This window comes from Billgrantia endophytica (assembly GCF_002879615.1).
Classification (GTDB): Bacteria; Pseudomonadota; Gammaproteobacteria; order Pseudomonadales; family Halomonadaceae; genus Halomonas; species Halomonas endophytica.
Map to the genome: position 1 here is coordinate 173,015 of NZ_PNRF01000013.1, position 88,676 is coordinate 261,690.

The following is an 88,676-nucleotide window of genomic DNA, read 5'->3' on the forward strand; positions in this document are numbered from 1 at the left end:
CGCTGACAAGCAGGACGTCGACGCCAACAAGGCCCGGCGACTGATGCTGGCCCACCCGACTCTGCTCAAGCGCCCGATACTCGATACCGGCGACGAGATACTGCTGGGCTATCGTGACGGCGACTATGACGGTCTGAGCGGTTGAGCCCGAATCAGCCGACTTCACTCTTCTTCATTTCATGACGCGAGGACACCACATGCTGAGCTTTGCACTCGGAATCGGCACCCAGAACACCCAGGGCGACTGGCTGGAGATCTACTATCCCGCCCCCCTGCTCAACCCCGAGGCCGGGCTGGTGGAGGCTGTCAGCAAGGTGCTGGAGGCCCCTGCCGGCAACGCCGCGGTCAGCTTCCTGCCCGAGCACTGCGAAGCGCTGGGCAGCGCGCTCACGTCGGCCGGTCACATCGAGCAGGCGGAGCTGGTCGAGGCATTTGCCAGCAGCCAGCGTCCGCTGGTGGCCATGTTCCTGGAAAGCGACCTGCCCCCCCAGAGCGCCCCGGAAGTCTACCTCAAGCTGCATCTGCTATCCCATCGCCTGGCCAAGCCCCATCAGCTCGACCTGACCGGCATGTTCGGCCTGCTGCGCAACATCGCCTGGAGCAGCGAAGGCCCGATCGACATCGAGGAGCTGCCCGCTCGCCGGCTCAAGGCACGCCTGGCGGGCCGTGTCCTCTCGGTGGACTGTGTCGACAAGTTCCCCAAGATGACCGACTACGTGGTGCCGACCGGTGTTCGTATCGGCGATACCGCCCGGGTCCGCCTGGGCGCCTACCTGGGTGAAGGCACCACCGTGATGCATGAAGGCTTCGTCAATTTCAATGCCGGCACCGAAGGCCCGGGCATGATCGAAGGCCGCATCTCCGCCGGTGTCATGGTCGGCAAGGGCTCCGACCTGGGCGGCGGCTGCTCCACCATGGGCACCCTCTCCGGCGGCGGCAACATCGTCATCAAGGTGGGCGAGGGCTGCCTGATCGGTGCCAACGCCGGTATCGGCATTCCGCTGGGCGATCGCTGTACCGTGGAAGCCGGGCTCTACATCACCGCCGGTGCCAAGGTCACCCTGCTCGACGATCAGAACCAGGAGGTCAAGACCGTGGCAGCCCGCGAGCTGGCTGGCCAGGATGACCTGCTGCTGCGTCGCAATTCGCAGAACGGCCGCATCGAGTGCCTGACCAACAAGAGTGCCGTGGCTCTCAACGAGGCATTGCATGCCCACAACTGAGCCACTTTCCGCCACGCTCGAGCTTGCTCTCGAACTGATTCGCCGGCCGTCGGTGACGCCCGACGACCTTGGCTGCCAGGAGCTGATGATCGAGCGACTCGAACGGCTCGGTTTTCACATCGCTCGTCTGCCGTTCGGTGACGTGGAGAACTTCTGGGCGACCCATGGGCATCATGGCCCGGTACTGGCCTTCGCCGGCCATACCGACGTGGTCCCGAGCGGGCCACACGTGCACTGGGAACATCCACCGTTCGAGCCCTGCATCGACGAAGCAGGCATGCTCTGCGGCCGAGGGGCCGCCGACATGAAGGGCAGCCTGGCGGCAATGATCACGGCGGTGGAGCGGTTCGTGACCGCCCATCCCGACCACCCCGGCAGGATCGCCTTCCTCATCACCTCCGACGAGGAAGGCCCAGCCGTGGATGGTACGCGCGCCGTGGTCGAGCACCTGCGCGAAGCCCATGAGCGGCTCGACTACTGCGTGGTGGGAGAGCCCTCCTCCACCGACGCCCTGGGCGACGTGATCAAGAACGGCCGACGCGGCTCGCTGGGTGGCGTACTGCATGTCAAGGGGAAGCAGGGTCACGTGGCCTATCCACACCTGGCCCGCAATCCCATCCACCAGGCCATGCCGGCGCTGGATGCCCTGGTACGGGAGCACTGGGACGCGGGCAATGAATTCTTTCCCGCCACCAGCTTCCAGATCTCCAATATACGGGCCGGAACGGGCGCCACCAACGTGATCCCGAGTGACGTGGAGGTGGTCTTCAACTTTCGTTTCTCCACCGAAGTGACCCATGAGCAGCTCAGGGAGCGTACCGCTGCCCTGCTGGACGGCTTCGGCATCGAGTACCATATCGACTGGACACTCAACGGCGAACCCTTCCTGACCCCCGAAGGGGAGTTGGTCGATGCCGCCCTGTACGGGGTCGAGTCCGTGATGGGCCGCAAGCCGAAACTGTCCACCAGCGGCGGCACCTCCGACGGGCGCTTCATCGCCACGCTGTGTAGCCAGGTGGTGGAACTGGGGCCGCTCAACGCCACCATCCATCAAGTCAACGAGCGAGTGCGAGCCGCCGACCTCGACGACCTGAGCCGGATCTATGAAGCGATACTCGCCAAACTGTTCGTCAACGGCACTGCCCAGCCCTGAGGCCTCCCATGACTCACTATCCGGATATCGAGATCTACCTGGCCCAGGCACCGCTGGACGCCCTCGATGCCTGGCTCGGCGAAAGGCTCGACGCCGCCCCGCTGAGCCCGGCGGGTCGTCGCAAGTGGCAGACCCGCGGTCATCATGATGGCCAGACGGTACCGATACTACTGGTGGAAAATGCCGCCGACGGCTACGCCAGCCTGTGGTTCGACAGCGCCCACACCCCCTGGGCGCGGGATGCCGACTGCGCTCGGGAAGTGGCGGAACGCCTCGGCGTCGAAGTCCGCTGCTCACTGGGGAGCTGGCAGCCAGGCGACGACCCCGACCGCTTCTGGCGAGTGCTGCCCGACGGAAGTGAAGCGGTCATCGAATGGCCCGATTCCGGACAGTAGCCCTTCCCAGAGACGACAATACCCCGTACGCCGTCGCGTACAGGGTATTCTTGCCGTGGGTATACTGAGCCAGCGGGCGAAGGCCGGACGCTTCGTTTCACGTAATGATGGTAACGTCGTCGGCCTGCAACCCCCTCTCGTTCTCGATCACGTGATAGCGTACTTTCTGACCCTCGGCCAGCGTACGATGCCCGCGACCACGAATGGCACGAAAGTGCACGAAGACGTCTTCACCGCTGTCACGCTTGATGAAGCCGTACCCCTTGTTGACGTTGAACCACTTCACCTCGCCGATTTCGCGGTCATCGTCCTCGACCTCGGCCAGTGTTACCAGCCGCGGGCTCAGCGCATGCACGGCAAGAGTCGCCATCAACAGCAGCAGGAAAACCGCCGCTGCCACGACGAGATAAATCACCGTGAAACCGCCGGTTTCGAGGGTGGCAAAGAGCTGGCGCGGCAGGGTACCGCCAGTAAGATAGATGAACAGGGCAATCAGCAATGGCGCCGGAGCGGCCAACAGCAGACTGACGAGAGCGCAACGAAATATCACCTTATGCTTCATGGATCCTTGATACTCACTTGTTGTGGTGAAACGACGATACAGGATGTCCGATGACGACACGGCACAAGGCCATATCGCCCGACGAGGGCATCGCGATAAACGGCGACACGCAGCGCGACGATTCTAGCATGAGCCCTGCGCAGGCGCCCGCCTGGCTGGAGTCGCGTCTGGAGGCATTGGAAAGCCGCATCGCCTATCAGGAGCACTGGCTGGCGTTGCTGGACGAAACGGTGGCCAGGCAGGATAGGCGGCTGGTACAGCTGGAACGCATCAATGCGATGATGCAGGAAAAGTTGCGCGAGCAGCAGCAGGCGCTGCAGGAAGGAGAGATGGCGGAACCCCGGCCCGAGGACGAGATTCCGCCGCACTACTGATCAATGCGTAATGAGGGAATCACTCCTGACAGGAGGGTGGCGCCAGGTCGTCGAGGTAGCGCTCGGCGTCCAGTGCGGCCATGCAGCCGGTGCCGGCGGAAGTGACCGCCTGGCGGTAGACGTGATCCATCACGTCCCCGGCAGCGAAGACACCCGGCACGCTGGTGGCGGTGGCATTACCCTCGAGCCCAGCCTGCACCCTGATGTAGCCACCGGCCATTTCCAGTTGCCCTTCGAAGATACCGGTGTTGGGACTATGGCCGATGGCGATGAACACCCCGGGCGCGGCAATCTCCTTGGTGCTGCCATCCTGGACGGACTTGATACGCACCCCGGTGACGCCCGTCGTGTCGCCCAGCACCTCGTCCAGCACATGGTTCCACTCGAGCACCACGTTGCCGTTCTCGGCCTTCTCGCGCAGCTTGTCCTGCAGGATTTTCTCGGCCCGCAGGGTATCGCGGCGATGCACCAGGGTCACCTTGGAAGCGATATTGGAGAGATACAGCGCCTCTTCCACGGCGGTGTTGCCGCCACCCACCACGATGACCTCCTGATTGCGGTAGAAGAAACCGTCGCAGGTCGCGCAGGCCGACACCCCCTGCCCCATGAACGCCTGCTCCGACGCCAGCCCCAGGTAACGAGCGCTGGCGCCGGTGGCAATGATCAGCGCATCACAGGTGTAGGTGCCGTTATCGCCCTTCAGGGCGAAGGGCCGATTGCGCAGCTCCACTTCATGGATGTGATCGAACAGCACTTCGGTATCGAAACGCTCGGCATGGCGCTTCATGCGCTCCATGAGCTCCGGCCCCTGCACACCGGCATCGTCCCCAGGCCAGTTGTCCACGTCGGTGGTGGTGGTCAACTGGCCGCCGGCTTGAATACCGGTGATCAGAAGCGGCTTGAGGTTGGCCCGGGCCGCGTAGACGGCTGCGGTATAGCCAGCCGGGCCGGAGCCCAGGATGATCAGGCGTTCGTGACGCGCTTCACTCATGGATAAACCTCTCAAGTCGCTGAAAACAAGATCAGGAAGGGGGTTGGAACGACCCGATGGCATTGGCAGCCACCAGAACCAGACCACCGCAATAATCGACGGCCATTGTAGCAGCCGAGCGCAGAAGATGGCGGCGCACAAATCGACGCGACCCGCCGGTCTTTACCTCACCGGCTCGGCATGGCCCTGCCACGTCCCCATCATGGGCTACAGCACCTCGTCATCGCGCCCCAGCAGGACATCCTCCAGCTCTCCATCAAACGGCGATACCACGATACGCAGCTGGATAGGCGCGCAGCAGTAGGGGCAGTCCTCCCAGGTCTCGTGGCTGCCCTGCGATGCGTCCACCACCAGGTCGAAGGGCATGTTGCAGTAAGGACAATGGACTGGCCGAGCATCGAGGCGCTCTTCGTTCATGACGGGCTCCGCTTGTCGCGCCCCGTACCTGGCCTGATGCCTGGGTAAGTGAGGGCGAGGGGCAACGCTTTCAACCTTCGTACAGCATAGAAACAGTGGGCAGCGCTTGAAAGCGGCACCTATGATGACCATGTGTTAACCATGAAGGACCGTTCATGACCGTGACGGGCGAATGGAGTGAGGAGGCCTCTAGTATGAGCAATGATGCGATACCGGACACCCGGCAGACGCTGGTAGCCAACGGCGCCACCTACCACTACTACAGCTTGCCGAAGGCAGCCGAGGCACTGGGCGACATTGATCGATTGCCGATGACCCTGAAGATCCTGCTGGAAAACCAGTTGCGCTTTGCCGATGACGAAAGCGTCTCCCGCGAGGACCTGCAGGCCCTGGTCGACTGGCAGCGTGAGGGTCGCTCCGATCGCGAGATCGGCTACCGCCCGGCGCGGGTGCTGATGCAGGACTTCACCGGCGTGCCCGGGGTGGTCGACCTGGCCTCCATGCGTGCCGCCGTAGAGGCGCTGGGTGAGGATCCCGCGCGGATCAATCCCCTGTCACCGGTGGACCTGGTCATCGACCACTCGGTCATGGTCGACAAGTTCGGCAACCCTACCGCTTTCAAGGACAATGTCGCCATCGAGATGGAGCGCAACCGGGAGCGCTACGAGTTCCTGCGCTGGGGCCAGGACGCCTTCGACAACTTCCGCGTGGTACCGCCGGGCACCGGCATCTGCCATCAGGTCAACCTGGAATACCTGGGCAGGACGGTGTGGTCCAAGGAAGAGGACGGCAAGACCCTCGCCTATCCTGACACCCTCGTCGGCACCGATTCCCATACCACCATGATCAACGGCCTGGGTGTGCTCGGCTGGGGCGTCGGCGGCATCGAGGCCGAAGCGGCCATGCTCGGCCAGCCGGTATCGATGCTGATCCCCGAGGTGGTCGGCTTCAAGCTCACCGGCAAGCTCAGGGAAGGCATTACCGCCACCGACCTGGTCCTGACCGTCACCCAGATGCTGCGCAGCCGGGGCGTGGTAGGCAAGTTCGTCGAGTTCTATGGTGACGGCCTGGCCGACCTGCCGCTGGCCGACCGCGCCACCATCGCCAACATGGCGCCGGAATACGGCGCCACCTGCGGTTTCTTTCCTGTGGATGAGGAAACCCTCAACTACCTGCGCCTGACCGGCCGCGACGCTGATGTCGTCTCACTGGTCGAGCACTACTGCAAGGTCCAGGGCCTGTGGCGCGAGCCCGGGCATGAGCCGATCTTCAGCGACACCCTGCACCTTGACATGACCGATGTGGAAGCCAGCCTGGCCGGACCCAAGCGTCCCCAGGACCGGGTCGCCCTCAAGGACATGAAGACCACCTTCGAACAACTGATCGAGGGTGATCGGGCAGCGCCACCGGCCAGTGAAGAGAAAGGCCGCCTGTTCTCCGAAGGAGGACAGACCGCCGTGGGCGTGCACGACAGCTACGAGCGCCACGATAGCCAGAATATCGAACTGAACGGCGAATCGCTCAAGCTCAACCCCGGCGCCGTGGTGATCGCCGCCATCACCTCCTGCACCAATACCTCCAACCCCAGCGTGATGATGGCGGCCGGGCTGCTGGCCAGGAATGCGCTTGCCCGGGGCCTCAAGACCAAGCCCTGGGTGAAGACCTCCCTGGCACCGGGCTCGAAGGTGGTGACCGAGTACCTGGAAGCGGGTGGCGTCAGTGATGATCTCGATGCGCTGGGCTTCAACCTGGTCGGCTATGGCTGCACCACCTGCATCGGCAACTCCGGTCCGCTGCTGCCGCCCATCGAGAAGGCCATCGAGGATGGCGATCTCACCGTGGCCTCGGTGCTCTCCGGCAACCGCAACTTCGAGGGCCGTATCCATCCGCTGGTGAAGACCAACTGGCTCGCCTCACCGCCCCTGGTGGTCGCCTATGCGCTGGCCGGCAATGTACAACTCGACCTGACCACCGAGCCTCTGGGCGAGGACAAGGACGGCAATCCGGTCTATCTCAAGGATATCTGGCCCTCCCAGGGCGATATCGCCAGCGCCGTGGAGAAGGTCAAGACCGAGATGTTCCGCAGCGAGTACGCCGAGGTCTTCGACGGTGACGCCACCTGGCAAGCCCTCCAGGTGCCCCAGAGCAAGGTCTACCAATGGTCGCCCGATTCCACCTATATCCAGCACCCTCCCTTCTTCGAAGGCATGGGGCGGGAACCGGAGCCCATCGAGGACGTCAGCGATGCCAATATCCTGGCCATCCTGGGCGACTCCGTCACCACCGACCACATCTCACCGGCCGGCTCCATCAAGCCCTCCAGCCCCGCCGGGCGCTATCTGCAGGAGCGCGGGATCAAACCGGTGGACTTCAATTCCTACGGCTCGCGCCGCGGCAATCATGAGGTGATGATGCGTGGCACCTTCGCCAACGTGCGCATCCGAAACGAGATGCTCGACGGTGTGATCGGCGGCGAAACCCGCCATGTGCCCTCCGGGGAGCAGATGGCGATCTACGACGCGGCCATGACGTATCAGGAAGAGGCCACGCCGCTGATCGTCGTGGCCGGCAAGGAGTATGGCACCGGCTCATCCCGCGACTGGGCGGCCAAGGGCACCCGGCTGCTCGGGGTTCGTGCCGTCATTGCCGAATCCTACGAGCGCATCCACCGCTCCAACCTGATCGGCATGGGCGTGGTGCCGCTGCAGTTCCCGGAAGGCGAGAACCGCAAGACGCTGGGTTTGACCGGCGACGAGACGATCTCCATCGAAGGTCTCGCCGACCTCACTCCGGGCGGCAAGGTGAAGGTCACGGTGAAGAGCGACAAGGGCGAGAAGGCGCTGGACGCCCTATGCCGCATCGACACCGCCAACGAGCTGGCCTACTACCAGCACGGAGGCATCCTTCACTATGTGCTGCGCAAGATGATCGGCGCGGTCTAGGCTGGGTCTAGGTCGGAGCTCCGCCCTCCCCGGCCAGAGTACGTTCACGCAGGACGAATCCTCCCTCGGCACGGGCGGCGAGTTGCGGCAACGACATGAGCAGGCGCCGCGTATAGGCGTGGCGGGGGGCATCGAGCACCTGATCCCGCTCGCCGCTCTCCACGATGCGGCCCTGCTCCATCACCAGCACCCGATGGGCGATCTGCTCGACCACACCGAGGTCGTGGGTGATCAGCAGACAGGCGAAGCCGTAGCGGCGCTGCAGTTCGACCAGCAGCGTGAGGATCTGCTTCTGTACCGTCATGTCCAGCGCCGAGGTGGGCTCATCGGCGACGATGAAGCGCGGCTTGCGGGCGATCGCCCGGGCAATCGCCACGCGCTGACGCTGGCCGCCGGAGAGTTGGTGCGGGAAGCGTTCCAGAAATTCCACGCCGAGCCCCACCTCGTCGATCACCTCGTTGACCCGGGCCAGGCGCTGGCCACGGTCGAGGGCCGCATCCAGCCGCAGCGGCTCGTCGACGATCTGGCGCACGCGCATGCGCGGATCCAGCGAGGAGAACGGGTCTTGCTGGATCATTTGACAATCGAGACGCCAGGTGCGCCGCCGCGAACGGTCCATGCCGGCAAGCGAACGACCGTCGAAGCACATTTCACCGCTATGCAGCGGCACCAGGCCGACGATGGCCTTGGCCACCGTGGTCTTGCCGGAACCGCTGGCGCCGACCAGCGCCACCGTTTCGCCCCTGGCCACTTCGAGGCTGACGCAATCCACGGCGCGCTTGCTCACGGTGGGCCGGAACCAGCGTCGGCGGCCGGCGTATTCGATCACCGCACGCTGCAAGGCCAGTACCGGATGCTCGGCGGGAGCCGGCGGCGCCAGCGCCACCCGCCGTGGCAGTGCATCGAGCAGCTTGCGGGTATAAGGATGGCGCGGCGCGGCCAGTAGCGCCACCGTCTCGCCTTGCTCGACAAGCTTGCCCTGGCACATCACCAGCACCCGCGAGGCGTAGTGGGCGACCATGGCCAAGTCATGGCTGATCAGGATGGTGGCATTGCCCGCTTCGCGGGTCAGTGCCAGCATGGTCTCCATCACCTCGCGCTGCACCACCGCGTCCAGTGCCGTGGTCGGCTCGTCGGCGACGATCAGCGCCGGCGCCATCAGCATCACCGAGGCGATCATGATGCGCTGACGCATACCGCCGGAGAACTCATGGGGATAGCACTCCAGCAACGCCCGGTCGCGAGCGAGCCCCACCCGTTCGAGCATGGCCAGGATACGCCGCTCCCGCTCGGCGCGCTCGAGCCGGGTATGCAGCTTGAGCCCTTCGTGGAGTTGCTGGCCGATCCTGAGCGCCGGGTTGAGCGAGGTCATCGGCTCCTGGAAGATCATGCCCAGGCTATGGCCTCGCAGGGTTTTCAGCGCCTCCAGGTCGTCCAGGCGGTAGTCGTTGCCCTTGAAGCGCATCGAGCCGACACGGCAGTTCACTCCCGAAGGCAGCAGCCCCAGCAGCGAGCGTGTGGCCAGGGTCTTGCCGCTGCCCGATTCGCCGACGATGGCGATGGTCTCGCCCTCGGCGACCGCGAAGCTCAGGTCGTCGACCACGAGCTTGTCGTTGATCTCGATGGTCAGACCGCTGACGGCGAGCAGCGGAGAGGCGTCGTCAAGGCTCATGGTTTCATCCTCGGGTCCAGGAAGTCGCGCAACGCATCGCCCAGCAGGTTGACGCCGAGCAGCGCGAAGGAGATGCACAGGCCGGGAAAGACCGCCAGCCAGGCGGCGTCGGCGAGGTTCTCGCGGCTGGCGGCGAGCATGTTGCCCCAGGTCGGTCGGGGGGGCGGCACGCCCAGGCCGAGGAAGGAGAGCGCGCTCTCGGAGATGATCGCCCAGCCGAGCATCGAGGTCGCCAGCACGATCAACGGCGCCAGGCAGTTGGGCAGGATGTGGCGCGCCAGGATGAAGGGTTCGGAATGCCCCATCACCCGGGCGGCCTCGACGTAGTCGCTCTCGCGCAGGCTGCGCACGGTGCCGCGCACGATGCGCACCACCGAAGGGGTATAAGCCAGCGCCAGGGCGAGGACGATGCCGTAGCGGCTGTTGCCCAGCACGCTGAGCAGGCCCAGGGCGAGCAGGATGCCGGGGAAGGCCAGCAGGGTATTGGTGATCATCATCACCAGCCGGTCCACCAGGCCGCCCAGGTAGCCGCTGAGCACGCCCAGCCAGACGCCGGCGAACACCGCGGCGAGTACCGTGAGCAGCGAGATCGACAGCGTGGTGAAGGCGGCGTCCATCAAACGGCTGAGGACGTCGCGACCGAACTCGTCGGTGCCCAGCCAGTGCAGCGTGTCGGGAGCCTGGAGACGGCCCAGGATGTTGATGCGCAGCGGATCGAAGGGCGTCCATACCAGGCCGACCAGGGCCGCCGCCACCAGGATACCGAGCAGCAGGCCGCCGAGCAGCGCATTGAGCGGGGGAAGCGAGAGGCGTTTCATGTGTCTTTCACCCGCGGATCGAAGAGGGGATGAATGGCGTCGATGACGATGTTCACCAGGATGTAGAGCGCGGCGATGAACAGCATGCAGCCCTGCACCACCGGGTAGTCGCGGGCATAGATCCCCTCCACCAGCAAGCGTCCCAGGCCCGGCAGGGTGAATACCGTCTCGACCACGGCGATGCCGCTGAGCAGGTTGCCGAGCATGATGCCCAGCAGCGTCAGGGTGGGACCGAAGGCATTGGGGAAGGCGTGGCGCGCCAGTACCGTACGCTCTCCCACGCCCTTGGCGCGGGCGTGGGAGATGTAGTCCAGGCGCAGCACCTCCAGGGTACTGGAACGCATCATCCGTACCAGGGTGCCGCTCTCCACCAGTACCAGGGTGATCACCGGCATGATCAGATAGAGCAGACCGCGCTGGAAGTTCTCCGCCAGGGAGACGTAACCCACCACCGGCAGCCAGCCCAGGTGCAGGCCGAAGAACAGCAGCAGCAGCAGCCCCATCCAGAAGCTCGGGATCGACAGCAGCAAGGTGGAGATCGCCACCAGCCCCACGTCGAGCCTGGAGTTCTGTTTCCATGCCGCGATCATGCCCACCGGGATGGCGATCAGCGCGGCGATGACGATGGCCACCGCCACGATGCTCAGGGTCACGCCGAAGCGGCGCAGGATCAGCGGCAGGATCTCCTGGCCGGTCTGGATCGAGCGGCCGAAATCGCCCTGCAGCACCTGACCGGTCCAGATCAGGTATTGCTGCGGCCAGGGCAGGTCGAGGCCCATCTGCTGGCGCACCCGGGCCAGGCTCTGTTCGGTGGCCAGGTCGCCGAGCAGCAACTGGGCCGGGTCGCCCGGCACCAGCCGAAGCAGCAGGAAGATCAGCACCGAGACCAGAAACAGGGTCGGCAGCGAGGCGCCAAGGCGCCTCACGATATGCAGGAACATGAGACTCTCCGGATCAGAGAATTGTCCTTACGGCCCACATGCGCGGGTTCTCGCCGAACCACGGCGTGAAGCCCTCGACATGCTCGCGATAGGCCGCCACCGATACACCGGGGAAGAAGAACAGCAGCGGCGTATCCTCGATCATCATGGTGTGCAGTTCGTCCACCAGGGCCTGGCGACTGGCGTCATCCTCGGTGCGCGACAGTTCACCGATCAGCGCGATGGCCTGCGAGTTGTCCCACACCTTGCGCGGTTCCTGACGCTTGTCGCCGGTGATCTGCTCGAACATCAGCGCCGGATCAAAGCGCGGCGAGTAGGTGAAGGACATCATCTGGTAGCGGCCACGAGAGTAGCGATCGAGCTGGGTCGCCCACTCCATGGTGTTGACCTGGGCATTGATGCCCACCTCCTGCAGCATCGCCTGGGCGATGATCGCCACGTTGTAGCTGGGCACGACGGGGCGACGGTTGGCGATGATCTCGATGGGCTCGCCATTGTAGCCGGCCTCCGCCAGCAGGGCGCGGGCGGCCTCCGGGTCGTACTCGTAGCCCTGGGCCTGCATCTCGCCATACCATGCCGAGGCAACCGGCACATTGGAGTTGCTCGGCGTACCCAGTCCCTCGCTGCTGCCCAGCGCGGCCTGCTCGGTGTCGATGGCCAATGCCATGGCACGGCGGATACGCGGGTCGCTGAGCAGCGGGTCCTGAGTCTGGATCAAGAGGCCATTGCGCTGACCGTTGCTGGCGACCGCCAGCTCGACTCCAGGCACTCCCCGCAGCGAGCGCGAATCGGCGGAGCCCAGCATGGCGGCATCGATGTCGCCCGATTGCAATCCAGCCACCACCGTGGCCGGGTCGGGTACAATCAGGATGCGTACGGTTTCGATCGTCGGCTGTTTGCCGCCAACGTAGCCGTCCATCGGCTCGTCCCGGGAGACATAGTCGTGGAAGCGGTTGAGCTCGATGGAACGGTTGTGGTCCCAGCGCCCGAACTTATAGGGACCGGTGCCGATGGGTTCGATCCAGTTGCCCTCCTCATCCACCGAGTCGGGATGCACCACCGCCACCACACCGCAATCGGGACGGGCCATGGTGGCCAGCAGCAGGGCGCTGGGCTCGGCCAGGGTCATGGTCACGGTGTGCTCGTCCGGCGCGCTGACGCCGGTGACTTCCAGGCCGACGGTACCGTCGAAATCGGCCAGACAGCGCCACTCGGTCTCGGGGTCCATCCAGCGATCCCAGCTCCACACCACATACTCGGCGGTCATGGTCTCGCCGTTGTGGAAACGCACCCCTTCGCGCAGATGGAAGGTATAAGTCAGGCCATCCTCGGAGATGTCATAGCGCTCCGCCAGCATGGGGCCGACGCTGCCGTCCTCGCGGTAGCCCACCAACCCTTCGACGACATGCATCATCACGCCATCGGTGTTGCCGTCGCGGTTGACTCCGGGCTGGGTACTGCGCATGTCGGCGTTCATCGCCACGGTGACCGTCTCGTTGGAGGCGGCCTGGGCCAGCGATAGACCGCACAACATGAGCAGCGGGATGGGAAGCAGAAATTTCATGACGGTGTTACCTTTTTTAGTTGTTGATGTATCGCCTGAGTGCGAAGTGATCCTAGCGGTCAGCTCCATTCACCGGTCCCTCTGAAAGGGGCCTGCTTCAGACGGTAGTGGGTGAATTCACGATTGACGGCCGGCAGCGGTGCCACTTCGAGAATGCCCCGGGCCGGCTGCATCATCACCATGGCGACGGTGGCCGACAAATCCCCGCGAAATCCGGGGCGCGGCGGGCGACACACCGAATAGGGCGAGCCGAAATCGTCGAAGAAGGCGGCCTTCAGATCGTCCACGCCGATCCTGTCGCCGCACTCGTCGAGGTGCCTGCGTACCCGCCAGGCGCGATAAAGGCTGTCGGGAGAGGTGGCGACGCCGCGCTCGCACAGCTTGCCCAGAGCGACGTCGCTCAGCCAGTTGTTGGCGTGTACGATCATTCCCGCTTCGGGATAGAGTGTGTAGCTCTCGTCCGGGGCGCACTCGAAGTCGATGGCGAAGCCCTCGGCAGTGGCCAGCATCATGTTGTTGGAGCCGGACTTCGGCGTGGTGGCCACGACCCGCATCGCCAGCGCCATGTGCTCCTGCTCCAGCACCTTGCGCCGGATCAGTGACAGCGGCACGCCGCTGTGACGGTAGTCGCGCTCGCAGCCTAGGAAGTTGGCGGTGATGGAGAGTCCCGAGCCGTTGAGGCCGCTGCGCGCCAGGCCGCCGGCCTCGACGAAGGTGAGTAGTTCCGGCCCCTCTTCGCGCTCCACCCGCAGCACCACCGAGGTCTCGGCGCACTCGGCGCGCCAGTCCCAGTTCTGGCCATGTATCACTTCGCCGGTGGCACTGCGTTCGGGCAGGATCACCGCGCCGGTACAGCCATCCTCGTCGGTATCGTCGGGAGCGGGATGCGCCTTGGCCAGGCGCCGCGCCCGGGAGATCACCTCGGTGCGGGCGTTGATCATCACGATGTCGCCAAGCGCCACGCCGGCCCCTTCGGCGATGCCGCGCATCTCCTCCAGGTAGTCGACATCGAAGCGTTCGATCTCGGCGGCGAAATCGTCGATCAGCCGCTGACGTTCGGCGCCCGCGAGCCCCAGTTCGCCAAGCTGGTCGCCGTACACCGCCACGCTGGCATGGATACGCATGCGGGCCTGCTCGCCGTATTGGCGGCCACGCTCGCGTGGAGCGCCGCCGATTTCGATGAGAGGAAAAGGCGCGGGCTGGGTCATGCTCCGATCTCCTTGGCCGAGCTCTCTTTGGCGGCCCCCTGGGAATGGTTGCGCGTTTCGAGCACGCGCTTGAAGAACGCCTTGACCACCGGCAGCACCTTCATGCCGTCGTGGGGCACGTTGGGCACGATGGCCTGCTCCACCTGCATGCCATGGCCCTCGAGGCTGGCGCGCAAGGCGTTGTTGCGGTCGATGCGTGTCGGCCCGGCATCGTTGATGCCCTCCCGCCAGCGCCTCGACCCGGGCTGGTGATTGATCTCCCAGGTCTCGATATCGGCGGCGCCCACCACCAACTGGATCGTCACTTCGCGCATCGTCTCCAGATCGATGGGATGGCCGAATACCCGCTCGAAGTCACGGATTCCCACCCACCAGTCGCGCTTGTCGTCGAGCAGGGTCACCGCGCCGGGGGCGCCGATGGAGGCCGCCAGCAGTCGCTCGGGATGCAGATAGAGAAAACGGTGGCAGAAGTGACCGCCGCCGGAGTAGCCGAACATCAGGAAGCGCGAGGCATCGATGCCGAGCTCCTGGCTCACCTCGTCGATGATGGCCAGCATCGCCCTGTCGTAGCGGATGTCGCCCTCGATGATGTACTTGTAGCCGTCCGGCTCGCCGTCACCGCAGGGACCCACCGGAAACAGCGGCACCAGCACCACGCAGCGATGGTACTCGGCGAACTCGGCGAAGGCGTCGCGATAGGCGCTCATGGTACGTCCGGTGCCGTGCACCGCCACCAGCAGGGTATAGGCGCCCGGATCTTCATCCAGCCCCTCGGGGACATAGAGACAATAGGCAAAACGAGGATCGTGGCGGCTGGCAAACACTGTAGTGCTGCCGCGCCGGTACATCTTCTTGTAGCGCTCTGAGGGCGCTTGTTCGGCATGCATGGGCTTGACGACTCTTTGTTGTGAGGGTGGGGAGTGAATCGGCCGATGCTGGCAGTCTAACCACACACCAAAATTGGTGCCAATATTTTTTCACAAAACATATCCTCTTTTGGCTTTTGTTATTCGCTACCCTAAACTGGATGGATGTGCCGTGGCACGTATGAGGGAAGAAGATGGAGAGAAGCGAGTGAAAGAAAGAGAAACGGCCCTGGCGGACCGCATCGCCCGCGATATCAATATCGGCGAACTGCCTTCGGGAACCTGGCTCAAGCAGGTCGACCTCGAGCAGCGCTACCGGGCCTCACGCGCCGGGGTACGCAGGGCGCTGGACCAACTGGTCTCCGAACGACTGGTGGAACACGTACCCAATCGCGGCTACCACGTCTGCATGCTGGACGAAGTGCAACACCGCCATATCGATGAGATCCGCGCGGTACTCGAAAGCGCCGCCGCCGCGGATATCGTGGCCCATGCCGATGACGCCGAGATTGCCCGTCTCACCCAACTGGCAAAGGCTTTCAACGAGACGATTCACCGAGGTTCATTGCTGCAGCAGTACGAAGCCAATCTCGCCTTCCACCGTCAACTGCTCTCGAACTGCACCAACACCGAGATGGTGGCGTTGATCTTCGCTCAGCGCGGCCGTATCCCCGGTGCCCGCATCGGCCAGTGGGTCACTCGCGAGATGGCGGAGCAGTCGAGCCGGGAACACTTCGCCATGATCGATGCGATCAAGCAGCGTGATGCCTCGCTGCTGGCCCAGCGCATACGACGGCATATCCTGAAGTAACAGCACCGTATACGCACGACCCCGCCTGGTTGGCGGGGTCGTCGAACGCTACAGGGCTTTTCAACTCATATCGAACGCCGCCGATAGCTGCGATACTCCGGCGTCCAACTGCTGCGCTCGATGGCCTGGCGAAGCTTGATGCCGTTGGTCATGAGTGCCACTCCCTCCTGCTGGGCCTGGGCGGCCACGTCAAAGGCAATGGTCTTGCTGAGTTCACGGATCTGGGAAAGCGGCGGCAGCAACGCACCTTCACCATGCTTGACCAGGGGTGCTTCCCGGGCAAGGGCGCGAGAGGCGGTCATCAGCATGGAGTCGGTGACCCGCTTGGCGCCGCTGGCGACGACCCCCAGGCCGATGCCAGGAAAGATATAGGCGTTGTTGCACTGGGCGATGGGGTAGGTCTTGCCGTCGTAGACCACTGGCTGGAAGGGGCTGCCGGTAGCCACCAGCGCCTTGCCATCGGTCCAGTTGAGCACGTCCCAGGGAGTGGCCTCGGCACGGGAAGTGGGGTTGGAGAGCGGCATGATCAGCGGCCGCTCGCAGCCGTCATGCATGGCTCTCACCACTTCCTCGGTGAAGATGCCCTTCTGGCCGCAGACTCCGATCAGTACCGTGGGTTTCACGCGCCGGGCCACTTCGGGCAGCGCCTGTCCTTCCCACCCCTCGGTGATGGCCGGATCGTGGGCCAGCCTGCGCTGGAAGTCACGCAGCCACGCCTGGTCGGATGTCACCAGGCCTTCCCGATCGACCATGAAGACGCGGGAGCGCGCTTCCTTCTCGCTCAAGCCCTCGGCCTGCATGGCCACCACCACCTGTTCGGCGATGCCGCAACCAGCGGAACCCGCACCCACGAAGACCACCCGCTGGTTGGCTATCGTTTCGCCACGCGCCTGGCATGCCGCCATCAGGGTACCGACACAAACCGATGCGGTGCCCTGCACGTCGTCGTTGAAGCAGCAGAGCTGGTCGCGGTAACGCTCCAGCAGTGGCACGGCATTGGCCTGGGCGAAGTCCTCGAACTGCAGCAGCACGTTCGGCCAGCGGCGCTTCACCGCGGCGATGAAAGCCTCGATGAAGGCGTCGTACTCTTCCTGCGAGATACGCGGATGGCGCCAGCCCATGTACATCGGGTCGTCCAGCAGCGTCTGGTTGTTGGTGCCCACGTCGAGCATGATCGGCAGCGTATAGGCGGGGCTGATGCCGCCGCAGGCGGTATAGAGGGCCAGCTTGCCGATGGGAATCCCCATGCCACCGATACCCTGGTCGCCAAGGCCGAGAATGCGCTCGCCATCGGTCACGACGATGACCTTGACCCGCCCCTTGGTGGCACTGCGCAGGATGTCGTCCATGCGCTCCCGGTCCGGGTAGGCGATGAACAGGCCACGGTGATTCCGATAGATATTGGAGAACTCTTCACAGGCCTGCCCCACCGTGGGGGTATAGATGATCGGCAGCATCTCCTCGAGGTGCTCCGAGACCAGACGGTAGTACAGGGTCTCGTTGTCGTCCTGGATGGCGCGAAGGTGAATATGCCGGTCCAGATCGCTGTGACACTGGCGATACTGCAGGTAGGCCCGCTCGGCCTGCTCCTCGATGGATTCCACGTTCTGCGGCAACAGCCCGATCAGGTTGAACTCGAGCCGCTCCTCACGGGCGAAGGCGCTGCCCTTGTTGAGCAGCGGCATCTCGAGCAGTGAAGGGCCAGAATAGGGGATATAGAGTGGGCGTTTTGGTTCGGTGGTCATCTTTGATCTCGATGCGTTGACTGGAATCCGGGCCGTAGGCGCTCTGACGACGCCTTGGCGCCAACTTTATCATGCCCGGACAGTCACGGCGCCCCGGCTCAGCTTCCCTTCACCCGCGCGGGCTGGCTCGGCCCACCGGTGAAGAAGAAAGGACGAAGCCTGACTCCCACCACGTTGCCGGCAAAACCGGCCACCAGCCACACCCAGCCGTGCAGGCTGCCCGAGGCGATCCCGCTGAAGTAGGCGCCGATATTGCAGCCGAACGCCAGGCGAGCCCCATAGCCGAGCATGAGCCCACCGATCACCGCCGCAGCCACCGATCTCAGCGGAATACGCAGGCTGGGCGCGAAACGACCCGCCAGGGTGGCGGCCATCATGGCACCAAGGATGATGCCCACGTTCATTATCGTGGTGATGTCGCTCCATACGCTGGCGCGCAACGCCGCGGCGTTGTCCGGTGTCTGCCAATAGCCCCAGCCAGTGACGTCACCGCCCAGGAACTCATATCCCTTGGCGCCCCACAGGGCGAAGGCGGAGGTAATGCCCCATGGACGGCCAGCCAGGGCAAGGGTGGCAAAATTGAGCAGTGCCAGCGCCACGGCACCAAACAGCAGGGGCCAGGGGCCGACGAGCCAGCGCTGGCTGTGGACGTTGATTCTCGGTGCCTCTTCAAGCTGCCCATGGCGGCGCTTTTCCATGACCACCGTGAAGAGGGCAATAGCGGCGAACAGGGCCAGACTGACCAGGATGCCTCCCCCGGCACCGAACTCATGGACCAGTGAAGTCGGCTGGAAGGCCGGCAGGCCTGACCACCATGTGAAATGGGCACTGCCTATTACCGAACCGACGATGAAGAACAGCAGGGTGATCACCATGCGGGCGTTACCACCGCCAGCGGTGAACAGCGTACCGGAGGCACAGCCGCCGCCCAGCTGCATGCCGATGCCAAATAGAAAAGCGCCAAACACCACCGATACGCCGATCGGCGAGACGAACCCCGTCACCTCGCGACCGAACAGGGTGCCGGCACTCAACGCCGGAAAGAAAAGCAGCACGGCAATGGTCAACATGACCATCTGTGCACGCAGACCACGCCCACGGCGCTCGCTGATGAAGACCCGCCAGGCGGCGGTGAAGCCAAAGGCGGCATGATAGAGCGCCATACCGAGGGCGGCCCCAACCATCATCAGGATGCCCATTCTTGCCTCGAAGGCAATGCCTAGCGCCAACGCACCCGCCAGCAGCAGGACTGCCAATGTCTGGGAAGCGATCAGCGGTCGACCCGCTGTCAACATCGGGTTCATTCGTACACTCCCTTGTTCGGTTCAGCCGAATGGCGATGGCGACGACAGGCGCACGACGCCTGGCACCAGAGCCTTTAGCCTAGTCGCTCCATCGATACGAGAAAAATGTGGCCCGAAAGCCCGAGGGCGCCATGCAGGGTGCCCTCGTGGCAATGCGGATGAATGGTATCAGGCGAAGCGGCCAAGCCCCACGGCCTGGCGCAACCGGTCCAGGAAGGGAGCGGCCTCGGCACGTGCCCGCTCGGCACCCTTCAGCAGCACCTGCTCGATATGGCCAGGGTCTTCCATCAGCGCCAGGTAGCGCTCGCGGGGCTCGCGCAATTGCTCGTCGAGGGACTCGAAGAGCCGATTCTTGGCCTCGCCCCAGCCGATGCCGGCTTCGTACTCCGCCCGCAGGGCCGCCGTTTCCTCGGCGGTGGCGAAGGCTGAATATATCTGGAACAGGGTGCAGGTATCCGGGTCCTTGGGCTCGCCCGGCTCCAGCGAGTTGGTCTTGATCTTGCGCACCAGCTTGAGGAGTTTCTTTTCGGCAACGAATAGCGGAATGGTGTTGTTGTAACTCTTGGACATCTTGCGTCCGTCGAGACCGTTGAGCGTTGCCACGCTGTCGTCCACCACCGCCTCGGGCTGGGTGAAGTAATCGCCCTTGTAGAGATGATTGAAGCGTCCGCCGATGTCGCGTGCCATCTCGATGTGCTGGATCTGGTCGCGCCCCACCGGCACCTTGTGGGCGTTGAACATCAGGATATCGGCGGCCATCAATACCGGATAGCCGAACAGGCCCATGGTGATGCCCTTGTCCGGGTCCTGGTTGCCGGCGGCCTCGTTCTCGGCCACCGCCGCCTTGTAGGCGTGGGCCCGGTTCATCAGCCCCTTGGCGCAGACACAGGAGAGCATCCAGGTGAGCTCGGGAATCTCGGGCACGTCGGACTGGCGGTAGAAGATGGCGTTGTCGGTATCCAGGCCCAGCGCCAGCCAGGTGGCAGCGATCTCCAGGCGCGACTCCCGCACCCGCTGCGGGTCCTGGCACTTGATCAGGGCATGCAGGTCGGCGAGGAAATAGTAGGACTGGACGGTCGGGTCCTGACTGGCCGCGATGGCGGGCTTGATGGCGCCGACATAGTTGCCCAGGTGTGGGGTACCGGTGGTGGTGATGCCGGTGAGAACGCGTGTCTTCTGGGATGCTGCACTCATGGAAAGCGGACTCTGCTAGCGGAAATGCCCGCTATGGTAACGCGAGGGGGCTGACAAGGCGACTGGCCAGGATAGCGGGGCCCCGGGGGCAGGTTGCCAATGAGGTCATTTGCCAGGGAAGGCAAATGTAGCGTCCAGGGAAGGATTTACAGCGCCTCATTGGCAACCTTTGCCGCCGGAACAGCCCCGCTGGCTGCGGCTCAGCCGTAAACAGCCAGTTGGGCTCGTTGCCCCACAAGAGCAAGAGACCTTCCATGGCATCGAACCTCCACTACGGCCGGTCCCCGGTGCCGCTCGCCGAAGAGCCGCTTATCGAGGCGGCGCTCGACGATTACCGAACCAGGCTAGCGGGATCGACAACCTCCAGCCCAAAGGCCTCGGCCACCGCAGCGTAGGTGACCTGGCCGTCGTGCACGTTGAGCCCCGGCAGGAAGTGGGCATCGTCGGCCAGTGCCTTCTGCCATCCCTTGTCGGCCAGTGCGATGACGAACGGCATCGTCGCGTTGGTCAATGCCTGGGTGGACGTCCGTGCCACCGCCCCCGGCATGTTCGCCACGCAGTAGTGGACGATGCCGTCGACGATGTAGGTCGGCTCGGCGTGGGTCGTCGCACGGCTGGTCTCGAAGCAGCCGCCCTGGTCGATGGCGACGTCGACCAGCACGCTGCCGGGCTTCATGTCGCCGAGCATCGCACGAGTGATCAGCTTGGGTGCGGCGGCACCGGGAATCAGCACGGCGCCGATGATCAGGTCGGACTCGCGCACCATCTGGTCCAGCGCGTCGGCCGTCGAGAAAATGGTTTTCATGCGACCCTGGTAGCGGTCGTCGAGCACCTCCAGGCGCGGAATCGACTTGTCGAGTACCGTGACCTCGGCACCCAGGCCCAGGGCCATGCGGGCAGCGTTTTCCCCCACCACCCCGCCGCCGATGACCGCCACCTTGCCCGGCGCCACACCGGGCACACCGGGCAGCAGCACGCCCGATCCCCCCTGTGCCTTTTCCAGGCCGTGGGCACCGGCCTGGACCGCCATGCGCCCAGCCACGGTGCTCATGGGTGCCAGCAGCGGCAGGCCACCCTGACGGTCGGTGATGGTCTCGTAGGCGATGCAGGTGGCGCCACTCGCCATCAGTCCGCGGGTGAGCGTCTCTTCGGCAGCCAGGTGCAGGTAGGTGAACAGGGTCTGGCCACGCTGCAGCCGAGCCACTTCCTCCGGCTGGGGCTCCTTGACCTTGAGGATCAGCTCCGCGTCGCTCCAGATGCTCTCCACGTCCGCGTCGAGTCTGGCGCCTGCCGCCTCGTAGCTGGCGTCGGGGAAACCGGCACCTTCGCCAGCGCCGGCCTGTACGGCAACGGAATGGCCACGCGCCACCAGCTCGCGAGCCCCCGTGGGGGTCAGGGCGACGCGATATTCATGGTTCTTGATTTCCTTCGGCACGGCAATTTTCATGGGGAACTCCTGAGCATGGGCAGCATTATGGTTGCGTCAGGAATCCATTACAGCACAGGCAGGCCATACACGAAGTATCCACGATACAAAACGGTAAAAATGGATATATCATCGTTTTCAAGCAGAAAATCATATCAATCGAGGGCCTTCCAGCCAGAAAATCTGTCATCGCTATTCGGCCACGAGCGCCCCGCCATAGGTGGCCGCGTATTCCGCCGGTAGCCGGCGCGGGCGTCCGCTGGAAAGTTCGATGCAGGCGAAGCGGGTACGCGCCCGTAACAGGGTACGGCCGTCGGCCGGCCGTCTCAGTTGGAAGCGTCGCGTCAGGGTCAGCCGGCCATCGCAGCCGACGATCCAGGTCGCCAGTTTCAGGTGATCGCCCTCGAAGGCGGGCGCCAGGTAATCGAGTTCGTGACGATGTACGGCCATGGCCCGGTCCAGTACCCGATAGCGGGCCAGATCGAGGCCCAGGTACTCCGAATGGGCCCAACTGACCCGCTCGACCCAGCGCAGGTATTCAGCATTGTTGGCGTGGTCGTATTCATCGATGGACGAGGCGCCGACCTCGATGTCGATCACATAAGGATCGGGCAGGTCCCATTCCAGCGTCATGTCAGCTCTCCCTTGCAGAACCACACTGCCAGCAAGTCTCGAAGGCGCCTTCCAGGTCTTCGCCACAGCCGGGGCAGGTCCAGGCGGGCCGATCACCGCCACCGGTCATGGCAACGTGGATCACCGCCTCGGCATGCTCACGGTTGTGCGGCGCCACCCATACCTCCGGCTCGCATTCACCCAGCGGCAACTCGCCGGCACCGCCGCCAAGGGTCATGTTGCGCAGTTCCACGGAAATGCCGGCGGCGGCCAGCACGTTGCGCACGTGGCTGACCAGCAACCCGTTGGAGTGAGCGAAGACACGAACGTATTGGAATTCGGCCATAGGCACAGAGACAGTCGCGAGCGAAGGCCAGACAAGGCAAAAAGTGGTGCTTACGAGCCTGTAAACGAACCATTTTAACCGATTTCAACGCAGTATGGCCAAGCGCAGCGGTGTCCCCCTCAATCCCGGAAAACGCGGACACCCAGCGCCTTCAGATAGGATGTCTCGGGAATCGCCGGGTGAACCGGATGATCCGCCGCCTGGTGGCCCCGGTAGATGACCTGGCCGTGGCGGTCCTGATGGCGCACCGCGCCACGCACCACTTCCATCAGGCGTTCCGGCGCCAGGTGCATGGAGCAGGAGGCCGAGAGCAGCAGGCCATCGCGGCCCAGCAGGCGTATCGCCTCGCGGTTGAGCTTGGCGTAGGCACGCTCCCCATTGGGGATGTCCTTGCGCTTCTTGATGAAGGCGGGCGGATCCAGGATCACCACGTCGAACTGCTCGCCATCGGCCTTGAGCGCCACCAGGGCTTCGAAGGCATCACCCTCGCCCACCGCCACCCGCTCGTGCAGTCCGTTGAGGGCCGCATTCTCGGCGACACCCTCCAGGGCCTGGGCCGAGCTATCGATGCACAGCACGTCACTGGCTCCGTTTGCCGCCGCCTGGACGCCCCATCCGCCCACATAGCTGAATACGTCGAGCACCCGTTTTCCCGCCACCAGGCCGTTCAGCCAGGCACGGTTGGTCCGGTGGTCATAGAACCAGCCGGTCTTCTGCCCATCGAGTACCGGCACGCTGAAGCGCACGCCATTCTCTTCCAGCATCACCGGCTCGGAGAGCTCACCCTTGACCACTTCGACCTGGCGTTCGAGCTGCTCCTGGCGACGGCCGGACGAGTCGTTCTTGAAGATGATGACCCGCGGTGACACTACCTTGTCGAGCGCCGCCACGATCTCCTCACCGAGCCGCTCCATGCCCAGGGTATTGAGCTGAACCACCAGCACGTCGTCGAAACGATCGATGACCAACCCGGGCAACAGGTCGCCTTCACCGTGTACCAGACGGTAGAAGGGCTTGGCGAAGAGACGCTCGCGTAGCGCCAATGCCTGGTTGAACCGGTGTACCAGGAGCGAACGATCGAGGCGCATGTTGGGGTCCCGGGAGACCACCCGGGCGCAGATCAGCGAGTTGGGATTGACGTACGCCACCCCCATGGCCTTGCCGTTGGCGGCCTCGATGATGGCCTGGGCCCCCGGTTCCATGCCTTTCAGCGGAGTCGTCTCGATGTCGACCTCGTTGGAATAGAGCCAGAGGTGGCCGGCCTTGAGGCGGCGATCGGCATTCTTCTTCAGGCGCAGGTTCTGGGTCACGGTCGTCATCTTCGCTCTTCTCGACATGAGCGGGCGGTGCCTGGCAGCGCCCGGGGAATTCATAGGTTCTGGCGGTCAATCAGTCGGCCGGTCAGCTCTGGCAGTCGGCACAGAACACGCTGGCACGCTGGCCCAGGGTAACCAGACGCAACTCGGCGCCGCAGCGCCGGCAAGCCTGGCCATGGCGGCCATAGACATTGAGCTCTTGCTTGAAGTAACCGGGCTCGCCGGTACCGCTGACGAAATCACGCAGGGTGGTACCACCCTGGGTGATCGCCGCGGCCAGCACCTCGCGAACGGCGGCGGCCAGGCGCTCATATCGCTCTCTCGAGATGCGCCCGGCACTGCGTCGCGGATCGATACCCGCCAGGAACAGGGCCTCGGCTGCATAGATGTTGCCCACGCCCACCACTATCGTACTGTCCATCAGGAACGGTTTTACCGCCATCTTCCGCCCCCGGGAGAGCCGATACAACCGCTCGCCACCGAAGGCGTCGCTCAGCGGCTCGGGGCCCAGGCGCACCAGCCGTGGGTCGCTCTCGGCACTGCCGGCCAGCCAGTCGACGAAACCGAAGCGCCGCGGGTCGTGATAGCGCAGCAGTGCGCCATCATCGAATACCAGGTCGATATGATCATGCTTCTTCGGTAGCTCGCCCAGGCGGGCGATACGCAGGCTGCCCGACATGCCCAGGTGCCAGAGCAGGCTGGAGCCCTGCGCATCGCCCCCGGTATCCGATGACGCCACCGGTATCAACAGGTACTTGGCCCTTCGCGCCAGCACACCGACCCGCGCCCCCACCAATCGTTCGATGAGGTCATCCGGCACCGGTACCCGCAGGTGCGGCTGACGTACGATCACTTCCACGATTTCGCGCCCCTCCACATGGGGTGCGATACCGCGGCGTGTCGTCTCGACTTCGGGCAGCTCGGGCATGGGCTCGACCTCTCAGCCGGGCCGCCTGGGCGAACCGGCAAAGGAAACGCTGAACAAACCGGCGAGCGGGTTCAGGCGTTTGCAAACGCCTGAACCCGACGCAGGGCCGGGTTCAGGAAGACAGGTTTGGACCTGCGGCGGGAGCCGTCAAGCGTCGCGAACGACTTACTTGATCTTGGCTTCCTTGTACATCACATGCTTGCGGACAACCGGATCGAATTTCTTGAACTCGAGCTTGTCGGGGGTGTTCCGCTTGTTCTTGTCGGTGGTGTAGAAATGGCCGGTACCGGCACTGGACACCAACTTGATCTTGTCACGCATGACTGCTGTCTCCCTGGACTGTGTCGCTTAGACGGCTTCGCCGCGCTTGCGCAGATCGACGAGCACCGCGTCGATACCTTTCTTGTCGATGATACGCATACCCTTGGAAGAGACGCGCAGCTTGACGAAGCGATTCTCCGACTCCACCCAGAAACGGTGAGAGTGCAGGTTCGGCAAGAAGCGACGACGGGTCTTGCGCTGGGAGTGTGAAACGTTGTTACCAGTCACCGGGCGCTTGCCGGTAACCTGACATACTTTGGACATGGGAGCCTCCAACCGCTTGGCCAGGTGTCAACCTGAGTGTTCAAAACCTGTCGGGCAAACCGGGTACGAGCCCGTTGTAGTTAACCCAAGGGAATTCAAAGGCTGCACTTTATAGCAGAGTGCGCCCCGACAGGCAATAGTAGCCGCGTATTCTACATCTCCTGCCCCCCATTCCTGCAAGCTTTCCTAACCACTCCTATCACCATCCGACCGAAGAAACCTATCCATCCAGCCAGCGAACCGAGCGCAGCCGGCCTCTCACCCTAGGAAGCGCTGAATAAATTGGCGAGCGAGATGAAGCGCAAGGCGCACGGAGCACGGGAGCCGGAGCCTATGGGGGATAGGTGAGGACTCCGAGCACCGCGCAACGCAGCAATTCGCTCGCGCAGCCATTTTATGCAGCGTTTCCTAAAGCCAGCCTCGCTCGGCGAAGGAAACGACCTCCCCGTCCCCGACGACGAAGTGATCGAGCACCCGGATCTCGAACAGTCCAAGGGCCTCCCGCAGGCGGTGGGTGATGCGTCGATCGGCATCGCTGGGCTCGGCGATGCCGGAAGGATGGTTATGGGCGAAGATGATCGCCCCGGCCCCCAGCTCCAGGGCACGACGCGCCACTTCTCGAGGATAGACCGACGCGCTGTCGAGGGTCCCGCGGAACAGCGATTCGAAACGGATCACCCGGTGCTGGGCATCGAGGAACAGCGCAGCGAACTCCTCATGCCCCAGGTGGCGCAGTTGCGCTGCCAGATAGGCCCGCACCAGCGTCGGCGAGGTCAGGGCGTTGCCACGGGCCAGTTGGCAGGCCAGGTGGCGCTTCGACAGCTCCAGCGTCGCCTGCAGCTGAACGAACTTGGCCGTTCCCAGGCCACGCTCGGCACAGAAACGCGACTGGTCGGCTTCCAGCAACTGGCGCAGCCCACCGAACGCCGACAGCAGGTCACGGGCAAGATCCACGGCGGAACGTCCCTGTACCCCCACTCGCAGAAAGATGGCCAGCAGTTCGGCATCCGACAGGGCTTCGGCTCCCAGCGCCAGCAGCTTCTCCCGCGGGCGTTCTCCCTCGGGCCAATCGCGAATCGACATCCTGCCTCCTGGATTCAATTCCTTGATCACATGATGTGTGGACGGTACACAAAAGATTACCGCGGCTGCGCATGCACCGTCACGATGGTAAGGTAGGCGGTCGGATTTCAGTTCAGGAATCATCCATGTCAACGCTGTCCGGTAAGCGCATTCTGCTCGGCATCAGTGCCGGGATCGCCGCCTACAAGAGCGCCCAGCTCGCCCGGCTACTGAAGCAGGCTGGCTGTGAGGTACGCGTGGTCATGACCGACGGGGCGCAGGCCTTCATCACGCCCTTGACGCTCCAGGCGCTGACCGGCGAGCCGGTACGCACCTCGCTGCTCGACCCCGAAGCCGAGGCCGGCATGGGCCATATCGAGCTCGCCCGCTGGGCGGACGTCGTACTCGTCGCCCCGGCTACCGCCGACCTGATGGCGCGCCTGGCCATGGGCATGGCCGACGACCTGCTCACCACCTTGTGTCTGGCCTGCGAGGCCGACAAGGTCATGGCGCCGGCCATGAACCAGGCCATGTGGCGCCACGTGGCCACCCAGCGCAACGCCGAACGCCTGCAGCAGGATGGCTGGCGCCTGCTGGGGCCGGACAGCGGCGACCAGGCCTGTGGCGACGTAGGGCCCGGGCGCATGCTGGAGCCCGAATCGATCCTGACCGAGCTGCTCTCCACCACGGCGCCCGCGGCTGCGCCCCCCCCTGGCGCCGATGCGCGGGGTCTGCATATCGTGATCACCGCCGGCCCTACCCGAGAGCCTCTTGACCCGGTTCGTTATCTGTCCAATCACAGCTCCGGCAAGATGGGCTATGCCCTGGCCGCTTCCGCCGTTCGACGCGGCGCCCGGGTAACGCTGATCAGCGGCCCGGTGTCCCTGCCGATACCCGACGGGGTGGAACGCATCGACGTGGAGACAGCTCTCGAGATGCATGACGCCGCCCGCCGGCTTGCCGCCGACAGCGATATCTTCATCGGCTGTGCCGCCGTGGCGGACTACCGGGCCGCGGCCCGGGCCGAGCACAAGATCAAGAAGCGCAAGGGCGAGCAAGGCATGACCCTGAAGCTGGTCAAGAATCCGGATATCATTGCCGATATCGCCAGCCGCCGCGGGCCCGCCGACCGGCGCCCCCTTGTGGTGGGTTTCGCCGCCGAAACCCGCGATCTGGAGCTCTACGCCCGGGACAAGTTGATCCGCAAGCAACTGGACATGATCGTCGCCAACGACGTCTCGAATGCTGGCCTTGGCTTCGGCTCCGACGACAATGCCGCCCTGCTGCTGTGGCGCGATGAAGAAGGCGAAGGCAGTGAAAACCTGCCACCCCAGACCAAGTCCCGCCTGGCCGAGGCAATCATCGAGCGTGCTCTGTACTGCCTGGGCGTCCGGCCGACGCAATGAATCAGACGCCTTGACGACAAACGAACAGAAGGGAATCCTCATGCCCGAGACCCAGCCCACACGATCCGACACCACGCAGCCTGGCAAGCCTCGACTGGCGGTCAAGCTGCTCGACGAGCGCATGCGCGACTTCCTGCCCCGGTATGCCACCCAGGGTTCCGCCGGCATGGACCTGCGTGCGCTGCTCGACGCGCCATTGACCCTCGAGCCCGGCCAATGCGAGCTGGTGCACACCGGGCTTGCCATTCATATCGGTGACCCGGGTCTTGCCGGCATGATCCTGCCCCGCTCGGGGCTGGGCCACAAACACGGTATCGTGCTAGGCAACCTGGTGGGCCTGATCGATTCCGACTACCAGGGGGAGCTGATGATCTCGACCTGGAACCGAGGCAGCACCACCTTCGTACTGGAGCCATTCGAGCGGCTGGCCCAGTATGTACTGGTACCCGTGGTCCAGGCCGAGCTGCAGGTCGTCGAGACTTTCGAAGCCAGCCTTCGTGGAGAAAACGGGTTCGGCAGCTCGGGACGGCACTGACGTTCGAGCCCACGCATGCCGCCGCCAGGGATGGGCAGGCCGGCATGGCTGTCGCAACCTAGGCATCACTCTGATTCATCATTGTTTGCCAAGGAAACGCTATGAGCCCAGACATGAGCCAAGCAGTACCGGCCTCCATCTTCCGCGCCTACGACATTCGCGGCATCGTCGACGACACCCTGACCGAAGCGACCGTCGAACAGGTCGGCCGTGCCATCGGTTCGGAAGCGGCGGCCCGCAACGAGTCCACCGTGGTGGTGGCGCGTGACGGACGCCTTTCCGGCCCCAGGCTGAGCGAAGCGCTGATACGCGGACTGACCCTCGCCGGGCGCGACGTCATCGATATCGGCATGGTACCCACGCCGGTACTCTATTACGCCACCAACCTGCTCGAGGGCACCGCCTCGGGCGTGATGGTCACCGGCAGCCACAACCCGCCGGACTACAACGGCTTCAAGATCGTGCTGGGCGGCGAGACACTCTCCGGCGAGGCGATTACCGCCCTCTACCGGCGCATCGAGGCCGGTGATCTCGCCGCAGGCCAGGGGAGAGTTCGCCAGGACGATGTCCGCGACGCCTACCTGGACCGCATCCTGGGTGACATCACGCTCGCCCGCCCCATCAAGGCGGTGGTGGACTGCGGCAACGGCGTGGCCGGTGAGCTGGGTCCGAAGCTGATCGGGCAGCTCGGCGCCGATATCGTGCCGCTGTTCGCCGAGATCGACGGCACCTTTCCCAACCACCACCCGGATCCTGGCAAGCTCGAGAATCTGCAGGACCTGATACAGACCGTGCAGGAGACCGGCGCCGACATCGGCCTGGCCTTCGATGGCGACGGCGACCGGCTCGGCGTGATCACGCCAACCGGCAAGCTGATCTACCCCGATCACCTGATGATGGCCTTCGCCGAGGACATGCTGTCGCGCAACCCGGGTGCCAAGGTGATCTTCGACGTCAAGTGCACCGGCAACCTGGCCCGGGTCATCAATGATGCCGGGGGCGAGCCGGAAATGTGGCGTACCGGTCACTCGCTGATCAAAGCGCGCATGAAGGAAACCGGTGCCCTGCTGGCGGGGGAGATGAGCGGCCACATCTTCTTCCAGGAACGCTGGTACGGCTTCGACGACGGCATCTACGCTGCCGCGCGGCTGCTGGAGATCCTCTCCCATCAGGAACTCGACGCCGATGCCTTCTTCGCCCGCTACCCACAGGATATCGGCACACCGGAGATCAATGTCCAGGTGACCGACGAGAACAAGTTCGACCTGGTGGAAAGGATGGCCCGCGAGGGCGATTTCGGCGAGAACGGGATCAAGACCACCCTGGACGGCATTCGTGTCGATTATCCGGATGGCTGGGGCCTGTGCCGCGCCTCCAACACCACGCCCGTGCTCGTGCTGCGCTTTGAAGGCAAGAACGACCAGGCGTTGGCGCGCATCCGCACCTGCTTCGAAGACGCCCTGAAACGGATCGATCCATCGCTGACGCTGCCGAACTGAACGACAGGGCGTTTACCGCACCCGAAAGGAATGACCATGACCGAAACGACTCGCGACCCGCGCCTGGTAGTGGAAGTGCTTTCCGAAGCGCTTCCCTATATCCAGCGCTTCTCCGGCAAGACCGTCGTCGTGAAGTATGGCGGCAATGCCATGACCGAGGACGCCCTGATGGACTCCTTTGCCCGCGACATGGTGCTGATGAAGGAAGTGGGCATCAATCCGGTCGTCGTCCACGGCGGTGGCCCGCAGATCGGCGATCTGTTGGCCAAGCTGAAGATCGAGTCGCGCTTCGTCAATGGAATGCGGGTCACCGATTCGGAAACCATGGACGTGGTGGAGATGGTGCTGGGTGGCCTGGTCAACAAGGGCATCGTCAACCTGATCAACCAGTGCGGCGGCAAGGCGATCGGCCTGACCGGCAAGGACGGCTCCCAGATCCGCGCCCGAAAGCTCCAGGTAGAACATCAGACGCCGGAGATGACCGTGCCGGAGATCATCGACATCGGTCATGTGGGTGAGGTCGAACACATTTCCACCGATCTGATCGAGATGCTTGCCGAGCGCGACTTCATCCCGGTCATCGCCCCCATCGGGGTCGATGGCGAGGGTCACAGCTACAACATCAATGCCGACCTGGTGGCTGGCAAGGTGGCCGAGGCACTCGGCGCCGAAAAGTTGATGCTGCTGACCAATGTCGCTGGCCTGATGAACGCCGAAGGCGAGGTGCTGACCGGGCTCAGCACCGCCCAGGTGGATGGTCTGATCGCCGATGGCACCATCCATGGCGGCATGCTGCCGAAGATCCGCTGCGCCCTGGACGCCGTGAAGGGAGGTGTCTCCAGCGCACACATCATCGACGGCAGGGTTCCCCATGCCACCCTGCTGGAGATATTCACCAATGCCGGGGTCGGCACCCTGATCACCGACGCCGAACATCAAGGCAACGACGCCGCCTAAACAACCAAAAAGATAACATCGACATGACGCAGGCAACTCAACCATCCAGCCGACGGGAGCAGATTCTGCAAGCTCTCGCCCTGATGCTGGAGGAAGACAGCGGCAAGCGCATCACCATCGCAGCCTTGGCTCGCCAGGTGGGTGTATCCGAAGCCGCCCTCTACCGACACTTCCCGAGCAAGGCACGAATGTTCGAGGGACTCATCGCCTATATCGAAGAGACCCTGTTCGAGCGCATCACCCGAATTCTCGACGAGATACCCGAGGCGGTGCCGCGTTGCGGCCAGATTCTCACGCTACTGCTGGCCTTCGCCGAGAAGAACCCCGGCCTGTCGCGGCTGCTTGGCGGCGATGTCCTGACCGGCGAGACCGCACGGCTGCGGCTGCGCATCCATCAGCTCTTCGAAAGGCTGGAGACACAGCTCAAGCAGGTACTGCGAGAAGCGGAGCTGCGCGAGGGTCGCCGATCCACCCTGCCCGTATCGGCGGCGGCCAACCTGCTGGTGGCCCAGGCCGAAGGGCGGATATCCCAGTACGTGCGCAGCGACTTCCAGCGCCGCCCTACCGAACACTGGGACGACCAGTGGGCCCTCCTCTCGGCCCAGCTGTTGCGCGAGGCTCCGCAGACGGCCTGACCAGGCTGTATCGGGCGCCCGCACAGACGACACAGCCCCGGTCATTGACCGGGGCTGTTGCGTATCGGGGAATCCAGGCTCAAGCCGCCAGCGTATCGCCCAACTGCTGACGGATCTTCTTCATGGCGTTCTTCTCGAGCTGGCGAATGCGCTCGGCGGAGACACCGTAGACATCGGCCAGTTCGTGCAGGGTGGCCTTGCCATCGGCAAGCCAGCGCTGCTGCAGGATATCGCGGGAGCGCTCGTCCAGCGCCTCCAGGGCCAGCTGGAGCCGACGGTTGGCATCGCCTTCCCAATCGCTGTCTTCCAGCTGCACGGCCGGATCGGCACCGGCATCGTCGAGATAATGCGCCGGGGCCTGATAGACGGATTCCTCGTCGTCGTTCGGCGCGGCATCGAAGCCGGCGTCGTGTGCCGACAGGCGGCCTTCCATCTCACGCACCACCTCTGGCTTGACGTCCAGGTCCCTGGCGATGGCGTCGACTTCGTCATTGTTCAACCAGGCCAGGCGCTTCTTGGCGCTGCGCAGGTTGAAGAACAGCTTGCGCTGGGCCTTGGTGGTGGCGATCTTGACGATGCGCCAGTTGCGCAGCACGAACTCGTGGATTTCCGCCTTGATCCAGTGCACCGCAAAGGAAACCAGCCGTACGCCCTGATTGGGGTCGAAACGCTTGACCGCCTTCATCAGACCAACGTTGCCTTCCTGGATGAGATCGGCCTGAGGCAGGCCATAGCCGGAATAGCTGCGCGCGATATGCACGACGAAGCGCAGATGCGACAGTACCAGACGGCGCGCCGCTTCCAGGTCGCCATCGTCATAAAGGCGAAAGGCGAGCTCGCGCTCTTCCTCGGCGGTCAGCATCGGAATGCCGTTTACCGCCTGAATGTACCCGTTGAGGTCATGGCCCGGCGATAACTGTCCCACCGGTAGAAGACTGGTGCTCATGTGCAGGTTGTCTCCCTCGAAACCTAGTACGTGCTGTTCGTGACCGCCATGTTTGACGGCCGCGACCACGGAATGTTCCATATTTGCTGGCTAGCGTGGCAGATTCCGCGAACATGCGCCAGTGGGGCCGAATCTCCGCTCCTTACCGCGGCCGAATCTCCGCGAGATGCCGACTCACGGCGATCCAGGCACCCAGCCAGCCCAATAGTGTACTGCAGATCAGCAGCGTTGCCGAGCCCGCGGCACCCAACTGCGGCAGCTGGAAGGTCGCGCCATAGCTGGCCGCCAGGGCCCTGACGGGAGCCGCCAGCCACTCGTTGCCCAGCCCAAGCAACCCCCAGGCGAGCAGGCCGCCTCCCAGGCCGTACCAGGCACCGCTGTATAGGAAGGGCCGGCGTACGAAGGCGTGGGTGGCGCCTATCAGCATCACCACCTCGATCTCCTGTCGGCGACTCTCCACCGCGAGGCGGATAGTGTTGCCTACCACCAGCAGCACACCCAGGCCGAACAGCACGCCCAGTGCCAGGGCCAGGCGACTTCCCAGCTCGGCCAGGTGGCGCAGTCGCTCCAGCCAGGCCAGGTCGAGGCGCACTTCATCGACGCCGGCCAGGTCGTCCAGCGACTCGGCCAGCTGGCGTACCGCCTCAGGCTCCGGATCCACCGGCGACACCACCACGCTCGCCGGCAGCGGGTTGTCGTCGAGACGCCCCAGGGCGTCGGCGAGCCCCAGCGCCTGCTGGAATTCGGCCATCCCTTCAGCGGCAGTGATCAAGCGGGTGCGTGCCACCCCTTCGTGGGCGCCGATGGCTTCGTTGATACGCCCGGCCTGGGCCTCTTCCACCTGGTGCGCCAGGTACACGGTCAGGGTGGCGCTCTCCTCCAGCTCGGCGTCCAGCACGCGGGCGCTGTCCAATGCCAGCCAGAGTGCCGCCGGCAGTACCAGGGCGATGGCAATGGCCAGCATGGTCAACAGACTGCCGAGCGGGTGCCGGAGCAGGCGGCGGGCACTATCCAGGCACATGGCGCGATGATGTCGTCCCCAGGCACGCATTCGGCTGCTGGCGCGTGGGCCCTGGCTCTGGCTGCGTGCCCCGCGCGGCGGCTGGCGGGCGGCATCGCGGCTCATGCGGCCTCCTCGTCGGCCACCAGCCGGCCATCCCTCAGTCTCAACATGCGGTGGCGCAGCCGGGTGATCAGTGCCAGGTCATGGCTGGCGATCACTACCGTGGTGCCGATGCGATTGAAGTCCTCGAACAGCGCCATGATATCGGCGGAGAGCTGGGGGTCGAGGTTGCCGGTGGGCTCATCGGCCAGCAGCAGCGACGGCTTGTTGACCACCGCGCGGGCAATGCCCACACGCTGCTGCTCGCCACCGGAGAGCTCGATGGGCAGCGCCTTCTCGCGATGCAGCAGGCCGACCTTGTCCAGCGCCGCCCGCACCCGGCGCGCGGCCTCGCGGGGCTCGACGCCGCGAATTTCCAGTGGCAGCGCCACGTTGTGGTAGATGGAACGATCCAGAAGCAGTTGATGATCCTGAAAGACCACGCCGATCTGGCGGCGATAGAAAGGCACCTGGCTGGCATGCAACCGGGCGATATCATGGCCCGCCACCAGCACCCGGCCCCGGGTCGGCCGCTCCAGGCGCATGATCAAGCGCAGCAGTGAACTCTTGCCGGCCCCGGAGTGCCCGGTGAGAAAGACCATCTCGCCGCGCCGCACGCGAAAGTCGAGATTGGCCAGTGCCTCGAAACGCCCACCGTAGCGCTTTCCCACGTGCTCGAAAACGATCATGCCGAGGCAGCGTCCCGCTCGTCGCCCTGGTCGAAGAGGGCATCGACGAAGTCACGGGCCTCGAAGGGCCGCAGGTCATCCAGCGACTCGCCCACCCCGATGAAGCGGATCGGCGTACCGAGTTGCTTGGCCAGGGCGAAGATGATGCCGCCCTTGGCGGTACCATCCAGCTTGGTCAGGGTAATACCGGTGACCGGCACCGCCTCGTTGAAGGTGGCGGCCTGGGAAATGGCGTTCTGTCCGGTGCCGGCATCCAGCACCAGCATCACCTCGTGGGGCGCCGTATCGTCCAGCTTGCCCATCACCCGATGCACCTTCTTGAGTTCCTCCATCAGGTGGCCCTTGTTGTGCAGCCGGCCAGCCGTATCGGCGATCAGGACATCGATCTTGCGCGCCTTTGCCGCCGCCACGGCGTCGAAGATCACCGAGGCGCTATCGGCACCGGTATGCTGCGCGATCACCGGCACGCTGTTGCGCTCACCCCACACCTTGAGCTGCTCGACCGCCGCGGCCCGGAAGGTATCCCCGGCCGCCAGCATCACGCTCCTGCCCTCGCGCTGAAAGCGTTGGGTCAGCTTGCCGATCGTCGTGGTCTTGCCCACGCCGTTGACGCCGACGACCAGGATCACAAAGGGACCCTCCCCCCTGGGGGGCAAGGCCAGTGGCTTCGCCACCGAGTCGAGCATGACGGTCAGCTCGTCCTGCAGTGCCCGATAGAGCGCCTGGGGGTCCTTGAGTTCCTTGCGTGACACACGCTCGGCAAGGCGGTCGATGATCTCGGTGGTGGCCTCGATGCCCACATCGGCCATCAGGAGCTGGGTTTCGAGGTCCTCGATCAGTTCGTCATCGATCTGCTTCTTGCCCAGGAACAGTTCGGCGATGCCATCGGTGAGGTTGGTGCGGGTCTTGCCCAGCCCAGCCCGGATCCGGGAGAACCAGCCCTTTGTCTCCCCGGCCGGCTTCTCCTGCTCCGGGGTGCGAACCGGCGCCGGTGCAGACCCGGCCTCAGGCGACGGTGCAGCCTCGGAGGGCGCTTCGCCATCGGCCTGGCCAGACGCCAGCGCGGCGTTCTCCTCCTCGCGGCCGACCTCGTCGACCGACTCGGTCCGCGCGAGCTCCTCGTCCGCCGCCGGGCCGGCCATGGCGACTTCCTCGGGTCGCTGTTCTTCAAGGATGGCCGGCTCCGAAGGGGCGGGCTCTCGTGCGGCCTCCTTCGCCGACGATGCTTCCGTCGCCTCTTCCTCGGTCAGGCCCTCCGGCCCTTGATCCAATGACCGCTGCTGCTCTTCCTGCTGCTTCTTGCGCTTGAAAAAACCGAACATGGGAGAATTCAGCCTCACGGGTGAATGATCGACACATCCTACCACCGCGCACCATGACTGTGGACAAGTCGACGGGTACAATTCGACACCATGACACGCCGCCGCACATCCCCTCGCCCTCACCGCTCCGCTTCCGTCCAACGGAACGGCAAGAGCGGCGGCCGCCTGCGCATCATCGGCGGTGACTTTCGCCGTCGCCTGCTGCCGGTACTGGACAGCCCTGGCCTGCGCCCCACCCCCGACCGGGTACGCGAAACCCTGTTCAACTGGTTGACCTCGACCACACCGGGAGCCCGAGTGCTGGACCTCTTCGCCGGCACCGGCGCACTGGGCCTGGAAGCGCTATCCCGCGGCGCCCGGGAAGCACTGTTCGTCGAACGGGACGCCCGTGTGGCCCAGGCTCTCTCCGACAATGTTCAGACTCTCGGCGCCGAGGCGCGTGGGCGCGTGGCCATCGGGGATGCGCTCGCCTTTCTCGACGCCGGCCCGGAAACCGTGCGCGGCGCCGGGGCCACGGTATTTTCGCTGGTATTTCTCGACCCCCCCTTCCGCCAGCAGCTGTCGGAAGCCTGCTGCCAACGGCTGGAGCAAGGCTGGCTGACCCCCGACGCCTACATCTATCTGGAAACGGAATCGGAACTCGACCCGAAGGTACCCGTGACCTGGCGGTTACATCGGGAAGTGCGGGCCGGCGATAGCATCGGCCGTCTCTACCGACGCCAGGCACCGGCTGACGACGAATAGCGACCGTCGCATTCCGGCTACGCTTGCCGAGCCGCGGCAAGCGGCGTTACGCTGCGCGTCGGAATCAGCGGCGGGCAGGGGCCCGCCCAGGCAGGACGTTTTCAGGAGAAAAGGATGAGCACCGAACTCTTCAACCGGCTCGAACAGAAAGTTACCAGCGCCGTCGAGGCCTTAGAGTTGCTGAAGATGGAAGCGGAAGAGCTGCGTGAGGAAAACGCCCGGCTCAAGAAGGAGCGCGAAGAGTGGGAAGAGCGCCTGACTGCCCTGCTGGGCAAGTTCGACGATCTGGACACGGGTAATGGCTGAGGCTGGGCATTGGCTCCCCGTGCTCATAGCCGGCGCGACATCAGGACCGCGTCCTCCCTCGGCGCGCCGGTTCCCCTGCCCGGGCCTGCCGGCTCACCCGGGATAGCCGGATAGTACGCACGGCGGCGCCCATCCTCCTCGAAGCCCGTCGAGCGATAGAGCCCTATGGCTGCCCTATTGCTCGCCCTCACCTCCAGCAACAGGCGCTCGCTGCCCCAGCGACGCGCCTGTTCGATCACCGCCACCAAGAGCCGGGCCGCCAGGCCACGTCGACGCTTGTCGGGGGCTACCAGCATCGCCTGGAGCTCGGCCTCGAAGGGCAGACGTGCCACGACGGCGTGGCCCGACAGCTCACCGCCACTCTCGATACCAAGCACACAGACAGATCCGTCGGTCAGGGTGGTCTCAAGCTGCCCGCGGGTCCAGGGGTGGGACTGGGCCCGTTCCAGCCTCACCAGGCATTCCAGGTCGGCTATGCCCAGACGCCTGAGGATGCCGTCAGGCATCTGGGCTTCCGCTGGCACCGTGACTTTCCCAGGCGTCGCGCCATTCATGCAGTGTTGGCCATAGGGCACGCTTGGCCTCGGCGCTGGTGGCCAACTCATCCAGGGCCACGCCCCGCCAACCCGGCAGATCCAATAGCTCACAGTGACCTTCATGAAGTCCCAGCAAGCGATCCAGCGTCTCGTCCTGACCGAAGACGAGGACACGTTCCGGTGTCCAACCGTGCCGACCGGCCCCTTCGACAAACGCCTGCAGCCCCTGGCGCGCCTCTTCCAACGGCGCCTCCACGGGCAATCCTTCCATCGGCGGCCAGCGAACCCCCTGGAAAGCGGGAAGCTGCTGCGGAATCACGCCCCCTGCCTGCAGCAGGTTAGCCAACAGGCTCAATTGCGCATCGTCGGGAGCGTTCGCGCCCGGTACGAGAATCAGCCAGCGGCCATCCAGGCATGCCATCTGCAACGAAAAGCGCAGTGGCTCCTGGAAAGAGCGGGATTCCTGAGCCTTCCCGGCACCATCAGAACTCTCGGTAGTGTCGGTGTCGGTGTCGGCCGCGGTGCCGTCCTGACCCAGTAGCTGGCGAGCACGACCGGGGACCGGTGCACGCGATTCTCGAGGCAAGGCTGACACCATGGGTGCGGTCGGCTGCCGCGTCGCGGCCTCCTCGGCCTCTCCCAGCAACGCCTGCAACCGCTCGGCGGGTGGCGTGTCAGCAGGCTTCGGCGGCGGCGACCAGTCACACGCCTCGGTTGGCCTGGCATTGGGCAACTGATAGCGAGCCACCCAGGTCGTGAAACCCATGGCTGTCAGATACTGCAAACGCTGCGGTTCGGATATCACGCGCCGGAGCCACGACAGTCGGGCGAGTCGGGCCTGGCACCGCCACGGGCCTCCCACTCGTCCGGGGTGTACAGGTGCAGCGCCAGGGCGTGCACCGGGCCGGCGAGCTCGTCGGCCAGCACGGCATAGAGTCGCTGGTGGCGCTTGACCGGCATCAGCCCCTGGAAGTGTTCGGAAACCAGCGTGACCTTGAAATGGGTCTCGGAATCGACCGGCACGGTGTGCCGGTGGCTCTCGTTCTCCACCGCCAGAAACGTGGGCTCGAGGGCCTGCAGCTTCGTTTCGATATCGGCCTGGATACTCATGTTGGCTCCACGGAGATGGATGTGGCGACATTGTACTATTTTGGCGACGACGACGCCTGCCGTGAGCTCGCCTGGGCGGCGCCGGCCAGCGGCATTCGGGCAAGGCTGGCGACCAGCGCCAGAATGCAGGCCACGCAACCGACCCATAGCGTCGCCTGCACCGGCGCATTCGCGGCCAGGAAGACGCCCACCAGCGCCACGCCGAGAGACTGCCCCACGGTTCGCGTCGTGCTGAGCACCCCCGAGGCGGCGGTGCTCAGTTCCCGGGGAGCGCTGATCATCATCTCGCGATTGTTGGGTGGCTGGAACAGCCCGAAACCCATTCCGCAAAGCGCCATGCGCCACAGGCTGTCCACGACACCGGCATCGCTTTTCAATAGCGCCAGCGAGGCCAGCCCCGACAGCAGCAGTACCAGCCCCGAGCTGGCCAGGATGCTGGGATTGACCTTGTCGGCCAACCGGCCGGCAAAGGGCCCCACCAGCATGATGGCGAGCGGCCAGGGCGTGAACAGCCAGGCGGTCTGAAGCGGGGTGAAGCCCATCTCCTGCTGGTAGAGGAACGTCAGTGCCACGAAGGCCAGCCCTTGACCGACGAAGGCGAGTCCCGAGGCGGATACCGCCAGGCTGAAGCGAGGTTCGTGAAAGAGCCTCGGGGGCAGCAGCGGGTGACTGGCACGACGCTGACGCCGCAGAAACAGGTACCCGGCCACCAGGCTCACGGCCAGCCAGCCCAGCCACTGCCAGACCGGGGCATTGTGACCCAGGGCGTCCAGAGCCAGGAAGAAGCTGCCCAACATGACCACCGAGCCGAACGCTCCCCGGCCATCGAAACCGCCCCGACGCCCCGGCTCCCGGGGCAGTGCCCGCCACGCCAGCCATAGCGAACAGAGACACAGCGGTATGTGCAGAGCGAACAGCCAGGGCCAGTTGGCGACCGACAGCACCAGGCCTCCCAGGGCCGGCCCGGAGGCGTAGCCCCCGGCTACCATCAACGCACTCAACCCAAGCGCGGAGCCCAGCAGCCGGGTGGGGAAGATGGACCGGTAGAGCGAAGGACCGATGGAAAGGGTCGCGGCGGCGCCCAGCCCCTGCAGCGCTCGAAACACCAGCAACAGCTCCAGGTTGCGTGCCAGGGCAGCCCCCAGCGAGGCCACCACGAACAGCGCCAGCCCCGCCACGTAGAGCCGGCGACGGCTGATCATCTCGCTGAAGGAGGCGAACACCAGCAGGAAGGCGGCACAGACGATCTGGTAAAGGTTGGAAACCCAGACGGCGCGCGCGGCCGACACCTCCAGGTCGCGGGCGATCGAAGGCAGCGCCAGGTTGATCATGGTGGTATCCACCACCGCCATCAGGGTGCCGAGAATCAGCGCCAGTACCGCCAGGCGCCGCTCGGGACCCGGCAGACCGTCATCGCCCTCGCGATCCTCGAATAGTCGACTTCTCAAACCCTTCCTCCTGCATGGGAATCACCCGCCGGCACGACGCTGTCACTAGGGCCCGGCACGCCCCGGCAGCCCTTCTGACCCGGGGCATTGTACCAGGCATTCTTGACCCCAAGACGCCCCTCAGGAACGTCCCATGCCGATCCGCCAATGGGCCCCGGCCTGTCCCGTCCTCGCGAGACGGGTGCGGCATTGGGCCTATTCACCACCGACTCGCACCTTTCATTGACATGCGTCATAGCCTGGTCAGATCGGCGAGGTTAGCGTTATATCAAGAAAGATATAGCGCTCAAGGAGCCAGCACCCTTGCCCGTATTTCGTCCTGTTCATCGCGGTACCGGACACGCGGCATGGTCGCGACAAAGAGGATCCATCATGCAGACACCTTTTCCTGCAGCAGCCATCGTCCACGATGGTAATGGACAGGGCGCCGATGCCCTGCTCGCCGAATTCGCCCGCACCCTGCAGGCGAACGGTCAGCGGGTCGCCGGGCTGATCACCGCTTTGGACGAGCACGGAGTCCGCTGCCACCCCATGCAGCTGATCGACGTGACCAGCAATACCCGCTACCCGATCGGCCAGGACCTGGGCCCTCATTCCCATGCCTGCAGCCTGGACCCATCCGGCCTGGTGGCAGCGAGTGGCGTACTGCGTGAGGCGCTGCACGCCGCTCCACAGCTGGTGGTGATCAACCGTTTCGGCGCCCAGGAGGCGGCCGGTCGCGGCTTCAGCACCGAAATGCTGGTGTTGATGGTCAAGGGGATACCGCTGCTGACGGTGGTGAGCCATCGTCACCTCACCGCCTGGCGGGAGCTCAGTGGAGGGCTGGCCATCGGCCTGCCTCCGGCCCTGCCGGTACTTCAGCGCTGGCACGAGCGGCTGTGCCCCACCTCGCGCGTCCGGACCGAGCCATGAAGCGTCGTCTGCTGCCCATATCGCCCCGCCGGGTCTCGAAGAGCCGACTCATGCCGGGAGTCCATGACGAGGAAACCGGCCGAAGCCGGTTTCCTCCTGAGTTCTTGCCACATCGGCAACGGCTCAATCCTGATCGGTTTCCAGCAGCAGCGAATCATCCACCTCGGAGATTTCCAGCGCCGCTTCATTATCCAGGTCGATGGCCAGGTAGCTGTGCTCGACCTGCAGGAAGCGCTGGAACAGCGGCCAGTCCACGGTCTCCGGCCACTGGCGTTCATCCTCTTCCCAGGCACGCAGCTCGGTCTCGAGGATCTCCAGGTAGCGTTCGCGGACGAAACCCGCCAGCGCCTCCGGCGTATCCATCTCGGGGATGAGGTAGACGGTACTTTCACGTTCGACGTCGGCCAGCGTCAGGTCGTCGTCTCCCACCGTGGGTTCCAGGGCGTTGATCCAGTCCACGAAGTGCCGGGTCGGCCTGACGCTCAGGGCGGAGCGGTTGAGCAGTTTCATCACGGTCTCCTCGACGTCGAAACGGTGATCATTATGGGCGCTAGCGCCGCCGCTTACCAATATTTCCGCCCATGGGCCGCGATCAGGCATTACGCAGCTCGGGGCCGATCCGGGAGAAGAGGCAACGCGACGGGGACATACCTTCGAGGAGGCGCACCGAGCCCATCCCTGGGAGCTACCGGCGCCATCCATGGCGCCGGACTTCCTCTCCGGTATTCCCCGTCGCTTCAACGACCATGCCGGCCGAAGCGCAGCCCCTTCATTCCACTTCGGGGCGCATGGCCGGGAACAGCAATACATCGCGAATCGAGGCGCTGTCGGTGAACAGCATCACCAGGCGGTCGATGCCGATGCCCTCGCCGGCGGTGGGCGGCATGCCATACTCCAGTGCCCGCACGTAGTCGGCATCGTAGTACATCGCCTCGAGGTCGCCGGCCTCCTTTTCGGCCACCTGTTCACGAAAGCGCTCGGCCTGGTCCTCGGCGTCGTTGAGCTCCGAGAAGCCGTTGGCGATCTCACGCCCGCCGACGAAGAACTCGAAGCGCTCGGTGACGAAGGGGTTGCTGTCCTTGCGCCGCGCCAGCGGGCTCACCTCGGTGGGGTATTCGGTGATGAAGGTCGGCTGCTTCAGGCGGTGCTCGACGGTCTTCTCGAAGATCTCGATCTGGATCTTGCCGAGCCCCCAGCCATCCTTGACGTCGATGTCCAGCCGCTCGGCGATCTGCCGCGCGGCGGCCTCGTCGGCCAGCGCCTCGGCATGGATGTCCGGATTGTATTCGAGGATGGAGTCGAACACGCTGATGCGCTTCAACGGGCTGCCGAAGTCGTACTCGAAGGTCTCGAGCACCTCGCCCTCGCTGTTGCGCACGGTGTTGACCACCGTGGTGGTGCCCAGCACCTGGCGGGCGATGGTGCGCAGCATCTCCTCGGTGAGGTCCATCAGGTCATCGTGGTTCGCATGGGCCTGGTAGAACTCGATCATGGTGAACTCGGGGTTGTGCCGCGTGGATAGCCCCTCGTTGCGGAAGTTGCGGTTGATCTCGAAGACCCGTTCGAAGCCACCCACCACCAGCCGCTTGAGGTAGAGCTCCGGTGCGATGCGCAGGTACATGTCGATGTCCAGCGCATTGTGGTGGGTGATGAAGGGCCGCGCCGTGGCACCGCCTGGAATCGGCTGCAGCATGGGGGTTTCCACCTCCATGAAGCCGCGATCCTCGAAGAAGCGGCGCATGGCGCTGATCACCCCGGCGCGGGTCTCGAACACCTTGCGCGAATCGGGGTTCATGATCAGGTCGACGTAGCGCTGACGATAGCGTGCCTCCATGTCGGTCAGGCCGTGGAACTTGTCGGGCAGCGGACGCAGGCTCTTCGTCAACAGCCTGGCCTCGGCCATCATCACGTAGAGGTCGCCCTTGCCGGACTTGTGCACCGGGCCCCGGCCGGCCACGATATCGCCGATGTCCCACCCCTTGATGTCTTCCAGCACGTCCGCCGACAGCCCCTTCTTGTCGATGTAGAGCTGGATCTGCCCCGTGGCGTCCTGAATGACGAGGAAGGGACCGCGCTTGCGCATGATACGCCCGGCCACAGCGGCCTCGCGCCCCAGCTCCTCCAGCGCTTCCTTCTCCTTGTCGCCGAGTTCCGCCATCAGCTCGGCAGCCTGGCTATCACGGCGAAAGTCGTTGGGAAAAGCGCTCTCGCCATGCGTATCGGCCAGCTTGCGGCGCTCCGCCAGCTTGGCACGGCGCTCGGCAATCAGGCGATTTTCGTCCTGCTGGGGGCTGTCGGAAGAGCTCTGGGGGTTGGCCATGTCGCTACCTGTCTGAAATCACGTTATTCGGTGAAACCGCTTCACATCTGGCGCCGCACGAGCGCAGCAGGCTATAGGCCCTGTTTGAGGCTGGCGACGATGAACTGGTCGAGATCGCCGTCCAGCACCTTGTCGCAGTTGCTGGTCTGCACGCCGGTGCGCAGATCCTTGATGCGCTGGTCATCGAGGACGTAGGAGCGGATCTGGCTGCCCCAGCCGATATCGGCCTTGGAATCCTCGGCCTCCTGCTTGGCGGCGTTACGCTTCTGCATTTCGTGCTCCCACAACTTCGCCTTGAGCTGCTTCATGGCGAAGTCGCGGTTGGCGTGCTGGCTGCGCTGGTTCTGGCAGGCCACCACGATGCCGGTCGGCTCGTGGGTGATGCGCACGGCCGAATCGGTGGTGTTGACGTGCTGGCCGCCGGCGCCGCTGGAGCGATAGGTGTCGGTACGCAGGTCCGCCGGATTGATCTCGACCTCGAAGCTGTCGTCCACTTCCGGCGACAGGAACACCGAGGCGAACGAGGTGTGGCGACGGCCGCCGGAGTCGAACGGGCTCTTGCGCACCAGGCGGTGGACGCCGGTCTCGGTACGCAGCCAGCCGAAAGCGTAGTCGCCCTGCACATGCACGGTAGCCGACTTGATGCCCGCCACTTCGCCGGCGGAGACCTCGGTGATCTCGGCCTTGAAGCCGTGATGCTCGGCCCAACGCAGGTACATGCGCAGCAGCATGTTGGCCCAGTCCTGGGCCTCGGTGCCGCCGGAGCCGGCCTGGATATCCAGGTAGGCGTTGTTCTCGTCCATCTCGCCGGAGAACATGCGCCGGAACTCGAGCTTCTCGAGGCTGGAATTGAGGCCATCCAGCTCCTTCTCGACCTCGGCGACGGTGTCCTCGTCCTCTTCCATCTCGGCCAGTTCGAGCAGGTCACGGCTATCCGCCAGCCCTTGGTCGAGTTCATCGATGGTCTGGACGATCTGCTCCAGCGAGGCCCGCTCGCGGCCGAGCTTCTGGGCATAGTCCGGGTCGTTCCAGACGTTGGGGTCTTCCAGCTCGCGGGAGACTTCCTCTAGCCGATCCTTGCGTTCGGCATAGTCAAAGATACCCCCTCAGGACGTCTGTCCGTTCGGCCAGGTCCTTGATGAGGTTGTGGACAGGATTCGTTTCCAGCATGGGCTCACTCGCCTGAAATCTGCAGTGGAAAAACGGCCGCCTCGGCGCAGGCGGTCAAACCAGGGCCCCGGCGGCACGGAAAAGGCGACTATTGTAGCGAAAGTGGCGCGTCGCGGAAATGCCGGGCCTGACGCAGACAGCCCGGCCGAAGCCGGGCTGTCTGCATCGCGATGAGCGCCGGCGTTGCCGACGCGCTAGAAGCGGTAGGTCAGCTGAGCGCCGAAGCCATGGGCCTCGTTCTTGTAGTCGGCGGTATAGGTAGACGTCACCGGTGGCGTGCCTTGGAATCCGTCGGACCGGATCTGATCAACCTGAGTGCTACGTTCGGTCAGATAGGAGTAAGCAAAGTCCAGCGTCAGGTCCTCCGTCGGACTCCAGCCGGCACCGATGGAGAAGATGCGGCGATCATCGGAGGGGATACGTGCACTGCGGTACTGGTCACTGGTCGGCGTGAAGTCGAGCGTGACACCCGCACGCAGGGCCAGTTGCGGATTCAACTGGTACTCACCACCCAGCGCATAGGCCCAGGCATTGGAATAATCCTGCTCCTCACGGGTGATCTCGGGGATGTTCTCACCCTCGATGAGGATACGCTCGAAGCGACTCCAGCGCGTCCAGGAAGCGCCGGCCATCAGCTTCAGGTTATCGGTCATCTGCTGGGTGACGGAGAAGTTGATCGTCTCCGGCGTCGTCAGGTCGAGAGAGGCGTTATCGGTGACCTCGATGCCAACCGCATCCGCAGTGGCTCTGAAGTCCCCCGTCAGGGTGTAGTCCACCTTGGAGCGATAGGTCAGGCCGAAGGTGGTTTCGGGTACCGGCTGGAAGATGACGCCGATGTTGTAGCCCCAGGCTTCGTCATCGCCCTCGACCCGTGAGTCGGCCTCGATCGTGGTGCCAGGCCCCACGGCGACCGGCACCTGACGCTGCAGTTCACCATCCACACGATTGTAGGTCACGCCTGCCCCAACGGACCATTGGTCATTGAAACGGTAGGACAAGGTAGGCTGAGCACTCACTACTGTCAGTTCGGTATAATTACCGAGATTGCGCCCGATAAAGCCATCTTCGTAGTCGGTCTTGGAACCGAAGGGAGCGTATACGCCGAAGCCGAATGAAAGGCGCTCATTGATCGGCTGAGCGTAAAAGGCGAACGGGATGAACGTGCCAGGCACCATATCACCATCTGATGAACCAGCCACGGATTGATCGATGACGCCCACTCCAGGCGCGCTGCGTGTCGCCTCGGCATTGCGAATGCGACTGTTGACGTTCAGATAGGTTCCACCCGCCGTCACCTGAGCGCGATCCAGGAAGGACATGCCCGCCGGATTGCCGAACACGATGGAGGCATCGTTGACGTTGGAACTCCGCCCGGCATGGCCGTAGCCCTGGCCGCTGACGCTCTGCTCGTTGATCTGGTAACCGCCGGCGTTGGCCTGGCTGGCGAAAGCGGCTGCGGCAACCGCCACGGCCCAGGTAAGTTTATTGAACTTGTTATGCATGATCTCGACGTCCTCTTCCAAATGCGAGCTGGCGTTCTTGGTTTGATTCAGCGCATCCTCGCCGGGATGCTGTTCTACTGGACACAGTCTTTGCCAAACATCCGTTTGGTTCAAGGCCAAACGTTCGTTTTAATACCGAAAATCCTTATACTTTAGTTGTGCTTAGGCGGAAGTGATTGAACTTTTCCTTTGTGCATCGCAGCGCGCCGCATGGCCGGTTCTTGACCTCTGTGTAACCCATAGGTTTTACACTTCCGACATGGTCCCAACATCAGGAGACTCCGCCATGAAGGTCAGCGAACTGGCCCGGTGCGCCGACGTGACCGCCGAGACGGTGCGCCACTACACCCGCGAAGGGCTGCTGCACCCCGAGCGTCACCCGGATAACGGCTATCAGCTCTATGACCGGGCCGACCTGGAGCGGCTGCGTTTCATTCAGCGGGCCCGGATGCTGGGCTTTGGCGTGGCCGAGATCCGCGACATCCTGGCCCACGCCGACCAGGGCGACTCGCCCTGCCCCATGGTGCGCGACCTGCTGGCCAGCCGGCTGCCACAGATCCATGATCGCATCGCCGAACTCCAGGCTCTGGCAGCACGCATGGAACAAGCGCTGGAGGCATGGGCCGAGATGCCCGACGGCACGCCCGACGGGAACAGCCTGTGCCGGCTGATCGAGAGCTTTCCCGACACACTGAATGCCAAGGCTTGCTGCCACTCCGGCGAGGAGACCCGATGAGCATCCCACGACCTCTGGTTCGCACCGTACCCGGCATGAATTGTCAGGGCTGCGTGAAGCGCATGCGCGAGGCGATCCAGGCCCGCGACCCGGACGCCGAGGTAACCGGCACCCCGGCGGAAAAACGGCTGGACGTGACCACCGCCCTCGACGGGGAAACGCTCGATCGCGTGCTGCAAAACGCCGGCTACCCGGTCGGTGATGCAGAAAAACCCGACGCAGTCATTCCCGATGCAGCGACGCCATCAGGGCGGGGTGGGGCCAGCCGTGATCGGCGCCCCGGGGCCGCCCCGGGCCTTGCCTCACACCGTCTGTCGATCTCCGGGATGACCTGTGCCAGCTGCGTCAACAGCGTGCAGCAGGCGCTGGAGAGTGTGCCGGGAGTCGCCACGGCAACCGTCAACTTCGGTACTCGCACCGCCCAGGCGCATGGCAGCACCGACATCCGATCGCTGATCAAGGCGGTAGAAGCCGCCGGCTACGGTGCCGAACCCATCGTTGACCTGCGCCAGGCCGAGCAGGCCCGGGCCGAGCACGATGCCAGGGAATATCATCGACGCCTGCGCGGGAGCTTCTGGTCGTTGGCGCTTGCCGTGCCACTGATGGCCAGCATGTTCTTCCATCACCCCCACCCGGTCGGCGTGGGGCGGCTCTACTGGCTGGTGATCGGCGTACTGACCCTGGCGGTTCTGGCCGGCCCAGGACGGCATTTCTTCGTCAACGCCTGGAAGCATTTCACGCACCACCAGGCCAACATGGACACCTTGATCGCCATGGGCACCGGTACCGCCTGGTTCTATTCCATGGCGGTAGTGGTCTTCGCCCCCTGGCTGCCGGCGGTGGCCCACGGCATCTATTTCGAGGCCTCGGCGATGATCGTCGGGCTGGTATTGCTGGGCAACGCGCTGGAACTCAAGGCCCGTGGCCGGACCAGCGAAGCGCTCAAGCGCCTGCTCGACCTGCAGAGCCGTACCGCCCGGGTGATTCGTGACGGCGAGGAGAAAGAACTCCCCATCGACGCAGTGCGCGAAGGGGACCATATCCGCGTACGCCCCGGCGAGCGCCTGCCGGTGGATGGCGAGGTGACCAGCGGGGCCAGCCACATCGACGAGTCGATGCTGACCGGTGAACCGCTGCCCGTGGCCAAGCGCGAGGGCGACGAGGTCCATGCCGGCACCATCAACGGCAAGGGCGGGCTGGTCTTTCGTGCAACGCGCGTAGGCGCCGACACCCGCCTGGGACAGATCACCGAGCAGGTGGCCATGGCCCAGAGTTCACGCCCGCCCATCGGCGAACTGGCCGACAAGGTGTCGAGCGTCTTCGTGCCCAGCGTCATGATCATTGCAGTGATCACCGCGCTGGCGTGGTTCAACTTCGGCGCCGAGCCACGGATGGTCCATATGCTGGTCACCGCCACCACGGTACTGATCATCGCCTGTCCCTGCGCGCTGGGCCTGGCGACGCCCATTTCCACCATGATCGGGGTGGGCAAGGCCGCCGAGCACGGCGTGCTGGTGCGCAGCGGCGAGGCACTGCAGACCGCCAGCCGGCTCACCACCCTGGTGGTGGACAAGACCGGCACCCTCACCGAGGGCAAGCCGCGGGTCACCGAGGCGGAGTTTCCGGGTTCGCCGTCACGGAGCGAAAAGCAGAAGACCCTTGGCCTGGTGGCGGCGCTGGAACGAGGCTCCGAACACCCCCTGGCCGCCGCCCTGGTGGCGCATGCCGAGGAGGCCGATGCCGGGCCCGTCGAGATCCGTGACTTCGACAGTGTGACCGGCGGCGGCGTCAAGGCACAGGCGCTGGATGGAAACGCTCTCCTGCTGGGCAACGCCCGTCTGCTGGAGGAAGCCGGCATCGACCTCTCTCCCGGCCACGAAGTGGCCAGGCGGCTGGAGGAGAAGGCGCGCACCGTGGTCTATCTGGCCGTGGGGGGGCGGCTCGCCGCGCTGTTCGGCATCAGCGACCCGCTGCGTGCCGACACCGTCACAGCGATCAGGCGCCTGCAGGCCGATGGCCTCAAGGTGGTGATGCTCACCGGCGACAACGTGCATACCGCCAGAGCCATCGCCGCCGAAGTGGGAATCGACGACTTCCGCGCGGGGCTGCTGCCCGAGGACAAGCACGCCGAGATCGAACGCCTGCAGCAGGCCGGCGAGGTGGTCGGCATGGTGGGCGACGGCATCAACGACGCACCGGCATTGGCCCGGGCCAACGTGGGCTTCGCCATCGGACAGGGCACCGACGTCGCCATCGAGAGCGCCGGCATCACCCTGATGCGCAGCTCGCTGCACGGTATCGCCGACGCCATCGAGATCAGCCGCATGACCCTGCGCAACATCAAGCAGAATCTGGTGGGCGCCTTCGGCTACAACACCCTCTGCATTCCCATCGCCGCGGGTGTGCTCTACCCGATCACCGGCATGCTGCTGTCGCCGATGATCGCGGGGGCCGCCATGTCGCTCTCCTCGATCACCGTGGTCAGCAATGCCAACCGGCTGCGGCTGCTCAAGACCCGTGGCGATACCCACGCTCAGCGCGACAAAAGCGCCATCGAACACCAGGAGGCCCTGTCATGAGCTGGATACTCAACCTGGCGGGCCTGGCCCTGATCGTCGCCATCATCTGGTGGTTCTGGCTGGCCAGGCGCTGACTGCTAGGCTGAAGGAAAATGGCAAGGCAGGGAGAAGACCATGCCCAGACTCAACGGCGTACTGGAAACCGCACTCTACGTGGAGGACATGGACCGGGCACGCGCCTTCTTCGAGGGCGTGATGAGGCTGGAACCGTTCAACGCCGATCACCGTTTCACCGCCTACGATGCCGGTGCCGGCTCGGTCCTGCTGCTGTTCCGGCAGGGAGAGACCCTGGAGACGGTGGTGCTACCGAAGGGCATGGGCACCATACCCCCCCATGACGGCAGGGGACGCCTGCATCTGGCCTTTGCCATCACCGCCGAGTCCTTGCCCGGCTGGGAGGCCCAGCTGCAGGACCATGGCGTGCCCGTCGAGGGCCGCACCCACTGGCCCAAGGGAGGCGAGAGCCTCTACTTCCGCGACCCCGACGGGCACCTCATCGAGCTGGCGACGCCAGGCGTCTGGCCTAATTATTAGAAACACCGATTTCTTGCTGTGCTCGTTATCCTGTCCGCCGGCGGTACCGAGGCGTCGGACCGTCACAATCCTCATTGAGCAGCCAGTCAACTCCGGTTGCTCCGTTCCGGCGGCGACCAGCCTAACTTCGCTCGCGACAGAAATCAGCGCTTCTAACCAAGTAATGAAAGTGCTTGTTAGGAAACACCCATATAGCGGCCGGGCTTATGATTCAGGGCAATAATCAAATTGAGCGCCACGGCCCCAAGCACAGAAAGCCCGACCCGGTCGGCAGGCAGCACCAGCAGGGCGGCGAGCATGATCAGGCCATCGATGCCGAGCTGCACATAGCCGGCGCGCAGGCCATGGTGCGCCTGCAGGTAGAGCGCCAGGATATTGATGCCGCCCAGGCTGGTACGGTGGCGAAACAGCACCAGCATGCCGATGCCGATCAGGCTCCCCCCCATCAGCGAGGCATAGAGCGGGTTGAGGCTCTCGATCGAGATCCACTTGCCGGTCAGTTCGGAGAACAGCGACACCAGGCCGATGGCGATGAAGGTTCGCAGGGTGAACGACCAGCCCATCCGCTTCACGGCCAGGTAGTAGAACGGCAGGTTGATCAGGAAGAACCACACCCCGAAGCGCCAGCCGGTGGCGTACTGCAACAGGAAGGCCATGCCGGCGGTGCTGCCGGTCAGCAACAGGGCCTGGGTATAGAGCGTCACCCCAAGCGCCACGAACAGCGTTCCCACCAGCATCGCCATGATGTCCTCATAGAGGTGATGCACGTGGAAGCGGTCGGTGGGCAACTCTTGTGGGTCCATGCAGCATTCCTCGTGGAAAATTCGGTTCCGCGAACCAGCGCGACGAGCAAGCCCGCCTTCAAGTGACGTTCGATGCCTCCGCATGCTCGACCATGAGCTGCAGAGACTCCCGCCCCTTCCAGCGATTGCGGCTGAGCCGGTAGGCGCAGCGCAGGTGATCTCCCAGGCCGAAGGCCGGCAGCTCGCCGGGTGTGAGCGCGCGGAACCAGATCGCCCGCAGGCTCGTCGCACCCGCCGAGAGCGTCATCATCAGGTGGCTGCCGTCGGCACCCACTGGCCTGAGCGCCTCCACCAGGAAATCGCCCTCGAACAGGGGCGCATCGAATTCCCGTCCGTAGGGGCCGAGTCTGTCCAGTTCGTCGAGCGTCGCCAGGTCGAACTGGACCGGCATCAGCTCGCCGTCGGTCAACACGTGAGGAAAGAGCTCGATCCCTCCCAGCTGTTCACCCACCGCCTGCAGGAAGGCCGTGCGAAAGGCATCGAACTGGTCGACCGGCACGCCGACCCCCGCCGCGCCGCGATGACCGCCGAATCGTGGCAGTGTCTCGGGGGCCAGCTCGAAGGTACGCTGCAGGGCGTCACGCAGGTGCAGCGCCTCGATGGAACGCCCGGAGCCTGTGAGCATGCCGGGGGCTGCCGCCGGGGTCATCACCAGGGCGGGCCGGCCATAGGCCTGCACCAGACGTGAGGCGACGATGCCCTGCACCCCCGGGTGGCCGTTTTCCAGAAACACCACGATGGCCGGCTGGTCAGAGGAGAGCTGCGGTACCGCCAGCAGGCGGGCCTGCTCGGTCATGTCGGCCTCGATGGCCTTGCGCGACTGGTTGTCCTGATCCAGCGTATCCAGATGCCGGGTTGCCGTGCCGTCATCGGCGGCGAGCATGAAGTGCAGTGCCGCGTAGGGATCATCGAGGCGCGAGCGGGCGTTGATCCGGGGCCCCATCTGGAAGGCCAGGGTCTCGGCGGTGAAGGGTGTGCTGTCTTCCCCTAACCTGGCCGCCATGGCCCGCCAGCAGGCCGCCTCCATGCGATTGATCAGGATGAGCCCATGGCTGACCACCGCACGATTGGCGGGGCTTGCCCCCAGGGAGACGCAGTCCGCCACGGTACCCAGCGCCACGTAGGAGAGCCAGGGCGAGAGCTTGGGCGTGGACGACGACAGCGCGCCCCATTCGATGAGCACCTGGCGTGCCAGCGACATGACCAGCCAGGCCACCATGCAGCCGGCGATAGTGGCATCGGGATAGTCGCAGTCGTCTCGCGTCGGATTGACGACGGCATGGGCCGAAGCCGGCGGCCCCTCCACCGGCAGGGCATGATGGTCGCTGACCACCACGTCGATGCCCGCCGCCTTGAGCCGAGCGATACGCGCTTCATCCGAGCTACCGCAGTCGGCGGTGATCACCAGGCTTGGCCGCGGTTTCAGCGACAGCGTGCGCTCCACCAGCGGCAGGCTGATGCCATAGCCGTCGTGAATACGGTGGCCGATCAGGCTGTGCAGCCGCGCCTCGGGCACGCCGAACAGCTCGACCAGGGTGCGCCGGATCACCACGTGGGAGGTAATGCCATCGACGTCGTAGTCAGTGAGGATACCGATATGCTCGCCGTCCACCACCGCCTGGGCGATGCGCTCGGCGGCGCGGCGGCCATCGGCCAGGCGCTCCGGGTGTTCGAGATAGCGCAGGCTGGGCTGGGTCAACGGCGCCAGCTCCCCATCGTAGCCAGCCAGGCGGCCGGCCAGCACCCGGGCCTGCAGCTCGGTCAGCCCCTCGGCGCGGGCGCGGGCATAGAGCGCCTCGTTGCGCGGGCGCGGCAGCAGCCGCGGCTTGAGTCGGGCGTGCAGGTCTGACGGCGCGATCACGTCCAAGCGTGGCTCCTGTTGCAGCGAGAGGGGTTTTGAAGCACTTGTCACGCCGCGATGTACGAGACGCGGCGTTATACCCAGGCAGCATGATAGCAAGGGGCGCCGGGGACAGCCTTCGCAAGGTTCTGGTGTCACCGACGCCCGCCCGGGGCTGCCCCGGGGAAAGGCCTGTTCGGGGGCGCTGTAAATACTTCCCTGTACGCTACTTTTTCCTTCCCTGGAAAAAGACCCCCTCCAGACCTTTCCCCGGCGCCCCTCGCCTCAGCGTCGGCCTTCCGTTCTAGCGGCGATTCTCAGCCACGAACGCCTGCACCCGCGCCAGCTCCGCCGGCAGCACGGTGTAGCGCTCCTCACGCTCCAGCAGGTCATCCATGTGCGGCGGCAGCGGCACGCCCGGGAAGCCGGCCTTGACCACCGCCTCGGCGAACTTGGCCGGGTGGGCCGTGGCCAGGGTGATCATCGGCGTTTCGGCGTCGGCCCTGGCCCGCTCGGCGGCACGATAGCCGGTGGCCGTATGCGGATCGAGGACCTCCTTGGTGCGATGATGCGCCTCGCGGATCACCTCGAGGATGGTGGCATCGTCGACGCTATGGCTGGCAAACAGCTTGCGCAGCCTGGCCAGCGGCGCCTCGGCCAGCGCCGTGGGCTCGGACTGGAAGCGCTCGAGCAGGTTGCGTACCGCGTCGCCGTCGCGCTCATAGGCCTCGAACAGCAGCCGCTCGAAGTTGGACGACACCACGATGTCCATGGAGGGCGCGAGGGTGGCTACCAGCTCCTGCCTGGAAAAGTCGTTGGCGGCCAGCGTGCGGTGCAGGAGGTCGTTGGCATTGGTGGCGATGATGAACTGCTTGACCGGCAGGCCCATGCGATAGGCCATGTAGCCGGCGAAGACATTGCCGAAGTTGGCCGACGGCACGCAGAAGCTCACCTGGCGATGCGGGGCGCCCAACGCAACGCCGGCGGCCACGTAGTAGACGATCTGGGCCATGATGCGCGCCCAGTTGATCGAGTTCACCGCCACCAGGCGAGTGCCGCCAAGGAACGCCTGGTCGGCGAAGCTCGCCTTGACCATCGCCTGGGCGTCGTCGAAGTTGCCCTCGATGGCAACGTTGAAGACATTGTCGGCCAACACCGAGGTCATCTGCCGACGCTGCACCTCCGAAACCCGGTTGTGCGGATGGAGGATGAAGATGTCCAGGTTGTCGCAATGGCGACAGCCCTCGATGGCAGCCGACCCGGTATCGCCTGAGGTGGCTCCCATGATCACGGCCCGCTCGCCGCGCTTGGCCAGGAAGTGATCGAGCAGCCGACCGAGCAGTTGCAGGGCGATGTCCTTGAAGGCCAGCGTCGGGCCATGGAACAGCTCGAGCAGGAAGTGGTTGGCATCGAGCTGGTTGAGCGGCACCACGGCGTCATGGCTGAAGGTGGCATAGGCATCACGCACGATCTCGCGGAAGGTTTCGTCGTCGATCTCGCCGTTGACGTAGGGCTTCATGACGCGAAAGGCGATCTCGGCATACGACAGCCCGGCCATGCCGGCCAGTTCCTCCCGGGAGAGCTGTGGCACGGTTTCCGGCACGTAGAGGCCACCATCGCTGGCCATGCCGGTGAGCACGACCTCTTCGAAGGAGAGCGCGGGTGCCTGCCCACGGGTACTGACATAGCGCATCACTTACTCCTGCTCGTCCAGCGACTCGACACGGATCCGCGTTACCGGCCCGGCGATGTCGGCCATCGACTCGATATGGCGTATCGCCTCGTTCATGTTCTTTTCACGGATGCGATGGGTCAGCAGAATGATCGGTACCAGTTCGCCTTCGGTGGCCTCCTTCTGAACCAGGGCCTCGATGGAGATGCCTTGCTCGGCGAGGATAGCCGCCACACGGGCGAGCACGCCGGGGCGGTCCACCGCCAGCAGCCTGAGGTAATAGGCAGTGACGATATCTTCCATGGGCAGAATCGGCATGTTGCCGTCATCGTCGCCGATACCGCTGAAGGCCAGGTAGGGCACACGGTAGTGGTGATCGGTGGCGATATCGCGGGCCACGTCGAGCAGGTCCGCCACCACCGCCGACGCGGTGGGCTCGGCGCCGGCGCCGGCGCCGTAGTAGAGGGTCGGTCCCACGGCATCGCCCATGATGGCGATGGCGTTCTTGACCCCGTGAACGTTGGCCAGCAGACGCTCCTTGGGAATCAACGTCGGATGCACACGCAGCTCGAGCCCCGCATCGGTACGCTTGGAAATGCCCAGGTGCTTGATGGTATAGCCCAGGTTGTCGGCCTGCTCCACGTCATCGAAGGTGACCCGGGAGATGCCTTCGGTATAGGCCTTCTCGAACTGAAGCGGCACCCCATAGGCGATGGACGCCAGGATCGTCAGCTTGTGGGCGGCATCGATGCCTTCCACATCGAAGGTGGGGTCCGCCTCGGCGTAGCCCAGCGCCTGGGCTTCGGCGAGCACGTCCTCGAAGGAGCGGCCTTCGCTGCGCATGTGCGTCAGGATGTAGTTACCGGTGCCGTTGATGATGCCGGCCACCCATTCGATACGATTGGCACCCAGGCCCTCGCGCAACGACTTGATCACCGGCACGCCACCGGCAACGGCGCCTTCGAAGGCGACGATGACACCCTGCTCATGGGCAGCATGGAAGATCTCGTTGCCATGTACGGCAATCAGCGCCTTGTTGGCCGTGACCACATGCTTGCCGTTGGCGATGGCCGTCAGCACCAGTTCGCGGGCCAGCTCGTAGCCCCCGACCAGTTCCACCAGGACATCGATATCGGGATTGCGGGCCACCTCGAAGACATCCGTGGTGGTCTTGATGCCGGTGAGGTCACACTGGGGATTCAGGCTGCGGTGCGCCACCTGCTCGATGATGATCGGACGGCCGGCTCGCCGCGCGATCTCATCGGCGTTTCGCGTCAACACGTTGAAGGTGCCGCCGCCTACGGTACCCAGACCACAGATTCCCACTCTCACCGGTTTCAATGTACTGCTCCCCTGATTGATTCAATGTCCAGTCGTTTCAATGTCCAGCTGTTTCACCGCCGGCGTTCGCCTATCTCGGCCGGCTGCCTCGCTGGTTGTCTCGTTGTCAGTCGCCAAGCCCGAGCATCTCGGCCAGGCGTTCCGCGGGTACATAGCCCGGCACCATGCGGCCGTCAGGCAACACGATGGCCGGCGTGCCCTGCACGCCAACTTCCATGCCCAGATGATACTGTGCCTCGACCGGATTGTCGCAGTCGGCGGTCCCCGGCAGGGCTTCCTGGCGCTTGGCCGTGGCCATGGCCTCGCTGGGGTTGTCGGCACACCATATCTGCTGCAACAGGCGCGCGCCCTCGGCGTTCATGCCGGTACGCGGAAAGGCCAGGTAGTGGACCTCGATACCGAGTTCGTTGAGGCGCGGCACCTCCTCGTGGAACTGCCGGCAATATGGGCAGGTGGTATCGGTGAAGACCACGATCTCCGCCTGGCTGTCGGCAGTACCGCGAAAGACGACACGCTCGGCTTCGGGCACGCTGGCCAGGCGTTCCGCACGCTCGCTGTTGCGGGACTGCTCGGTCAGGTTGACCAGCCCCTGCCCGCTGTTCTCGTAGAGGTCGCCCACCAGGAAGAACTTGCCTTCCGCGTCGCTGTAGAAGGATTCGCCGGTATCCAGCCGCACCTGGTAGATACCATCCATCGGCGTCTCGTTCACGCTGGAGACCGGCATGGGTTGGCCATTGACCTGAAGTTGCTCGGCCAGGCGGTCGGCCTCGCTCGCCTGGGCACCCGCCGACAGGAGCAGGAGTAATGTCATGGCAGCCAGGGCGCTGGCAATACGATTGGGTAACACGATCATGAGTCAGCCTCGAGGATGATGGTCGGCGTGCAGGACTTCGAGTCGAGCCTGCGCGACATGGGTATAGATCTGGGTGGTCGACAGATCGCTGTGACCGAGCAGCAGCTGTACGACACGCAGATTGGCGCCATGATTCAATAGATGCGTCGCAAAGGCGTGTCGCAACGTGTGGGGCGACAGCGGATGCGTGATATGAGCGGTGCGGGCATGGGCCTTGATGCGATGCCAGAATGCCTGACGCGTCAGGCTGCGGTCTCCCCGCCCGGGAAACAGGGCCGGGCGTGTGACATCCTGCATCAAGGCGCCGCGAGCCGTGCGAAGATAGCGCGACAGCCAGTGTACGGCTTCTTCCCCCAGTGGGACCAGTCGATCCTTGTCCCCCTTTCCGCGCACACGCACCACGCCCTGGCGCAGGTTCACCGCATCCACGGTCAGCCCCACCAGTTCCGAGACCCGCAATCCACAGCCGTAGAGGATTTCGAGCATCGCCCGGTCGCGCAAGCCAAGGTCCGTCGAGAGATCGGGAGCCGCCAGCAACCGCTCCACCTCCTCCTCTTCCAGGGTGTCCGGCAGGTTCGGTCGCACCCGGGGCAAGCGCACCTCCGCCAGTGGGTCACGATCGATGCGCGCCTCGACCAGTGCCCAGCGATAGAAACCGCGCAGGCTGGAGAGCAGTCGCGCATTGCTGCGCAAGTGATAGCCGGCTCCACGCCGCTCGTCGAGCCAGGCCGGCAACACCGCCTCGCCCGGCATCAGCAGCGAGCCACCCACCTCGTCGAGCCTGGCGACCCAGGCTTCCAGGTCGCGCCGGTAGGCTGCCAGGGTATGTTCGCTGGCCCCTCGCTCCAGCCAGAGCGTGTCGAGAAAGGTGTCGATCAGGACAGGGGATTCATCGACTTGCGACATGAACGTGCTCCCGGGCGGTACCACACCGTGGCCCCATGCAACGAAACCCCGCCCCGCGCAAGCGGTGACGGGGTTTCGCAAGTGGCGCCCCCGAAGGGCACGCCGTCAGCCGACCAGGCTTAGCCCAGCTTTTCCTTGATGCGGGCAGACTTGCCGCTGCGCTCGCGGAGATAGTACAGCTTGGCCTGGCGCACGTCACCACGACGCTTCACCTCGATGGAGTCGACCAGAGGGCTGTAGGTCTGGAAGGTACGCTCGACGCCCACGCCGTGAGAGATCTTGCGCACGGTGAAGGCGGAGTTCAGGCCACGGTTACGCTTGCCGATCACCACGCCTTCGAAGGCCTGGAGACGCTCACGGGTGCCTTCCCTGACCTTGACCTGCACGACCACGGTGTCACCCGGGGCGAAATCCGGCACCTGCTTGCTCATCTGCTCGCTTTCAAGCGCCTGGATCACCTTGTTCTTGCTGCTCATGACAATGACTCCTCGATAACTGGCATCGTCGGCAGGGCCGCGATGCGTGATCCCGGCGCGCGAGCTTGGCTCGAGAGCGCGGGAGCTGATTGGTGACACAGGCCCATCGTCGCTCAGGGCTGTACGATGTCCTGCACCTCCGCCTTGTCGGCGTATTCCTGGATGAACTCCTCGAGCAGCGCCTGCTGTTCGCGACCCAACGTCCTGCCTTCCAGCAGGTCGGGGCGCCGCAGCCAGGTCCGTCCCAGCGACTGCTTGAGTCGCCAGCGCCGGATCTCGCCGTGATGTCCGCTGAGCAGGACATCCGGTACCCGGCGCCCGTCGATCACTTCCGGACGGGTGTAGTGTGGACAGTCCAGCAATCCCTCGTTGAAGGAGTCCTCCACTGCGGAGTCCTGATGTCCCAGCACGCCGGGAACCAGTCTCGCCGCCGCATCGATCAGTACCATGGCCGGCAGCTCGCCACCGCTGAGCACATAGTCGCCGATCGACCATTCTTCATCGATGTCGCTTTCCACCACGCGCTCATCGATGCCTTCATAACGCCCCGCCACCACCACCACCGGCGGGCCGGCAGCCAGCTCCCGGACGCCCTGTTGATCCAGCCGCCGCCCCTGGGGGGATAGATAGATCACCCTGGGCCGCTCGCCGGTGGCTTCCCGAGCCCGGTCGCGAGCGGCATGAATGGCCGCTCGCAGCGTGTCCACCTTCATCAGCATGCCGGGACCGCCGCCATAGGGACGGTCATCGACGGTGCGATGCCGATCGGTGGCGTAGTCACGGGGGTTATAGAACTCCAGTACCACGCGCCCCTGGCTGACCGCCCGCCCCGTCACTCCACTCCGAGTGAGGGCATCGAACATCTCGGGAAACAGCGAAACGACACCGACCCACATACCCGGCGACTCACTCGAGCCTTCGGCCCCAGTGGCCATCAAAATGTCGGGTCCCAGTCAACGGTCATGATCCCGCTCGCCAGATCCACGTCGATGATCACGTCATCGGGCAGGAAAGGCAGCAGGCGTTCACGATCATCAACGGCCGGCGGCTCCCCATCCGGGTCGCCCTTGACCACCATGACGTCGTTGGCCCCGGTCTCGAACAGATACAGGACACGCCCCAGCACCTCTTCATCGCGGGTCACGACGGTCAGACCTTCCAGCTCGTGCCAGTAATAGTCGCCACGGGGCAGCTCGGGAAGCGTTGCCTTGGGTAGCAGTATCTCCGCCCCCGCCATGCGCTCCGCGCCTTCCCGGCCATCGACACCCTCCAGAAGGGCCACCAGGCCCTTGCCATGACGACGCCCCTGGACCAGCCGATGGCGGGTCAGGGCATTACCCTGTCGCAGCACCCACACGGGGTACTCGAGGATGCCGTCCATCGGGCTGGTATGGGAGTAGACCTTGAGCCACCCCTTGATCCCATAGGGGCTGGTCAACTTGCCCAGCACCACATGATCGTCCAGCTCGATGCGTTCGGCTTGTTCACTCATGACGTCACCGACATGCCGCAGGCTCAGGCCTGCTTGCGGGCTTCCTTGACCAGCTCGGCCACGCGATCGGACATCTGGGCGCCCTGGCTCTGCCAGTGGGTAATGCGATCCAGGTCGACGCGCAAACGCTCTTCACCGCCACGGGCGATGGGGTTGAAGAAACCCAGACGCTCGATGAAACGGCCGTCGCGCGCATTACGCGAGTCGGTCACGGTCAGATGATAGAAGGGACGCTTCTTGGCGCCACCACGTGCCAGACGAATGGTAACCATGGCGTTAACTGTCCTTCGGTTGAGGTTACGTTTAATACCGATGTGCGCCGACCCAGGCTAGCGGCCGTATGGGTCGGCATACTGCTCGAAAGCAGGCCGAAAGGCCCGCCTACGCGTCATTCGGTCAAGAGAGCAGCCGGACAGCTGTCCGGTCCTGCCATGAAGACGCAGCATTCTACGGAAATCAGCCCGGCTTGGAAAGCCCGGCCGACAATCCTTTTCACGCCAAGCGGCCAGGGCCGGCTCAGCGCCGTGGGAAACCACCCGGACCGCCCATGCCGCCGGGCCCGCCCATGCCTCCCATACCGCCAGGGCCACCGGGGCCGCCGCCCATCATGCCGGACATGCCACGCATCATCTTCTGCATGCCGCCTTTCTTGCCGGCCTTCTTCATCATCTTCTGCATCTGCTTGTGCTGCTTCAGCAGGCGGTTGAGGTCCGGCACCTGCAGTCCGGCTCCCGCCGCGATGCGCCGCTTGCGCGAGCCGTTGATGATGTCGGGACGCTGACGCTCCCTGGGCGTCATGGAGTTGATCAGCGCCTCCAGCTTGCCCAGTTCCTTCTCGGGCCCCGGGCCCTGGGCCATCTCGGCCATCTGCCCCATGCCGGGCAGCTTGCCGAGCAGGCCGCCCATGCCGCCCATCTTCTTGAGCTGCTGGAGCTGGTCACGGAAGTCCTCGAGATCGAAGCCGTCACCCTTCTTGACCTTCCTGGCCAGTCTTTCGGCCTTTTCCTTGTCGACGGTGCGCTCGGCCTCCTCGATCAGCGACAGCACGTCGCCCATGCCGAGAATGCGCGAAGCCACACGATCCGGGTGAAAGGGTTCCAGTGCGTCGACCTTCTCGCCCACGCCCATGAACTTGATCGGCTTGCCGGTGATGTGACGCACCGACAGCGCCGCCCCGCCCCGGGCATCACCATCGGCCTTGGTCAGTATCACACCGGTCAGCGGTAGCGCTTCATTGAAGGCCTTGGCCGTGTTGGCCGCATCCTGGCCGGTCATGGCATCGACCACGAACAGGGTTTCCTGCGGTTCGCAGACCCGGTGCAGCTCGGCGATCTCGGCCATCATGGCCTCGTCGATGGCCAGCCGACCGGCGGTATCGACGATAACGACGTCATGGAACTGGATCTTGGCGTGCTTGAGCGCCGCCTGGGCAATGGCCACCGGCTTCTGGTCGCCGCGTGACGGGAAAAAGTCGACCCCGACCTCGCTCGCCAGGGTCTCGAGCTGATCGATGGCTGCCGGGCGGTAGACATCTGCCGATACCACCAGCACCTTCTTCTTCTCGCGCTCCTTGAGGTAGCGTGCCAGCTTCGCCACCGAGGTGGTCTTGCCCGCGCCCTGCAGGCCGGCCATCAGCACCACCGCGGGAGAGCCCTTCAGCGATAGCCCCTCGTTGGCTTCGCCCATGATCGCCTCCAGCTCCTGCTGGACGATCTTCACGAATTGCTGGCCCGGGGAAAGACTCTTCGAGACCTCCTGACCCACGGCACGCTCGCGGACGCGCTCGATGAAGTCCTTGACCACCGGCAGGGCGACGTCGGCCTCGAGCAAGGCGCGCCGCACTTCGCGCAGGGTGTCCTTGATGTTGTCCTCGGTCAGGCGCGCCTGACCCTTGATGGACTTGAGCGTCTGGGACAGTCGCTCGCTGAGATTCTGGAACATGGGCCACTCCGGCTACGATGCTGGCAGAGACTGACGATCCCCTCGCCTGTCGCGAACGAAGCAAGGCATGCGACGATCCGTCACGTGCGCCAAGCGTTCTTTGTTGCCCGCATACGGTAGAAACTGTCGTTGAGTAAAGTCGTCGTGCGTTGATGAGGCGAAATTATACGCTTAGTCGCCGCCAGTCTCCATGCAGCCCACCACCACGGCTGTGCGACAGTGCATGGATTGGTTATAGTAGCGTCGGCAAACCTCTTTCCACTTTCGAGATGTACTGACGCCGGCAACGGCGCACGGATGGCAACTGATGCAGGCGCTTCCTCTGGCTATCATGGCCTTCATCCTCTATCTGGGTGCTGCCTCCTGGCAAGGACTCACTCTGCTGCGACGCGTTCCGCAGCGTCCCGTTCTGGTTCGGGTCCTGGGCCTGCTGGGAGTGCTGTTCCACTTGCCTGTCGCCCTGAAGCTGATCGACCAGAGCCCGGGCCTGATGCCCGGCCTGTCGACCAGTGCGGTATTCCTGACCGGCATCATGGTCATCCTGCTGCTGGCCGTCAGCCTGGCCAAGCCGGTACTCAACGTGTCGGTGGGGCTCTTTCCCATCGCTGGCCTGGCACTATTGCTGGCCGTCGGCCTGCCGAGCCCCGAGCGCACCGGAGACATGACTCCCGGTATCGCACTGCATGCCATGAGTTCCGCCCTGGCATTCGGCATATTGCTGATCGCGGCCATACAGGCGGTGCTGCTGGGCCTGCAGAACCAGGCCCTGCGCCACCACCATACCCGTGGCGTGGTTCAGGTGCTTCCGCCGCTCACCACCATGGAACGCGTACTCTTCGAGTTGATCTGGGCCGGCATGATTCTGCTGACCCTGTCCATTGTCAGTGGTTTCGTCTTCGTGGAGAGCATGTTCGCGAAGCATCTGGCGCACAAGACCATCTTGTCACTTGCAGCCTGGGTGATTTTTGCCGTATTACTGATCAGCCACCATATTCTGGGCTGGCGCGGCATGCGTGCCGTACGTTGGACCCTGGGTGGTTGCGCCGTGCTTTTGCTGGCCTATTTTGGCAGTAAGTTCGTGCTGGAGGTCATCCTGCAGCGCGCTTGAATCATAGGTCGTCTTGACACTGCCGGGCCGAATCCCTAAAAACGTGGCTGATACGCCATTGAGGACCCTTCGACTTGAGCGACGACTTCCCTCTGGGATTGCTGTTCGGCCTGCTTTTCCTACTCATCTGTCTTTCTGCCTTCTTCTCAAGCTCAGAGACCGGCATGATGTCGATCAACCGCTACCGGCTGAACCACCAGGCCAACAGCGGCGACAGCCGGGCTCGCCGGGTCCTGCGGCTGCTGGCCCGCCCCGACCGTCTCATCGGCGTGATCCTGATCGGTAACAACCTGGTCAACAACCTGGCGGCCGCCATCGCCACCGTGCTCGCCATCCATTTCTTCGGCGAGGTCACCGGCCCCGCAATCGCACCGTTGGTCCTGACCATCGTGCTTCTCATCTTCGCCGAGGTCGGCCCCAAGACCTATGCGGCGGTAAAACCGGAACGCATCGCCTACCCCGCCTCCCTGGTACTGGAGCCGTTGCTGAAGCTGCTCTACCCGCTGGTATGGCTCGTCAACGTGATTGCGAACACCCTGCTCAAGCTGCTGGGGGTGAAGAGTATCGAGGGGGGCGGCGACAACCTGACCCGAGATGAACTGCGCACCATCGTGCACGAGGCCGGCACGCTGATACCCCATCGCCACCAGGCCATGCTGCTGTCGATTCTCGACCTGGAAAACGTGACGGTAAATGACATCATGGTGCCGCGCCATGAAGTCGTCGGGATCGATCTGGACGACGATCTCACGGCCATCCTGGCTCAGATCCGCACCAGCCAGCACACCCGCCTGCCCATCTACAAGGGCGACATCAACAACATCATTGGCATGCTTCACCTGCGCAACGCGGCACGCTTCCTGTCCCGTGATGAAGTGACCAAGGCTTCCATCGTCCAGGAGGCGAGAGAGCCCTACTTCATTCCCGAATCGACACCGCTGCATACTCAACTGCTCAATTTCCAGAAACAGAAGCGCCGGATAGGCATCGTGGTGGATGAGTATGGCGACGTGGAAGGCCTGGTAACGCTGGAAGACATTCTTGAGGAGATCGTTGGGGAATTCACCACTGACGTGGCTGGCCAGGACCAGGACATTCACCGTCAGGACGATGGCAGCCATGTGATCGACGGCGCCGCCAATATCCGTGATATCAACCGGATGCTCGGCTGGCAGCTACCGACAGACGGGCCCAAGACACTCAATGGTCTGATCCTCGAGCACCTGGAGGCCTTCCCGGATGGCCCGGCATGTCTGCAGATCGGCACCACCCGGATGGAGATCATCGAGGTGCGCGACAACCTGATCACCGCCGCACGCTGCTGGCCGCAGCCCTCGCGCTCCTCTCGTCGCCAGCAGGGCTGATCAAGACCCGCCCGGCGTTTTCCTGACCGGACAGGCCCAGCTATCGGCCTCGGCCTTCAACGCCCGCACCCGGGCTTCCACCCGATCCCGCCGCGCCAGCCGCGGCGGGATCGGCTCACCGAAATAGAGCGCCACCCGAGCCCGGAACCGGCACGGCCGCTTGGAGAGGGCCGGCCCATCGCAATGGGAGGTCCAGGACCCCCACAGACCCGCCAGGCCGGCCGGAATCACCGGTACCGGGTCTCGCGCCAGGATCGTCTCCAACCCTCGTCGGAAGGGGCGCACTTCGCCGTCCGGCGTCAGGCGACCTTCAGGAAACAGCATGACTACTTCACCGTTGCGCAGGGCCCGACTGACCTCATTCAGGGCACGGCGCACGCTGCCGGGGTCGTGACGGTCGGAGTCCACCGGAATGGCACCCACCAGGCGAAACAACCAGTTGAGCCATGGCGACTCGTAGATAGGCCGGTCCATCAGGAAGCGCAGCGGCCGCGGGCTGGCACCGCCGACCACCAGGGCATCCATGAAGCTGACGTGATTGCAGACCACTACCGCGGGGCCTCGTACCGGTATGAAATGTCGGCCACGAAAGCGCAGACGATAGATGCAGTGGATGAGCAGGAAGATCAGCCGGCGAATGACCGGCCGCGGGGCGCGGGCGACACGCCAGGCACCCGCCGCCACCAAGGTGCCGAACAGCCCGAGAAAGGCCAGGTTCACGCGATACTGGACCTGTTCTTCAGGCCAGCCAGGATGGTGGTCAGCAGCTGGTCGAGCAGTTCACCGACCTCGAGCTGCTGCCCCTGCCAGTAGCCAAGGCGCTCGTTGAGGCCAAGCTGCACCAACCCGTGCACGCTGCCCCACAGGGTCCGCCCCAGGCGCCTGGCCTCCAGGTCGCCCAATGCCGGCTGGTACTCCTTGAGACTCGCCTCGACACGCAGGAACAGGGCTTCGATCATGTCGGACTGGCGCTGGTCCAGCTCGCCTTCCTGGGCCAGCGGGTAGTCGAACAGGAGCTGCCAGCGATAGGGCTCCCGCTGGGCGAACTGCCAGTATGCCAAGGCCAGCGCCTTGAGCTGGCGCTCGGGCGAGGCCCCTTCGGTCAACGGCTCGATGACCATGCGCAGCCGGGCCAGGGTCTCGATGTTCACATGCTGAAGCAGGTTACCGAAGCTGCCATAGAGCTTGAGGAGCGTACTCGGAGCACATCCCACTTCCCGAGCCAGCGCACGCAGCGACAGTGTATGAACAGGATTGCCCTGCAGCCAGGCATCGCTTGCCGCCATGACTTGGGCATGGAGCGCTTCGGGCGCATGCTGTCTGGGACGAGCCATCGATTTCCTCGCAGGAGCGGTGATTGTCTCGGGGCGTCGATACGTGGCGCATGACGCGCTCCGGTCAGATAGGATAGCGCACATCGAACACTGTTTTCGACCATTGCGAGCCAAGCCCTTTCCACTCCTCCTCGACTTGGCTACCCTGACGCCACCTCGACTCACGGAGGCCCCATGGCCGGACGCCTGTTCATTCCCTCTCTCGACACCGAACGATTGCTGCCGGGCCTGCGCCATGATGCACCCCTTATCACTGCCGCCAACCTGTCGCCACGCCGGCCGATATCGCACATTCGTCTCGAAGGCGGCGCCATGTGCCTGGATCGGGCCTTCTGGGGTCTGACACCGCCATGGTTGAAAATACTCGATCATGCCCCGCACTGTGCCCGGGCCGAGTCACTGGAGACGCGCCGGATGTTCAGGGAGGCCTTCGCGGCTCGGCGATGCCTCGTCCCGGCAGGGGGGGTCTACATCTGGAAACCGCAACCGCGCTTCAAGCAGCCCTTTCTGGTGACGAGCACCAACCGCAGGCCATTGTTGCTGGCCGGCCTCTGGTGCCGCTACCACACGACCCTGACCGACCATACCGACTCCATGGCGCTGATCACCGTACCGACCAGCGCCCTGCTGGCACCGCTCAGTGACAGGCTACCCGCCGTGATCGCGCCTGATGACGCCGAACGCTGGCTCGACCCCGGCACGCCTTCGGAAATCGCCAAACGGCTATTGACCCCAGCACCACGGGAACTGTTGGGCGCCTTTCCGGTATCTAGACGTGTGAACGATCCCATGAATCAGGACTCGGCCTGCGCGCACCCTACGGGGCCCATGCTGCGCTGGAACGAACAGGAGACGTAATGCCCACCCTTGTTGCCCCAATGCTTTCAAGCCGCCCCGGTCGGCGGTCCTTCCTGCCACTGGCCGGCAGCCTGTTCCTGGCCGGCGCCTTGCTACCGGGCGCTTTCGTCGAGGCACAGCACGCGGATGAGCAGGACGTCGACTCCGGGGATGCCATCGCTGAAGTCGTGGCACCGCATGTCAGCCCTCATGATGCACGCGATTATCGAGTCCTGACCCTGGACAATGGCCTCACCGCCCTGCTGGTAAGCGACCCCGAAGCCGACCGGGCCGCCGCCTCGATGAACGTGGGGGTGGGCAGTGCCCAGGACCCCGAGGATCTGGCCGGACTGGCACACTTCCTGGAGCATATGCTGTTCCTAGGCACCGAGCCTTTCCCCGAAGCGGAGGCCTATCAGGGCTATCTTCGCCGCCACGGCGGCAGCCATAACGCCTTTACCGCTCCCCAGGACACCAACTACTTCTTCGACATCGAACCGGAAGCCCTTCCTGGCGCGCTGGATCGTTTCAGCGAGTTCTTCCTCACCCCGCTGTTCAATGCCGACCAACTGGTGAGCGAGCGTAATATCGTGCACTCCGAGTACATGGCACGCATCCGCGATGATGGTCGCCGCGAGAACGACGTGCTCAACCAGGTACTCAACCCCGACAACCCCACCACCGGCTTCTCGGTCGGCAGCCGAGAGACCCTGGATCCCCCCGAAGGAGAAACGGCACTGCGCGAACGGGTGATCGATTTCTACGAGCGCCACTACGACGCCAATGTCATGCACCTGGCCCTGGTGGGCCCGCAGCCGCTGGATGAGCTGGAAGCGATGGTCTCCGAGCGCTTCGCCGCCATTGCCGACCGTGGCCTGGAACGCCCGGTGATAGAAGCCCCACTGGTGAACAGGGAAGACCTGCCGCGCCACCTGGAACTCCAGTCCGCCCGCGACAGCCGCCACGTCCGCTTCATGTTCCCGGTGCCCGACCCCATCGAGGAGTACCGCCACAAGCCCGCTGACTATCTGGCCCACCTGCTTGGGCATGAAGGCGACGGCAGCCTGCTGGCCGTGCTGCGTGAAGCAGGCCTGGCCGATGGCCTTTCCGCCGGAATATCGCGCGGCGACGGGCAGCATGCGCTGTTCACCGTCAATGTGAGCCTTACGCCTGCCGGCGCCGAACGGCTGGATGAGATCGAGTCCACCCTGTTTGCCGTCATCGAGCAGATCCGTGAGTCGGGCCTGGATGAGTGGCGTTACGACGAGCAGGCCCAGCTCGCCGAGCAGCAGTTCCGCTTCCAGCAGCACGGTTCACCGTTGCAGGGTGCCATGCGCCTGGCCATGAACCTGGCACGCTTCCCGGTGGAAGACGTGCAATACGCCGCCTACCGGATGGATGGCTTCGACCGCGCACGGATCGAGCACTACCTGGACAGTCTGCGTCCAGAAACGCTGCTGCGCCTCTACAGTGCACCGGACGTCGAAGGTGACGAAACCTCGCCGTGGTTCAATACCCCCTGGCGCGATGTCACATCAGGCGGGACGATGGCAGACCCCCTGCCCGGCCTGGCCCTGCCCGAACCCAATCCCTTCATCGCCGAAGATCTGACGCTTCTGGAGGAACAGCACGAACGCCCCGCGCAACTGCTGGACGAAGCTGGCTTTACGCTCTGGCACATGGCTGACGCCACCTTCAACACCCCCAAGGTGGAGTGGCGCATCAGTCTGCAGAACCCCGAAGCGAGCAGCGACCCTCGGCACACCGCCCTCGCTCACCTGCTGGCCGGTTGGCTGGATGACAGCCTCAACGAGCACTTCTATCCGGCCCGATTGGCCGGCCAGCATGCGGAAGCCTATGCCCACGCCCGCGGCATCACCCTCTCCTTCTCGGGTTGGCGGGACCGCCAGGGGCGGGTCATGCAGCACACCCTGGAGCAACTGCAGCGCGGCGAGATCGACGAGGCCAGCTTCGAGCGGGTCCGCTATCGCCTGCAGCGGGAGTGGCGCAACGCTCCACAGTCGTCCCTGTTCCGCCAGGGGCATCGCACCCTGTCGGAGGCCCTGATTCGTCCTCACTGGCCCACCGACAGCCTGCTGGATGCCAGCAGGGAACTTGACGCGGATGATTTGCGGGACTTCCGCGACACCTTCCTTGCCGCACTGCGGATGGAAGCCATGGCGGTGGGCAACCTGGACGCCGAGACAGCCGTCCTCGAAGGCCAGCGCATCGCCGACACGCTTCAGCCGTCGCTTGCCGAGGACAGGATCCCGGACCTGGAGCCCCTGCGCATCGAGGGCGCGTTACCGACGCTGCATCCTGTCACCACACGCGAAGAGTCTCTGGTGCTGCGCTATCTTCAGGGCAACGACCGCTCACTGGAGACGCAGGCCCGCCTGGCGGTGCTGGGGCAGGTCATCGACACGCCCTTCTACCAGCGACTGCGCACCGAGGAACAGCTTGGCTACGTGGTCAACGCCGGCTATACCCCGCTGCTCGACGCCCCGGGCCTGAGCCTGCTGGTGCAATCCCCCGACACGCCCAGCGACACGATCCAGGGGCATGTGGACGCCTTCCTGGACGAGTTCGATATCCGACTGACCGAGCTGGACGACGCCGATCTGGCACCGTACCGACAGGCTGTCCGTGACAACCTGCTGCAGCGCGATACCAGCCTATCGGGGCGCACCAACCGCCTGTGGCGGGCCATGTCATTCGGCGATACCGACTTCGACCGTCGCGAGCGCCTGGCGGAAGCCGTCCTGGTCGTGACCGCCGATGACCTGCGCCAGACCTGGCCCGAGTTGCGCGAGGCGGCCGTCGTCAACATCGCCTATGATCCGGGCGACGAGCCTAGCGACGTGGCGGCCCTGACCCAGCACCTGAAGCCATTGCCCGACGCCGACGACTGAGCGACTTCCGCTACCGTCCCTTGCCCGCAATCAGCAGCGCCCGGCCTACTGGCCGGGCGCTGTCGTGTCAGAGCCGGGTCGAAACCAGGCGTTCGACTAGTCGAACGCCTGTGGCGGCATCATCGCCTCGACGTGCATCACCAGCTCTTCGAGAACCTGGCGGTCACGATCACTCAGCACCTCCTGATTGAGCCGTTCGATCTCACGAGCGAAATCCTTCAGGGTGAAGCCGGCCACCGTCGAATCGTTCAAGCGCTCCCACCGGAAGGCTTCCCAGCGAACCAGCTCCTCGCTGGTCAGCGTGTCGGGATAGCTGCGGGCCCGGTAGCGGAACAGCATCTCCTCGAGCCTCGGGTCCTGGAAGGCAAAGCGGGCACCTACCAGATCCCAGGCATCGGTATCGCGCACGCGTTGCATCTGCTGGCGGTCGGCGGGCGAGAAGAACCCCCCGCCATAGAGCATCAGATCCGGATCACCAGGCCCCTCGGGAGGGGGCTGGGCAAAGACCTCCACCGCCTTGCGCGCCACATCGGCGCTGGCGGCCAATCGCTTCCAGTTGGCGCGGCAGGCAGGCAGGTCCAACCCCAGGCGCTCGACGATATCGCCATACTCCCCCTTGCGCGGGCCTTCCACGTCCTTCAATGCCGAAGAGGGCAGGATCACCGGGCTGCGGTTGATGTGTATGACCTTGAGCGGAACCCGCTCTTCGCCTTCGGCCAGGTCGCTGCTGCTGACGAAGACACGCTGACGTATCTGCTCGGCACCGAGCGTCAGAAGCGGCTCCGGGTCCACGGAAAGGTCGTAGACGATCACCCCGTTGCGGTTGGTGGGATGCTCGGCAAGCGGCACCACCAACGCGCTGCAACCACGGCTGGCAGGGTATCGGCGCGAGATATGCAAGACCGGCTTGCGGCTGGGCACGTCGAGGCGCCGGGCGACCTCACGCTTGTTGCGCAGTTGCAGCAGGTGATCGAAAAGCCGTGGATTGCACTGCCTGAGAAGCTTGGCCAGCGCAATGGTGGCACGCACATCGGCCACCGCGTCGTGGGCCCCTTCATGAACGATGCCATTGGCGGCGGTGAGGTCCTCGAGGCGAAAACTCGGGGCGCCATCCTCACGCCTCGGCCACTCGATGCCGGTCGGCCGCAGGGCATGAAAGGCCCGCACCGCATCGATGAGGTCCCAACGGGAATTGCCGTTCTGCCACTCCCGCGAGTAGGGGTCCAGCAGGTTGCGATAGAAAAGGCAGCGACTGATCTCGTCGTCGAAGCGCAGGCTGTTGTAGCCAAGGGCACAGGTGCCCGGCTCACTCATCAGTGCATGGATGCGTCCGGCGAACTCGGCTTCCGGCAACCCGCGACGACGCGCCTGCTGTGGCGTGATGCCGGTGATCAGGCAGGCCTGGGGATGCGGTAGATAGTCATCGGCGGGCTTGCAGAAAAGCTCCACGGGCTCGCCGACCTCATTGAAGTCGGCATCGGTTCGAATGGCAGCGAACTGCGAGGCGCGGTCGCGACGCGGATCGGCGCCAAAGGTCTCGTAGTCATGCCACAGAAAGGTCATCGGGGCGGCATCGGGCTTCGCCATGGGCGCGGTGTCTCCTGACTCTGCGTCACTGAGTGGCACAGACTAGCATAGCCTCGCCGACGCCTCAGCCCGCCGCCTCGACCTATTGGCCCGCCCACCCTCAACTACGCGGCAGGGTGACATTGAGTTCCAGCACCGAGCAATTGTCTTCACTATCCAGGCTGATACTGATGGCATCGTCGTCCACCTGGACGTAACGGCGGATCACTTCCAGCAGCTCCTTCTCCAGCATCGGCATATAGTCCGGCTGACCGCGCTGGCTACGCTGGTGGGCCACGATGATCTGCAGTCGCTCCTTGGCGACCGACGCGGATTTCTTGCGTTCGCGCTTCAGGAATTCGAGCAACTTCACCGGCGACCTCCTCCGAACATGCGGCTCAGCAAACTCTTCTTCTGGGATTCATGGAAGCGCAGCGGCACTTCCTCACCGAGCAGGCGCGAGACGGTGTCGGCATAAGCCTGTCCCGCATCGCTATTGTCATCATGGGTGACCGGAACCCCCTGGTTGGAGGCACGAAGCACGGCTTCGGACTCCGGAATCAGGCCGATCAGATCGATGGCCAGAATCTCGCGAATATCCTCGAGGTTGAGCATGTCGCCATGGTCGACGCGAGCCGCGTTGTAACGGGTGATCAGCAGGTGCTCCTTGACCGGGTCCTCGCCACGCTCGGCCCGTCGGGTCTTGGACGCCAGCAGGCCCAGGATACGGTCCGAATCCCGAACCGAAGACACTTCGGGGTTGGTCACCACGATCGCCTCGTCGGCATAGTACATGGCCAACTGGGCGCCACGCTCTATACCGGCCGGGGAATCACAGAGGATGTAGTCGAAATCCTTGCTCAGGGTCTCGAGGATCTTCTCCACTCCCTCGGAAGTGAGGGCATCCTTGTCTCGTGTCTGGGAGGCCGGCAGGATATGGAGGTTGTCGACCCGCTTGTCGCGGATCAGTGCCTGGTTCAGGCCGGCTTCGCCCTGGATGACATTGACCAGGTCATAGACGACACGACGCTCGCACCCCATGATCAGGTCGAGATTGCGCAGGCCCACGTCGAAATCGATGACGACTGTCTTGTTGCCGCGCAGCGCCAGCCCGGTGGCGATGGCTGCAGCACTGGTTGTCTTGCCGACCCCACCCTTGCCTGAGGTCACTACGATGATCTTGGCCAAGATGTGTTTCCCTTTGGATAACGTTGAAAAAAAAACGATGAATCGGTACTCGAGGGAGGTTGCGCCTAGGTCAGGGAAGTAATCCCCAACTGGGCGTCGCTGAGCGTGACTTGAACCGATGTGCCCAGCAGCTGAGGGTCGATGTCTTCGAGACGCTTGTAATTACCGGCCACGGAGAGCAATTCGGCACGCAGCTCGCGGCAGAAGATGCCAGCCAGGGTGTCGCCATGGATACCGGCCAGGGCACGGCCGCGAAGGGCGCCGTAGACGTGGACGCTGCCTGCGGCCAGCACCTCGGCGCCAGCATTCACGGCACCGATGACCACCAGGTCTCCCTCCGGGGCGGTCACCTGCTGCCCGGACCGTACCGTGCCTCGGTAGATACGGCCGCCGCTGGCGGTGCTTTCCGCGCGGCCAGGCACCGACTCGTCCGGCGCCGGCGCCGCATCGGTAGTGGCGACCCCCTCCAGCATTCGAGCGCGCCCGCTGTCGGAAGGGGGAAACCAGCCCAATCCCAGCGCCCACGCCGACTGCTTGACCGGGTCGGAGCCACCCCGCACCGCTACCGGCAGCAGCTTGTGAGCCCGGCACACGGCGCAGATTCTCTCCAGTGCCAGGTGAGGCTCGTCGAGCTTCTCTACACTGAGCACCACGGGAGTGTGCTGAAAAAAAGCGGGGGACTGACTGAGCTTGCCGGAAAGCTGTTCACGGATGCGTTCCGGGTCTGCGCTGGCCAGTTCCATGACCGTCATTGGCAGCATGCCACCCTTGAAGGTGAATGCCATGCTTGCCCTCTCCACGTTCAAACTCATTGCCGGACTCCACTCGGGTGTTGTCGGGTCGTGGGACTAAAGCTAAGCGAGTCCCCTCGCCCCTGCAACTGATCATACGGCCAGCGGGCCGTTGATGACATTGTCGCCATATGACTACAGCCGCCCGCCCCCCAGGCTTTTCCGCAGCCTCGCCGCGTGCTTAGATACAGACATTAGACGCCGACTCGATAGCAACAATACGGCACGCGCTGGCAGCACGCCTTGCGCTTCTCACGTTCAGGACGCCCCATGCCCGGATTTTTTCGACGCCTCTTTGCCCCACGCTGGCAACACCCCGATACCCAGGTGCGCTACCAGGCCGTCGCCCATCTCGACCCCTCGCGCCCCGAACATCGGCAGGCGCTGGAAACGCTGTGCCTCGACGATGATCCCAGCATACGCCTGGCGGCAGTGGACAAGCTAGAAGAGCCTGGCAGACTGTGGCAACTTGTCGAGCAGAGGCAGGACAACCCCGAGTTATATCAGCGACTGGCGGACCTGATCTCGGGAAGAGCGGGCAACCTGGAGCTGCCGCAGCGGCTGAAGTTCGTGGAGGAATTCAGCGACAGAAAGCTGCTGTCGGCCATCGCCCTGCAAGGGGACAACCAGCAATTGAGACTCTCAGCCGTGGCGAGGCTCGACCAGGAGGTCGATCTCATCCAGCAGGCCTGTGACAACAGTATTGCCGTCGTTCGGCATGCCGCCGCGTCACGGGTGACCAGCGAGGCAGGCCTGCACCAGTTGGCCCAGAAGGCCCGCCGCGACCGCCAGGTCATGCGCCAGGCTCGCGAGCGGCTTGGCCGGCTACGAGCCGATGCGGCCTCACTCAACGCCGAGCGGGAGCGACGCGAAGCCCTGCTGGTCAAGCTGGAAGCCCAGGCCAGGGCTCCCTGGGAGCCACTCTACGCCGGCCGTTACCGGCACATGGCCCGGGAGTGGAACGCCCTTGAGGACATGGCCGATGCCGGCCAGGAGCGCCGCTACCAGGATGCCTGTCAACGATGCCGCAAGGTGATCGCCGACCATGAAGCACGCGAGCATGCCCACGTTGAGACGAACCGCCGGCGGGAGCAGGCAACCAAGGCACGAGAGTCCCTGCTGGACACGCTGGAAGAGAGCATCGCCGGGCTGCCCAAGGGCGACAGACTGACCGCGCAGGATATCGCCAGCCTACGCTCACAGAAGCGGCTCATGGCCAATCGCTGGCAGACACTTTCCGACTTGCATGTCACGGACGAGGTCCTGCGGGCCCGCTACGACGCCGTACTGGCCGACTATGATCTGGTCCTGACGGCGTGGGAGCGATTCGATGCCGAGGCACCCCGGATCGAGCGCGCCCTGGCGGAGCGGGACCGGGCACGGCTGGCGGCCTGCCTGGAAACCTGCCAATGGCCCGACGAGTTGCCCCTTCCCCCCCTTCTCAACCGCGCCCAGCGTGAGCTGGCCGGCAGTGACGGTCCAGAAGGTAATGGCTTGGATTCCCGGCTGGCTCGTTTCGGCGAGGACCTCATCCAACTGGAACGACTGCTCGATCGAGGCGCCTTCAAGGGCGCCAGCCGCCTGCACCAGAGCCTGCGACATCGAGCCGAGTCGCTTCCCGAGAGCGCTCTTCTTCCTCATCAGGCCGCCTTGAAACGGCTCGGCGCACAACTCGCCGAGCTGCGCGACTGGCGCGGCTTCGTCGCCGCCCCCAAGCGCGAACAGCTCTGCCAGGCCATCGACGAACTTGCCGAAGATACCAGCCAGCCAGACACCGAGCTCGACAGACGCCATCGTCAACTGATCCGTGACTGGAAGGCACTGGGTGACGCGGCGGCGAATCGCGAGCTGTCAGAACGCTTTCGCGCCGCCTCCGACCGCCTCCACGAACGCCTCGCGCCCTGGCGGGAGCAGCTGAACGTCGACCGCGCCCACAACCTGGAGGCGCGTATCGCCCTGTGCGAACAGCTCGAAGCACTGCTGGAGTCGCCCGCCGAGAACGCAGACCCGGATGCGCTCCGGCGCATTAGAGACCATGCCCGTGAGGAGTGGAGCCGCCACTCACCGGTGCCACGCGACCAGTCGGAAGCCATCGGCCGCCGATTCGGGCGCATCCGCCATACGCTGCAGGGGCTCATTGATCAGCGGGCCCGGGAAGTGGCCGATGCCAAGCAGAAACTCATCGAAGAGACCAGAGCCCTGCTTGAGCGCCAGATGCCCCCTACGGTACGTGCTGACGAGGCCAAGGCGCTACAGCAGCGCTGGCGGGAGCTTGGCCGGGCACCACGCGGCGAGGAGCAGTCCTTGTGGCGTGAATTTCGGGAACTCTGCGATCGGATCTTCGCCGTTCGCGATGCTCAGCGGGACGACCGCTCCCAACGCGTCAGGGAACGGCTGGAAGAGATGCAGACCCTGATCGACCGCCTGGACGCCTGGCAACCCACGTGCCATGCGGACCGGAAGGTTCTGGGACAGGCCATGGATCAGGCCGCGGCCCTGGAGCCCCTACCCCCGGGCAGGCGCACGGAGGGCATGCTCCGCCGCTGGAGCGGTATTGTTCGCGCACGCAGGGAGCGGCTGACACGCCTGGCCGTAGCCGAGGAAGTCCAGCGTTGGCAAGCTTTCCGCTCACTGCTGGACGCCCACCTGAGCGCCGACGCCAAGCTGGCGGAGCAAGGCATCGCCGAGACCGTGATCCCGGCCGACACCCTTTCCCTGCCCGAGGACATGCGGGACGCCCATGAGCAGCGCAACGCGGCACGATGCCGCCCTCCCGCCACTGACGAGATCGCCGAGCAACTGGCTCGGTTACGGGTTCATCTCTCATTGCTGGCCATGGGCCGAACCAGCCAGCAAGATGAGCCGCTGCGCCTGGCCATCCAGGTGGAGCGGCTCAATGAAGGACTCGGCCGGGAGCTCAACCGTGCCGAGGAGGTCCGGGCCGTACTTCGCAACCTGTTGGCAACGGGCCCGGTGTCACCGCAACAGTGGGAGCGGGAAGTGGGCGAGCTGGATGTCCTGCTCACACGGTTGACCCACCTGCCTCCCCCCTGACATGACTGTGGGAGGCCAAGGCCTCCCGCGGTTCACTACCCCATGAATTGGCCACCATTGATATCGATGTTGGCCCCAGTGATAAAACCGGACTCCCTGTCGGCCAGAAAGAGGACCAGCCGCGCAATTTCTTCCGGTGTGCCATAGCGCTTGACCGGGATGGTCTCGCGGATCGCCTCACGCACGTTTTCTGGAATCTTCATGATCATGTCGGTGGCGATGTAGCCCGGCGACACGGTATTGACGGTAATGCCCTTGGTAGCGGTTTCCTGCGCCAACGCCATGGTCAAGCCATGCATGCCAGCCTTCGCGGCGGAATAGTTGACCTGACCGAACTGCCCTTTGCGGCCATTGATGGAAGAGATGTTGATGATGCGGCCGTAACCTTGCTCGAGCATCCCCCCTATGACACTCCTGCAGGTGTTGAAGACACTGTTGAGATTGGTATCGATGACCTCATGCCACTGGTCCGGGGTCATCTTTTTCATGGTGCCGTCCCGGGTGATCCCGGCACAGTTGACCAGCACGTCAACAGAGCCATGTGCCTGCTGGATCTCATTGAGACCGGCCTCACATGCCTCATAACTGGTCAGGTCCACCCCCGACAGGGAGATGTTGTCGAAACCGTCGGCCTTCTGAGTCTCGAGCCAGGTCTTCGCCTTTTCCGGGTTGTGGTAACCCGCGACAACATGATATCCCGCTGAGGCAAGAGCACGACAAATCGCCGAGCCGATACCACCGGTTCCGCCGGTTACCCAAGCAACGGGCGCTGATTGAGTCATATCCCACCTCCCTGATCATGACGCTTGTATCGCAAATTATACTTGACCTGCATCAACAGGCTCTCTGTTACAGGATGCTACTCGAAAGGTGCTTCGTTCAAGCATCCTTTGTGAGTATGGACCCTTGAGCGCCACGTGCACGAACGATAAGCTCCCCCTTGACATAACGCAGAAAAAGCGTAGAATTCGCCCCACGTTGATGCGGGGTGGAGCAGTCTGGTAGCTCGTCGGGCTCATAACCCGAAGGTCGTCGGTTCAAATCCGGCCCCCGCTACCAAGCTTTGAAAAAGCCGAGATTTTTTATATCTCGGCTTTTTTGTTGGGCCCAGGGGTGAGCAAAGCGCGCCCGCTATCACTTTTCTCTACTCTAGCGCCTGTTGCGGCAAGTCGCGCGCGGCCAGGGCAATGCTGCGGTCGTCGCCCGTGGTGCCTCGGCAGAAGGCCTCGCTGTAGAAAAGCCGGACCAGGTCGCGCTGGCGCAGCTTTCCTCGGCGCAGGCCATCGAGCCAGTGGCTGAGCTGGCCGGAAACCTGCCCGCCATCCAGCGAGACCAGCTTTTCGGCCGCGCCGTCAGTCATGACCGCGGCACCGGTCATCTGCCCGACCGGCCGGCTGCCCGACTGCACCTGGTCGGGCTCGAGCCTGTCGTCGACGAAGGTCGTCTGGTTGGCGAATTCACCGCGTCCGGGCTCCCCCAGGGTGATCAGCAATGGCGCCACGCCGGGCCCACCATTATCGAGGTCGGGATCGGCCGGCACCGCCTGCTCGATCACGATGGCGCCGTCCCCCACCTTGAGCCACATCAGATATGAACGCCCCGTGACCAATACCAGCAGGGTGCAGCGCAGGTCCCGGACCGGCCGACATTGCGCTTCCGCCAGGTCCATCAGCACGCCCCTGGCGTGCTTGGCCAACAGGCGAGCGAACTGGTTGATGTTCTCCTCATCGGGGCCCCCCGCCCGATCCAGGAGCCGCGCCACCTGCGCTTCCAGGGTGTCCAGCAGCCGCATGACAGCGGTCACTACCGCTCTGGCTCCCTGATCGGAGGCCGGCGAACTGCCGGCGCCATCTGCCACGATCAGCACCGACCGCTCCCCAGCAGCAGCGCCCGCGGCATCCTGACAGGGTAACGGTGGCCCGGCTTCCAGGTGCGACAGCCCGGCGGTTGCCACCGCCAGGGCGGCCCAGTTCAACGGATGGCACGTGGGGTCTGCATGAATCAACTCATCTGGCATGCAATACCTGCGATTTCTTCGAACTGCCCGGCCCGATGAGTCGCCGGGAGCACTCCCCTGATTCCAGTTGCTGACGATATTCGGTCAGTGCCGCATGCCATTGCGGCAACGTGGCACGATGCCGCGGGACGTTGGCCCCCGAGGTAAAGGTGGTGACGAACATGTCGCGGATCCCCTCGGGCAATTCGCGCCAGAGGTCATACCACGCCCCCTCAGGGACATCGCGCCCACCCTCGCCATAGGCGAAGTTGCCGCGCCTCAGGTTCCTGACCGGATCGTCGCCTCCCACGATGTCGTAGGGGTGCCGCCCCAGCATCAAGCACTTGAACAGCACGATGGCCAGAGAGAATGCCTCGCTCTGGGAGGTGCGCACGATATTGCGAAAGGCCACGCCCTGATGTTCCTTGGGCGTCATGTCGGGGCTGCCGACGGGGCATGGGTAGAAAGTGCCGCCAACGCGCAGCTGGTAGCTGTCACAGTCGATGAGCGTGACCTGCTGGGTGGACGGCATGCAGAAGACGTTATTGAGGTTGTAGTCACCAATACAGACACCGGCACGATGCAGCTGCTGCACGATCTCGATGAAGCGGATCAGGTAGCCGACGACCCTGGACCGGTCCAGGCCGGGAAAATAGCGCTGATAGAGCAGCGCATGGGCCAGGAAACCCATCTTGACCCCTTGCGCCCGATACATGGCGAAACCGATCCAGCGATGCTGGTCGTCGAAGACGCGAATCAGGGGCCAGCAGACGTCGCGGGTCATCTGAGCGTCGCGCAGCTCACGCATGGCCTCTACCTTGCGGTGCAATTCGTCGCCTCGCTTCTTCAACACCTCGGGGTAATACCATTTGACGATCACGTCCTGGCGATCCTGCAGGGCGAAGATCTCCCCTTCACCACCGCGCTCCAGGCGCTTGCCAAGCCGGCGAACCTTGCCCAACGAATCCGTTACCATGCGTCCGCGCAATGCCACTAGACCTCCTCCCCGGCTCGGGCTGCAGGCGTCACCGGCTGTATCGATCCCATCTCGCCGCCGCGTCGCCTGTTCCGTCCATGCCTGCCTGCATGAGGCGACTCAGATGCTGTCCCAGCTATCCGTGGGCGGCAGCTTGATCTGCTCCGTCGTGGAAGCCGATGCCGAGACGCGGCTCATGCTGGCCGACAGCCACAGGAAAAATTCACGAAACTTCAAGCCATCGAGCCGCTTGGCGGGGCGCGTGGAGAAGGCGCTGAGCGCATCGAGGTCGGCTTCCTCGACGCCAACCGGCATCACCACCATCTTGCGCTGCTTCGCCAGGGCACGGGCCCGGGCGGAAACCGCCTGCCACTGGTCGGTGGGCACACCATCGCTGATCACTACCAGCCATGGCTGATAATAGGCCACGCCGGCCTTGCGGTAGGCCGCCGTGCGCTCCTCGAGGCGATCCAGCGCCAGTTCCATTGCCGACCCCAGCGGAGTCAGGCCCGACGCCGTGAAATGTCGGCACTGGGAAATGTTCATGGCCGTCGTGAACGGCAGCTGCTCCGTGACCTTGCCCCCGGCGGTGATGACTCCCAGCTCGACCGAGCAGGCAGCCATATCGTCCTCCTTGATGGCGGAGATGAAAGCCTGCACGCCGGCATTGAGTTCTCGCATCGGCTGACCGAACATCGAGGCGGAGGTGTCCAGCACCAGCATACAGGCGCAGCGAGGGGATGGATTATCGATCAGGTCGCTACTGCTGTTCAGTTGATATGTCGCCATCAACGGTTCCTCGTGATCGGGGCATCTGACCCCGTTATGGCAAGACGAATCCGAGACTACCACAGCGCTCGCCCGGATGCCCCGCCACCTTGACCAACGCCAACCAACGTCCCAGTGACGCGTCAATGCCAGCCTGCCCTTGAATCCGGTGCCCGCCACCCGCATCTATCGAACAAATTCACCTTCATGAAAGGCCACGCCATGTCCATCGTCGACCCTCGCAGCGGTGCCCCCTTGACCCCTCCGGAGCCTACCGCTCCAACGGCAGAATCCGCACCGGAAGAGGCGCAGCTGATCATCGATGTCGATCGCAACAACATCCAGCAGCTGTTGGAAATCTCCACCCAGGTTCCCGTCCTTCTCGACTGCTGGGCGCCCTGGTGCGAGCCCTGCAAGGTGCTGATGCCTATTCTGGAAAAGCTCACCCGGGAGTACAACGGGGCTTTCGTTCTCGCCAAGCTCAACATCGATGAAAACCAGGAAATCGCCGCCCAGTTGGGTGTGCGCTCGGTTCCCGATGTCAAGCTGATCAGCCAGGGTGGCCTGGTCGATCATTTCCAGGGCGCGCTGCCCGAGAAGGAGATTCGCGAGTGGCTGAGCCGCTACTTCCCGCCAGTGGAAGATGCCCCGGCCAGCCCCGAGGAACAGGCAGCCGACGCCTTGGCCCAGGGGGATATCGCCACGGCCCGGGCTCTCTATGAGCAACTGGTTCAGCAGAACCCGGAGCACTACGCCTATCAGGTGGAACTGGCTCGCACGCTGGTGGCCGAGGAGCGCGGCCAGGAGGCCCTGGCGTTGCTTGACAGCCTGCCACCGGAAGAGCGGGACGCCGCGCAGGCGAGGGGGGTGCGCGCCAGCATCGAGTTCCGGGAAGAGGCGCCATCGAGCGAAGAGCTTGCCGCCCTGGAAGGGCGTGACGACAGCGAGGCACGCTTCAAGCGTGCATTGCGTCAGGTGGCCGACGGCGACTACGAGACCGGTCTCGAAGCACTGTTGGCATTGATGCAGTCGGATCGGGGCTATGGTGAAGACGCGGCACGCAAGACCCTGCTGCGCGTCTTCGATGCGCTGGGAGCCGACCATCCGCTAACGGTGACCTATCGCCGCAGGCTCTTCACCCTCCTTTATTGACCCGCTGTCTTGTTGACCTGCCACGTGGACGGCGACCGCGATTGGGTCGTCGTCCATGCAGTGTTGACGGAGCACCTTACACCTTCAGCACACCGTCGAGCCTTGCCAGCGCCTCCTCGAGCTGCGTGGCCGTGGTGCCGAAATTCAGCCGCACGAACCCGGGCCAGCCAAAGTCGGCGCCATCCGACAGCGCGACTCCAGCGTCGCGCAGCAATACCTGCTGAGGCAAGCCGTCTCGACCGACCAGTCCTTCCGCCAAACGCAGGTCCAGCCATGCCAGATAGGTCGACTGTGGCTCACTCATGGCGACCCCCGGCCAGCAGGCCACCCGTTCAACCAGGGTACGGCGGTGGCCACGCAGCACCTCGATCAACGCATGCCGCCAGGGGTTGCCACGAGCATAAGCCGCCTCGGCGGCGACCAGGCCCAATACGTTACCATCCGGCATCAGCCCCCGAATGGCCTTGGCAAAACGGTGCCGCAAGGCATCGTTCGGGATGACGGCACAGGCCGTGGTCAGGCCGGCCAGGTTGAAGGTCTTGGAGGGCGCCCAGAGGGTGATCGTGCGAGCCGCAAGCGCCGGGAAGGCTGCCGCCAGCGGTCGATGCACGGCATCCTCGTCCAGCAACAGGTCGCAATGCAGTTCATCGGACACCACCAGCAGGTCATGGCGAGCCACCAGCGCTGCCAGGTCAGCCATTTCCTCATGTCGCCAGACCCGGCCGGTGGGGTTGTGAGGATGACACCACAGCAGCAGCCGGGTTTCAGGGGTGATGGCCGCTTCCAGTGCCTGGATATCGAGCCACCAGGTATCGCCAGCCTTGGCGGGCTCCGCCAGGGCGGCCTGCTGCGGAAGACGCCCCGTTCGCTCCGCCACTTGCAGGAAGGGAGGGTAGATGGGGGTGACGGTCAGAACTCCGTCGCCGGGCTCTGTCAGCGCCAGGCTGGCCAGGTGAAGGGCTGGCACCACGCCGGGGAGCCATAGCTGCCAGTCGGGCTCGATCGCCCAGTCGTACTCCCGAGCGCTCCACTCGCATAGGGTCTGCTGCAGGCTGTCCGGCACCAGGCCGTAGCCGTAGACGCCATGATCGACCCTTGCACGCAATGCCTCGATGACCGCAGGCGGCGAGAGGAAGTCCATGTCGGCCACCCAAAGCGGCAATACCCTGTCACCATAGCGGTGCCATTTCTGCGTCGGCCACTTTCCCTCTTTTGGGTGGCGACGCTCGACAGGCGTGGCAAAATCGAACTCCATGTTCTTTCCTCGCATCAGGGAAGTAGCCAACAATGACCGAAACCATGCCGCAAAGCGGCTTCTATGCCAAGGTGCGACAGGGTATGCCGGCCCTGATCGATCAATGGCGGCACCTGGGCCGCGGCGAACCGGACAGACTGGCGCTGATCCTGGCCGAAACCGCTCGGGTAGCAAAGCTGGGCGATCCCGACACGACTCCCGACGGCGAGATACTCGCAGCCTGGAGTCGTCCCGAGTCGAGTGACGCGATTCCGTTATGGGCGGCACGCACCGCAACGTTCCTGCTCATGCAGATGCCAGCGCGCCCCGTGCCTCAGAGCGACGAGGAGGCCTGTACCTGGGCCTACTGCTGGCTGCGCAACCGCAGTTTCGACGATGTCGAGGCGGCCAGAATGGCCCTGCCTAGGCATCTTCGTGACGTGTTGACGCATGCGGTGGGTGCCGCCTGGGCCGACCGCCAAGGGCTACGGCTCGTCTAGACAGCCCATGTCGTGCCGGCAGCCTGGTGGTGCCCCTGTGGCTGCTGGGGTGGACCCGGCGCCAGGCCTGGCACAAGTCACGATCAGAAACGGGTACTTGACCTAGCGTTTGCTCGGGACAATGCTGGTAGCCTGCCTCTCCATTCAGTACCTCCGATATAGAGAAGAAGGAAATACACCATGTTCGTGCGAACCATCGAACCCGCCTTCTATGACACCGATGCCCTGGGTCATGTGAACAACACCCGTCTACCGGCCTGGTTCGAGTTGGCACGCAACGATCTCTTTCGCCTGTTCACGCCAGACCTGGATCCACGCAAGTGGCAGTTGATCATGGCACGCATGGAGATCGACTACCGGGCCGAGTTGCACTATGGCAGTGATATCGAGCTGCGCACCTACCTGAGCCGGCTGGGCAACAGCTCCTTCACCGTGACTCAGGAGGCCTGGCAGAAGGGCGTGCTCACCAACCTGGGGCACACGGTACTGGTCCACTTCGACCATACCGAAAAACGTGCCGTACCCATCGAAGGCGAGCTGCGTGCCGCCCTGGAGACACACCTGCGGCTTGTCGAGGAGCCTTCAAACGCATGACACCTGCCGTGAAGGCGCTGGAGCGCGATGGCGCCGACTTCACCCTGCTCAGCTACGAGCACGATCCTCGGAGCCCGGCTTATGGCGAGGAAGCGGTCCAGGCGTTGTCCCTCGACCCGAGTAGCGTGTTCAAGACCCTGGTGGCAAGCCTGGATGACAGCCGCCTGGTGGTTGCCATCGTGCCCGTGACGGCCCAGCTGGACTTCAAGGCGCTGTCCAGGGCGGCCGGTGTCCGCCGTGCCGGTATGGCGCAAGCGGCCGAGGCCGAGCGCGCCACCGGCTATGTGCTGGGTGGCATCAGCCCCCTGGGACAGAAGAAAAAGCTGCCTACCTATCTCGACATCAGCGCCGAGGGCCTGGAGGTGCTTCATGTCAGCGGTGGGCGCCGCGGGCTGGAAATCCGCCTGGCGCCGGCTGACCTGATACGTCTCAGCAACGCCAGTACCGCACCGCTCGCTCGATCTTGATTCTCCCCTGAGCCAAAATCGGTGCCATGTGGTCCCACAGTCATGATACCAAGTGGGCTATCTTCTTCGTCAGGAGCCGATCATGGCCATTCGCTACAATCTCTGGCTCGACCCCGACAATGTCGACCAGCATCGTGCCGTTGAAGCCGACCTGGAGCGTTACTTTATCGAGCGGTTCGCGGACTACCCGCACATCCGCTTGTTCGGAGCGGATCCCTACGATTATGATGCCCCGTTCAATCGCCTCTACGACGTGCTGATGATGCGGGCCAACGAGTACTGCGAACGGCAGTGGAGGGGCTACGTGCCCACCCCCGAGCAGCTCAACCGGACGTTCTTTCGCGCCGTGGGCCGCTCCAACAAGTTCGTACGGGACCCCAACGATGGTGATCCAAACCGATCAGATGCCTGACTCACGTCAGTTGGCCATCATTGCCGAACAGCTGGGGCGCCCCCCTCGCGGCATCGAAGCCATGGCCGCCGTTGATGGCAAAGGTACCCCCCTGGTGCTGCGCATGGCTCCCATCGTCGATGGCAAGCCTTTCCCGACCCTCTACTGGCTCTGCTCCGGGCGCCTCAAGGTCGAGATCTCGCGTATCGAAGCCAGCGGCGTGATCAAGCAGCTGGAAATTCGCCTCCGCCAGGATGCGGACTTCCTGGCCGCATACCATGCCAGCCACCGGGATTATGTCGAGGCACGCTGGCGCTGCATGAACGATACCCAACGCGACGAGGTCTTGCGCCTCGGATACGAATCCCTGTTGCGCAGCCGTGGTATCGGCGGCATCGGCAACTGGGACCAGGTGCGCTGCCTGCACACCCAATATGCCCACCATCTGTGCGGGAACAACGTCATAGGCCAGTGGATGGACGAAGAGTACGACGTCGCCGCCTGCCTGCCATGAAACATGGCGTCTCGCGCAATCGATAGCACAGCGGCGTTCACGCTAGAACGGTGCCCTTGCCTAAGGAGGAAACATGTCGAGGTTTTGTATCTATCTGGGGTCCCGGGATGGCCGGGATTCCGCTTTCATCGAGGCGACTCGAGACTTGGGCAGGGCGCTGGTCGCCCGTGGTCATGGCCTGGTCTATGGTGGGGCGCGTATCGGCCTGATGGGCGAGCTGGCCAACACGGTGCTCGCCGAGGGTGGCGACGTGATCGGGGTGATGCCGGACCACCTGGTGGAGCGTGAACAAGCCCATGAGGGCCTGTCACAGTTGATTCGTGTGCACAACATGCATGAGCGCAAGGCCAGCATGGCAGCCCATGCCGATGCCTTCATTGCCCTTCCCGGCGGCATTGGCACCCTGGAAGAGCTGTTCGAGGTCTGGACCTGGCAGTACCTGGGGTTGCATGACAAGCCCATTGGCGTTCTCGATACGGCAGGTTTCTACTCGCCGCTTCTCACCTTCCTCGATGCTATCGTGGAACAGGGCTTCCTCAACGGCCGGACCCGCAACCGCCTGATCGATGCCGAGACTCCCTCGGCCCTGCTGGACGCACTGGAAGCACAACTCGCCAACGCTTGAACCCCCAAGGAGCCCTCATGCATGCCATCGCCATCGAGCAACAGCGCCTGGTGTGGCGCAAGCTTCCCGCCCCGGATAGCCCCGCAGCAGGAGAGGTACGCATCCGCATAGCCTGGGCCGGTGTCAACCGTGCCGATTTGATGCAGCGCGCCGGGCACTATCCGCCTCCACCCGGGGTTACCGATACCCCCGGGCTCGAGATCAGCGGCACCGTGGCTGAGGCTGGCCCCGGCGTGGAAAGCCTGCGACCCGGCGACAGGGTGTGCGCGCTGCTTGCCGGAGGCGGCTATGCCGAAGACGTGGTGGTCGACGCGCGCCAGGTGCTGCCAGTGCCAGACGGCTTCGGCTTGCGTGAAGCCGCCGCCCTGCCCGAGGTGTTTGCCACGGCCTGGCTCAACCTGTTCATGGAAGGCAGGCTCACTGCCGGAGAGCGTGTGCTGCTGCATGCGGGTGCCAGTGGTGTGGGGACGGCAGCCATCCAGCTGTGCCGTGCTTTTGGCCATCCCTGCTTCGTGACCGCGGGCAGCGACAGGAAACTGGAAGCCTGTTACAAGCTCGGCGCCGCTGGAGGCTGGAATCGCCATCAGGGCAGCTTCGTGGATGCGGTGAAGGCCTGGGGAGGCGCGGATGTGATTCTCGATCCGGTTGGAGGCAGCTATCTGGCCGATAACCAGGGCGTGCTCAATGCCGATGGCCGGCTGATCCTGATTGGCCTGATGGGAGGGCGCCACGGAGAGCTCGACATGGGGCGCATGCTGATGAAGCGCCAACGTTTCATTGGTTCCACCTTGCGCGCCAAGCCGCCCGCCGCCAAGGGTGCCATCCTCGATGCCCTGCTGACGCATGTCTGGCCCCGTTTGGCCAGTGGCGAGATCCAGCCACTGATCGACCAGACATGGCCCATCGATGAAGCCGAAATCGCCCATGCCCACGTGCAGCGGGACGCCAACATCGGCAAGGTGTTGCTCTCGGTCAGTGGTGAAGGCTAGAGGGCCCCCGTGGCCAGGAAGAAATGACAGGCCTCAAGGGCTGTCCGCCAACTCCCGGGTTCGTAGATAGGTGAGCTGGAGAAGTCGGGCGTCCTCACCGGCACGATGACGATGGATGCCCAACTCGTTCACCAGCGCTTCCCGGGTGGCATGCCAAAGCGCCAGTTGACCGTCATCGAGCAGGATGCGCAGTGTCTCGAGGCGAAAGGCGGGCAGCATACCGGCATGATGGAACAGCAGCGACAGCCAGGTATTGTCGTAACCCCAGCTGTCGCTGTACGCCACACCGACACTCGACAGCTCATCATTGAGCCAGCGCGCCACCTGGGCGATCGGCAGCCCCTCACGCATCAGGCGGGCCCGGGAAATGCCGTGCAGGAGTTCTGCCTTGGGGTCCCAGTGGACCCACTCCTCCAAGGGCTGAACGAGAAAGGCGCAGCAGCTGCCGTCGGCCCGTGCCAGGCCGATTTCAATGGGGTAGCTACCGCGTCCGAATCCGGACGCTTCGATATCCAGCAGTGTCGGCAGCGTCACGGATGGGCGAGTCCTCGAAGATAGGGGCTGGATGGGTGGCCAGCATACGCTCGCCCCGCTGGCGACTCAACCCTTTGGTATTTGCCGCCTTGGTGGGGCTCGGATAGCATGTCATTCGACACTGACAAACACCGACAGGAGCGATGATGCAGACGCGACCGCTTGGCAGTACAGGCATAGAGGTCAGCCGCCTGTGCCTGGGCACCATGACCTTCGGCGAGCAGAATAGCGAAGCCGAGGCGCATGAGCAGCTAGATCGCGCCGTGGCCTTCGGCATCAACTTCATCGATACCGCCGAGATGTACCCGGTACCGTCCAGTCCGGAATCCCAGGGTCGTACGGAAGCCTATATCGGCAGTTGGCTCAAGGCCCGGGACAGCCGAGACGACATCATCATCGCCACCAAGGCCAGCGGCCCTGGACTCGGGCATCTACGCGGCGGCTCACGCCTCACCCGGGAGCAGCTTCACCAGGCCATCGACACCAGCCTCGAGCGCCTGCAGACAGATTACGTCGATCTCTATCAATTGCACTGGCCGGACCGGAAAACCAATTTCTTCGGCAAGTTAGGATATGAGCATGACGAGGAGGAGAGTGCCGTCGCCCTGGAGGAAAGCCTCAGCGCCCTCAAGGAACTGGTGGATGCCGGCAAGGTTCGGGCCATCGGCCTGTCAAACGAGACACCGTGGGGCGTGATGCGTTCGCTTCACCTGGCCGAGCGGCTCGACCTGCCTCGTATCGTATCCGTCCAGAATCCCTACAACCTGCTTAACCGGACCTTCGAGGTTGGGCTTGCAGAAATTGCCCATCGCGAGAACGTCGGCCTGCTGGCCTATTCTCCCTTGGGCTTCGGTGTGCTCTCCGGCAAGTACCTGGATGGCGCGCGCCCGACAAAGGCCCGTCTTACCCTCTACGAGCGGTTCCAGCGCTATACCTCGCCGCAGGCCGAGGAAGCGACCCGCGCCTATGTCGATCTGGCACGTGAGCATGACCTGGACCCTGCGCAGATGGCCCTGGCCTTCGTCAATTCACGAAGCTTCCTGACCAGCAACATCATCGGTGCCACCACCATGGATCAGTTGGAGAGCAACCTGACCAGCGAGTCCCTCAAGCTCGACCAAACCGTGCTGGATGGTATCGAGGCCATCCATCGACGACACTCCAACCCCTGCCCGTAGAGCCATTCCCTCGAAACTATCAGTACGATAGGCCCGGTATTGCGCTGCTCTTGATATACTCGCTCCATTCCCAGACCCAACTGACCGGTACAGGAGCGCCCCATGCTGAGCGTGATCTCGCCTGCAAAGACGCTGGATTTCGAGACTCCGGCGACCACGGCCCGCTATTCGCAGCCGGACTTTCTCGACCAGAGCCGCGAGCTGATCCATATCCTCGCCGACTACTCACCGCAGCGACTCAGCGAGTTGATGGGCATCAGCGACAAGCTGGCCGGGCTCAACGCCGCACGTTTTGCCGAATGGCAGCCCCCCTTTACACCCGAGAACGCCAAGCCGGCGGCACAAGCCTTCCAAGGCGACGTCTATGTCGGCCTCGAGGCTGCCACCTTCGATGAGGAGGACAATGCCTTCGCCCAGGAGCATCTGAGGATCCTTTCCGGGCTGTACGGCTTGTTGCGCCCCCTGGATCTCATTCAGCCCTACCGTCTCGAGATGGGTACCCGCCTGCCCAACCCCGTCGGCAAGGACCTCTACGCCTTCTGGAAAGATAGGCTGACCACCGAACTGGGCGAGGCAGTGACACGAAGCGGCTCGAATGTGCTGGTCAACCTGGCTTCGAATGAATATTTCAAGGCGATCGACGCCAAGCGGCTCGATGCACGCATCATTACCCCGGTGTTCAAGGACGAGAAGAACGGACAGTTCAAGATCATCAGCTTCTATGCCAAGAAGGCGCGGGGGCTCATGGCCGCCTGGATGATTCGACAGCGCCTGGACGATCCGGAAGGCCTCAGGGAATTCGACACCGCGGGCTATGCCTTCAATCCAGCCATGTCGGAAGGCGATACCTTGGTCTTTGTCCGGCGTGAGAAGCAGGGCTAGACGACGACCGGCTAGAAAAAGCGCAGAGGACGTGCGGAGCGCGGCTTGAGAAAGCGGCGATGGACGTCCTTGAAACAATCGTCGTCACAACGATGCAGCCACTCATAGGCCACCATATCGGCACTTACCGATATGGCACCAGAGTGCACCATGCGCTCCCTGGCCAGTTGGGCTTCCTCAGCGCGCCGGCTCACGGCAGCCTCGCTCAGCCAGAACACTTCGTAGCCGGCTGCCAGCAACCCGAGCCCCGTCTGCATGACGCAGATATGGGCCTCGCTGCCACAGAGAATGATCTGACGCCTGCCGGTATCCGCCAAGGCACCGGCAAAGTCAGGCTCGGCATGGGCATCGAAGTGCAGTTTCTGCCAGAGCTTGTGACTCGGCAGTGACGCCAGCAGGCGCGGCTCACTGCCGCCCAATCCTTGCGGGTATTGTTCGGTAACCCAGACCGGTATCGCCAACGCCTCGGCGACACCGCCCAGCCAGGCCGCCTCGGTGACAGCTTGTTCTCCACCATCAACGACGGGCAACAGGCCAGCCTGGAGGTCGACGATCAGCAGCAGACTCTCTTCCCTTTTCAGGCGCATGAACGCTCCTCTACATCACTTTTTCTCGAACACTTCCGTCAGCATAGCCGCTAAAGCAGGACCTCTTGAACCCTAATTGTAAGCGTTCGGGCATCACCCTTCATGAGTGACCAGGCACCCGGGAGGCTCCCCAAAAAGAAAAACCCCAGCTTCGCTGGAAGCTGGGGTGTCTGAATAAGTGCCTGACGATGACTCGGGCGGCGCTCCGCTACTCTCCATGGGAGGCCCCCAAACGACGAAACCCAGCCTCTGGCGAAGCTGGGTTTCTGAATAAGTGCCTGACGATGACCTACTCTCGCATGGGGAGGCCCCACACTACCATCGGCGCTGAGCGGTTTCACTGCTGAGTTCGGCATGGGGTCAGGTGG

At 64.3% G+C, this 88,676-nt stretch carries 89 protein-coding genes, 1 tRNA gene and 1 rRNA gene (1 of these 91 cut by a window edge); 34 read left to right on the plus strand and 57 right to left on the minus strand.

Going from position 1 to position 88,676, the window contains the following annotated elements:
- The 4 genes in view from C1H69_RS07425 to C1H69_RS07440 are tightly spaced (at most 52 nt apart) and all read left to right on the plus strand, a layout consistent with a single transcriptional unit that may run on beyond the window.
- Positions 1 to 145: the final stretch of a Spx/MgsR family RNA polymerase-binding regulatory protein gene (locus C1H69_RS07425; RefSeq protein ID WP_102652769.1), read on the plus strand. The gene continues 200 nt to the left of window position 1, outside the view; the window shows 145 of its 345 coding nt (coding positions 201–345); its start codon lies off the left edge, out of view; the stop codon is at positions 143 to 145.
- A 52-nt stretch (positions 146 to 197) separates the two neighbouring features.
- Positions 198 to 1,223, plus strand: coding sequence for a 2,3,4,5-tetrahydropyridine-2,6-dicarboxylate N-succinyltransferase (gene dapD / locus C1H69_RS07430; RefSeq protein ID WP_102652770.1), 1,026 nt, complete (start codon positions 198 to 200; stop codon positions 1,221 to 1,223).
- Positions 1,210 to 2,376 (plus strand): succinyl-diaminopimelate desuccinylase, encoded by a 1,167-nt coding sequence (dapE, locus tag C1H69_RS07435; RefSeq protein ID WP_102652771.1) that lies wholly within the window; start codon positions 1,210 to 1,212, stop codon positions 2,374 to 2,376. The genes dapD and dapE overlap by 14 nt, the downstream gene beginning before the upstream one ends.
- Positions 2,377 to 2,384: 8 nt before the next feature.
- Entirely contained in the window at positions 2,385 to 2,771 is a 387-nt protein-coding gene (locus C1H69_RS07440; protein WP_102652772.1) for a hypothetical protein, read from the plus strand.
- 97 nt (positions 2,772 to 2,868) lie between these two features.
- On the opposite strand, the gene C1H69_RS24390 is transcribed toward C1H69_RS07440, so the two are convergent.
- The gene (locus tag C1H69_RS24390; protein ID WP_102652773.1) at positions 2,869 to 3,333 is read right to left on the minus strand and encodes a cold-shock protein; all 465 of its coding nucleotides are present in this window, start codon (positions 3,331 to 3,333) and stop codon (positions 2,869 to 2,871) included.
- A gap of 50 nt (positions 3,334 to 3,383) precedes the next feature.
- Here C1H69_RS24390 and C1H69_RS07450 point away from each other — a divergent pair, with 50 nt between their 5' ends.
- The gene (locus C1H69_RS07450) at positions 3,384 to 3,707 is read left to right on the plus strand and encodes a SlyX family protein (RefSeq protein ID WP_338066166.1); all 324 of its coding nucleotides are present in this window, start codon (positions 3,384 to 3,386) and stop codon (positions 3,705 to 3,707) included.
- A gap of 19 nt (positions 3,708 to 3,726) precedes the next feature.
- On the opposite strand, the gene trxB is transcribed toward C1H69_RS07450, so the two are convergent.
- Complete coding sequence (trxB, locus tag C1H69_RS07455) at positions 3,727 to 4,698, minus strand: thioredoxin-disulfide reductase (protein WP_102652774.1); 972 nt, start codon at positions 4,696 to 4,698, stop codon at positions 3,727 to 3,729.
- A 207-nt stretch (positions 4,699 to 4,905) separates the two neighbouring features.
- On the minus strand, positions 4,906 to 5,115 hold the full coding sequence (locus C1H69_RS07460) for a zinc ribbon domain-containing protein (RefSeq protein ID WP_102652775.1): 210 nt from the start codon (positions 5,113 to 5,115) through the stop codon (positions 4,906 to 4,908).
- A gap of 194 nt (positions 5,116 to 5,309) precedes the next feature.
- Here C1H69_RS07460 and acnA point away from each other — a divergent pair, with 194 nt between their 5' ends.
- A complete protein-coding gene (gene acnA / locus C1H69_RS07465) occupies positions 5,310 to 8,057 on the plus strand; it encodes an aconitate hydratase AcnA (RefSeq protein ID WP_102652776.1) in 2,748 nt (915 codons plus the stop codon).
- Positions 8,058 to 8,064: 7 nt separating this feature from the next.
- Here the strand turns inward: acnA and C1H69_RS07470 are convergent, their stop codons facing one another.
- From C1H69_RS07470 to C1H69_RS07495, 6 genes are read right to left on the minus strand one after another with little or no spacing between them, the layout of a single operon-like run.
- A complete protein-coding gene (locus tag C1H69_RS07470; RefSeq protein ID WP_102652777.1) occupies positions 8,065 to 9,729 on the minus strand; it encodes a dipeptide ABC transporter ATP-binding protein in 1,665 nt (554 codons plus the stop codon).
- Positions 9,726 to 10,547, minus strand: coding sequence for an ABC transporter permease (locus C1H69_RS07475; RefSeq protein WP_102652778.1), 822 nt, complete (start codon positions 10,545 to 10,547; stop codon positions 9,726 to 9,728). The genes C1H69_RS07470 and C1H69_RS07475 overlap by 4 nt, the downstream gene beginning before the upstream one ends.
- Positions 10,544 to 11,488 carry an ABC transporter permease gene (locus C1H69_RS07480; RefSeq protein ID WP_102652779.1) on the minus strand — a complete coding sequence of 315 codons (945 nt, stop codon included), beginning with the start codon at positions 11,486 to 11,488 and terminating at the stop codon, positions 10,544 to 10,546. Before C1H69_RS07480 ends, C1H69_RS07475 begins: the two co-directional genes overlap by 4 nt.
- 13 nt (positions 11,489 to 11,501) lie before the next feature.
- Positions 11,502 to 13,052 (minus strand): ABC transporter substrate-binding protein, encoded by a 1,551-nt coding sequence (locus C1H69_RS07485; RefSeq protein WP_205738433.1) that lies wholly within the window; start codon positions 13,050 to 13,052, stop codon positions 11,502 to 11,504.
- A gap of 59 nt (positions 13,053 to 13,111) precedes the next feature.
- Positions 13,112 to 14,260 carry a C45 family autoproteolytic acyltransferase/hydrolase gene (locus tag C1H69_RS07490; RefSeq protein ID WP_102652780.1) on the minus strand — a complete coding sequence of 383 codons (1,149 nt, stop codon included), beginning with the start codon at positions 14,258 to 14,260 and terminating at the stop codon, positions 13,112 to 13,114.
- Positions 14,257 to 15,147, minus strand: coding sequence for an alpha/beta hydrolase family protein (locus C1H69_RS07495; protein ID WP_102652781.1), 891 nt, complete (start codon positions 15,145 to 15,147; stop codon positions 14,257 to 14,259). The genes C1H69_RS07490 and C1H69_RS07495 overlap by 4 nt, the downstream gene beginning before the upstream one ends.
- Before the next feature lie 187 nt (positions 15,148 to 15,334).
- On the opposite strand from C1H69_RS07495, the gene C1H69_RS07500 reads away from it, so the two are divergent.
- On the plus strand, positions 15,335 to 15,937 hold the full coding sequence (locus C1H69_RS07500) for a GntR family transcriptional regulator (protein ID WP_205738434.1): 603 nt from the start codon (positions 15,335 to 15,337) through the stop codon (positions 15,935 to 15,937).
- 65 nt (positions 15,938 to 16,002) lie between these two features.
- Here C1H69_RS07500 and C1H69_RS07505 read toward each other — a convergent pair whose 3' ends face one another.
- From C1H69_RS07505 to radC, 11 genes are all read right to left on the minus strand, one after another.
- On the minus strand, positions 16,003 to 17,682 hold the full coding sequence (locus tag C1H69_RS07505) for an NAD-dependent malic enzyme (protein WP_102652782.1): 1,680 nt from the start codon (positions 17,680 to 17,682) through the stop codon (positions 16,003 to 16,005).
- A gap of 98 nt (positions 17,683 to 17,780) precedes the next feature.
- Positions 17,781 to 18,977 carry a YeeE/YedE family protein gene (locus tag C1H69_RS07510; protein ID WP_240609872.1) on the minus strand — a complete coding sequence of 399 codons (1,197 nt, stop codon included), beginning with the start codon at positions 18,975 to 18,977 and terminating at the stop codon, positions 17,781 to 17,783.
- Positions 18,978 to 19,154: 177 nt separating this feature from the next.
- A complete protein-coding gene (locus tag C1H69_RS07515) occupies positions 19,155 to 20,180 on the minus strand; it encodes a tryptophan--tRNA ligase (protein ID WP_102652784.1) in 1,026 nt (341 codons plus the stop codon).
- Positions 20,181 to 20,511: 331 nt separating this feature from the next.
- Complete coding sequence (gene ald, locus C1H69_RS07520) at positions 20,512 to 21,627, minus strand: alanine dehydrogenase (protein WP_102652785.1); 1,116 nt, start codon at positions 21,625 to 21,627, stop codon at positions 20,512 to 20,514.
- Between the two features lie 171 nt (positions 21,628 to 21,798).
- Positions 21,799 to 22,233, minus strand: a complete 435-nt coding sequence (locus tag C1H69_RS07525) for an acyl-CoA thioesterase (RefSeq protein WP_102652854.1) — start codon at positions 22,231 to 22,233, stop codon at positions 21,799 to 21,801.
- Positions 22,234 to 22,240: 7 nt separating this feature from the next.
- Entirely contained in the window at positions 22,241 to 22,564 is a 324-nt protein-coding gene (locus C1H69_RS07530; RefSeq protein ID WP_102652786.1) for a putative signal transducing protein, read from the minus strand.
- A gap of 119 nt (positions 22,565 to 22,683) precedes the next feature.
- A complete protein-coding gene (locus tag C1H69_RS07535; protein WP_102652855.1) occupies positions 22,684 to 23,874 on the minus strand; it encodes a class I SAM-dependent rRNA methyltransferase in 1,191 nt (396 codons plus the stop codon).
- A 91-nt stretch (positions 23,875 to 23,965) separates the two neighbouring features.
- Complete coding sequence (gene mutM / locus C1H69_RS07540) at positions 23,966 to 24,808, minus strand: bifunctional DNA-formamidopyrimidine glycosylase/DNA-(apurinic or apyrimidinic site) lyase (protein ID WP_102652787.1); 843 nt, start codon at positions 24,806 to 24,808, stop codon at positions 23,966 to 23,968.
- A gap of 165 nt (positions 24,809 to 24,973) precedes the next feature.
- Positions 24,974 to 25,129: a 50S ribosomal protein L33 gene (rpmG, locus tag C1H69_RS07545; RefSeq protein WP_086509014.1), complete on the minus strand. Its 156-nt coding sequence runs from the start codon at positions 25,127 to 25,129 to the stop codon at positions 24,974 to 24,976.
- A gap of 27 nt (positions 25,130 to 25,156) precedes the next feature.
- Positions 25,157 to 25,393, minus strand: coding sequence for a 50S ribosomal protein L28 (gene rpmB / locus C1H69_RS07550; protein WP_066451038.1), 237 nt, complete (start codon positions 25,391 to 25,393; stop codon positions 25,157 to 25,159).
- Positions 25,394 to 25,801: 408 nt separating this feature from the next.
- Positions 25,802 to 26,476 (minus strand): RadC family protein, encoded by a 675-nt coding sequence (gene radC, locus C1H69_RS07555; RefSeq protein WP_102652788.1) that lies wholly within the window; start codon positions 26,474 to 26,476, stop codon positions 25,802 to 25,804.
- A gap of 125 nt (positions 26,477 to 26,601) precedes the next feature.
- On the opposite strand from radC, the gene coaBC reads away from it, so the two are divergent.
- From coaBC to slmA, 5 genes are all read left to right on the plus strand, one after another.
- Positions 26,602 to 27,861, plus strand: a complete 1,260-nt coding sequence (coaBC, locus tag C1H69_RS07560) for a bifunctional phosphopantothenoylcysteine decarboxylase/phosphopantothenate--cysteine ligase CoaBC (RefSeq protein ID WP_102652789.1) — start codon at positions 26,602 to 26,604, stop codon at positions 27,859 to 27,861.
- Between the two features lie 40 nt (positions 27,862 to 27,901).
- Complete coding sequence (dut, locus tag C1H69_RS07565; protein ID WP_102652790.1) at positions 27,902 to 28,396, plus strand: dUTP diphosphatase; 495 nt, start codon at positions 27,902 to 27,904, stop codon at positions 28,394 to 28,396.
- A gap of 113 nt (positions 28,397 to 28,509) precedes the next feature.
- Positions 28,510 to 29,895: a phosphomannomutase/phosphoglucomutase gene (locus tag C1H69_RS07570; protein ID WP_102652856.1), complete on the plus strand. Its 1,386-nt coding sequence runs from the start codon at positions 28,510 to 28,512 to the stop codon at positions 29,893 to 29,895.
- 36 nt (positions 29,896 to 29,931) lie between these two features.
- The gene (gene argB / locus C1H69_RS07575; protein ID WP_102652791.1) at positions 29,932 to 30,852 is read left to right on the plus strand and encodes an acetylglutamate kinase; all 921 of its coding nucleotides are present in this window, start codon (positions 29,932 to 29,934) and stop codon (positions 30,850 to 30,852) included.
- A 23-nt stretch (positions 30,853 to 30,875) separates the two neighbouring features.
- Positions 30,876 to 31,487: a nucleoid occlusion factor SlmA gene (gene slmA, locus C1H69_RS07580; protein ID WP_102652792.1), complete on the plus strand. Its 612-nt coding sequence runs from the start codon at positions 30,876 to 30,878 to the stop codon at positions 31,485 to 31,487.
- A 79-nt stretch (positions 31,488 to 31,566) separates the two neighbouring features.
- Here the strand turns inward: slmA and rpoH are convergent, their stop codons facing one another.
- From rpoH to ftsY, 4 genes are all read right to left on the minus strand, one after another.
- Positions 31,567 to 32,433 carry an RNA polymerase sigma factor RpoH gene (gene rpoH / locus C1H69_RS07585; protein ID WP_102652857.1) on the minus strand — a complete coding sequence of 289 codons (867 nt, stop codon included), beginning with the start codon at positions 32,431 to 32,433 and terminating at the stop codon, positions 31,567 to 31,569.
- A 142-nt stretch (positions 32,434 to 32,575) separates the two neighbouring features.
- On the minus strand, positions 32,576 to 33,559 hold the full coding sequence (gene ftsX, locus C1H69_RS07590) for a permease-like cell division protein FtsX (RefSeq protein WP_102652793.1): 984 nt from the start codon (positions 33,557 to 33,559) through the stop codon (positions 32,576 to 32,578).
- A complete protein-coding gene (gene ftsE / locus C1H69_RS07595; RefSeq protein ID WP_102652794.1) occupies positions 33,556 to 34,224 on the minus strand; it encodes a cell division ATP-binding protein FtsE in 669 nt (222 codons plus the stop codon). Before ftsE ends, ftsX begins: the two co-directional genes overlap by 4 nt.
- Positions 34,221 to 35,546, minus strand: coding sequence for a signal recognition particle-docking protein FtsY (ftsY, locus tag C1H69_RS07600; RefSeq protein ID WP_102652795.1), 1,326 nt, complete (start codon positions 35,544 to 35,546; stop codon positions 34,221 to 34,223). The genes ftsE and ftsY overlap by 4 nt, the downstream gene beginning before the upstream one ends.
- A 90-nt stretch (positions 35,547 to 35,636) precedes the next feature.
- Between ftsY and rsmD the strand changes: the two genes are divergently transcribed.
- Both rsmD and C1H69_RS07610 read left to right on the plus strand, forming a co-directional pair.
- Positions 35,637 to 36,290: a 16S rRNA (guanine(966)-N(2))-methyltransferase RsmD gene (gene rsmD / locus C1H69_RS07605; protein WP_102652796.1), complete on the plus strand. Its 654-nt coding sequence runs from the start codon at positions 35,637 to 35,639 to the stop codon at positions 36,288 to 36,290.
- A 114-nt stretch (positions 36,291 to 36,404) separates the two neighbouring features.
- Positions 36,405 to 36,596, plus strand: coding sequence for a cell division protein ZapB (locus C1H69_RS07610; protein WP_102652797.1), 192 nt, complete (start codon positions 36,405 to 36,407; stop codon positions 36,594 to 36,596).
- Between the two features lie 23 nt (positions 36,597 to 36,619).
- Here the strand turns inward: C1H69_RS07610 and rimI are convergent, their stop codons facing one another.
- From rimI to C1H69_RS07630, 4 genes are read right to left on the minus strand one after another with little or no spacing between them, the layout of a single operon-like run.
- Positions 36,620 to 37,102 carry a ribosomal protein S18-alanine N-acetyltransferase gene (gene rimI, locus C1H69_RS07615; RefSeq protein WP_102652798.1) on the minus strand — a complete coding sequence of 161 codons (483 nt, stop codon included), beginning with the start codon at positions 37,100 to 37,102 and terminating at the stop codon, positions 36,620 to 36,622.
- Positions 37,095 to 37,937, minus strand: coding sequence for a hypothetical protein (locus C1H69_RS07620; protein WP_102652799.1), 843 nt, complete (start codon positions 37,935 to 37,937; stop codon positions 37,095 to 37,097). The genes rimI and C1H69_RS07620 overlap by 8 nt, the downstream gene beginning before the upstream one ends.
- On the minus strand, positions 37,934 to 38,242 hold the full coding sequence (locus C1H69_RS07625; RefSeq protein ID WP_102652800.1) for a BolA family protein: 309 nt from the start codon (positions 38,240 to 38,242) through the stop codon (positions 37,934 to 37,936). The genes C1H69_RS07620 and C1H69_RS07625 overlap by 4 nt, the downstream gene beginning before the upstream one ends.
- Before the next feature lie 35 nt (positions 38,243 to 38,277).
- On the minus strand, positions 38,278 to 39,690 hold the full coding sequence (locus C1H69_RS07630) for an MFS transporter (protein WP_102652801.1): 1,413 nt from the start codon (positions 39,688 to 39,690) through the stop codon (positions 38,278 to 38,280).
- A 372-nt stretch (positions 39,691 to 40,062) separates the two neighbouring features.
- Here C1H69_RS07630 and C1H69_RS07635 point away from each other — a divergent pair, with 372 nt between their 5' ends.
- Positions 40,063 to 40,602, plus strand: coding sequence for a DUF2478 domain-containing protein (locus C1H69_RS07635; protein WP_102652802.1), 540 nt, complete (start codon positions 40,063 to 40,065; stop codon positions 40,600 to 40,602).
- 123 nt (positions 40,603 to 40,725) lie between these two features.
- Here the strand turns inward: C1H69_RS07635 and C1H69_RS07640 are convergent, their stop codons facing one another.
- The 4 genes from C1H69_RS07640 to C1H69_RS07655 form a co-directional block, all read right to left on the minus strand.
- On the minus strand, positions 40,726 to 41,112 hold the full coding sequence (locus C1H69_RS07640; protein WP_102652803.1) for a hypothetical protein: 387 nt from the start codon (positions 41,110 to 41,112) through the stop codon (positions 40,726 to 40,728).
- 259 nt (positions 41,113 to 41,371) lie between these two features.
- Positions 41,372 to 42,922, minus strand: a complete 1,551-nt coding sequence (lysS, locus tag C1H69_RS07645) for a lysine--tRNA ligase (protein ID WP_102652804.1) — start codon at positions 42,920 to 42,922, stop codon at positions 41,372 to 41,374.
- A gap of 71 nt (positions 42,923 to 42,993) precedes the next feature.
- Positions 42,994 to 44,092, minus strand: a protein-coding gene (gene prfB, locus C1H69_RS07650) for a peptide chain release factor 2 (protein WP_338066167.1) whose coding sequence is annotated in 2 segments (ribosomal slippage) — positions 42,994 to 44,016 and positions 44,018 to 44,092 — 1,098 coding nt in all. Because the reading frame shifts where the segments join, the coding sequence is not laid out codon by codon here.
- Positions 44,093 to 44,286: 194 nt separating this feature from the next.
- A complete protein-coding gene (locus C1H69_RS07655; protein ID WP_102652805.1) occupies positions 44,287 to 45,594 on the minus strand; it encodes an OmpP1/FadL family transporter in 1,308 nt (435 codons plus the stop codon).
- A 286-nt stretch (positions 45,595 to 45,880) separates the two neighbouring features.
- On the opposite strand from C1H69_RS07655, the gene C1H69_RS07660 reads away from it, so the two are divergent.
- From C1H69_RS07660 to C1H69_RS07670, 3 genes are all read left to right on the plus strand, one after another.
- Positions 45,881 to 46,330 (plus strand): MerR family transcriptional regulator, encoded by a 450-nt coding sequence (locus C1H69_RS07660; RefSeq protein ID WP_102652806.1) that lies wholly within the window; start codon positions 45,881 to 45,883, stop codon positions 46,328 to 46,330.
- The gene (locus tag C1H69_RS07665; RefSeq protein WP_240609864.1) at positions 46,327 to 48,909 is read left to right on the plus strand and encodes a heavy metal translocating P-type ATPase; all 2,583 of its coding nucleotides are present in this window, start codon (positions 46,327 to 46,329) and stop codon (positions 48,907 to 48,909) included. Before C1H69_RS07660 ends, C1H69_RS07665 begins: the two co-directional genes overlap by 4 nt.
- Positions 48,910 to 49,023: 114 nt before the next feature.
- Positions 49,024 to 49,443, plus strand: coding sequence for a VOC family protein (locus tag C1H69_RS07670; protein ID WP_102652807.1), 420 nt, complete (start codon positions 49,024 to 49,026; stop codon positions 49,441 to 49,443).
- A 176-nt stretch (positions 49,444 to 49,619) separates the two neighbouring features.
- Here C1H69_RS07670 and C1H69_RS07675 read toward each other — a convergent pair whose 3' ends face one another.
- The 11 genes from C1H69_RS07675 to ffh all read right to left on the minus strand — a co-directional run bounded on the left by C1H69_RS07675 (position 49,620) and on the right by ffh (position 60,767).
- Entirely contained in the window at positions 49,620 to 50,246 is a 627-nt protein-coding gene (locus C1H69_RS07675) for a YitT family protein (protein WP_102652808.1), read from the minus strand.
- Between the two features lie 58 nt (positions 50,247 to 50,304).
- Positions 50,305 to 52,107, minus strand: coding sequence for a single-stranded-DNA-specific exonuclease RecJ (locus tag C1H69_RS07680; protein WP_240609865.1), 1,803 nt, complete (start codon positions 52,105 to 52,107; stop codon positions 50,305 to 50,307).
- A gap of 283 nt (positions 52,108 to 52,390) precedes the next feature.
- The gene (gene thrC / locus C1H69_RS07685; protein WP_102652810.1) at positions 52,391 to 53,779 is read right to left on the minus strand and encodes a threonine synthase; all 1,389 of its coding nucleotides are present in this window, start codon (positions 53,777 to 53,779) and stop codon (positions 52,391 to 52,393) included.
- A gap of 3 nt (positions 53,780 to 53,782) precedes the next feature.
- Entirely contained in the window at positions 53,783 to 55,099 is a 1,317-nt protein-coding gene (locus tag C1H69_RS07690; RefSeq protein ID WP_102652811.1) for a homoserine dehydrogenase, read from the minus strand.
- A 106-nt stretch (positions 55,100 to 55,205) separates the two neighbouring features.
- A complete protein-coding gene (locus C1H69_RS07695; RefSeq protein ID WP_102652812.1) occupies positions 55,206 to 55,952 on the minus strand; it encodes a DsbC family protein in 747 nt (248 codons plus the stop codon).
- A gap of 3 nt (positions 55,953 to 55,955) precedes the next feature.
- Positions 55,956 to 56,858 (minus strand): site-specific tyrosine recombinase XerD, encoded by a 903-nt coding sequence (xerD, locus tag C1H69_RS07700; RefSeq protein ID WP_102652813.1) that lies wholly within the window; start codon positions 56,856 to 56,858, stop codon positions 55,956 to 55,958.
- Between the two features lie 119 nt (positions 56,859 to 56,977).
- Complete coding sequence (gene rplS / locus C1H69_RS07705) at positions 56,978 to 57,334, minus strand: 50S ribosomal protein L19 (protein ID WP_102652814.1); 357 nt, start codon at positions 57,332 to 57,334, stop codon at positions 56,978 to 56,980.
- 113 nt (positions 57,335 to 57,447) lie between these two features.
- Positions 57,448 to 58,230 carry a tRNA (guanosine(37)-N1)-methyltransferase TrmD gene (gene trmD / locus C1H69_RS07710; protein WP_102652815.1) on the minus strand — a complete coding sequence of 261 codons (783 nt, stop codon included), beginning with the start codon at positions 58,228 to 58,230 and terminating at the stop codon, positions 57,448 to 57,450.
- Positions 58,231 to 58,268: 38 nt separating this feature from the next.
- Positions 58,269 to 58,826, minus strand: a complete 558-nt coding sequence (rimM, locus tag C1H69_RS07715; protein ID WP_102652816.1) for a ribosome maturation factor RimM — start codon at positions 58,824 to 58,826, stop codon at positions 58,269 to 58,271.
- 23 nt (positions 58,827 to 58,849) lie between these two features.
- Positions 58,850 to 59,098, minus strand: coding sequence for a 30S ribosomal protein S16 (rpsP, locus tag C1H69_RS07720; RefSeq protein WP_102652817.1), 249 nt, complete (start codon positions 59,096 to 59,098; stop codon positions 58,850 to 58,852).
- A gap of 244 nt (positions 59,099 to 59,342) precedes the next feature.
- Positions 59,343 to 60,767 carry a signal recognition particle protein gene (gene ffh / locus C1H69_RS07725; RefSeq protein ID WP_102652818.1) on the minus strand — a complete coding sequence of 475 codons (1,425 nt, stop codon included), beginning with the start codon at positions 60,765 to 60,767 and terminating at the stop codon, positions 59,343 to 59,345.
- A gap of 307 nt (positions 60,768 to 61,074) precedes the next feature.
- Between ffh and C1H69_RS07730 the strand changes: the two genes are divergently transcribed.
- Positions 61,075 to 61,875: a cytochrome C assembly family protein gene (locus C1H69_RS07730; protein ID WP_102652819.1), complete on the plus strand. Its 801-nt coding sequence runs from the start codon at positions 61,075 to 61,077 to the stop codon at positions 61,873 to 61,875.
- A gap of 74 nt (positions 61,876 to 61,949) precedes the next feature.
- A complete protein-coding gene (locus tag C1H69_RS07735; protein ID WP_102652820.1) occupies positions 61,950 to 63,239 on the plus strand; it encodes an HlyC/CorC family transporter in 1,290 nt (429 codons plus the stop codon).
- Here C1H69_RS07735 and C1H69_RS07740 read toward each other — a convergent pair whose 3' ends face one another.
- Together C1H69_RS07740 and C1H69_RS07745 are read right to left on the minus strand one after the other, a co-directional pair.
- Complete coding sequence (locus tag C1H69_RS07740) at positions 63,240 to 63,953, minus strand: 1-acyl-sn-glycerol-3-phosphate acyltransferase (protein WP_240609873.1); 714 nt, start codon at positions 63,951 to 63,953, stop codon at positions 63,240 to 63,242. It abuts the gene before it with no gap.
- Positions 63,954 to 63,955: 2 nt separating this feature from the next.
- The gene (locus C1H69_RS07745) at positions 63,956 to 64,573 is read right to left on the minus strand and encodes a TetR/AcrR family transcriptional regulator (RefSeq protein WP_102652821.1); all 618 of its coding nucleotides are present in this window, start codon (positions 64,571 to 64,573) and stop codon (positions 63,956 to 63,958) included.
- Between the two features lie 174 nt (positions 64,574 to 64,747).
- Here C1H69_RS07745 and C1H69_RS07750 point away from each other — a divergent pair, with 174 nt between their 5' ends.
- Together C1H69_RS07750 and C1H69_RS07755 are read left to right on the plus strand one after the other, a co-directional pair.
- Positions 64,748 to 65,431 carry an SOS response-associated peptidase gene (locus tag C1H69_RS07750; protein ID WP_102652822.1) on the plus strand — a complete coding sequence of 228 codons (684 nt, stop codon included), beginning with the start codon at positions 64,748 to 64,750 and terminating at the stop codon, positions 65,429 to 65,431.
- Positions 65,431 to 68,322 (plus strand): insulinase family protein, encoded by a 2,892-nt coding sequence (locus C1H69_RS07755; protein ID WP_240609866.1) that lies wholly within the window; start codon positions 65,431 to 65,433, stop codon positions 68,320 to 68,322. Before C1H69_RS07750 ends, C1H69_RS07755 begins: the two co-directional genes overlap by 1 nt.
- Before the next feature lie 96 nt (positions 68,323 to 68,418).
- Here C1H69_RS07755 and sbcB read toward each other — a convergent pair whose 3' ends face one another.
- The 4 genes from sbcB to minC form a co-directional block, all read right to left on the minus strand.
- Positions 68,419 to 69,909 (minus strand): exodeoxyribonuclease I, encoded by a 1,491-nt coding sequence (gene sbcB / locus C1H69_RS07760; RefSeq protein WP_102652823.1) that lies wholly within the window; start codon positions 69,907 to 69,909, stop codon positions 68,419 to 68,421.
- A gap of 100 nt (positions 69,910 to 70,009) precedes the next feature.
- Positions 70,010 to 70,261, minus strand: coding sequence for a cell division topological specificity factor MinE (minE, locus tag C1H69_RS07765; protein ID WP_102652824.1), 252 nt, complete (start codon positions 70,259 to 70,261; stop codon positions 70,010 to 70,012).
- Positions 70,258 to 71,076: a septum site-determining protein MinD gene (minD, locus tag C1H69_RS07770; RefSeq protein WP_102652825.1), complete on the minus strand. Its 819-nt coding sequence runs from the start codon at positions 71,074 to 71,076 to the stop codon at positions 70,258 to 70,260. Before minD ends, minE begins: the two co-directional genes overlap by 4 nt.
- Positions 71,077 to 71,141: 65 nt before the next feature.
- Positions 71,142 to 71,888, minus strand: coding sequence for a septum site-determining protein MinC (gene minC, locus C1H69_RS07775; RefSeq protein WP_102652826.1), 747 nt, complete (start codon positions 71,886 to 71,888; stop codon positions 71,142 to 71,144).
- Positions 71,889 to 72,137: 249 nt separating this feature from the next.
- On the opposite strand from minC, the gene C1H69_RS07780 reads away from it, so the two are divergent.
- Positions 72,138 to 74,921: a DUF349 domain-containing protein gene (locus C1H69_RS07780; RefSeq protein ID WP_102652827.1), complete on the plus strand. Its 2,784-nt coding sequence runs from the start codon at positions 72,138 to 72,140 to the stop codon at positions 74,919 to 74,921.
- Positions 74,922 to 74,956: 35 nt separating this feature from the next.
- Here C1H69_RS07780 and phbB read toward each other — a convergent pair whose 3' ends face one another.
- On the minus strand, positions 74,957 to 75,703 hold the full coding sequence (phbB, locus tag C1H69_RS07785) for an acetoacetyl-CoA reductase (RefSeq protein ID WP_102652828.1): 747 nt from the start codon (positions 75,701 to 75,703) through the stop codon (positions 74,957 to 74,959).
- A gap of 200 nt (positions 75,704 to 75,903) precedes the next feature.
- On the opposite strand from phbB, the gene C1H69_RS07790 reads away from it, so the two are divergent.
- Positions 75,904 to 75,980, plus strand: a tRNA-Met gene (locus tag C1H69_RS07790).
- 85 nt (positions 75,981 to 76,065) lie between these two features.
- On the opposite strand, the gene C1H69_RS07795 is transcribed toward C1H69_RS07790, so the two are convergent.
- From C1H69_RS07795 to C1H69_RS07805, 3 genes are all read right to left on the minus strand, one after another.
- Positions 76,066 to 76,938, minus strand: coding sequence for a PP2C family serine/threonine-protein phosphatase (locus tag C1H69_RS07795; RefSeq protein WP_102652829.1), 873 nt, complete (start codon positions 76,936 to 76,938; stop codon positions 76,066 to 76,068).
- Entirely contained in the window at positions 76,928 to 77,911 is a 984-nt protein-coding gene (locus C1H69_RS07800) for a kinase (protein WP_240609867.1), read from the minus strand. The genes C1H69_RS07795 and C1H69_RS07800 overlap by 11 nt, the downstream gene beginning before the upstream one ends.
- A 102-nt stretch (positions 77,912 to 78,013) precedes the next feature.
- Positions 78,014 to 78,682: a vWA domain-containing protein gene (locus tag C1H69_RS07805; protein ID WP_102652831.1), complete on the minus strand. Its 669-nt coding sequence runs from the start codon at positions 78,680 to 78,682 to the stop codon at positions 78,014 to 78,016.
- Between the two features lie 201 nt (positions 78,683 to 78,883).
- Between C1H69_RS07805 and C1H69_RS07810 the strand changes: the two genes are divergently transcribed.
- Positions 78,884 to 79,813 carry a tetratricopeptide repeat protein gene (locus tag C1H69_RS07810; RefSeq protein ID WP_102652832.1) on the plus strand — a complete coding sequence of 310 codons (930 nt, stop codon included), beginning with the start codon at positions 78,884 to 78,886 and terminating at the stop codon, positions 79,811 to 79,813.
- A gap of 76 nt (positions 79,814 to 79,889) precedes the next feature.
- Here C1H69_RS07810 and C1H69_RS07815 read toward each other — a convergent pair whose 3' ends face one another.
- Positions 79,890 to 81,068 (minus strand): MalY/PatB family protein, encoded by a 1,179-nt coding sequence (locus tag C1H69_RS07815; protein ID WP_102652833.1) that lies wholly within the window; start codon positions 81,066 to 81,068, stop codon positions 79,890 to 79,892.
- A gap of 44 nt (positions 81,069 to 81,112) precedes the next feature.
- On the opposite strand from C1H69_RS07815, the gene C1H69_RS07820 reads away from it, so the two are divergent.
- From C1H69_RS07820 to C1H69_RS07850, 7 genes are all read left to right on the plus strand, one after another.
- Positions 81,113 to 81,547, plus strand: a complete 435-nt coding sequence (locus C1H69_RS07820; RefSeq protein ID WP_102652862.1) for a hypothetical protein — start codon at positions 81,113 to 81,115, stop codon at positions 81,545 to 81,547.
- Positions 81,548 to 81,727: 180 nt separating this feature from the next.
- The gene (locus tag C1H69_RS07825; RefSeq protein WP_102652834.1) at positions 81,728 to 82,141 is read left to right on the plus strand and encodes an acyl-CoA thioesterase; all 414 of its coding nucleotides are present in this window, start codon (positions 81,728 to 81,730) and stop codon (positions 82,139 to 82,141) included.
- Positions 82,138 to 82,608: a Cys-tRNA(Pro) deacylase gene (gene ybaK / locus C1H69_RS07830; RefSeq protein ID WP_102652835.1), complete on the plus strand. Its 471-nt coding sequence runs from the start codon at positions 82,138 to 82,140 to the stop codon at positions 82,606 to 82,608. The genes C1H69_RS07825 and ybaK overlap by 4 nt, the downstream gene beginning before the upstream one ends.
- 82 nt (positions 82,609 to 82,690) lie before the next feature.
- A complete protein-coding gene (locus tag C1H69_RS07835) occupies positions 82,691 to 83,020 on the plus strand; it encodes a hypothetical protein (protein WP_102652863.1) in 330 nt (109 codons plus the stop codon).
- A complete protein-coding gene (locus C1H69_RS07840) occupies positions 82,992 to 83,513 on the plus strand; it encodes a DUF501 domain-containing protein (RefSeq protein WP_102652836.1) in 522 nt (173 codons plus the stop codon). Before C1H69_RS07835 ends, C1H69_RS07840 begins: the two co-directional genes overlap by 29 nt.
- A gap of 73 nt (positions 83,514 to 83,586) precedes the next feature.
- Positions 83,587 to 84,138 (plus strand): LOG family protein, encoded by a 552-nt coding sequence (locus tag C1H69_RS07845; protein ID WP_102652837.1) that lies wholly within the window; start codon positions 83,587 to 83,589, stop codon positions 84,136 to 84,138.
- A 17-nt stretch (positions 84,139 to 84,155) separates the two neighbouring features.
- On the plus strand, positions 84,156 to 85,127 hold the full coding sequence (locus C1H69_RS07850) for an NAD(P)H-quinone oxidoreductase (RefSeq protein ID WP_102652838.1): 972 nt from the start codon (positions 84,156 to 84,158) through the stop codon (positions 85,125 to 85,127).
- A gap of 33 nt (positions 85,128 to 85,160) precedes the next feature.
- On the opposite strand, the gene C1H69_RS07855 is transcribed toward C1H69_RS07850, so the two are convergent.
- Complete coding sequence (locus tag C1H69_RS07855) at positions 85,161 to 85,661, minus strand: 3'-5' exonuclease (protein WP_102652839.1); 501 nt, start codon at positions 85,659 to 85,661, stop codon at positions 85,161 to 85,163.
- Positions 85,662 to 85,807: 146 nt separating this feature from the next.
- Here C1H69_RS07855 and C1H69_RS07860 point away from each other — a divergent pair, with 146 nt between their 5' ends.
- Both C1H69_RS07860 and yaaA read left to right on the plus strand, forming a co-directional pair.
- Entirely contained in the window at positions 85,808 to 86,839 is a 1,032-nt protein-coding gene (locus C1H69_RS07860; protein WP_102652840.1) for an NADP(H)-dependent aldo-keto reductase, read from the plus strand.
- Positions 86,840 to 86,941: 102 nt separating this feature from the next.
- Positions 86,942 to 87,721, plus strand: a complete 780-nt coding sequence (yaaA, locus tag C1H69_RS07865) for a peroxide stress protein YaaA (protein ID WP_102652841.1) — start codon at positions 86,942 to 86,944, stop codon at positions 87,719 to 87,721.
- Between the two features lie 11 nt (positions 87,722 to 87,732).
- Here yaaA and C1H69_RS07870 read toward each other — a convergent pair whose 3' ends face one another.
- Both C1H69_RS07870 and rrf read right to left on the minus strand, forming a co-directional pair.
- Positions 87,733 to 88,308, minus strand: coding sequence for an isochorismatase family protein (locus tag C1H69_RS07870; RefSeq protein ID WP_102652842.1), 576 nt, complete (start codon positions 88,306 to 88,308; stop codon positions 87,733 to 87,735).
- Between the two features lie 276 nt (positions 88,309 to 88,584).
- Positions 88,585 to 88,676 (minus strand): 5S ribosomal RNA (gene rrf, locus C1H69_RS07875); the annotation flags it as partial.

Coding starts and splice junctions, on each gene's coding strand:
- dapD (WP_102652770.1), top strand. CDS start 198: ATGCTGAGCTTTGCACTCGGAATCGGCACCCAGAACACCCAGGGCGAC.
- dapE (WP_102652771.1), top strand. CDS start 1,210: ATGCCCACAACTGAGCCACTTTCCGCCACGCTCGAGCTTGCTCTCGAA.
- C1H69_RS07440 (WP_102652772.1), top strand. CDS start 2,385: ATGACTCACTATCCGGATATCGAGATCTACCTGGCCCAGGCACCGCTG.
- C1H69_RS24390 (WP_102652773.1), bottom strand. CDS start 3,333: ATGAAGCATAAGGTGATATTTCGTTGCGCTCTCGTCAGTCTGCTGTTG.
- C1H69_RS07450 (WP_338066166.1), top strand. CDS start 3,384: ATGACGACACGGCACAAGGCCATATCGCCCGACGAGGGCATCGCGATA.
- trxB (WP_102652774.1), bottom strand. CDS start 4,698: ATGAGTGAAGCGCGTCACGAACGCCTGATCATCCTGGGCTCCGGCCCG.
- C1H69_RS07460 (WP_102652775.1), bottom strand. CDS start 5,115: ATGAACGAAGAGCGCCTCGATGCTCGGCCAGTCCATTGTCCTTACTGC.
- acnA (WP_102652776.1), top strand. CDS start 5,310: ATGAGCAATGATGCGATACCGGACACCCGGCAGACGCTGGTAGCCAAC.
- C1H69_RS07470 (WP_102652777.1), bottom strand. CDS start 9,729: ATGAGCCTTGACGACGCCTCTCCGCTGCTCGCCGTCAGCGGTCTGACC.
- C1H69_RS07475 (WP_102652778.1), bottom strand. CDS start 10,547: ATGAAACGCCTCTCGCTTCCCCCGCTCAATGCGCTGCTCGGCGGCCTG.
- C1H69_RS07480 (WP_102652779.1), bottom strand. CDS start 11,488: ATGTTCCTGCATATCGTGAGGCGCCTTGGCGCCTCGCTGCCGACCCTG.
- C1H69_RS07485 (WP_205738433.1), bottom strand. CDS start 13,052: ATGAAATTTCTGCTTCCCATCCCGCTGCTCATGTTGTGCGGTCTATCG.
- C1H69_RS07490 (WP_102652780.1), bottom strand. CDS start 14,260: ATGACCCAGCCCGCGCCTTTTCCTCTCATCGAAATCGGCGGCGCTCCA.
- C1H69_RS07495 (WP_102652781.1), bottom strand. CDS start 15,147: ATGCATGCCGAACAAGCGCCCTCAGAGCGCTACAAGAAGATGTACCGG.
- C1H69_RS07505 (WP_102652782.1), bottom strand. CDS start 17,682: ATGACCACCGAACCAAAACGCCCACTCTATATCCCCTATTCTGGCCCT.
- C1H69_RS07510 (WP_240609872.1), bottom strand. CDS start 18,977: ATGTTGACAGCGGGTCGACCGCTGATCGCTTCCCAGACATTGGCAGTC.
- C1H69_RS07515 (WP_102652784.1), bottom strand. CDS start 20,180: ATGAGTGCAGCATCCCAGAAGACACGCGTTCTCACCGGCATCACCACC.
- ald (WP_102652785.1), bottom strand. CDS start 21,627: ATGAAAATTGCCGTGCCGAAGGAAATCAAGAACCATGAATATCGCGTC.
- C1H69_RS07530 (WP_102652786.1), bottom strand. CDS start 22,564: ATGGCCGAATTCCAATACGTTCGTGTCTTCGCTCACTCCAACGGGTTG.
- mutM (WP_102652787.1), bottom strand. CDS start 24,808: ATGCCCGAGCTGCCCGAAGTCGAGACGACACGCCGCGGTATCGCACCC.
- rpmG (WP_086509014.1), bottom strand. CDS start 25,129: ATGCGTGACAAGATCAAGTTGGTGTCCAGTGCCGGTACCGGCCATTTC.
- rpmB (WP_066451038.1), bottom strand. CDS start 25,393: ATGTCCAAAGTATGTCAGGTTACCGGCAAGCGCCCGGTGACTGGTAAC.
- radC (WP_102652788.1), bottom strand. CDS start 26,476: ATGTCGATTCGCGATTGGCCCGAGGGAGAACGCCCGCGGGAGAAGCTG.
- coaBC (WP_102652789.1), top strand. CDS start 26,602: ATGTCAACGCTGTCCGGTAAGCGCATTCTGCTCGGCATCAGTGCCGGG.
- dut (WP_102652790.1), top strand. CDS start 27,902: ATGCCCGAGACCCAGCCCACACGATCCGACACCACGCAGCCTGGCAAG.
- C1H69_RS07570 (WP_102652856.1), top strand. CDS start 28,510: ATGAGCCAAGCAGTACCGGCCTCCATCTTCCGCGCCTACGACATTCGC.
- argB (WP_102652791.1), top strand. CDS start 29,932: ATGACCGAAACGACTCGCGACCCGCGCCTGGTAGTGGAAGTGCTTTCC.
- slmA (WP_102652792.1), top strand. CDS start 30,876: ATGACGCAGGCAACTCAACCATCCAGCCGACGGGAGCAGATTCTGCAA.
- rpoH (WP_102652857.1), bottom strand. CDS start 32,433: ATGAGCACCAGTCTTCTACCGGTGGGACAGTTATCGCCGGGCCATGAC.
- ftsX (WP_102652793.1), bottom strand. CDS start 33,559: ATGAGCCGCGATGCCGCCCGCCAGCCGCCGCGCGGGGCACGCAGCCAG.
- ftsE (WP_102652794.1), bottom strand. CDS start 34,224: ATGATCGTTTTCGAGCACGTGGGAAAGCGCTACGGTGGGCGTTTCGAG.
- ftsY (WP_102652795.1), bottom strand. CDS start 35,546: ATGTTCGGTTTTTTCAAGCGCAAGAAGCAGCAGGAAGAGCAGCAGCGG.
- rsmD (WP_102652796.1), top strand. CDS start 35,637: ATGACACGCCGCCGCACATCCCCTCGCCCTCACCGCTCCGCTTCCGTC.
- C1H69_RS07610 (WP_102652797.1), top strand. CDS start 36,405: ATGAGCACCGAACTCTTCAACCGGCTCGAACAGAAAGTTACCAGCGCC.
- rimI (WP_102652798.1), bottom strand. CDS start 37,102: ATGCCTGACGGCATCCTCAGGCGTCTGGGCATAGCCGACCTGGAATGC.
- C1H69_RS07625 (WP_102652800.1), bottom strand. CDS start 38,242: ATGAGTATCCAGGCCGATATCGAAACGAAGCTGCAGGCCCTCGAGCCC.
- C1H69_RS07635 (WP_102652802.1), top strand. CDS start 40,063: ATGCAGACACCTTTTCCTGCAGCAGCCATCGTCCACGATGGTAATGGA.
- C1H69_RS07640 (WP_102652803.1), bottom strand. CDS start 41,112: ATGAAACTGCTCAACCGCTCCGCCCTGAGCGTCAGGCCGACCCGGCAC.
- lysS (WP_102652804.1), bottom strand. CDS start 42,922: ATGGCCAACCCCCAGAGCTCTTCCGACAGCCCCCAGCAGGACGAAAAT.
- C1H69_RS07655 (WP_102652805.1), bottom strand. CDS start 45,594: ATGCATAACAAGTTCAATAAACTTACCTGGGCCGTGGCGGTTGCCGCA.
- C1H69_RS07660 (WP_102652806.1), top strand. CDS start 45,881: ATGAAGGTCAGCGAACTGGCCCGGTGCGCCGACGTGACCGCCGAGACG.
- C1H69_RS07665 (WP_240609864.1), top strand. CDS start 46,327: ATGAGCATCCCACGACCTCTGGTTCGCACCGTACCCGGCATGAATTGT.
- C1H69_RS07670 (WP_102652807.1), top strand. CDS start 49,024: ATGCCCAGACTCAACGGCGTACTGGAAACCGCACTCTACGTGGAGGAC.
- C1H69_RS07675 (WP_102652808.1), bottom strand. CDS start 50,246: ATGGACCCACAAGAGTTGCCCACCGACCGCTTCCACGTGCATCACCTC.
- thrC (WP_102652810.1), bottom strand. CDS start 53,779: ATGCGCTATGTCAGTACCCGTGGGCAGGCACCCGCGCTCTCCTTCGAA.
- C1H69_RS07695 (WP_102652812.1), bottom strand. CDS start 55,952: ATGATCGTGTTACCCAATCGTATTGCCAGCGCCCTGGCTGCCATGACA.
- xerD (WP_102652813.1), bottom strand. CDS start 56,858: ATGTCGCAAGTCGATGAATCCCCTGTCCTGATCGACACCTTTCTCGAC.
- rplS (WP_102652814.1), bottom strand. CDS start 57,334: ATGAGCAGCAAGAACAAGGTGATCCAGGCGCTTGAAAGCGAGCAGATG.
- trmD (WP_102652815.1), bottom strand. CDS start 58,230: ATGTGGGTCGGTGTCGTTTCGCTGTTTCCCGAGATGTTCGATGCCCTC.
- rimM (WP_102652816.1), bottom strand. CDS start 58,826: ATGAGTGAACAAGCCGAACGCATCGAGCTGGACGATCATGTGGTGCTG.
- rpsP (WP_102652817.1), bottom strand. CDS start 59,098: ATGGTTACCATTCGTCTGGCACGTGGTGGCGCCAAGAAGCGTCCCTTC.
- ffh (WP_102652818.1), bottom strand. CDS start 60,767: ATGTTCCAGAATCTCAGCGAGCGACTGTCCCAGACGCTCAAGTCCATC.
- C1H69_RS07730 (WP_102652819.1), top strand. CDS start 61,075: ATGCAGGCGCTTCCTCTGGCTATCATGGCCTTCATCCTCTATCTGGGT.
- C1H69_RS07745 (WP_102652821.1), bottom strand. CDS start 64,573: ATGGCTCGTCCCAGACAGCATGCGCCCGAAGCGCTCCATGCCCAAGTC.
- C1H69_RS07750 (WP_102652822.1), top strand. CDS start 64,748: ATGGCCGGACGCCTGTTCATTCCCTCTCTCGACACCGAACGATTGCTG.
- C1H69_RS07755 (WP_240609866.1), top strand. CDS start 65,431: ATGCCCACCCTTGTTGCCCCAATGCTTTCAAGCCGCCCCGGTCGGCGG.
- sbcB (WP_102652823.1), bottom strand. CDS start 69,909: ATGGCGAAGCCCGATGCCGCCCCGATGACCTTTCTGTGGCATGACTAC.
- minC (WP_102652826.1), bottom strand. CDS start 71,888: ATGAGTTTGAACGTGGAGAGGGCAAGCATGGCATTCACCTTCAAGGGT.
- C1H69_RS07780 (WP_102652827.1), top strand. CDS start 72,138: ATGCCCGGATTTTTTCGACGCCTCTTTGCCCCACGCTGGCAACACCCC.
- phbB (WP_102652828.1), bottom strand. CDS start 75,703: ATGACTCAATCAGCGCCCGTTGCTTGGGTAACCGGCGGAACCGGTGGT.
- C1H69_RS07795 (WP_102652829.1), bottom strand. CDS start 76,938: ATGCCAGATGAGTTGATTCATGCAGACCCCACGTGCCATCCGTTGAAC.
- C1H69_RS07805 (WP_102652831.1), bottom strand. CDS start 78,682: ATGGCGACATATCAACTGAACAGCAGTAGCGACCTGATCGATAATCCA.
- C1H69_RS07810 (WP_102652832.1), top strand. CDS start 78,884: ATGTCCATCGTCGACCCTCGCAGCGGTGCCCCCTTGACCCCTCCGGAG.
- C1H69_RS07815 (WP_102652833.1), bottom strand. CDS start 81,068: ATGGAGTTCGATTTTGCCACGCCTGTCGAGCGTCGCCACCCAAAAGAG.
- C1H69_RS07820 (WP_102652862.1), top strand. CDS start 81,113: ATGCCGCAAAGCGGCTTCTATGCCAAGGTGCGACAGGGTATGCCGGCC.
- C1H69_RS07825 (WP_102652834.1), top strand. CDS start 81,728: ATGTTCGTGCGAACCATCGAACCCGCCTTCTATGACACCGATGCCCTG.
- ybaK (WP_102652835.1), top strand. CDS start 82,138: ATGACACCTGCCGTGAAGGCGCTGGAGCGCGATGGCGCCGACTTCACC.
- C1H69_RS07835 (WP_102652863.1), top strand. CDS start 82,691: ATGGCCATTCGCTACAATCTCTGGCTCGACCCCGACAATGTCGACCAG.
- C1H69_RS07840 (WP_102652836.1), top strand. CDS start 82,992: ATGGTGATCCAAACCGATCAGATGCCTGACTCACGTCAGTTGGCCATC.
- C1H69_RS07845 (WP_102652837.1), top strand. CDS start 83,587: ATGTCGAGGTTTTGTATCTATCTGGGGTCCCGGGATGGCCGGGATTCC.
- C1H69_RS07850 (WP_102652838.1), top strand. CDS start 84,156: ATGCATGCCATCGCCATCGAGCAACAGCGCCTGGTGTGGCGCAAGCTT.
- C1H69_RS07860 (WP_102652840.1), top strand. CDS start 85,808: ATGCAGACGCGACCGCTTGGCAGTACAGGCATAGAGGTCAGCCGCCTG.
- yaaA (WP_102652841.1), top strand. CDS start 86,942: ATGCTGAGCGTGATCTCGCCTGCAAAGACGCTGGATTTCGAGACTCCG.
- C1H69_RS07870 (WP_102652842.1), bottom strand. CDS start 88,308: ATGCGCCTGAAAAGGGAAGAGAGTCTGCTGCTGATCGTCGACCTCCAG.